At 61.1% G+C, this 115,343-nt stretch carries 95 protein-coding genes and 1 tRNA gene (2 of these 96 only partly in view); 53 read left to right on the top strand and 43 right to left on the bottom strand.

Translation table 11 applies throughout. The annotated features are described in order from the left end of the window. Window positions 1–316: the 5' portion of an aminodeoxychorismate/anthranilate synthase component II gene (locus AB4O22_RS29730; protein ID WP_003206137.1), read on the bottom strand. It extends 278 nt beyond the left edge of the window; only the first 316 of its 594 coding nucleotides appear in the window; the start codon lies at window positions 314–316; its stop codon lies beyond the left edge, outside the window. A gap of 411 nt (window positions 317–727) precedes the next feature. Between AB4O22_RS29730 and estP the strand changes: the two genes are divergently transcribed. Then, on the top strand, window positions 728–2,635 hold the full coding sequence (gene estP / locus AB4O22_RS29725) for an esterase EstP (protein WP_223472741.1): 1,908 nt from the start codon (window positions 728–730) through the stop codon (window positions 2,633–2,635). A 116-nt stretch (window positions 2,636–2,751) separates the two neighbouring features. On the opposite strand, the gene trpE is transcribed toward estP, so the two are convergent. From trpE to AB4O22_RS29675, 10 genes are all read right to left on the bottom strand, one after another. After that, entirely contained in the window at window positions 2,752–4,233 is a 1,482-nt protein-coding gene (gene trpE / locus AB4O22_RS29720; RefSeq protein ID WP_003206140.1) for an anthranilate synthase component I, read from the bottom strand. 70 nt (window positions 4,234–4,303) lie between these two features. Next, a complete protein-coding gene (locus AB4O22_RS29715; protein WP_003206141.1) occupies window positions 4,304–5,122 on the bottom strand; it encodes a phosphoglycolate phosphatase in 819 nt (272 codons plus the stop codon). After that, the gene (gene rpe, locus AB4O22_RS29710; RefSeq protein WP_003206143.1) at window positions 5,119–5,793 is read right to left on the bottom strand and encodes a ribulose-phosphate 3-epimerase; all 675 of its coding nucleotides are present in this window, start codon (window positions 5,791–5,793) and stop codon (window positions 5,119–5,121) included. The genes AB4O22_RS29715 and rpe overlap by 4 nt, the downstream gene beginning before the upstream one ends. Before the next feature lie 78 nt (window positions 5,794–5,871). Continuing rightward, window positions 5,872–7,020 carry an iron-containing alcohol dehydrogenase gene (locus AB4O22_RS29705; RefSeq protein ID WP_003206146.1) on the bottom strand — a complete coding sequence of 383 codons (1,149 nt, stop codon included), beginning with the start codon at window positions 7,018–7,020 and terminating at the stop codon, window positions 5,872–5,874. Window positions 7,021–7,235: 215 nt separating this feature from the next. Next, window positions 7,236–8,060, bottom strand: a complete 825-nt coding sequence (locus AB4O22_RS29700; protein WP_003206148.1) for an ABC transporter permease — start codon at window positions 8,058–8,060, stop codon at window positions 7,236–7,238. 13 nt (window positions 8,061–8,073) lie between these two features. Next, window positions 8,074–9,321, bottom strand: coding sequence for an ABC transporter permease (locus tag AB4O22_RS29695; protein ID WP_003206151.1), 1,248 nt, complete (start codon window positions 9,319–9,321; stop codon window positions 8,074–8,076). Window positions 9,322–9,515: 194 nt separating this feature from the next. Beyond that, window positions 9,516–10,559, bottom strand: a complete 1,044-nt coding sequence (locus tag AB4O22_RS29690) for an ABC transporter substrate-binding protein (protein ID WP_003206153.1) — start codon at window positions 10,557–10,559, stop codon at window positions 9,516–9,518. A gap of 49 nt (window positions 10,560–10,608) precedes the next feature. Next, window positions 10,609–11,733 carry an ABC transporter ATP-binding protein gene (locus AB4O22_RS29685; protein ID WP_003206154.1) on the bottom strand — a complete coding sequence of 375 codons (1,125 nt, stop codon included), beginning with the start codon at window positions 11,731–11,733 and terminating at the stop codon, window positions 10,609–10,611. 280 nt (window positions 11,734–12,013) lie between these two features. Next, a complete protein-coding gene (locus tag AB4O22_RS29680) occupies window positions 12,014–12,643 on the bottom strand; it encodes a response regulator (RefSeq protein WP_003206156.1) in 630 nt (209 codons plus the stop codon). A 121-nt stretch (window positions 12,644–12,764) separates the two neighbouring features. Next, window positions 12,765–15,161, bottom strand: coding sequence for a PAS domain-containing sensor histidine kinase (locus AB4O22_RS29675; protein ID WP_027912956.1), 2,397 nt, complete (start codon window positions 15,159–15,161; stop codon window positions 12,765–12,767). A gap of 74 nt (window positions 15,162–15,235) precedes the next feature. Between AB4O22_RS29675 and AB4O22_RS29670 the strand changes: the two genes are divergently transcribed. After that, window positions 15,236–16,228, top strand: coding sequence for an alpha/beta hydrolase family protein (locus tag AB4O22_RS29670; protein WP_223471388.1), 993 nt, complete (start codon window positions 15,236–15,238; stop codon window positions 16,226–16,228). Window positions 16,229–16,256: 28 nt separating this feature from the next. On the opposite strand, the gene AB4O22_RS29665 is transcribed toward AB4O22_RS29670, so the two are convergent. Genes AB4O22_RS29665 through AB4O22_RS29655 form a run of 3 tightly spaced genes read right to left on the bottom strand, consistent with a single transcriptional unit; the run spans window position 16,257 to window position 18,719 of the window. Continuing rightward, window positions 16,257–17,024, bottom strand: coding sequence for a TerB family tellurite resistance protein (locus tag AB4O22_RS29665; RefSeq protein WP_223471390.1), 768 nt, complete (start codon window positions 17,022–17,024; stop codon window positions 16,257–16,259). A 1-nt stretch (window position 17,025) separates the two neighbouring features. Continuing rightward, window positions 17,026–17,697 carry an N-acetylmuramate alpha-1-phosphate uridylyltransferase MurU gene (gene murU, locus AB4O22_RS29660; RefSeq protein ID WP_038857685.1) on the bottom strand — a complete coding sequence of 224 codons (672 nt, stop codon included), beginning with the start codon at window positions 17,695–17,697 and terminating at the stop codon, window positions 17,026–17,028. Continuing rightward, window positions 17,694–18,719 (bottom strand): aminoglycoside phosphotransferase family protein, encoded by a 1,026-nt coding sequence (locus AB4O22_RS29655; RefSeq protein ID WP_223471391.1) that lies wholly within the window; start codon window positions 18,717–18,719, stop codon window positions 17,694–17,696. Before AB4O22_RS29655 ends, murU begins: the two co-directional genes overlap by 4 nt. Before the next feature lie 1,122 nt (window positions 18,720–19,841). Here AB4O22_RS29655 and ltrA point away from each other — a divergent pair. From ltrA to AB4O22_RS29595, 12 genes are all read left to right on the top strand, one after another. Beyond that, window positions 19,842–21,539 (top strand): group II intron reverse transcriptase/maturase, encoded by a 1,698-nt coding sequence (ltrA, locus tag AB4O22_RS29650; protein WP_460095675.1) that lies wholly within the window; start codon window positions 19,842–19,844, stop codon window positions 21,537–21,539. A gap of 155 nt (window positions 21,540–21,694) precedes the next feature. Beyond that, entirely contained in the window at window positions 21,695–24,493 is a 2,799-nt protein-coding gene (locus AB4O22_RS29645; RefSeq protein ID WP_460095674.1) for an LPS-assembly protein LptD, read from the top strand. Further along, window positions 24,474–25,790 (top strand): peptidylprolyl isomerase SurA, encoded by a 1,317-nt coding sequence (gene surA / locus AB4O22_RS29640; RefSeq protein ID WP_223471393.1) that lies wholly within the window; start codon window positions 24,474–24,476, stop codon window positions 25,788–25,790. The genes AB4O22_RS29645 and surA overlap by 20 nt, the downstream gene beginning before the upstream one ends. Beyond that, window positions 25,787–26,776 (top strand): 4-hydroxythreonine-4-phosphate dehydrogenase PdxA, encoded by a 990-nt coding sequence (pdxA, locus tag AB4O22_RS29635; protein WP_460095673.1) that lies wholly within the window; start codon window positions 25,787–25,789, stop codon window positions 26,774–26,776. The genes surA and pdxA overlap by 4 nt, the downstream gene beginning before the upstream one ends. Beyond that, window positions 26,773–27,591 carry a 16S rRNA (adenine(1518)-N(6)/adenine(1519)-N(6))-dimethyltransferase RsmA gene (rsmA, locus tag AB4O22_RS29630; RefSeq protein WP_223471394.1) on the top strand — a complete coding sequence of 273 codons (819 nt, stop codon included), beginning with the start codon at window positions 26,773–26,775 and terminating at the stop codon, window positions 27,589–27,591. The genes pdxA and rsmA overlap by 4 nt, the downstream gene beginning before the upstream one ends. Before the next feature lie 115 nt (window positions 27,592–27,706). Beyond that, the gene (apaG, locus tag AB4O22_RS29625) at window positions 27,707–28,087 is read left to right on the top strand and encodes a Co2+/Mg2+ efflux protein ApaG (protein WP_003206172.1); all 381 of its coding nucleotides are present in this window, start codon (window positions 27,707–27,709) and stop codon (window positions 28,085–28,087) included. Continuing rightward, a complete protein-coding gene (locus tag AB4O22_RS29620) occupies window positions 28,087–28,962 on the top strand; it encodes a symmetrical bis(5'-nucleosyl)-tetraphosphatase (RefSeq protein ID WP_363808143.1) in 876 nt (291 codons plus the stop codon). The genes apaG and AB4O22_RS29620 overlap by 1 nt, the downstream gene beginning before the upstream one ends. Before the next feature lie 32 nt (window positions 28,963–28,994). After that, a complete protein-coding gene (gene glpE / locus AB4O22_RS29615; protein WP_460105824.1) occupies window positions 28,995–29,324 on the top strand; it encodes a thiosulfate sulfurtransferase GlpE in 330 nt (109 codons plus the stop codon). Window positions 29,325–29,624: 300 nt separating this feature from the next. Beyond that, complete coding sequence (locus AB4O22_RS29610; RefSeq protein WP_003206178.1) at window positions 29,625–31,547, top strand: PrkA family serine protein kinase; 1,923 nt, start codon at window positions 29,625–29,627, stop codon at window positions 31,545–31,547. Between the two features lie 113 nt (window positions 31,548–31,660). Beyond that, window positions 31,661–32,932: a YeaH/YhbH family protein gene (locus AB4O22_RS29605; protein WP_003206179.1), complete on the top strand. Its 1,272-nt coding sequence runs from the start codon at window positions 31,661–31,663 to the stop codon at window positions 32,930–32,932. Continuing rightward, window positions 32,929–34,494, top strand: a complete 1,566-nt coding sequence (locus tag AB4O22_RS29600) for a SpoVR family protein (protein WP_003206181.1) — start codon at window positions 32,929–32,931, stop codon at window positions 34,492–34,494. The genes AB4O22_RS29605 and AB4O22_RS29600 overlap by 4 nt, the downstream gene beginning before the upstream one ends. Window positions 34,495–34,557: 63 nt before the next feature. Beyond that, window positions 34,558–35,784 carry a multifunctional CCA addition/repair protein gene (locus AB4O22_RS29595; protein WP_460095672.1) on the top strand — a complete coding sequence of 409 codons (1,227 nt, stop codon included), beginning with the start codon at window positions 34,558–34,560 and terminating at the stop codon, window positions 35,782–35,784. A 124-nt stretch (window positions 35,785–35,908) separates the two neighbouring features. Here AB4O22_RS29595 and folK read toward each other — a convergent pair whose 3' ends face one another. Both folK and folB read right to left on the bottom strand, forming a co-directional pair. After that, entirely contained in the window at window positions 35,909–36,427 is a 519-nt protein-coding gene (gene folK / locus AB4O22_RS29590) for a 2-amino-4-hydroxy-6-hydroxymethyldihydropteridine diphosphokinase (RefSeq protein WP_003206185.1), read from the bottom strand. Continuing rightward, complete coding sequence (gene folB, locus AB4O22_RS29585) at window positions 36,418–36,771, bottom strand: dihydroneopterin aldolase (RefSeq protein WP_003206187.1); 354 nt, start codon at window positions 36,769–36,771, stop codon at window positions 36,418–36,420. Before folB ends, folK begins: the two co-directional genes overlap by 10 nt. A gap of 74 nt (window positions 36,772–36,845) precedes the next feature. On the opposite strand from folB, the gene plsY reads away from it, so the two are divergent. Then, a complete protein-coding gene (gene plsY / locus AB4O22_RS29580) occupies window positions 36,846–37,415 on the top strand; it encodes a glycerol-3-phosphate 1-O-acyltransferase PlsY (RefSeq protein WP_003206189.1) in 570 nt (189 codons plus the stop codon). 8 nt (window positions 37,416–37,423) lie between these two features. On the opposite strand, the gene tsaD is transcribed toward plsY, so the two are convergent. Beyond that, the gene (tsaD, locus tag AB4O22_RS29575) at window positions 37,424–38,449 is read right to left on the bottom strand and encodes a tRNA (adenosine(37)-N6)-threonylcarbamoyltransferase complex transferase subunit TsaD (protein WP_003206192.1); all 1,026 of its coding nucleotides are present in this window, start codon (window positions 38,447–38,449) and stop codon (window positions 37,424–37,426) included. Window positions 38,450–38,648: 199 nt separating this feature from the next. Between tsaD and rpsU the strand changes: the two genes are divergently transcribed. The 19 genes from rpsU to AB4O22_RS29480 all read left to right on the top strand — a co-directional run bounded on the left by rpsU (window position 38,649) and on the right by AB4O22_RS29480 (window position 63,510). Continuing rightward, window positions 38,649–38,864, top strand: a complete 216-nt coding sequence (gene rpsU / locus AB4O22_RS29570) for a 30S ribosomal protein S21 (RefSeq protein WP_002551877.1) — start codon at window positions 38,649–38,651, stop codon at window positions 38,862–38,864. A 479-nt stretch (window positions 38,865–39,343) separates the two neighbouring features. Further along, window positions 39,344–41,302, top strand: a complete 1,959-nt coding sequence (gene dnaG, locus AB4O22_RS29565) for a DNA primase (RefSeq protein ID WP_003206194.1) — start codon at window positions 39,344–39,346, stop codon at window positions 41,300–41,302. A gap of 67 nt (window positions 41,303–41,369) precedes the next feature. Beyond that, window positions 41,370–43,217, top strand: coding sequence for an RNA polymerase sigma factor RpoD (rpoD, locus tag AB4O22_RS29560; RefSeq protein WP_003206198.1), 1,848 nt, complete (start codon window positions 41,370–41,372; stop codon window positions 43,215–43,217). A gap of 127 nt (window positions 43,218–43,344) precedes the next feature. Beyond that, window positions 43,345–47,088: a bifunctional diguanylate cyclase/phosphodiesterase gene (locus tag AB4O22_RS29555; RefSeq protein ID WP_223471396.1), complete on the top strand. Its 3,744-nt coding sequence runs from the start codon at window positions 43,345–43,347 to the stop codon at window positions 47,086–47,088. Window positions 47,089–47,103: 15 nt separating this feature from the next. Continuing rightward, window positions 47,104–47,180, top strand: a tRNA-Ile gene (locus AB4O22_RS29550). A 188-nt stretch (window positions 47,181–47,368) separates the two neighbouring features. Beyond that, window positions 47,369–48,298 (top strand): pca operon transcription factor PcaQ, encoded by a 930-nt coding sequence (pcaQ, locus tag AB4O22_RS29545; protein WP_057449628.1) that lies wholly within the window; start codon window positions 47,369–47,371, stop codon window positions 48,296–48,298. Window positions 48,299–48,425: 127 nt separating this feature from the next. Next, a complete protein-coding gene (gene pcaH, locus AB4O22_RS29540; RefSeq protein ID WP_460095671.1) occupies window positions 48,426–49,145 on the top strand; it encodes a protocatechuate 3,4-dioxygenase subunit beta in 720 nt (239 codons plus the stop codon). 12 nt (window positions 49,146–49,157) lie between these two features. After that, on the top strand, window positions 49,158–49,760 hold the full coding sequence (gene pcaG, locus AB4O22_RS29535) for a protocatechuate 3,4-dioxygenase subunit alpha (protein ID WP_223471397.1): 603 nt from the start codon (window positions 49,158–49,160) through the stop codon (window positions 49,758–49,760). A gap of 387 nt (window positions 49,761–50,147) precedes the next feature. Then, window positions 50,148–52,439, top strand: coding sequence for a hypothetical protein (locus AB4O22_RS29530; protein ID WP_460095670.1), 2,292 nt, complete (start codon window positions 50,148–50,150; stop codon window positions 52,437–52,439). Between the two features lie 36 nt (window positions 52,440–52,475). After that, window positions 52,476–52,937, top strand: coding sequence for an Lrp/AsnC family transcriptional regulator (locus AB4O22_RS29525; protein WP_018607342.1), 462 nt, complete (start codon window positions 52,476–52,478; stop codon window positions 52,935–52,937). 277 nt (window positions 52,938–53,214) lie between these two features. After that, the gene (locus tag AB4O22_RS29520) at window positions 53,215–54,897 is read left to right on the top strand and encodes a flavin monoamine oxidase family protein (RefSeq protein ID WP_003206211.1); all 1,683 of its coding nucleotides are present in this window, start codon (window positions 53,215–53,217) and stop codon (window positions 54,895–54,897) included. Window positions 54,898–54,909: 12 nt separating this feature from the next. After that, entirely contained in the window at window positions 54,910–55,704 is a 795-nt protein-coding gene (locus AB4O22_RS29515) for a carbon-nitrogen hydrolase family protein (RefSeq protein WP_460095669.1), read from the top strand. Between the two features lie 62 nt (window positions 55,705–55,766). Then, a complete protein-coding gene (pqqF, locus tag AB4O22_RS29510) occupies window positions 55,767–58,208 on the top strand; it encodes a pyrroloquinoline quinone biosynthesis protein PqqF (RefSeq protein WP_223471401.1) in 2,442 nt (813 codons plus the stop codon). Window positions 58,209–58,378: 170 nt separating this feature from the next. Next, window positions 58,379–58,453 (top strand): pyrroloquinoline quinone precursor peptide PqqA, encoded by a 75-nt coding sequence (pqqA, locus tag AB4O22_RS29505; protein ID WP_003177660.1) that lies wholly within the window; start codon window positions 58,379–58,381, stop codon window positions 58,451–58,453. A gap of 80 nt (window positions 58,454–58,533) precedes the next feature. Further along, a complete protein-coding gene (pqqB, locus tag AB4O22_RS29500; RefSeq protein WP_003206215.1) occupies window positions 58,534–59,445 on the top strand; it encodes a pyrroloquinoline quinone biosynthesis protein PqqB in 912 nt (303 codons plus the stop codon). 104 nt (window positions 59,446–59,549) lie between these two features. Next, a complete protein-coding gene (gene pqqC / locus AB4O22_RS29495) occupies window positions 59,550–60,302 on the top strand; it encodes a pyrroloquinoline-quinone synthase PqqC (RefSeq protein WP_014340538.1) in 753 nt (250 codons plus the stop codon). Beyond that, window positions 60,299–60,574, top strand: coding sequence for a pyrroloquinoline quinone biosynthesis peptide chaperone PqqD (gene pqqD / locus AB4O22_RS29490; protein ID WP_204127318.1), 276 nt, complete (start codon window positions 60,299–60,301; stop codon window positions 60,572–60,574). The genes pqqC and pqqD overlap by 4 nt, the downstream gene beginning before the upstream one ends. 10 nt (window positions 60,575–60,584) lie before the next feature. Beyond that, a complete protein-coding gene (gene pqqE / locus AB4O22_RS29485; RefSeq protein ID WP_460097768.1) occupies window positions 60,585–61,715 on the top strand; it encodes a pyrroloquinoline quinone biosynthesis protein PqqE in 1,131 nt (376 codons plus the stop codon). Next, window positions 61,681–63,510, top strand: coding sequence for an alpha/beta hydrolase family protein (locus AB4O22_RS29480; protein WP_460095666.1), 1,830 nt, complete (start codon window positions 61,681–61,683; stop codon window positions 63,508–63,510). The genes pqqE and AB4O22_RS29480 overlap by 35 nt, the downstream gene beginning before the upstream one ends. Window positions 63,511–63,564: 54 nt before the next feature. Here AB4O22_RS29480 and AB4O22_RS29475 read toward each other — a convergent pair whose 3' ends face one another. From AB4O22_RS29475 to bioB, 11 genes are all read right to left on the bottom strand, one after another. Next, window positions 63,565–63,723, bottom strand: coding sequence for a YqaE/Pmp3 family membrane protein (locus AB4O22_RS29475; protein WP_460095664.1), 159 nt, complete (start codon window positions 63,721–63,723; stop codon window positions 63,565–63,567). Between the two features lie 345 nt (window positions 63,724–64,068). Next, the gene (locus tag AB4O22_RS29470) at window positions 64,069–65,847 is read right to left on the bottom strand and encodes an acyl-CoA dehydrogenase C-terminal domain-containing protein (protein WP_003206225.1); all 1,779 of its coding nucleotides are present in this window, start codon (window positions 65,845–65,847) and stop codon (window positions 64,069–64,071) included. A gap of 220 nt (window positions 65,848–66,067) precedes the next feature. Next, complete coding sequence (locus AB4O22_RS29465) at window positions 66,068–67,864, bottom strand: acyl-CoA dehydrogenase C-terminal domain-containing protein (RefSeq protein WP_223471408.1); 1,797 nt, start codon at window positions 67,862–67,864, stop codon at window positions 66,068–66,070. A gap of 91 nt (window positions 67,865–67,955) precedes the next feature. Then, a complete protein-coding gene (locus tag AB4O22_RS29460) occupies window positions 67,956–69,245 on the bottom strand; it encodes a GGDEF domain-containing protein (RefSeq protein WP_003206228.1) in 1,290 nt (429 codons plus the stop codon). A gap of 346 nt (window positions 69,246–69,591) precedes the next feature. Further along, window positions 69,592–71,397 carry a phenylacyl-CoA dehydrogenase gene (locus AB4O22_RS29455; RefSeq protein WP_003206230.1) on the bottom strand — a complete coding sequence of 602 codons (1,806 nt, stop codon included), beginning with the start codon at window positions 71,395–71,397 and terminating at the stop codon, window positions 69,592–69,594. 276 nt (window positions 71,398–71,673) lie between these two features. Then, complete coding sequence (locus AB4O22_RS29450) at window positions 71,674–71,970, bottom strand: pyrroloquinoline quinone biosynthesis protein PqqE (protein WP_214509874.1); 297 nt, start codon at window positions 71,968–71,970, stop codon at window positions 71,674–71,676. Window positions 71,971–72,090: 120 nt separating this feature from the next. After that, a complete protein-coding gene (gene bioD, locus AB4O22_RS29445) occupies window positions 72,091–72,771 on the bottom strand; it encodes a dethiobiotin synthase (RefSeq protein WP_223471409.1) in 681 nt (226 codons plus the stop codon). Further along, on the bottom strand, window positions 72,768–73,580 hold the full coding sequence (bioC, locus tag AB4O22_RS29440) for a malonyl-ACP O-methyltransferase BioC (RefSeq protein ID WP_460095663.1): 813 nt from the start codon (window positions 73,578–73,580) through the stop codon (window positions 72,768–72,770). Before bioC ends, bioD begins: the two co-directional genes overlap by 4 nt. After that, window positions 73,573–74,304 (bottom strand): alpha/beta fold hydrolase, encoded by a 732-nt coding sequence (locus AB4O22_RS29435; RefSeq protein ID WP_223471411.1) that lies wholly within the window; start codon window positions 74,302–74,304, stop codon window positions 73,573–73,575. Before AB4O22_RS29435 ends, bioC begins: the two co-directional genes overlap by 8 nt. After that, a complete protein-coding gene (bioF, locus tag AB4O22_RS29430; protein ID WP_460095661.1) occupies window positions 74,297–75,475 on the bottom strand; it encodes an 8-amino-7-oxononanoate synthase in 1,179 nt (392 codons plus the stop codon). Before bioF ends, AB4O22_RS29435 begins: the two co-directional genes overlap by 8 nt. A gap of 162 nt (window positions 75,476–75,637) precedes the next feature. Beyond that, on the bottom strand, window positions 75,638–76,693 hold the full coding sequence (gene bioB / locus AB4O22_RS29425; RefSeq protein WP_063324077.1) for a biotin synthase BioB: 1,056 nt from the start codon (window positions 76,691–76,693) through the stop codon (window positions 75,638–75,640). Window positions 76,694–76,783: 90 nt separating this feature from the next. Between bioB and AB4O22_RS29420 the strand changes: the two genes are divergently transcribed. The 5 genes from AB4O22_RS29420 (at window position 76,784) to rarD (ending at window position 82,577) form a co-directional block, all read left to right on the top strand. Further along, window positions 76,784–77,524 carry a ComF family protein gene (locus AB4O22_RS29420; protein WP_223471414.1) on the top strand — a complete coding sequence of 247 codons (741 nt, stop codon included), beginning with the start codon at window positions 76,784–76,786 and terminating at the stop codon, window positions 77,522–77,524. A gap of 58 nt (window positions 77,525–77,582) precedes the next feature. Continuing rightward, window positions 77,583–78,347, top strand: coding sequence for a TOBE domain-containing protein (locus AB4O22_RS29415; protein WP_223471416.1), 765 nt, complete (start codon window positions 77,583–77,585; stop codon window positions 78,345–78,347). Between the two features lie 66 nt (window positions 78,348–78,413). Then, window positions 78,414–80,315, top strand: a complete 1,902-nt coding sequence (locus tag AB4O22_RS29410; RefSeq protein WP_223471418.1) for a PhoX family protein — start codon at window positions 78,414–78,416, stop codon at window positions 80,313–80,315. Between the two features lie 196 nt (window positions 80,316–80,511). Further along, a complete protein-coding gene (locus AB4O22_RS29405; protein ID WP_003206247.1) occupies window positions 80,512–81,486 on the top strand; it encodes a serine/threonine protein kinase in 975 nt (324 codons plus the stop codon). 203 nt (window positions 81,487–81,689) lie between these two features. After that, complete coding sequence (rarD, locus tag AB4O22_RS29400; RefSeq protein WP_003206249.1) at window positions 81,690–82,577, top strand: EamA family transporter RarD; 888 nt, start codon at window positions 81,690–81,692, stop codon at window positions 82,575–82,577. A 217-nt stretch (window positions 82,578–82,794) separates the two neighbouring features. Here the strand turns inward: rarD and AB4O22_RS29395 are convergent, their stop codons facing one another. Then, entirely contained in the window at window positions 82,795–83,313 is a 519-nt protein-coding gene (locus AB4O22_RS29395; protein ID WP_003206251.1) for a glycine cleavage system transcriptional repressor, read from the bottom strand. A gap of 451 nt (window positions 83,314–83,764) precedes the next feature. Here AB4O22_RS29395 and AB4O22_RS29390 point away from each other — a divergent pair, with 451 nt between their 5' ends. After that, a complete protein-coding gene (locus AB4O22_RS29390) occupies window positions 83,765–85,942 on the top strand; it encodes a malate synthase G (RefSeq protein WP_223471420.1) in 2,178 nt (725 codons plus the stop codon). Between the two features lie 206 nt (window positions 85,943–86,148). On the opposite strand, the gene AB4O22_RS29385 is transcribed toward AB4O22_RS29390, so the two are convergent. Next, window positions 86,149–86,595 (bottom strand): response regulator, encoded by a 447-nt coding sequence (locus AB4O22_RS29385; RefSeq protein WP_003206256.1) that lies wholly within the window; start codon window positions 86,593–86,595, stop codon window positions 86,149–86,151. A gap of 258 nt (window positions 86,596–86,853) precedes the next feature. Between AB4O22_RS29385 and AB4O22_RS29380 the strand changes: the two genes are divergently transcribed. The 9 genes from AB4O22_RS29380 to AB4O22_RS29340 all read left to right on the top strand — a co-directional run bounded on the left by AB4O22_RS29380 (window position 86,854) and on the right by AB4O22_RS29340 (window position 97,569). After that, window positions 86,854–88,788 carry a putative nucleotidyltransferase substrate binding domain-containing protein gene (locus AB4O22_RS29380; protein WP_003206258.1) on the top strand — a complete coding sequence of 645 codons (1,935 nt, stop codon included), beginning with the start codon at window positions 86,854–86,856 and terminating at the stop codon, window positions 88,786–88,788. Next, window positions 88,785–89,492, top strand: a complete 708-nt coding sequence (locus AB4O22_RS29375) for a 3'-5' exonuclease (RefSeq protein WP_003206260.1) — start codon at window positions 88,785–88,787, stop codon at window positions 89,490–89,492. Before AB4O22_RS29380 ends, AB4O22_RS29375 begins: the two co-directional genes overlap by 4 nt. Window positions 89,493–89,718: 226 nt before the next feature. Continuing rightward, window positions 89,719–90,237: an RNA polymerase sigma factor gene (locus AB4O22_RS29370; protein WP_460095659.1), complete on the top strand. Its 519-nt coding sequence runs from the start codon at window positions 89,719–89,721 to the stop codon at window positions 90,235–90,237. Beyond that, window positions 90,234–91,208, top strand: a complete 975-nt coding sequence (locus AB4O22_RS29365) for a FecR domain-containing protein (protein ID WP_460095657.1) — start codon at window positions 90,234–90,236, stop codon at window positions 91,206–91,208. Before AB4O22_RS29370 ends, AB4O22_RS29365 begins: the two co-directional genes overlap by 4 nt. Window positions 91,209–91,439: 231 nt before the next feature. Beyond that, window positions 91,440–93,878, top strand: a complete 2,439-nt coding sequence (locus AB4O22_RS29360) for a TonB-dependent siderophore receptor (protein WP_460095655.1) — start codon at window positions 91,440–91,442, stop codon at window positions 93,876–93,878. 167 nt (window positions 93,879–94,045) lie between these two features. Beyond that, window positions 94,046–95,176 (top strand): PepSY-associated TM helix domain-containing protein, encoded by a 1,131-nt coding sequence (locus tag AB4O22_RS29355; RefSeq protein ID WP_223471426.1) that lies wholly within the window; start codon window positions 94,046–94,048, stop codon window positions 95,174–95,176. Then, window positions 95,173–95,352 carry a hypothetical protein gene (locus AB4O22_RS29350; protein ID WP_223471428.1) on the top strand — a complete coding sequence of 60 codons (180 nt, stop codon included), beginning with the start codon at window positions 95,173–95,175 and terminating at the stop codon, window positions 95,350–95,352. Before AB4O22_RS29355 ends, AB4O22_RS29350 begins: the two co-directional genes overlap by 4 nt. Before the next feature lie 205 nt (window positions 95,353–95,557). Next, entirely contained in the window at window positions 95,558–96,856 is a 1,299-nt protein-coding gene (locus tag AB4O22_RS29345; protein WP_460095653.1) for an MFS transporter, read from the top strand. An 83-nt stretch (window positions 96,857–96,939) separates the two neighbouring features. Further along, window positions 96,940–97,569: a glutathione S-transferase gene (locus tag AB4O22_RS29340; protein WP_223471432.1), complete on the top strand. Its 630-nt coding sequence runs from the start codon at window positions 96,940–96,942 to the stop codon at window positions 97,567–97,569. 183 nt (window positions 97,570–97,752) lie between these two features. On the opposite strand, the gene creD is transcribed toward AB4O22_RS29340, so the two are convergent. The 5 genes from creD to rloA2 form a co-directional block, all read right to left on the bottom strand. Beyond that, window positions 97,753–99,126, bottom strand: a complete 1,374-nt coding sequence (creD, locus tag AB4O22_RS29335) for a cell envelope integrity protein CreD (RefSeq protein ID WP_003206274.1) — start codon at window positions 99,124–99,126, stop codon at window positions 97,753–97,755. A 54-nt stretch (window positions 99,127–99,180) separates the two neighbouring features. After that, window positions 99,181–100,155, bottom strand: a complete 975-nt coding sequence (locus AB4O22_RS29330; RefSeq protein ID WP_223471436.1) for an alpha/beta hydrolase — start codon at window positions 100,153–100,155, stop codon at window positions 99,181–99,183. Window positions 100,156–100,326: 171 nt separating this feature from the next. Continuing rightward, window positions 100,327–101,745, bottom strand: coding sequence for a two-component system sensor histidine kinase CreC (creC, locus tag AB4O22_RS29325; RefSeq protein WP_223471438.1), 1,419 nt, complete (start codon window positions 101,743–101,745; stop codon window positions 100,327–100,329). Further along, the gene (gene creB, locus AB4O22_RS29320) at window positions 101,745–102,425 is read right to left on the bottom strand and encodes a two-component system response regulator CreB (RefSeq protein WP_223471440.1); all 681 of its coding nucleotides are present in this window, start codon (window positions 102,423–102,425) and stop codon (window positions 101,745–101,747) included. The genes creC and creB overlap by 1 nt, the downstream gene beginning before the upstream one ends. A 69-nt stretch (window positions 102,426–102,494) precedes the next feature. Then, window positions 102,495–103,001: a retropepsin-like aspartic peptidase RloA2 gene (rloA2, locus tag AB4O22_RS29315; RefSeq protein ID WP_057449669.1), complete on the bottom strand. Its 507-nt coding sequence runs from the start codon at window positions 102,999–103,001 to the stop codon at window positions 102,495–102,497. A 178-nt stretch (window positions 103,002–103,179) separates the two neighbouring features. Between rloA2 and AB4O22_RS29310 the strand changes: the two genes are divergently transcribed. Both AB4O22_RS29310 and AB4O22_RS29305 read left to right on the top strand, forming a co-directional pair. Beyond that, complete coding sequence (locus AB4O22_RS29310; protein WP_003206284.1) at window positions 103,180–104,073, top strand: acyltransferase; 894 nt, start codon at window positions 103,180–103,182, stop codon at window positions 104,071–104,073. A gap of 167 nt (window positions 104,074–104,240) precedes the next feature. Beyond that, window positions 104,241–104,582 carry a DUF3757 domain-containing protein gene (locus tag AB4O22_RS29305; protein ID WP_223471442.1) on the top strand — a complete coding sequence of 114 codons (342 nt, stop codon included), beginning with the start codon at window positions 104,241–104,243 and terminating at the stop codon, window positions 104,580–104,582. Between the two features lie 40 nt (window positions 104,583–104,622). Here the strand turns inward: AB4O22_RS29305 and AB4O22_RS29300 are convergent, their stop codons facing one another. Next, on the bottom strand, window positions 104,623–105,201 hold the full coding sequence (locus AB4O22_RS29300) for a DUF2780 domain-containing protein (RefSeq protein ID WP_223471444.1): 579 nt from the start codon (window positions 105,199–105,201) through the stop codon (window positions 104,623–104,625). Between the two features lie 213 nt (window positions 105,202–105,414). On the opposite strand from AB4O22_RS29300, the gene AB4O22_RS29295 reads away from it, so the two are divergent. Both AB4O22_RS29295 and AB4O22_RS29290 read left to right on the top strand, forming a co-directional pair. Then, window positions 105,415–105,987 (top strand): hypothetical protein, encoded by a 573-nt coding sequence (locus tag AB4O22_RS29295; protein WP_460095651.1) that lies wholly within the window; start codon window positions 105,415–105,417, stop codon window positions 105,985–105,987. A 359-nt stretch (window positions 105,988–106,346) separates the two neighbouring features. Further along, entirely contained in the window at window positions 106,347–106,559 is a 213-nt protein-coding gene (locus AB4O22_RS29290) for a cold-shock protein (RefSeq protein WP_003206294.1), read from the top strand. Window positions 106,560–106,662: 103 nt separating this feature from the next. Here AB4O22_RS29290 and fdhA read toward each other — a convergent pair whose 3' ends face one another. From fdhA to glyA, 7 genes are all read right to left on the bottom strand, one after another. Then, window positions 106,663–107,862, bottom strand: coding sequence for a formaldehyde dehydrogenase, glutathione-independent (gene fdhA, locus AB4O22_RS29285; RefSeq protein ID WP_003206297.1), 1,200 nt, complete (start codon window positions 107,860–107,862; stop codon window positions 106,663–106,665). Between the two features lie 181 nt (window positions 107,863–108,043). Next, window positions 108,044–108,901 (bottom strand): formyltetrahydrofolate deformylase, encoded by an 858-nt coding sequence (gene purU, locus AB4O22_RS29280; protein WP_003206299.1) that lies wholly within the window; start codon window positions 108,899–108,901, stop codon window positions 108,044–108,046. A 182-nt stretch (window positions 108,902–109,083) separates the two neighbouring features. Next, a complete protein-coding gene (locus AB4O22_RS29275) occupies window positions 109,084–109,716 on the bottom strand; it encodes a sarcosine oxidase subunit gamma (protein ID WP_028237469.1) in 633 nt (210 codons plus the stop codon). Window positions 109,717–109,851: 135 nt separating this feature from the next. Further along, on the bottom strand, window positions 109,852–112,869 hold the full coding sequence (locus tag AB4O22_RS29270) for a sarcosine oxidase subunit alpha (protein ID WP_460095649.1): 3,018 nt from the start codon (window positions 112,867–112,869) through the stop codon (window positions 109,852–109,854). Then, window positions 112,866–113,195 carry a sarcosine oxidase subunit delta gene (locus AB4O22_RS29265; RefSeq protein WP_003206305.1) on the bottom strand — a complete coding sequence of 110 codons (330 nt, stop codon included), beginning with the start codon at window positions 113,193–113,195 and terminating at the stop codon, window positions 112,866–112,868. The genes AB4O22_RS29270 and AB4O22_RS29265 overlap by 4 nt, the downstream gene beginning before the upstream one ends. Window positions 113,196–113,209: 14 nt before the next feature. Beyond that, a complete protein-coding gene (locus AB4O22_RS29260; RefSeq protein ID WP_003206307.1) occupies window positions 113,210–114,460 on the bottom strand; it encodes a sarcosine oxidase subunit beta in 1,251 nt (416 codons plus the stop codon). A 21-nt stretch (window positions 114,461–114,481) separates the two neighbouring features. Next, window positions 114,482–115,343, bottom strand: partial view of a serine hydroxymethyltransferase gene (gene glyA / locus AB4O22_RS29255; protein WP_003206308.1) — the 3' portion only. The gene runs 392 nt beyond the window's last position; the window shows 862 of its 1,254 coding nt (coding positions 393–1,254); the start codon falls outside the window, past its right edge — the gene reads right to left on this strand; its stop codon occupies window positions 114,482–114,484.

Genomic DNA, 115,343 nt, shown 5'->3' with positions numbered 1-115,343 from the left:
GGCTAGTCTTACCGTGCATGACCTGTCGGGCGCGCACCACGTCACCGCCGAACGCTTGGCCAATCGACTGATGCCCCAGGCAGACACCGAGGATCGGCAGCTTGCCGGCGAAATATTTGATGGCTTCGATGGAGATGCCTGCTTCGGTCGGCGTGCAAGGGCCGGGCGAAACCACGATGCGCTCAGGCTTGAGGGCTTCGATTTCGGCGATGGTCAATTCGTCGTTGCGCACGACCTTGACTTCGGAGCCCAGCTCGCCGAGGTACTGCACAACGTTGTAGGTAAAAGAGTCGTAGTTATCGATCATCAGCAACATGGCGTAAGCAACCTATTGAATTCACTGACTTTAAATACAGCCTTCAGAGAGTGACCCGCACGCTGCTGCGCTTGGCGAGGCAAGTGATGCCCCTGCGAAGCGGCTCTACAAGCGGGTAAAGAAGGCAAATCGGTACAGGTCCGGCAAGGCCGGCGGAGAATGTTCAGGCGCGCCAACGCCAGCGGGCGTGAGCCTTGATCATTTGATCCAGAAGTTTGCTGACAATCGACACAGGGAAAGTCTCGTTCATACGTCCCGGCACAGTAGCTTAGCTGGGCGGAGCACGCAATATGACCGATCCCGAAGGGCTTTGAAACAATCGCGACGTTCCGGATAGATGGCAAAACGCCGGAAGTTTTTGGTACTGTCGTTTCGTTTTCTAACAACAATAAGATAAAAACGGACTTTCCCATGACAAAGAAGACGTTGTTCGTACCGATTGCTGGTTGCCTGCTTGCGCTCGCCTGCGCCCAAGCGAACGCCGGCCCCAACCCTTATTCCAAGTTCATCGTGTTCGGTGACAGCCTCAACGACGCTGGCCAGTTCGCCGACCCGAATGGTCCGCCCGGCTCGACCGAGCGCTATACCAACCGAACCGGTCCGATCTACACCGACGGCAGCGGCGAAGCCTACTCCGCCAACTCAACCCAACTGCTCGGTGGGCGCCTGGGTTATTCCGCTGACGAGACCGCCGCTTCCACTTCGGCGGTCCGCGCCAGCGAGGGGCTGGCAGACGGCAACAACTGGGCGGTGGGCGGTTATCGTACCGACCAGATCCTCGAGTCGATTACCGGCGTGTCCGACACCGGCGAGCGCAGCCGTCCCGGCTATCTGCAGTCCAATGGCCTGCGCGCCGATCCAAATGCGCTGTATTACCTTTCCGGTGGTGGTAACGACTTCCTACAAGGTCGGGTGCTGACCCCCGAGCAAGCGAACGCCGCCGCAGACCGCCTGGCCGACAGCGTCCAGGTGCTGCAAACGGCCGGTGCCCGCTATGTGATGGTCTGGTTGTTGCCCGACCTGGGCTTGACCCCGGCCCTCAACGGCGGTCCTTTGCAAGACGCCTTTTCGCAACTGGGCAACCAGTTCAACCAACAGTTGATCACGCGACTGCAAGGCATCGACGCTGAAATCATTCCATTGAACATTCCGCTTTTGCTGAAGGAAAGCTTCGCCGACCCGGCAAGATTCGGCCTCGCCACCGGGGAGAACCTCACCGCGACCTGCTTCAGCGGCAACGGCTGCACGGAAAACGCCACCTACGGCATCAACAGCGCCACGCCTGATCCCACCAAGCTGATCTACAACGACGCGGTCCATCCGACCGAAACCGGACAAAAACTGATCGCCGACTACGCCTATTCCCTGCTCGCGGCACCATGGGAGCTGACGTTGCTACCGGAAATGGCCCACTCGACCCTACGCGCCCACCAGGACGAGTTGCGCAGCCAGTGGCAATCGGACTGGGAGAACTGGCAGGCCGTCGGCCAATGGCGAGCCATCGTCGCAGGCGGCGGCCAGCATCTGGACCTGGACAGCCAGGACAGCGGCGCCAGCGCCGACGGCAGCGGCTACAGCCTGAACATTGGCGGCAGCTATCGCCTCAACGACGCGTGGCGCGTGGGTGTCGCCGCCGGTTTCTACCGCCAGGACATGGAAGCAGGCCATAACGATTCGGACTACAAGCTCAACAGCTACCTGGCGACCGCTTTCGCCCAGTTCCAGCAAAATCGCTGGTGGGCCGATGCGGCACTGACCGGCGGCAAGCTCGACTACGACAACCTGGAGCGCAAGTTCGACCTGGGCGTCAACGAAGCGCAGGAGAAAGGCAACACGGACGGTCATCTATGGGCATTCAGCACGCGGGTGGGCTACGACATCGCCCAGCCGGGCAGCGAGTGGCACCTCTCGCCGTTTATCAGCGCTGACTATGCGAAGGTGGAAGTCGATGGTTATTCGGAAAAGAGCAGCCGTTCCACAGCACTGACCTTCGATGACCAGACCCGTGATTCGAAACGCCTGGGCATTGGCTTGCAAGGCAAATACAACATCACCCGCCAGACCCAGGTGTTTGGCGAATATGCCCACGAACGCGAGTACGAAGACGACACGCAAAAGGTCAACATCGCCCTCAACAGCCTGCCGGCCAACGACTTCACACTGGAAGGCTACACGCCACAGAGCCACCTCAATCGCCTGAGCCTTGGGGTCAGCCACAAGTTGACCAACGACTTGGCGCTACGGGGTGGTTATACACTGCGCAAGGATGATGACATGACCCAGCAAGGGGTAAGCCTGGGCGTTAGCCTGGATTTCTGATCGAGAAAAAACTGTGGGAGCGAGCTTGCTCGCGATTACGGACTGTCAGTCAACCTATTGGTTGAATATGACGGCCTCATCGCGAGCAAGCTCGCTCCCACCCTGATCGAGTTACTTCAGTTGCTGGAGGTCTGCTCGGCCAGCGCCACCGCGCGGAACATGGCCCGGCGCTTGTTCAGGGTCTCTTCCCATTCCAGTGCCGGCACCGAGTCGGCGACGATACCGCCGCCGGCCTGCACGTGCAGTTCACCGTTCTTGATGACGGCGGTGCGAATGGCAATGGCGGTGTCCATGTTGCCGTTCCAGGCGAAGTAACCCACGGCCCCGCCGTACACGCCCCGCTTGACCGGCTCCAGTTCGTCGATGATTTCCATCGCGCGGATTTTCGGCGCGCCAGACAAGGTGCCCGCCGGCAGGATCGCCCGCAAGGCGTCCATCGCCGTCAGTCCGGCCTTCAACTGGCCGGTGACGTTGGAGACGATGTGCATCACGTTGGAATAGCGCTCGATGACCATCTTCTCGGTGAGCTTCACCGAGCCGATCTCCGAGACCCGCCCAGTGTCGTTGCGCCCCAGGTCAATCAGCATCAGGTGCTCGGCGATTTCCTTGTCGTCCGACAGCAGGTCCTCTTCCAAGGCCCGGTCAGCTTCCTCCGTGGCGCCACGGGGGCGAGTACCGGCAATCGGCCGCACGGTGATCAGGTTGTCTTCGACCCGCACCAGCACTTCCGGCGAACTGCCCACGACATGGAAGTCGCCGAAGTTGAAGAAGTACATGTACGGCGTCGGGTTGAAACAGCGCAGCGCCCGATAGAGATCGATCGGCGCTGCCTTGAAGTCGATGGACATCCGTTGCGACGGCACGACTTGCATGCAGTCACCGGCGAGGATGTACTCCTTGATGGTATCGACGGCCCGTTCGTAATCGTCCTGGGTGAAACTGGAACGGAATACCGGGTCGGTCGCCGACTGCTTGCTGAAGTCCAGGCCGGGACGCGGAGCGATCGGCTGGCGTAACTTTTCCAGCAGTGCTTGCAGGCTTTGTTGACCTTGCTCGTAGGCATCTTCCTGGGACGGATCGGCCAGGACGATGGCGTGCATCTTGCCGGCGAGGTTGTCAAAGACAACGACCGCGTCGGAGACCATCAGCAAAATATCCGGAACGCCCAGCGGATCGGGGTTCGGGCAGGTGCCCAGGCGTTTTTCCACGTAGCGCACGCAGTCGTAGCCGAAATAACCCACCAGGCCACCGTTGAAGCGCGGCAGGCCAGGGATGGTCGGCACGTTATAGCGGGCCTTGAAGGTTTCGACGAACGCCAGCGGGTCTTCGACTTCGAGGCTTTCGATTTCGACACCGTCGTGGGTCACGCTGATGCGATGGTCATGGACCCGCAGCACCGTGCGGCACGGCAGGCCGATGATGGAATAACGGCCCCATTTCTCGCCCCCCTGCACCGATTCGAGCAAGTAGGAGTTGGGCTGGTCGGCCAACTTGAGGTAGATCGACAGCGGCGTGTCGAAGTCAGCCAGGGTTTCACAGGCAAGGGGGATGCGGTTGTAGCCGGCAGCGGCTAGACGCAGGAATTCTTCGCGGATCATGGGGTGCCTCGTGGCAAGAGGAGCTGACAGTCAGGTATGCAAACGCGCCGGATAACCGGCCAGGATCACGTCAGGTGCGCCAACGCCAGCGGGCCAGGGCCTTCATGACTTTCATCCAGAGTTTGCGAGTGACCACCACGATGGCGTTTCCAGAAGAGGATTGAACAGCGTCGGGCAACGTTATCTCAGCGGCCGGGTCCAGGCAACCGGGAATTAACAGGCGCAAATCGTCGATCACCAGCGTCGGAAACTCTTCGGCGATTGGTCGGCCGTGGTTGTAGCCGTAACTCAGCGCCACGCATTTGACCCCTGCCGCTTTCGCCGCCAGCACATCGCTGCGCGAGTCGCCAACGAACAAGGATTGGGAAGCCGGGATGTTGGCCATTTTCATCACGAAAAACAGCGCGGCCGGGTCAGGCTTTTTCTGCGGTAAGGTATCGCCACCGATGATCCAGCGGAAATAGCGACCGATCTTCATCTGGTCCAGCAACGGCGCAACGAAGCGCTCCGGCTTGTTGGTAATCAGCGCCATTTCCACGCCCTGCTTCTGCAGCCACTTGAGGGTGGAGCGCACGCCGGGGTAGACCACCGTCAGTTGGTGATTGTCTTCGTAGGCTTCATTGAACAACTCCAGCGCCCGCTCGACCTCGGCATCATCGACACCTCGGGCATCGATGTCATTGGCCAGGGCCCGGCGCACCAGCATCGGCGCGCCATTGCCGACCCAGTGGCGTACCGAATCGAGGCCGGCGGGCGGGCGTCCAAGCTTGAGCAGCATCGTGTCCACCGCCGCCGCGAGGTCCGGGACCGAATCGACCAATGTGCCATCGAGGTCGAACATCACCAGACGCGGCAAGCTGCCGGGGAACAGCTGCTCGAAGCCGCTCATGGGCGCGCCAGGGCCAGTTCGGCGCGCATTTGTGCAATCACCTCTTCGTAGTTCGGTGCATTGAAGATCGCCGAACCCGCGACGAACGTGTCGGCGCCGGCGGCGGCGATTTCACGAATATTCTTCACGTTCACGCCACCGTCGATTTCCAGGCGGATATCACGGCCCGAGGCATCGATCAACGCACGGGCTTCGCGCAGCTTGTCGAGCGTACCCGGGATGAACTTCTGCCCACCGAAGCCAGGGTTGACGCTCATCAACAGGATCATGTCGACCTTGTCCATCACGTACTTGAGCACGTCCAGCGGCGTGGCCGGGTTGAACACCAGGCCGGCCTTGCAACCGCCTTCGCGGATCAACTGCAGGGAGCGGTCGATGTGCTGCGTGGCTTCAGGGTGGAAAGTGATGTAGGTAGCACCGGCTTCGATGAAGTCACCGACAATACGGTCCACCGGGCTGACCATCAGGTGCGCGTCGATCGGCGCGGTGATGCCGTACTTGCGCAGCGCCGCGCAGACCATCGGGCCGATGGTCAGGTTGGGCACGTAGTGGTTGTCCATGACATCGAAGTGCACGATGTCGGCGCCGGCGGCCAGAACGTTGTCCACTTCTTCGCCCAGGCGGGCGAAGTCGGCAGAAAGAATCGACGGAGCAATAGCGAAGGGCTGCATGACGCACCTGTTTTGAGCGAAATCACGATGGCGCGCATTGTATACCTCAAGATTTGGCGCGCCCACCGTGGCAATCGATCAATACGCCGCGCGGTAGATCTTCTCGATATCGGCGGCGCTCAGTTTGCGCGGATTATTGCGCATCAGCCGTTCTATTCCCGCCGCTTCCACCGCCATGGATGGAATCACCTCCTCGGTCACGCCCAGGCTGCTGAGGCCGTTGGGTATTTCCACGGCGGCGCACAACGCAACCATGGCCTCCACGGCTTCGTCGGCCGCTTCAAGATCACTCAGGTGCGCGGTCTTGAGGCCCATGGCTTCGGCGATGTCACGCATGCGCTCGACACAGGCCATCTTGTTCCAGGCCATGACGTACGGCAGCAACAAAGCGTTGGCGACGCCATGGGACACGTGAAAGCGCCCGCCCAACGGATAGGCCAGCGCATGCACCGCCCCGACCCCGGCATTGCCGAACGCCATGCCGGCCATCAGGCTGGCCGTGGCCATGTCTTCGCGGGCTTGCAGGTGAGCCGGGTTGGCATAGGCCTTGGGCAGCGCGCGGGTGATCAGCTTGATTGCGCCGATGGCCAGGGCATCGGTGATTGGCGAAGCATTGAGCGACAGGTAGGCCTCGATGGCGTGTACCAGCGCATCAACGCCACTGGCAGCCGTGACGCTGCGCGGGCATGTGAGGGTCATCTGCGGACTGACCAACGCCACGTCCGGCAACAGATAATCGCTGACGATGCCTTTTTTCAGCTGCGCAGCCTTGTCGGAGAGGATCGCCACGTTGGTGACTTCCGAACCGGTACCGGCCGTAGTGGGGATGGCAATCATGGGCGGGCCTTTGCGCGGCACCTGATCGACACCGAACATATCCTGCAGCTCGCCGTGGTAACCGGCATAGACCCCCACGCACTTGGCGATGTCGATGGCACTGCCACCCCCGAGACCGATCAGGCCGTCATGACCACCGTCGCGATAGGCTTGCATGCAGTCTTCGACAATGGCGATTTCCGGGTCCGGCATGACCCGGTCGAAAATCTCGTAGTCCCGTCCGCCCAGATGTTGCAGGGCCAGTTCCACGGTGCCGGACTTGACCAACGCCGCATCGGTCACGATCAGCGGGTTGTCGACGTCCAGGCGCGTCAACTCCGCGGCCAGTTGCTCGATGGCAGCGGCACCGGTGATCAGTTTATGGGCGATCTTGAATGAGGAAAGACTCATGTGCGCGGCCTCTTATTCGAGTATGGGCTGGCACAAGGATAGCTCGGTATTGAGGGTTGTCTGCCATTCAGCGTATGAATGCGATAAGGAACCTGTGGATGAGGCCCCTGTGGGAGCCAGCTTGCTCGCGATAGCGGATCAACATTCAACTTCTGTTTTGAATGTATCACCGCTATCGCGAGCAAGCTCGCTCCCACACTGTTTTTGCTTGGGCGTCAGGCTTGGGTAGTACGCAGCTTCTCGCTACGCCCACGCAACCACTCCAGGGTCAGCAACAGGATCACCGAGAAGGCAATCAGCAGCGTTGCCGCAGCGGCGATGGTAGGGCTGAGGTTTTCGCGGATGCCGCTGAACATCTGCCGTGGCAAGGTTGCCTGCTCGGGGCCGGCCAGGAACAGGGTCACTACGACTTCATCGAACGACGTCGCGAAGGCGAACAGTGCGCCGGAGATCACGCCCGGGGCGATCAACGGCAAGGTCACCCGACGAAACGCCGTCAGTGGCGAAGCCCCAAGGCTGGCGGCGGCCCGAACCAGGTTGTGGTTGAACCCCTGCAGGGTCGCCGACACCGTGATGATCACGAACGGTACACCCAGCACGGCGTGGACCACGATCAGCGAGAAGAAGCTGTTGCCCAGCCCCAGCGGTGCGAAAAACAGGTAACTGGCTACGCCAATGATCACCACCGGCACCACCATCGGCGAAATCACCAGGGCCATCACCAACGCCTTGCCTGGGAAGTCACCACGGGTCAGGCCGATGGCCGCGAGCGTGCCGAAAACCATCGCCAGCAACGTCGCCGCCGGTGCCACGATGATGCTGTTTTTCAGCGCCCGCATCCATTCGGCCGAGGCGAAGAAATCGTGGTACCACTGCAGCGAAAAGCCCTGCAGCGGATAGACCAGGAAGCTGCCGGAGTTGAACGACAGTGGAATGATCACCAGCACCGGCAGGATCAGGAACAACAGAATCAGCCCGCAGAGTGTGCGCAAGCAGTAGAACCACACCCGCTCGACGGGGGACATGTAAGGACTCACCATTTTCGATCTCCCCTTAGCTCAGGCGCAGGCGACTGGCGCCCACCAGCCAGCTGTAAATCAGATAAAGCACGATGGTCGCCAGCAACAGCAGCCCGCCGAGCGCCGTGGCCATGCCCCAGTTGATGCTGGTGTTGGTGTAGAACGCGACGAAGTAGCTGACCATCTGATCGTTCGGGCTGCCCAGCAGCGCCGGCGTGATGTAGTAGCCGATGGCAAGGATGAACACCAACAGGCAACCGGCACCGACCCCGGCATAGGTCTGCGGGAAGTACACGCGCCAGAAACTGGCGAACGGGTGGCAGCCCAGGGAAATCGCCGCACGCATATAGGTTGGCGAGATGCCCTTCATCACGCTGTAGATCGGCAGGATCATGAACGGCAGCAGGATGTGGACCATGGAGATGTACACACCGGTGCGGTTGAACACCAGTTCCAGGGGCTTATCAATGACGCCCATGGCCATCAGCGCACTATTGATCAGGCCACCGGACTGCAGCAACACGATCCATGCGGCGACACGTACCAGGATCGAGGTCCAGAACGGCAGCAGCACCAGGATCATCAGCAGGTTGCTCTGGCGCGAAGGCAGGTTCGCCAGCAGGTAGGCCAACGGATAGGCCAGCACCAGGCAGATCGCGGTGATCACCAGGCCCATCCAGAAGGTCCGGGTAAAGATGTCGAGGTAGATCGCCTGGTCCGGGGTGGCCGTGGCCAGTTCGCCGAGGTCATCGATGCGGTGATCGACGGCCGCCAGCAGGTAATACGGGGTGACGTTGCTGGTGTTGCGGCGGATCACCTGCCAGTACGCCGGGTCGCCCCAACGCTCATCGAGGTTTTCCAAGGCTTCTTTATAGGAAGCCGGCTCGGTGGCAAACGGCAACGCCCGAGCAGTCTTGGTCAGCAGGCTGCGATAGCCGGCCAATTCCATGTTCAGGCGCTTGGACAAGTCGCCCAGGGTCTGATTCTTGCGGGCTTCGGCCAGGTCTTCGCTGGCTGCCTTGTACACCGGCTCGCCCGGCAAACCACGTCCGTCCCAGGCAGCGACGGCGGTGACAGTACGCGGCATGGCACCCACCACTTCCGGGTTGCTGACGCTTTTGAACAGCAGCGCCACGATCGGCACCAGGAACACCAGCAACAGAAACAGCACCAGCGGCGCGATCAAGGCCTGGGCCTTCCAGCGGTTGATCCGCTCGGCGTGCTTGAGCCGTTGCTTGAGGGTGGGGCTGGTGCCCGCGTTCAGTGGAACGGCGATGGCCATGGCGAACTCCGCAAATCTCTTTGATCGTTACAGGGGCGGCGGGCCGCCTCTGTTCTTTTAAAACGTTGGCCTCTGAGTCGATCGTTCCCACGCTCCGCGTGGGAATGCATCCAATGACGCTCTGCGTCACAAAGGACGCGGAGCGTCCTGGGCGGCATTCCCACGCGGAGCGTGGGAACGATCTCTGTCAGCGGTTACTTCGCAGCCCAGGAGTTGAAGCGCTGCTCCAGTTGCTCACCGTTGTCAGCCCAGAAGCTGACGTCGATCTGCACCTGGTTGGCGATGTTTTCCGGGGTGGTCGGCATGTCTTTCAGGACATCCTTGGCCAGCAACGGTACAGCCTGGGTATTGGCCGGACCGTAGGCGATGTTTTCCGAGTAGGTCTTCTGCTGCTGCGGCGCCACCGAGAAGGCGATGAATTTCTTCGCCGCTTCGGCGCGGGTCTTGTCCAGGCCGCGTGGGATGGCCCAAGCGTCGAAGTCATAGATGCCGCCGTTCCACACCACTTTCAGGTTGCTTTCTTTCTGTACCGCGGCGATCCGGCCGTTGTAGGCCGAGCTCATGACCACGTCACCGGAAGCCAGGTACTGCGGTGGCTGGGCGCCAGCTTCCCACCACTGGATGTTCGGCTTGAGCTCATCGAGCTTCTTGAACGCACGGTCCTGGCCGTCTTTGCCAGCCAGCACTTTGTAGACGTCTTTCGGCGCTACGCCATCGGCCATCAGCGCGAATTCCAGGGTGTACTTGGCGCCTTTGCGCAGGCCGCGCTTGCCTGGGAATTGCTTGGTGTCCCAGAAGTCAGCCCAACTGGTCGGCGCGGTCTTGAGTTTGTCGGCGTTGTAGGCCAGCACGGTCGACCACACGAAGAAGCCCACGCCGCAAGGCTGGATAGCACCCTTGACGTAGTCTTCGGCCTTGCCGAACAGGGCCGGATCGAGTTGTTCGAACATGTCTTCGTCACAACCACGGGACAATTCCGGGGACTCGACTTCTACCAAATCCCAGGAAACGCTCTTGGTATCGACCATGGCCTTGACCTTGGCCATTTCACCGTTGTACTCGCCAGCCACGATCTTGCCATTGCCGGCCGCTTCCCACGGTGCGTAGAAGGCTTTGACCTGAGCCGCCTTGTTCGCCCCGCCGAAAGACACCACGGTCAGGTCCGGGCCCGCCGCCATCGCGCTTGCCGCACCCATCATGCCCAGTGTCAGGGCTGTGAACTTCAGGGATCTCAACATTTATTGTTCTCTCCACGTGCAGGGTTGGTGTTGGTACAGCAGGGGGCGATCAATTCGCCTCTAGAAGGGGATCGAGCGCACGCACATGCTCGACTTGCCAGCCAAGCGGAACCACGTCCCCGACGGCGAGCCCGGGATCGAGCTCGGCAATCGGTTGCTTCACAAAGAAGTCGTTCTTGCCGCAGACTTCCAGGCGAACCCGGACGTGGTCGCCCAGATAGATGAATTCCGCCACCCTCCCTGAGAAGCGGTTGACACATTGTTCGCTTGCGCCGTTGAGGCTCACCCGTTCCGGGCGGATCGACAGAGTCACCGGCTCGCCTGGCTTGCCGACATTCACCGCCAGTGCCTCGACCTTCTCACCGCGCCCCAACTCCACCAGGCAGCGCTCGCCGGTTTGGCTGTGCAGGCGGCCGTTAAGGCGGTTGTTCTCACCGATGAAGTTGGCGACAAAGGTGTTTTTCGGCTCTTCATAAAGGGTGCGCGGCGGGGCGATCTGCTGGATCTCGCCCTGGTGGAACACCGCCACACGGTCGGACATGGTCAGGGCTTCGCCCTGGTCGTGGGTCACATAGACCACGGTCACGCCCAGGCGCTGGTGCAGGTGTTTGATTTCCATCTGCATGTGCTCGCGCAATTGCTTGTCCAGCGCACCCAGGGGTTCGTCCATCAGCACCAGCTGCGGCTCGAATACCAGCGCCCGGGCCAGGGCCACCCGTTGTTGCTGGCCGCCGGACAATTGCGCCGGGTAGCGTTGGGCGAAGCTGTCCAGCTGGACCATGCTCAAGACGCGCTTGACCCGATCACTCACGTCGCTCTTGTTCAGGCCCCGCACGGTCAGCGGGAACGCCAGGTTCTCGGCGACGGTCATGTGAGGAAACAAGGCGTAGTTCTGGAACACCATGCCGATGTCGCGCTTGTGCGGTGGCACATTGTTGATCGAGCGCCCGGCCAGCAGGATCTCGCCGGCGGTTGGGGTTTCAAACCCGGCCAGCATCATCAGGCTGGTGGTCTTGCCGGAGCCGGAAGGCCCGAGCAGGGTCAGGAATTCGCCTTTGCGAATATCCAGGTTGAGGTCTTTGACGATCAGGTTCTCGCCGTCGTAGCTCTTTTGCACACCACGAAAGCTGACCAGCACATCACTGGCCCCCGCGCTTGAATCGACCTGGCTCATACCCGCACCTTTTGTATTGATGACTGCTTGTGAGTCAAGCCTAGTGGAGCCTGGGGCCCGCGCAAATCGGGACGCAGGAGAGAATCACCTCAGCGGGATGGAAGAGTCGGGGTAGGGATTGCCCTACAGGGATGGCGGGATTGGATAAGGACGGTGGGCAGTTGGCAGCGGCACGCCGCAAGTAGGGGCAAAAGCGCTATTGGGGCGTGTCGCAAATGGATATGCCGACACATTTCCCCTGTGGGAGCAAGCTCGCTCCCACAGGGGAAAATTGCGAGTCTTAGAGCAGCTTGTGCTCCATCGCATATTTCACCAGCTCTGCCAATGAGGTGATGTTGAGCTTCTGCATCAGCCGTGCCTTGTGGGTGCTGATGGTCTTGCTGCTCAGGGCCAGTTGCTGGGCTATGTCGTTGACGTTGGCGCCCTGGGCCAGGCGTTCGAAGACTGAGAACTCACGCTCGGAAAGCAGCGAGTGCAGCGGTCGCGTGTCGGTCAGGCCGACTTCAAAGACCATGCGGTCGGCCAGGTCCGGGTCGATATAGCGTCCGCCGGCCGCGACCTTGCGAATCGCCATGAGCAGCAGGGCCGGGTCGCTGTCCTTGGTCGCGTAGCCAGCGGCGCCGACCTTCAGGGCGCGGGCGGCCATTTGCGCTTCGTCATGCATCGACAGCACCAGGATGGCCGGCGGATTGTTCAGCGCCCGGATCCGTGGGATCGCCTCCAGGCCGTTGACGCCCGGCATGGAAATGTCCAGCAGCACCACTTCGCAGGGCACGTGGCGCAAGGTCTCGAGCAACTGTTCGCCATTGCTCGCTTCCCCCACCACCACCAGATCCTTGGCCAGGCCGATCAACTGCTTGATGCCTTCACGGACGATGGTGTGGTCTTCGGCTACCAGTACACGGATCACGTTGTTCTCCAGATTCAGGATCTCATCGCGAGCAAGCTCGCTCCCACAGGGTTATGTGTACATCTCAATCAACGTGGGAGCGAGCTTGCTCGCGATTGGGCCCACCCAGGCAACCCACCCATCAGGCCCCATGCAACGGCACCCGCACCGACAGGGTCGTCCCCTCCCCCGGCTCACTCTCCAGGGACAATTGCCCGCCCATGATCAACACCCGTTCACGCATGCCGACCAGGCCAAAGGAGGTTGGCCGACCCGTATCGGCAATAAATCCTACACCGTCGTCGCTGACGGTCAGGCACAATTCGTCGCCCTCCTGAACCAGCGTCAGCTCTACAGTATGCGCTTGGGCATGGCGCATCACGTTGGTCAGCGCTTCCTGGAGAATCCGGAACAGGCCAATGGCCTTGGCGTCACTCAGGGCCGGCAGATTGTCCGGCACCTGCACCAGGCATGGAATCTGCGTTCGCGCCTCGAAACGCCGAGCCTGCCATTCGATGGCCGAGGCAATGCCAGCATCCAGAATCGGCGGGCGCAACGCCGTCGCCACGTCCCGCACCAGTTGGAACAACTGGGCAATCAGGCGCTTCATGCTGTTAAGTCGCTCATGCAGGCCTGGGTCGAGTTGTGCGTAGGCCAATTCACACATGGATGTTTCTAGCTTCAACACCGTCAACATTTGGCCCAGCTCGTCGTGGACTTCCCGGGCAATACGCGCCTTTTCCTCTTCCCGCACGCTTTCCAAGTGCGCCGACAATTCGCGCAACTGTTCCCGGGAGCTGGCCAGCTCCAGCTCGATGCGCTTGCTTTCAGTGATGTCCCAGACAATTCCGTCCCAGACATAAGCGCCATCTTCGAGACGGCGGGTGATCGCCTTGATCTCGGCCCAGCGCTCCTGGCCTTCGCGGGTCAGGATGCGGCCCTGCCATGACCAGTCACTGTCGGTGTCCAGCGCCTGGTCCTGAGTGCGGTGGTAATCGGCCTTGTCCTGCGGGTGCACCAGGCTGCGCAGCCCGGTATCGCTGCGGGCCAGGGTTGCAGGGGAATAACCCACCAGGCTTTCGCTGCCTTCGCTGATGTAGGCAAAGTCGATCTGGCCGGTCACCGGCGCCCGCTCCAGGCGAAAGACCAGGCCCGGCACGTTGGCGGCGATGCCTTGCAAGCGCGCTTCACTTTCGCGTAACGCCGCCAGGGCACGTCGGCGCTCGGTCACGTCGTTGAGGTAGACCACCAGGTATTCGGCGTCGCGAAAACGCAGGAAGCTCAGGGAAACGTCAGCCGGCAAGATGCTGCCATCGGCTCGCACGCATTCGGTTTCGAAACTCTGCGGCCCCTCTTCACTGGCCCGGGCGCGCTTCCACAGATTCAGCCAGCGATCCATGTGCAAGCCCGGCTCGAAGTCGATCAAAGGGCGGTCGATGATGGCGCCCGAGGCGTAGCCAAGCATGGTTTCAGCCGCTCGGTTGGCATAACGCACGTGGCTGTCCCAATTGACCCAGAGGATGCCGACCGTACTTTGATCGATGGAAAACTGCGTCAGGCGCAAGGCTTCCTCGCTGGCAGTACGCTGGGCGATGTCCTCCCTCGCGGCACGCAAACGGCGCTCCAGTGCGCGTTGCTGGCGGCGCTGCCAGAAGACGATGGCGACGCTGCTGAGCAGCAGGGCCAGAATCAATAGGGTCAAGTTCTGCCAGAAGCCCGGGGTCTCGGTCAGGCGTGGATATTTTGGCTTGAGCCAACGGCTGTGCAGTTGCTCCAGCTCCTTGGCCGGGATCGCCTGCAATCCGCTGTCGATGATCTCGGCCAGTTCCGGCCAGTCCCGGCGCGTGGCAACCCGCAGCAACTGCGGCAGGCCGATGTCGCCCACCACCGCCAGCTCGGCGAATTCGGGCTCGACCATCAGCCGCCCGAGCTGTGCCTCGTCGACCACCGCGTATCGAGCCTGCTGGGTCAGCAATAATTGCAGGGCCTCGCGCTCCATCGGTACACCTTGCAGATTCAGCGCCGGGTAGTTGCTGCGCAGGTAATCGGCCGTCGCGCCGGGCATGCGCACCGCGACCCGGGCCTGGGTGTCGATTTTTTCCAACTCCACCCCTTCGGCGCCCTTCTGCGCGCCGACGATCAATTGCGGCACGCGCATGTAGGGGTCGGAAAACTGCCAGAGCTTGAGTCCGCCCGGGGATTGGGTCAGGCCCGGAGCAACGTCCACCTCGCCGGCACGCACCGCTGCTTCCAGTTGTGCCAGGTCCTGGAAGTTGCGCCAGGTGAGTTCGACGTTCAACGCCTTGCCCAACCATTGCATCAACTCGACGTTAGTGCCAGACAAACGCTGCAGGCGCCGGTCGTATTGGGCATAGGGCGCCTGTAATACCAGGCCGACCCGCCATTGCGGATGTTGCACCAACCACTGGCGCTGCCCTGCATTCAATTGCACCCCGTGCGCCGACGGCGCGGGCGCGGCCCACGCCATCAAGGGAAGCCATAAACAGCCGATAACCCACAGGCAGCAAAAACGCATCATCGAAGTCTCATGCACTGACAAATACTGACCAACCCATTAGGCTGCCGGAAATACTTCTGGTCATGGAATAACCGATGCCCTCTGTTTATCGCCTGGCGTTGCCAGCATTGTGCCTGTCGCTGATCCTGCCAAGTGCCTTTTCTGTACAGGCCAGCGAAACGGCGCCCGCCGCGCAGCAACCTGCCGAGGAAAAACCCGTCGAGCGCCAACCCTTGCTTGAGCGTAGCCAGGAAGAAGCGACCGCACTTGAGCGAAAAGTCCCGGCCCAGGAACAACAACAGTTACAGACCGGCAGCGATGCCTTCCTGGCACTGTGGAAACCGGCCAATACCAGCGACCCCAGGGGCGCAGTCATCATAATCCCCGGTGCTGGCGAAACAGCTGACTGGCCTCAAGCTATCGGCCCGTTGCGTAAAAAATTGCCCGATGTTGAGTGGAGCAGCCTGAGTATCACCCTGCCGGACTTGCAAAGCGACGTCATTGCGCCGCGCGTGGTGGAAGCACCGCCCGAGACCAAGCCGGCCGATACCGCTGCTGCAGCACCGGACGCCACCACGGCGGCGCCAATCGAACAGGTCGCAGGCGGCGAAGCCGATGCGGCAGATCCTGTCGTCGCCCAAACCGATGAAGAACATGCCAAGGCCGACGCCGAGCGCATCTTCGCCCGTATCGATGCAGCACTGGCCTACGCCGAACAGCAAAGCGCACGCCGCATCGTGCTGCTGGGCCATGGCACTGGCGCCTATTGGGCGGCGCGTTACCTGAGTGAAAAGCAACCCTCGCAGGTCGAACGCTTCGTGATGGTGGCCGCCCAGACCCCGACCACCGCCAAGCCGGCCCTGGCCGAACTGACCTCGACCTTGAAACTGGCGACCGCCGACATTTTCTACATGGACAAGCCGCTGGATCGCAACGCGGCGCTGGAGCGCTTGCAGGCGAGCAAACGCTTGAAAGGCTCGACCTTCAGCCAGGTGTCCCTCAAGGCCCTGCCGAACCCGGCGGCGGAGCAGGAGCAGCTGTTTCGTCGGGTTCGGGGCTGGTTGAATCCGCAGAACGCGGGGGAGTAAGGCTGACTCCGGCACCGCCCACCGTGGGCTAGCGAAAATCCCGCCGCTCGCGAATCAACCGATAGGCGTTATGCAATTCCCGGGTTTTGTCGGTGGCTTCACGCACCTGCATGGGCGTTGCTCCGCTGCCGGCAATCTTGTCCGGATGATGACGACTGAGCAGGCGTCGGTAAGCGCGCTTGATCTGTGACGGTTCGCTGGTGGCCGAAACCCCCAGCAGGCGCAAGGCTTCCTGATAGGTCACCGCGCTGTTGGGCCGCGACAGTTTCTGCGGCTCGTAATCAGCCGCCAGCGCCTGGACCTGTTGCGGCGTCCAACCCAACCAGCGGCCCCACTGGGCCACCAGTGCTCGCTCGCTGACACCGGCACGCCCATCGGCCCAGACCATCCGCCAACACGCGCGCAATACCCCTTCAGCCGCATGCGGCTGGACGGCCAGGCGGCGCATGTAACCGCGCAAGCGATCGTTCCCCGACTTGCCTCGATTGAACGCGGCGATCGCCCGGCGTTGCGCCGACTCGCTCAAGTCCAGTGCACGCATCTCCTGGCGAGCCTGCTGGATGTGGCCATCGACCACGCGGCCATCGCTTTTCGCCAACCGCCCCAGCAATACAAACAACAACTCATCGTTGCGCAACGCCGGGCGTCCACCCAGACGCTCACGTACCTGCGCCCAGCCCTGCAGATTCAGGCGTCGATCCAGCGCCTGCCCCAACAATGCCCCAAGCATGGCCCCCGGAATGCTGGCTATGGCAAAGCCCGCCCCGGCTCCAATCAGAGTCCCTGGCCACCACATATCAACCGCTCGCTTCTATCAAGGTTTCGACCTGCGCCAAACGTTCATGGGTGCCGACATCGACCCAATGCCCTTTGAGGTGCTCGCCACTGACGCGCCCCTCGGCCATGGCCGCGCGCAACAGCGGTGCGAGCTTGAACGCACCGTCCGAGCAACCGTCGAACAACCGCGGGTGCAGGACGGCGATGCCGCTATAGGTCAGGTTGTCGGCAGGCGCTTGCCTATCGTGAACCTTTCCGTCGACCAGGACGAAATCGCCGTCTGGGTGATGCTCAGGATTATCGACGAGCACCAGGTGCGCCAACCCTTCGAGCGGCCGGCGCAAAGCGCTGAAGTCGTAGTCGGTCCAGACATCGCCGTTCACCACCACAAACGCTTCGTCGCCCAGCAGCGGCAAGGCCCGGAAGATTCCACCGCCGGTTTCCAGCGGCTCGCCCTCAGGGGAAAACCGAATACTCACGCCAAACCGTGAACCATCCCCCAGGTGATCTTCGATCTGCTGACCGAGCCAGGCGTGATTGATCACGATCTCGGTGAACCCGGCCCTGGCCAGCGCCCGCAGGTGGTATTCGATCAAGGGAACACCACCGACGCGAATCAACGGCTTTGGCGTGGTAAGGGTCAAGGGCCGCATGCGCTCGCCCTTGCCCGCCGCCAGAATCATCGCCTTCATGCCGTTGCTCCGGCCGATTGCCGCAGGCTGCCCAGCAGTTCATCGAGCGGTGCCAGTTCCGGACGACGGGCAATGACCGCTTCTATATAAGCAAAGAAGCGCGGCACATCACCGAGGTAGCGTGGCTTGCCATCACGATGACAAATGCGCGCGAATATCCCGATGACCTTGAGATGGCGCTGCACGCCCATCAAGTCGCTGGCCCGCAGGAAGTCCTCGAAGTCCGGCTGGACGGGAATGCCGAGGGCGCCGGCCTGCTGCCAGTAACTCTCCAGCCAGCCGCGCACACGTGCCTCGGGCCAACTGAGGAAGGCGTCCTTGAACAGGCAGGTCACGTCGTAGGTGACGGGGCCATAGACCGCATCCTGAAAATCCAGCACGCCGGGGTTCGGCACGCTGAGCATCAGGTTGCGCGGCATGTAGTCGCGGTGCACCAGCACTTTGGGCTGGGCCAGGGCGCTGTCGATCAGCAGCTCGCTGGCCCGCTGCCAGAGTTGCTGCTGGGCCGAATCCAATTCGATACCCAGCTCGCGCTTGACGTACCACTCGGGGAACAATTCCAGCTCCCGACGCAGCAACGCGACATCGTAGCTCGGCAACGGCGCAACCATCGGCAATTGCTGGAAAGCCAGCAAGGCTTGCAGGGCATCGCGGAACAAATCGTCGGCATTTTCGCCGTTGATCACGTCCAGATAGGTCTGGTTGCCCAAGTCATTGAGCAAAAGAAAGCCGCGTTCGAGGTCTTCGGCATAAATTTTTGGCACGTTAATGCCGGATTTCGCCAGCAAAAAAGCAATATCCACGAAGGGTTTGCAGTTTTCCTGGGGCGGTGGCGCATCCATTACGATCAAACTGCGACCCTCGCCTTCCCAGCGGAAATAACGCCGGAAACTCGCGTCACTGCTGGCGGCGGTCAACGTGGCCGGGGGTACGGCGCCCCAGTCCTGTTGAGTGAAAAGGATCGGCAGTTGTTCATCGAGCCAAACTTTCAGGTGTTGCAAGCGTACATCTTGGTCGGGCATTGCAAGGGTCTCCGACGGCGCTAGCCGTCAAGCGGGTCATGCTTTATTATCCAGCATCTTGTGCGACACGCGTAGCGTGCCTCCAGCTTCGCGATGAGGAGTCATCGTGAAGGGTTCTTGCAAAGGAACCAACAGCCCGGCAGCCAATTCGGGAAACAAAACCGCCCAAGGAGTCCTTCGCTTAAAAAGACTCGTTGTCGCTGCGGCGCAATAGCGAACCCAAAACCACTTAGCACTCGGAAGCGTGGTTATGGTCCGGATTTCGGACTGGGAGTGCTTACTTCATCACATCGGCCTCATGGCCTTACTCTGACGGGAAGAATCCCCGCAGGGGTTCCTCCTTCTGCAAATAGGGGGAACATCACCCAGACAAGCCGTTTTCCTACGGTCCTTGTCCATTTCAACTGGAGACATGAGCGAAAGTTCTGTCTGTCATTGTCCAACTGTTGCAGTCACTGAACAGTAGCGGACTCGTTGTGCGACCAACGATAGCCTAGGAAGACATGCGTCACTGGTAACGGTGGGGTATGAAGCTCTTCCGACAATGTAGCCCCCGTCAGGGCGTGATCTTGCTGCGAGGCAAGTCATGGATGCTCGGAGCAGTACCGGGTTGAGGCGCTAGGCTGGCTGGCAAGGGCAACGTAAGTGAACTGCTGATAAACGCCGTAAGGATAACCATGCCCAAACTGCTGTCAGGCATGAACCAAAAGGTACGAGGCCAGATATTCCTGTGGGATGTGGGAATACGTCGCTGCACAAGCCTCCGGCGAAAAGGCAGGTCCTAAACCAGTCGTGTGACAGTCAGGGAACGTGGTAAGCCCGTATGGCTGCCTTCGGGCAGGCAAACCGCAAGGTGAACTGTTGGCTGTGCGGGTATGGGATCGCAGAGAAAGCGAACGCCGGGCTGTAATGGTTCGGATAGGGATTGGAACATTATCCCACGGGAAACCGGGCAGACTTCTGCGTGGTCTTTCGTCGCATGAATGCTGATTGAGCCTGTTTCAATGAACTTCGAGGTCCAGAAATACCGGACCTTCCAATAGTCCAACCCTGACGGGAGCGCCCCTCCCCATCAGGGGATGCGTACGTCTTTTGCTCAGGGTCATCTGAGAGGAAGGCAGCATGATAGAACACAGCCAAATGGCCGTGTCTGCGCCTTCCGACGTTCCGCAGCAATGGCACGACATCGACTGGTGTCGCGTTCAGCGGAACGTTCGGGCAATGCAGATACGGATTGCGAAGGCTTGTCGGGAAGGCAACTGGCGCAGGGTGAAAGCCTTGCAACGGATGCTGACCCGCTCACGCTCGGCCAGATACTTGGCCGTACGGCGAGTCACTGAAAACCAGGGTAAGCGCACGGCGGGAGTCGACCGCGTGCTCTGGGATACACCGGATGCCAAATGGAAAGCGGCAGATGGATTGAAGCGCCACGGGTATAAACCTCGGCCGCTACGGCGAGTGTTTATCCCAAAGTCGAATGGAAAGGAGCGCCCTTTGGGCATCCCGACCATGACTGACAGGGCAATGCAGGCGTTGTACTTGCTTGCTCTGGCGCCCATCGCAGAAACCACGGGTGATCCCAATAGCTACGGCTTCAGGATCGAACGCTCGACGACGGATGCGATGGGGCAGTTGTTCGTTTGCCTGTCCAAGAGGCTATCGGCCAAATGGGTTTTGGAAGCGGACATCAAGGGCTGCTTTGACCATATCAACCACGACTGGCTGATCCACCACGTCCCTACGGACAAAATGGTTCTTCGCAAATGGTTGAAAGCAGGCGTGATCCATAAAGGCCAGCTTCAGGCAACGGATGCCGGTACACCTCAAGGCGGGATTATCTCGCCGACCTTGGCAAACATGGTGCTGGATGGCCTGGAAACACAGCTCAAGCGATATCTGGGCGTGACACGGGCCAAGAAGCTGAAAATCAATGTAGTGCGATATGCGGACGATTTTGTGATCACTGGCGAATCGAAAGAGGTGCTCGATAGCGAAGTCAAACCTTGGGTGGAGCAGTTCCTCGCGGTGCGCGGATTGCAGTTATCCCCTGAGAAAACCCATGTCGTCCATATAGATGCAGGCTTTGACTTTCTGGGTTGGAATTTCCGCAAGTACGGCGGGAAGCTTCTGATCAAGCCGAGCAAGAAAAACGTGAAAGCGTTCTATCGCAAGGCCAAGGAGGTCATCAGCACCAACAAAGCGGTGACGCAAGAGGATCTGATCCGATTGCTGAACCCGATGCTGCGAGGCTGGGCGTTCTATCACCAGCCAGTAGTCGCCAAGAAGGCGTACAGCCGCATGGACTTTCAAATATTCCAAGCGCTATGGCGCTGGGCAAAACGGCGACACCCGAACAAAAACCTCGACTGGATCAGGAAGAAGTATTTCCAACTCATCGAGGGTCGAAACTGGGTGTTCTGCACCACGTTACTGACAGAGACTGGGGACAAAGAGGAGATCAGGCTATACACCCTTGAGGCTACGCCGATCGAGAGGCACAGAAAAATCAGCGGGGAGTACAACCCGTTCGATCCTTCGATGGAGGAAATGGGCGAGAAACTGCGGATGTCCCGGATGCTCGGGAAGCTGAAATACCGTAAACAAGTATCAAACCTGTTTCAATCGCAAAAAGGTCTGTGTTTACTGTGCAAGAACCCGATAACCAGGGAGACGGGGTGGCACGACCACCACATCATTTATCGCTCACAAGGCGGTGGTGACTCGCTAAGCAACCGGGTACTATTGCATCCCATTTGCCACCAGCAGCTTCATGCTCGTGGGCTAACAGTGAACAAACCGGCTCCCGATTTCGGGGGTTAAGTAGAGACTTGAGCCGTATGCGCTGAAAGGCGCACGTACGGTTTTTAGGGGGGAGCAGGCCAGAAATGGTCTGTTCCTACCCAACTTTCAGACCATCGAGAGGCGTGCGGCCCACACCGCGGGCAGATGGCACGCAGGAAGCCCGGACTAATAAGATGGCATTGAAATCCCCCGCGTTTCGTAAAAAATTTCCGTTGCTGGTTACCGGCAGTCTGCTGGCCCTGCAACCCCTGGCCTCTTCATTCGTCGTCGCGGCGCAGCAGTATGACTGCTCCGTCTCCGCTTCGGGTGCCTGGGACTGTGCGCCCAAGACACCGGCCGCCGCGTTGCCGCCGCGTCCCGTGCATGACGGCAGTGCGGTTTCCGACAGCGGCGCGGCTCCGGCCGACAGCAGCTCGGGCGAGGAAGCCGGCGAAAAGCCGATGCTCGTTACCGAAGCCAAGGGCCATGGCCTGAAGTCGCGCAGTGCAGACTACAGTCACCTGGATTGGGTTCCACGAGAGAACCTCACCCCTGCGCAATTGGCTGAAACCGGGCCTTACTGCTCGGGTGCCTATATCGAGCCGACTCGTCCTGGCATGAACGACAAGACGGCCAAGAGCGACGCCCCCACCTTCCTCGGCGCCAAGGCTTCACGCTATCAGCAGGAAGAACAGGTGGCGACCCTGGCCGGTGACGTGGTCATGCGCCAGGGCAGCATGCAGGTCGAGGCCGACGAGGCCAGCCTGTACCAGGCCGAAAATCGTGGCGAGCTGAGCGGCAACGTGCGGGTTCGCGACAACGGAGCACTGATCGTCGGCGACCACGCCGATGTGCAGCTGGACACCGGCGAAGCCAAGGTCGACAACGCCGAATACGTGATGCACAAGTCACGCATCCGCGGTAACGCGTTGTACGCCAAGCGCGCCGAGAACGCGATCATCCGTCTCAAGGACGGTACGTACACCACGTGCGAACCGAACAGCAACGCCTGGACGCTCAAGGGCAACAACATCACCCTGAACCCGGCCACCGGCTTCGGTACCGCGACCAACGTCACGCTGCGGGTCAAGGACATTCCAGTCCTGTACACGCCTTATATTTATTTCCCGATCGACGACCGTCGCCAGTCCGGCTTCCTGCCGCCGACCATCGGCAGCGGCAGCGACACCGGCTTCCTGCTGGTCACTCCGTACTACTTCAACCTGGCACCGAACTACGATGCCACGTTGTACCCGCGCTACATGAGCAAGCGCGGCCTGTTGATGGAAGGCGAATTCCGCTACCTGACCAAGTCCAGCGAAGGTCAGTTCGGCGCGGCGTACCTCAATGACGAAGAAGACGAACGCGCCAAGCAGACCGACTACAGCAAGACTCGCTACATGTACAACTGGCAACACAAGGGTGGCCTGGACTCCCGCGTGGCGACTGAAGTCGACTACACCAAGATCAGCGACCCTTACTACTTCCAGGATCTGCAGACCGACCAGATCGGTGTCGAGTCCAGGGATTATGTGAACCAGCAGGGTGCGGTCAGCTATCGCGGCGATACCTATACGGCGCGCTTGAACGTCCAGGCCTATCAAATGGCCACGATTTCGAACATCACGCCTTATGACCGTTTGCCACAGATCACCTTCAACGGTGCCCTTCCGCAACATCCGGGGGGCCTGGATTTCGCCTATAACACCGAGTTTGTGCGGTTTGATCGTGATTTGAGGACCGGCGACTATACGGATGAAAACGGTAACACCGAGCCATTCCTGGACCGGAACGTCCAGGGTCTGGCCCGCGCAACCGGCGACCGGATGAATCTGGCCCCCGTCGTCAGCCTGCCGATGAATGCAAGCTATGGTTTCATCAAGCCGTCGCTCAAGTACCAATACACCCAATACGACCTGGATCTGGATAGCCAAGGTAAACAAGACATCGCCAACCAAGGCGCTGAAGGTGATCGCCTGAACGGCACCTACAGCAGGAATCAGAGCCGTGGCGTTCCAATCGCCAGCATCGACAGCGGCCTGTACTTCGACCGCAACACCCAGTGGTTCGGCAAGAACTATCGCCAGACATTGGAACCACGCCTGTACTACCTCTATGTGCCAGAGAAAGACCAGAGCGACATTCCGGTCTTCGACACCAGCGAAAGCACCTTCAACTACTCCTCTCTGTTCCGGGATAACCGCTTCACCGGTTCCGACCGTGTCGGCGACGAGAACAAGCTGTCGCTGGGCGTGACCAACCGCTGGATCGAAGAAAACGGCTTCGAGCGTCAGCGCATCAGCGTTGGCCAGGCCTTGTACTTCAAGGACCGCGAGGTCCAATTGCCCGGCATTGACGCCAGGACTCGCGAAGACGCGCATTCGAACGTTTCGCCTTACGCGCTGGAATACGAATACCGCTGGAACCGCGATTGGCGCACGACCGCCGACTACAACTGGGACCCAGATTCCCACAGCCCTCGCTCGGGCAGCGCGATGTTCCACTACCAGCCTGAAGACAACCCGAACAAGGTTATCAATGCCGGTTATCGCTATCGCAACGACCAGATTCGCTACGACCAGACCACTGGCCAGTGGCAAGTGGGCGGCGGCGACTATGGCACCCCAGGCACTCCTGGCTACGTGAAGGACTACTACAAGATCAAACAGCACGACTTCTCGGTCATCTGGCCGATCGTGCCGCAGTGGAACGCGATAAGCCGCTGGCAGTATGACTACAACCGCAACCGTACCCTGGAAGCCTTCGGTGGTTTCGAATACGACAACTGCTGCTGGAAACTGCGCCTGATCAACCGTTACTGGGTCGACTATGAAGAGTTCAGTCAAGCCGCCCCGGAAAACGAAAAAGGCGACCACGGCGTCTTCCTCCAAATTGTTCTGAAGGGACTCGGCGGCCTCACCGGCGCCAAGGTAGAGAGCTTCCTCGACAAAGGCATCCAAGGTTATCGTGAACGTGAAGATCAAGCTTTCTGATTGTCTGCGCCCGCTGATGCTGGGCGCGCTGTTCCTGGGTACCGCGGCCAACGCCGCGGTACAGTCCATCGATAAAGTGGTGGCCATCGTCGACAACGACGTGGTCATGCAGAGCCAGTTGGACCAGCGCGTCCATGAAGTGCAGCAAACCATCGCCAAGCGCGGCGGTGGCCAGCCGCCACCAGGCGTACTGGACCAGCAAGTGCTCGAACGCCTGATTGTCGAAAACCTGCAGTTGCAGATCGGCGAACGCTCCGGCATTCGCATTACCGATGAAGAACTGAACCAGGCCGTCGGCACCATTGCCCAGCGCAACAACATGAGCATCGACCAGTTCCGTGCCGCCCTGGCCCGCGACGGCCTCTCCTACGAGGACGCCCGCGATCAGATCCGCCGTGAAATGGTCATCAGCCGTGTGCGCCAGCGCCGTGTGGCCGAACGCATCCAGGTGTCGGAACAGGAAGTGAAGAACTTCCTCGCCTCGGACCTGGGCAAGATGCAGCTTTCCGAAGAACTGCACTTGGCGAACATCCTGATTCCTACCCCGGAAAGCGCCAACTCCGAAGCGATCCAGAGCGCTTATCGCCAGGCGATGGATGTCTACCAGCAGCTCAAGCAAGGCGCTGATTTCGGTCAGATGGCCATTGCCAAGTCCGGCAGCGACAACGCCCTGGAAGGCGGTGACATGGGCTGGCGCAAGCCCGCTCAACTGCCGCCTCCGTTCGACCGCGAACTGAGCGCCATGGCCGTGGGCGATATCACCCAGCCAGCTCGTACGCCAGGCGGCTTCATCATCCTGAAAGTGCTGGAGAAGCGCGGTGGCGGAACCCAGGTCCGTGACGAAGTGCATGTTCGCCACATCCTGATCAAGCCAAGCGAGATTCGCAGCGAAGCCGAGACCAAGCGCCTGGCGGAGAAACTCTACGACCGCATCGAAGCGGGCGAAGACTTTGCCGAACTGGCGAAGAGCTTCTCGGAAGACCCGGGCTCAGCCCTCAACGGCGGCGACCTGAACTGGGTTGACCCCAATGCACTGGTTCCAGAATTCCGCCAGGTCATGGCCGACACGCCGCAAGGCCAGCTGTCCAAGCCGTTCAAGAGCCCTTATGGCTGGCATGTGCTGGAAGTCCTCGGCCGCCGCGCCACCGACAGCACCACCCAGGCTCGCGAACAGCAGGCGATGACCGTATTGCGCAACCGCAAATACGACGAAGAGCTGCAAACCTGGCTGCGTCAGATTCGCGACGAAGCCTACGTTGAAATCAAACTCCCTGGTGCAGACCAGGCAGCGCAGTGAAACCCAAGCGTTTCGCGCTGACCCCCGGCGAACCAGCCGGCATCGGTCCCGACCTGTGCCTGCTGCTCGCCTCGCAAGCCCAGCCACATCCCCTGATTGCCATCACCAGTCGCGACCTGCTCCTTGAGCGGGCCGCGCAACTGGGGCTGGTCGTCAACCTGTTGCCCGTGACACCGCAGGCCTGGCCGGACGTCCCGGCGCCCGCCAACAGCCTGTATGTCTGGGATACGCCCCTGGGCGCTCCGGTCGTCACAGGGCAGTTGGACAAGGCCAACGCTGCGTTCGTCCTCGATACCTTGACCCGCGCCGGCCAAGGCTGCCTGGACGGGGCCTTCGCCGGCATGATCACCGCCCCCGTGCACAAAGGCGTGATCAACGAATCCGGGATTGCCTTTTCCGGGCACACCGAATTCCTGGCTGAACTGACCCACACCGCGCAAGTGGTGATGATGCTCGCCACCCGTGGCTTGCGAGTGGCCCTGGTGACCACTCACCTGCCCTTGCGGGACATCGCCGACGCCATTACCGCGCAACGCCTGGAGCGGGTCACGCGCATCCTGCACGCCGACCTGCAGGAAAAATTCGGCATCGCCCAGCCACGCATCCTCGTCTGTGGGCTCAACCCCCATGCCGGTGAAGGCGGACACCTGGGCCGTGAAGAAATCGACATCATCGAACCCACCTTGGAGCGCTTGCGCAGCGAGGGCATGGACCTGCGTGGCCCGCTGCCTGCCGACACTCTGTTTACCCCAAAATATCTGGAGCACTGCGACGCGGTGCTGGCGATGTACCACGACCAAGGCCTGCCCGTACTGAAGTACAAAGGCTTTGGCGCGGCGGTCAACGTGACATTGGGCCTGCCGATCATCCGCACCTCCGTGGACCACGGCACCGCCCTGGACCTGGCCGGCAGCGGCAAGATCGATACCGGCAGCCTGCAAGTCGCGCTGGAAACCGCCTACCAGATGGCCGAGACCCATTTATGACCGAGCAATACCAACACCGCGCGCGCAAGCGTTTCGGCCAGAACTTCCTGCATGACGCCGGCGTGATCGATCGCATCCTGCGCTCGATCCGGGCCAAGCCCGACGACCGCCTGCTGGAAATCGGCCCGGGCCAAGGCGCCCTGACCGAGGGCCTGCTCGACAGCGGCGCGCAACTGGACGTGGTGGAACTGGACAAGGACCTGGTGCCGATCCTCAACCAGCAGTTCGCCGGCCGGAGCAATTTCAGCCTGCATCAGGGCGACGCGCTGAAGTTCGACTTCAATAGCCTGAACGCCGCGCCGAACAGCCTGCGGGTGGTGGGAAACCTGCCATACAACATCTCCACGCCACTGATCTTCCACCTGCTGAGCAACGCCGGCCTGATCCGCGACATGCACTTCATGCTGCAAAAAGAAGTGGTCGAGCGCCTCGCCGCCGGCCCTGGCGGTGGTGACTGGGGTCGCCTGTCGATCATGGTCCAGTACCATTGCCGGGTCGAACACCTGTTCAACGTAGGCCCGGGTGCATTCAACCCTCCGCCGAAAGTCGACTCGGCCATTGTCCGCCTGGTGCCCCACGCCGTCCTGCCGCACCCGGCCAAGGATCATCGCCTGCTGGAGCGGGTGGTGCGCGAAGCGTTCAACCAGCGCCGCAAAACCTTGCGCAACACCTTGAAACTGCTGCTCAGCAGCGCCGAAATCGAAGCCGCTGGCGTCGATGGCAGCCTGCGCCCCGAGCAGTTGGACCTGGCAGCGTTCGTGCGCCTTGCCGACAAGCTCAGTGAACAGGCCACCCCGCAAGTCGACGCCAACTGAACGGGTGACGATCGCTATCGGGCAGTACGCCAGTCTGGTCTACTACCCGATACTTGGCCTAGACTGATCTCTTGAGTCGCGCCCGCGTCCCGCTTCGTTTTTAAGGCCTTTTTGCATGTCCGATCCTCGTTACCAGGTCGACGTCAGCGTCACCACCCGTTTTCTGGCAGAACAGTCGCAACCCGAGCATGACCGCTTCGCTTTCGCCTACAGCATTACCGTGCGCAACAACGGCTCCTTGCCGGCCAGGCTGCTGTCACGTCATTGGATCATCACCGACGGCGATGGCCATGTCGAAGAAGTGCGCGGCGAAGGTGTGGTCGGCCAGCAGCCGTTGATCGACGCTGGCAAAAGCCACAGCTACAGCAGCGGCACGGTGATGACGACCAAGGTCGGCACCATGCAGGGCACCTACCAGATGCTGGCCGAGGACGGCAAACGCTTCGACGCCGTCATCAAACCTTTTCGCCTGGCCGTGCCCGGAGCCCTGCACTGATGGCTACGTATGCGGTCGGCGACCTGCAAGGCTGCCTCGATCCGCTCAAGTGCCTGCTGGAGCGCGTTGCTTTCGATTCTCAAAAAGACACGCTGTGGCTGGTGGGCGACCTGGTCAACCGTGGCCCGCAGTCCCTCGAGACGTTGCGCTTTCTCTACAGTATTCGTCAGTCGCTGGTGTGCGTGCTGGGCAACCACGACCTGCATCTGCTGGCTGCCTGGCAGAACATCGAGCGCCTGAAAAAGTCCGACACCTTGAGCGAAATTCTCGACGCCCCCGATTGCGTTGAACTGCTGGAGTGGTTGCGCCAGCAGAAGCTCATGCACTACGACGAGGCGCGCAACCTCGCACTGGTCCATGCCGGCATCCCGCCCCAATGGTCCCTGCGCAAGGCGCTCAAGTGCGCCGGCGAAGTCGAACAGGCATTGCGCGACGACAATCTGTTCGCCCCCTACCTGGATGGCATGTACGGCAACGAGCCGGTCAAGTGGGACAACGACCTCACCGGCAGCGCTCGTCTTCGCGTCATCACCAATTATTTCACGCGCATGCGCTTCTGCACCCGCGACGGCAAGCTCGATCTCAAGGGCAAGGAAGGCATCGAGACGGCGCCGCCCGGCTATGCCCCCTGGTTCAAGCACAGTGAGCGCAAGACCCGTAACCTGAAGATTATTTTCGGACACTGGGCGGCACTGGGCGGCCAATCCGACGAGCCCGGCGTCTTCGCCCTCGATACCGGTTGCGTGTGGGGCAGTGCCATGACCCTGATGAACGTCGACACTGGCGAGCAACTGCATTGCGATTGCGATGAACAGGGCCACGCCAAAACCCATCACCCGACCACTGCACCATTGCCGGCCGGCACTGCCGTTTGACCGGCGTTGCGCTTCAGCTACAGGAGCCCCTCATGAGCGAATTCAAACGCATCCCCCCGGAACAGGCCCAGGCCCTGCGCGAGCAAGGCGCGGTCGTCGTCGACGTCCGCGACCCAGCCACTTTTGCGGCTTCGCATATCAGTGGCTCCCGGCATCTGGATAACCATTCCATCGCCGACTTCATCCGTGCCTCCGACCTCGATGCACCTACGGTCGTGGTCTGCTATCACGGCAACTCCAGCCAGAGCGCAGCCGCCTATCTGGTCAGCCAGGGCTTCAGCGACGTCTACAGCCTGGACGGCGGTTTCGAGTTGTGGCGTGCGACTTATCCTTCAGAAACAGCGCAAGACAATCACGAATAATTTTTTATGCCGTCCAAGCCCGCGTGAACCGTGGGCTTGAGCGATGGCAGACGAACGGTCTGCCATAACTAATTACGTATTCCACCTTTACCTCCGCGATTCCGAACTATCCTTAGCCTCAGGCCATCCAAAACAGGGGAGAGCCGGTACACCGGCGCGCGGGTCATCGGGAGTCAGCTTTCAAGAACCTGTATTCTTGAAAGCATTCTGGGGGGTAAAACGGCAACTGGGTTCCCAGCGGCTGTCCAGCATCGACTGATTGATCCGACACCGGCTCCACGTATCGAGCGAGGTGACGTCATGAGCATTTTTAGCCACTTCCAGCAACGTTTCGAGTCCACGCGGCAGGAGGAATACTCGCTGCAGGAATACCTCGAACTCTGCAAGCAGGACCGCAGTGCCTATGCATCGGCTGCGGAGCGTCTGTTGCTGGCAATCGGAGAACCGGAGCTGCTGGATACCTCGACCAATTCGAGGCTCTCGCGAATCTTTTCCAACAAGGTGATTCGCCGCTATCCGGCCTTTGCGGACTTCCACGGGATGGAAGAATGCATCGAACAAATCGTGTCCTATTTCCGCCATGCCGCCCAAGGCCTGGAAGAGAAGAAACAAATCCTTTATCTGCTCGGCCCCGTGGGTGGTGGTAAATCGTCCCTGGCCGAGAAGCTCAAGCAACTGATCGAAAAAGTGCCCTTCTACGCCATCAAGGGCTCGCCGGTGTTCGAATCGCCTCTGGGTCTGTTCAACGCCACTGAAGATGGCGCGATCCTCGAGGAAGACTTCGGCATTCCACGCCGCTATCTCAATACCATCATGTCGCCATGGGCAACCAAGCGCCTGGCCGAGTTCGGCGGTGACATCAGCCAGTTCAAGGTGGTCAAGCTCTACCCATCGATCCTCAACCAGATCGCGGTGGCCAAGACCGAACCGGGTGACGAAAACAACCAGGATATTTCCGCCCTGGTGGGCAAGGTCGATATCCGCAAACTGGAAGAATTCCCACAGAACGACGCCGACGCCTACAGCTATTCGGGCGCGCTGTGCCGGGCCAACCAGGGCCTGATGGAATTCGTCGAAATGTTCAAGGCGCCCATCAAGGTGCTGCACCCACTGCTGACCGCCACCCAGGAAGGCAACTACAACAGCACCGAGGGCCTCGGGGCCATTCCGTTCACCGGCATCCTGCTGGCCCACTCCAACGAATCGGAATGGCATACCTTCCGCAACAACAAGAACAACGAGGCCTTCATCGACCGGATCTACATCGTCAAGGTGCCGTACTGCCTGCGAGTGAGCGACGAGGTGAAGATCTACGACAAGCTGCTGTTCAACAGTTCGCTGTCCAAGGCTCATTGCGCACCCGACACCCTGAAGATGCTTGCCCAGTTCACGGTGCTGTCGCGTCTCAAGGAACCGGAAAACTCCAACATCTATTCGAAGATGCGCGTGTACGACGGTGAAAACCTCAAGGACACCGATCCGAAGGCCAAGTCGATCCAGGAATACCGCGACAACGCGGGGGTCGATGAAGGGATGAACGGACTGTCCACACGTTTCGCGTTCAAGATCCTGTCCAAGGTCTTCAACTTCGACCCTCACGAGATCGCGGCCAACCCGGTTCACCTGCTGTATGTGCTGGAACAGCAGATCGAGCAAGAGCAATTCCAGGCCGAAACCCGCGAGCGCTACCTGCGCTTCCTCAAGGAATACCTGGCCCCGCGCTACATCGAGTTCATCGGCAAGGAAATCCAGACGGCGTACCTAGAGTCCTACAGCGAGTACGGCCAGAACATCTTCGACCGCTATGTGCTGTACGCAGACTTCTGGATCCAGGACCAGGAATACCGCGACCCGGAAACCGGCGAAATACTCAATCGCGTCGCCCTCAACGAGGAACTGGAAAAAATCGAGAAACCGGCGGGCATCAGCAATCCGAAGGACTTCCGCAACGAGATCGTCAACTTCGTACTGCGCGCCCGGGCCAACAACAACGGCAAGAACCCAACCTGGCTCAGCTATGAAAAGCTGCGGGTGGTCATCGAGAAGAAAATGTTCTCCAACACCGAAGACCTGCTGCCAGTCATCAGTTTCAACGCCAAGGCCAGCAAGGAGGACCAGCAAAAACACAACGATTTTGTCACACGCATGGTCGAACGTGGCTACACCGACAAACAGGTACGACTGCTCTCCGAGTGGTATCTGCGGGTCCGGAAATCGCAGTAAGCAGCGGCAAGCTTCTAGCTACAGCCTGTAAGGGAACGGCGTTGAGCCCATGGCTCGACGCCACGCCCCTTGCAGCTTGAGGCTTACGACTTGAAGCTCCCTCGGAGGGGCCTATGAGCTATGTGATCGACCGACGCCTTAATGGCAAGAACAAGAGCACGGTGAACCGCCAACGGTTTCTGCGGCGTTACCGTGACCACATCAAAAAGGCCGTCGAAGAGGCGGTCAGCCGGCGTTCCATTACCGATATGGAGCACGGCGAACAGATCAGCATCCCCGGTCGCGACATCGACGAGCCGGTGCTTCACCATGGTCGCGGTGGCAAACAGACCGTCGTGCACCCCGGCAACAAGGAATTCACCAGCGGCGAGCACATCCCCCGTCCCCAGGGCGGAGGCGGCGGCAAGGGTCCCGGCAAGGCCGGCAACTCCGGCGAAGGCATGGATGAGTTCGTGTTCCAGATCACCCAGGAGGAATTCCTGGAGTTCATGTTCGAGGACCTGGAACTGCCGAACCTGGTCAAGCGCAACCTGACCGGCACCGACACGTTCAAGACCGTGCGTGCAGGTATCAGCAATGAAGGCAATCCGTCGCGCATCAACATCATCCGCACCCTTCGCTCAGCCCACGCCCGGCGCATCGCGCTGTCGGGCAGCAGCCGAGCCAAACTGCGCGAGGCCAAGGAAGAACTGGCCCGCCTGAAACGCGAAGAACCCGACAATTTTGGCGACATTCAGGACCTTGAAGCGGAAATCGAGAAACTCAGCGCCCGCATCCATCGCGTACCGTTCCTCGACACGTTCGACCTCAAGTACAACCTGCTGGTGAAACAACCAAACCCCAGCTCCAAGGCGGTGATGTTCTGCCTGATGGACGTCTCCGGTTCCATGACCCAAGCCACCAAGGACATCGCCAAGCGTTTCTTTATCCTGTTGTACCTGTTCCTGAAACGGAACTACGACAAGATCGATGTAGTGTTCATCCGCCATCACACCAGTGCCCGGGAAGTGGACGAAGAGGAATTCTTCTATTCCAGGGAAACCGGCGGCACCATCGTTTCCAGCGCCCTGAAGCTGATGCAGGAGATCATGGCCGAGCGCTACCCCGCCAACGAATGGAACATCTATGCAGCCCAGGCGTCGGACGGTGACAACTGGAACGACGATTCACCAATCTGCCGCGACATCCTGATCAACCAGATCATGCCGTTCGTCCAGTACTACACCTACGTGGAAATTACTCCACGCGAACATCAGGCCTTGTGGTACGAATACGAACGGATTGCCGAAGCTTTTTCCGACACATTTGCCCAACAGCAATTGGTCTCGGCCGGGGATATCTACCCGGTCTTCCGTGAACTCTTCCAGCGCAGGTTAGTGACATGACCGCCAAAAAAGAGCAGAAGCGCCAGCCCATTTCCACCGGCTCCGAATGGACATTCGAGCTGATCAAGGCCTACGACCGCGAAATCAGCCGTATCGCGGACCGTTATGCCCTCGACACCTACCCGAACCAGATCGAGGTGATCACCGCCGAGCAGATGATGGACGCCTATGCGTCGGTCGGCATGCCGCTGGGCTATCACCACTGGTCCTACGGCAAGCACTTCCTCAGTACCGAGAAATCCTACAGCCGGGGCCAGATGGGGCTGGCCTATGAGATCGTCATCAACTCCGATCCGTGCATCGCCTACCTGATGGAAGAAAACACCATCTGCATGCAGGCCCTGGTGGTGGCGCATGCCTGCTATGGGCACAACAGCTTCTTCAAGGGCAACTACCTGTTCCGCACCTGGACCGATGCCAGCTCGATCATCGATTACCTGGTGTTCGCCAAGCAGTACATCATGCAATGCGAGGAACGCCATGGTATCGACGCGGTGGAGGACCTGCTGGACTCCTGCCACGCCCTGATGAACTACGGCGTGGACCGCTACAAGCGGCCATATCCGATTTCCGCCGAAGAAGAACGCCGGCGCCAGAAGGATCGCGAAGAGCACCTGCAAAAACAGATCAACGATCTGTGGCGCACCATTCCCAAAGGTGCAGACAAGTACAACGAAAAAGACAATGCCCGGTTCCCTGCCGAACCCCAGGAGAACATTCTCTATTTCATTGAAAAACATGCGCCGCTGCTTGAGCCGTGGCAGCGGGAAATCGTGCGCATCGTGCGCAAGATCGCCCAGTATTTCTATCCACAGCGCCAAACCCAGGTCATGAACGAGGGCTGGGCCACGTTCTGGCACTACACGCTGATGAACGACCTGTACGACGAGGGACTGGTCACCGACGGCTTCATGATCGAGTTCCTGACTTCCCACACCAGCGTGGTATTCCAGCCCGGCTTCGACAGCCCGTACTACAGCGGTATCAATCCTTACGCACTGGGCTTCGCCATGTACCGCGACATTCGGCGCATGTGCGAAAACCCCACCGAGGAAGATCGTCGCTGGTTCCCGGACATCGCTGGCTCGGACTGGTTGTCCACCATTAAATTCGCCATGAGCAGCTTCAAGGACGAAAGCTTCATCCTGCAGTACCTCTCGCCCAAGGTGATTCGCGACCTGAAACTGTTCAGCATCCTCGATGACGATCAGAAAGATGACCTGCTGGTACCTGCCATTCACGATGAGGGCGGCTACCGCATCATTCGCGAAACCCTGGCGGCGCAGTACAACCTGGGCAATCGCGAGCCCAATGTGCAGATCTACAGCATCGACCGCCGCGGAGATCGCTCGCTGACCCTGCGGCACCAGGCGCACAACCGCAAACCGCTGGGCGACTCCACCGACGAAGTGCTCAAGCATCTGCATCGCCTCTGGGGTTTCGACATCCACTTGGAAACCCTGCAAGGCGACCAAGTGATGAAAACCCATCACGTGCCACCCAGAGGCGAACAAGCCGAAGGAGACTACGGTCGCCTGGATCTGGCCGTCATTCATCTTTGATCCCGTTTTCGCCTCCGGACGTCCGACGCAAAGGTTATCCTGTCGGACCAACGGAGGTTTTTTATGCAGATCTATAAAGTCGGCGGCGCCGTTCGCGACCGCCTGCTGGGCATTCCCGTCACCGACATCGATCGGGTCGTGGTGGGTGCCACCGCCGAGGAAATGCTCGCCAAGGGATTTCGCCCAGTGGGGGCCGATTTTCCGGTATTCCTCGACCCGAAGAGCGGCGAGGAGTACGCCCTCGCCCGCACCGAACGCAAGAGCGGCCGAGGTTATGGCGGCTTCGTGTTCCATGCCAGCCCTGAAGTGACCCTGGAGGAGGACCTGGTTCGCCGGGACCTGACGATCAACGCCATGGCCGAAGATGACCACGGCAACCTGACCGATCCGTACCATGGTCAACGCGATCTGGAAGCCCGCGTGCTACGCCACGTTTCCCCCGCTTTCGCCGAAGATCCCCTTCGAGTCCTGCGGGTTGCCCGCTTCGCCGCGCGTTATGCTCCGCTGGGTTTCAAGGTGGCGGACGAAACCCTTGAACTGATGCGCCAACTCAGCGATTCCGGCGAACTGGAAGCACTGACGGCCGAGCGCAGCTGGAAAGAAATTTCCCGCGCCCTCATGGAAAAACAGCCACAGGTATTTATCCAGGTCTTGCGCGACTGCACGGCCCTCAAGGTCCTGATGCCAGAGGTCGATGCGCTGTTTGGCGTGCCCCAGCCTGAAGCCCATCACCCGGAAATCGACACCGGCGTCCATACCCTGAGCGTGCTGGAACAAGCCGCCCTGCACCAACAACCGCTGACGGTCCGCTGGGCCTGCCTGCTCCATGACCTGGGCAAAGGCCTGACACCCCGACACGAATGGCCACGACACATCGCCCATGAGCACACGGGGCTGAAGCTGATCAAAGCGGTCAACGAACGCTTCAAGGCTCCCCGCGACTGTCAGGAATTGGCGTTACTGGTTGGCCAATACCACACCCATGGTCATCGCGCGCTGGAGCTCAAGGCGTCAACTTTGCTTGAGCTGCTGCAGAGTTTCGATGTGTACCGTCGACTTCAGCGCTTCGAGGAGTTCATCGCAGCCTGCGAGATGGATGCACGGGGGCGCAAAGGGCTTGAAGACAGAAGTTATCCACAGGCTGATTATTTGCGGGGCGCAGCGGCAGCAGCCCGCGCGGTGGCGGTGCAGCCTTTGCTGGAGAAGGGCTTCAAGGGACCGGAGCTGGGTGAGGCGATCAAGCGCGAGCGCCTCAAGGCGTTGAAAGGCTACAAGGAAGCGGCGAGCTGACGGGCGTTCGTGTCAGTTTGCATTTTGGCTGGATGTTCCGCCGTCATCGCGAGCAAGCTCGCTCCCACAGGGATCTCGGTATACCTGTGTGGGAGCGAGCTTGCTCGCGATAGCGGCAGGCGCCTCAGCGCAGATTCGATGGCGTAAGCTGCTGGCCTCGCCATTCGAAAGCCACTGGCGCCAGCACTTGGTCGATCTGCGATTCCTCCCACAAAGTAGCGAAGCTTTTGCCCACGCCTGGGTGAATCCGATCCGGCGCGATCAACGACAAAGGCCATAGGACGAAGGCGTTCTTGAGGATTTCCGCGCGCGGCAGGATCAGCCCATCGAAGTTGCCGACCTGTTCGCCATACAACAACACGTCGATATCCAGCGGCAGCCCCTTGCGGTCCGGCGCATAGCGACCGTTGTCCGCCTCGATGAACTTGAGACGACGATCCAGCTCCATCAGGGGCAGATCCGTGAAGGCCGAGACGACGAAATTGAAGAATGGCCCGCTCTTGATACCCACCGGCTGGCTCTCGAACACGGCCGAACAGCGGATGTCCACCAGGAAACCGGCCAAGGCTTCAAGACCGGCGCACAGATGGGTTTGGCGCTCGATATTGCTGCCGAGCCCGAGAAAAACCTGAGTCAGCGACATCCGCGCTCGATCTCCACACCAACGCCGCTGGCCGCCGGTACGGCGCCAGGCTTGGTTAATTTCAGACGCAGCCAGGTGATCTTGAACTCGTCCATGAGCTCCTGGGCCAATCGCTCGGCAAAGGTCTCGACCAATTGGAACTGCGCCTGTTCGGCAAATGCCTGGATGCGCGACGATACGCTGGCGTAGTCGAGCGCCAGGGTCAGGTCGTCACCCGCAGCGGCCGGGCGGTTGTCCCAGGCGAAGCTCAGGTCAAGCCGCAGGCACTGTCGAATGCCTCGCTCCCAGTCGTAGGCCCCGATTACCGTGTCGACTTCCAGGCCCTCGATAAACACTCTGTCCAAGCACTCTTCTCCGCAGCACGACAAGGGCGCAATGCGCCGTTAGAATCAGGGCGTCCTCGCCCGGAATAGTTAGCATGTTTTGGTTACTGGCGATTCTCGCCTACCTGCTCGGCTCGCTGTCCTTCGCCATTTTGCTCAGCCGCCTGACCGGTCGCCCGGATCCGCGAATGAGTGGCTCAGGCAATGCCGGCGCCACCAACATGCTGCGCCTGGCCGGACGCAAACTCGCCATCCTGACCCTGCTGGGCGACCTCTGCAAAGGCCTTGTCCCGGTATTGATCGCCAGCCTCGCAGGGCTCTCGTTGCAGCAACAGGCCTGGATCGGCGTCTGCGCCGTCATCGGCCATCTATTCCCGCTGTACTTTCGCTTTCGTGGCGGCAAGGGTGTCGCCACCGCCGCCGGCATGCTGCTGGGCCTGTACCCGCCCGCCGCCCTGCTGGCTGTCTGTGCCTGGCTGCTGACGTTCTACCTGACCCGCACCAGCTCCCTGGCCGCGCTGATCGCCACACCGCTGACCCTGCCGTTGCTGGCCTGGCAGGAACCGGCGGCCTTGCTGCCAATGACCGCACTGGTAGCGCTGATCGTCTGGCGTCACCGGGGCAATCTACGCGACCTGTTCGCCGGGCGCGAACGGCATTTTTAAATGATGTTTCACAGCGGCGCCAACTGCTCCATCGGCCAGCGCGCCTGTACGCTGATCGCCAGGCTTTCGTGCTGGCCGGCCTGCAAGCGCTGACAACCGGCAAAGGCAATCATCGCGCCGTTATCTGTACAGAACTCCGGCCGGGCGTAGTAAACGTCGCCCTTCATGTCGCCGAGCATTTTCTCCAGCGATGTCCGCAAGGCCTTGTTCGCGCTCACGCCGCCCGCGATCACCAGGCGCTTGAGCCCGGCCTGCTTGAGGGCACGCTTGCACTTGATGGTCAAAGTCTCCACCACGGCCTGCTGGAACGCCAGTGAGATGTCGCAACGGGCTTGCTCACTGTCGTCCCCGACGCTGACGCACTGCTGCCAGGTGTTCAGGGCAAAGGTCTTCAACCCGCTGAAACTGAAATCCAGGCCGGGACGGTCGCACATTGGCCGCGGGAACACGAAGCGCCCATCGACCCCTTGCGTCGCAAGCCGAGAGATTTCCGGCCCACCGGGATAATTGAGGCCCATCATTTTTGCAGTTTTGTCGAACGCTTCGCCGGCAGCATCATCGAGCGTCTCGCCGAGCAACTCGTATTGGCCGATGCCATCGACCCGAATGAGCTGCGTATGGCCGCCCGATACCAACAAAGCGACGAACGGAAATTGCGGCGGTTGCGACTCCAGCATCGGCGCCAGCAGGTGGCCTTCCATGTGATGCACGCCCAGGGCCGGAATCCCCCAGGCAAAGGCCAGCGCCTGGGCACAGGAGGCGCCCACCAGCAACGCGCCCACCAGGCCCGGGCCGGCGGTGTAGGCGATGCCGTCGATCTCGGTCGGCACGCAGCCGGCTTCGGCCAGGACCTGGCGGATCAAGGGCAGCATGCGCTTGACGTGATCGCGAGAGGCAAGCTCGGGCACCACCCCGCCGTAGGCACGGTGCAGGTCGATCTGGCTGAACAGCGCATCGGCCAGCAGGCCACGTTCACTGTCGTAAAGTGCGACACCGGTTTCGTCGCAGGAGGTTTCTAATCCCAGTACTAGCATGGGTTTGCGCCTTGTAGAGGCTGAATTCGAAGGCGCGCATAATAGTCGCCGCGTTGTGCCCCGACCAGCGGTTTTCGATCAGAGGCTTTGCATTCCGAGCGTTGAGGGGTTAACATCCGCAACCCTTAAAAACCGACGTCTTCAAGTGCTCTTTTGCCGCGAGGATGTTGACCCCGGTAATGAATGAAGGTAGCTCTGGATGCCAGCCGTCAAAGTAAAAGAGAACGAACCCTTCGACGTAGCTCTGCGTCGTTTCAAGCGCTCCTGCGAAAAAGCCGGTGTTCTGGCTGAAGTTCGTAGCCGCGAATTCTACGAGAAGCCGACTTCTGAGCGTAAGCGCAAGGCAGCAGCCGCTGTTAAGCGTCACGCCAAGAAAGTTCAGCGCGAGCAGCGCCGCGCCGTACGTCTGTACTAATACACAGACGTCCGTAGCAAGCTTCTGCCAAGCCCGGCCTTCAAGCCGGGCTTATGGCATTTGCGGAATAACGCTTGATGCTTCACTGTCAAAGCCGCAGACGCGACCAAGACAACCTGCTTCACCGCGTCAGACCTGGCTCTTTTGCCAGCGGTGCACGTCTTTCCTGACGAGCCTTCCAAGGCTACCGACGAGCACACCCTGATTCCTCTAACGACGATCAGCCCAAGGCACCTGCCTGCGTGTCCGCTTCATGAGCTATCCGAGGCCTGAACGGCCGTTACCGGATTCAGCGCAACACATTCAAACAGTCGAATACTGATAGTTATTAACGTCAGTGGATTATCGGCAGATACACTTCCCGACAGCGATGATGCAGACGACCCGGTCGAGCCACCGATTTAGCGTGCCTCAAACCCAGACCCGGTTACGCCTGCCGATTTCGGGTCCATATTTCGCGCAGTGATGATGAGAACGCCATGGCCGGGCTGATTCCCCAGAGCTTTATTGACGACCTCCTGAACCGCACCGACATCGTCGACGTGGTCAGCTCTCGCCTGCAAATGAAGAAAGCGGGCAAGAACTACACAGCTTGCTGCCCGTTCCATAAAGAAAAAACGCCTTCTTTCAGCGTCAGCCCCGACAAGCAGTTCTACTATTGCTTCGGCTGCGGCGCTGGCGGCAATGCCCTCGGTTTCATCATGGACCACGACAACCTGGACTTCCCCCAGGCCGTCGAAGAACTGGCCAAAGCCGCCGGCATGGAAATACCCCGCGAGGAAAGCGGTCGACAGCACAAGCCACGCCAACCGACCGATTCTCCGCTTTACCCACTGCTGACAGCGGCGGCGGACTTTTATCGCCAGGCCCTCAAAAGCCATCCGGCACGCAAGGCTGCGGTGGATTATCTCAAGGGCCGCGGCCTGACCGGCGAAATCGCCCGGGACTTCGGCCTCGGCTTCGCCCCGCCCGGCTGGGACAACCTGTACAAGCACCTAAGCAGCGATACGCTGCAACAGCGCGCCATGATCGACGCCGGCCTGCTGATTGAAAATGCCGAAACCGGCAAGCGCTACGACCGCTTCCGCGACAGGGTCATGTTTCCGATCCGCGACACACGCGGGCGGATCATCGCCTTTGGTGGCCGGGTGCTGGGGGACGACAAGCCGAAATACCTGAACTCCCCGGAAACCCCGGTGTTCCATAAGGGCCAGGAACTCTATGGCCTGTACGAAGCACGCAAGAACAACCGCAATCTTGATGAAATCATTGTCGTCGAAGGCTACATGGACGTTATTGCCCTGGCCCAGCAAGGCCTGCGCAACGCCGTGGCGACCCTGGGCACGGCCACCAGCGAAGAGCACATGAAGCGCCTGTTTCGCGTGGTGCCCAACGTGCTGTTCTGCTTCGACGGCGACCAGGCCGGCCGTAACGCCGCCTGGCGCGCACTGGAGGCCACATTGCCGTGCCTGCAGGACGGACGCCGGGCACGCTTCCTGTTCCTGCCCGAGGGCGAGGACCCGGACACCCTGGTGCGCTCCGAAGGTACCGACGCGTTCCGTGCGCGGATCAACCAGCACGCACAACCGTTGGCCGACTATTTTTTCCAGCAATTGACCGAAGAAGCCGATCCACGCTCCCTCGAAGGCAAGGCCCACATGGCCACCCTCGCGGCACCGCTGATCGACAAGGTGCCCGGTGCCAACCTGCGCACACTCATGCGCCAGCGCCTGACCGAGATCACCGGCCTGAACAGCGAAGCGGTCAATCAATTGGTGCACAGCGCCCCCCAGGAGGCGCCACCGGCTTATGACCCGGGCGTCGATTACGACGCGATGCCGGATTTCGCCGACTATCATCAACCCCAACAGGATTACGCCCCCCAGCAGGAATGGACACCGAAAAAACCCGGCAGTGGCGGCAAGAAATGGGACAAGAAACCCTGGGACAAGAACGGCAAGCGCGGCGATCGCGACCAGCCACGTGCCCCGCGCGTGCCGGCCGCCGTCGAACCACCAACACTGGCCGCCTTGCGCACCTTGCTGCATCACCCGCAACTGGCAGAAAAAGTAGAGGACGCCGGGCACTTCGCCGCCGAGGACCACAGCAATACGCAATTGCTGGTTGCACTCCTTGAAGCCGTGCAGAAGAACCCCAAGCTAAACTCTTTCCAATTGATTGCACGGTGGCACGGCACCGAGCAGGGGCGTCTGTTGAAGGCCCTGGCCGAGAAGGAATGGCTGATTGAAGGAGACAACCTTGAACAACAGTTTTTCGACACCATTACTAGCTTATCCGCCCGCCAACGCGAGCGAAACCTGGAACAACTTCTGCGAAAAGCTCGTCAGAGCGAGTTGACCAGCGAAGAGAAAAACCAATTGCGCGACTTACTCAGCCGCAATGTTTGCGCATCAAACCCGACCTCAACTGGCGCGTGAGGTCACAGCTCAGGTATAATCCTCGGCTTGTTTTTTGCCCGCCAAGACCTTCAGTGGATAGGGTGTTATGTCCGGAAAAGCGCAACAGCAGTCTCGTATCAAAGAGTTGATCCTATTGGGTCGTGAGCAGGGCTACCTGACTTACGCGGAGGTCAACGACCACCTGCCGGAGGATATTTCAGATCCGGAACAGGTGGAAGACATCATCCGCATGATCAACGACATGGGGATCAACGTATTCGAGGTTGCTCCAGATAAGGATGCCCTTATGCTGGCCGACGCCGATACCGACGAGGCGGCCGCTGAAGAAGCGGCCGCAGCGTTGGCAGCGGTCGAGACCGACATTGGTCGCACCACCGACCCCGTGCGCATGTACATGCGTGAAATGGGTACGGTAGAGCTCCTCACGCGTGAAGGCGAAATCGAAATCGCCAAGCGTATTGAAGAAGGCATCCGTGAAGTGATGGGCGCAATCGCGCACTTCCCTGGCACGGTTGACCATATTCTCTCCGAGTACACCCGCGTCACCACCGAAGGTGGCCGCCTGTCCGACGTCTTGAGCGGCTATATCGATCCGGACGACGGCATTGCGCCGCCTGCCGCCGAAGTGCCGCCACCGATCGACGCGAAAGCCGTCAAGGCCGACGACGACACCGATGACGACGAGGCCGAAGCGAGCGACGACGAGGAAGAAGCCGAAAGCGGTCCGGATCCGGTCATCGCAGCACAGCGTTTCGGCGCTGTGGCCGACCAGATGGAAATCACCCGCAAGGCGCTGAAAAAGCACGGCCGCAACAACAAGCAGGCGATTGCCGAGCTGTTGGCACTGGCCGAGCTGTTCATGCCGATCAAGCTGGTACCGAAGCAATTCGAAGGCCTGGTCGAGCGTGTTCGCAGTGCCCTGGATCGCTTGCGCCAGCAAGAGCGCGCGATCATGCAGCTTTGCGTGCGTGACGCCCGCATGCCGCGTGCCGATTTCCTGCGCCAGTTCCCTGGCAACGAAGTCGACGAAAGCTGGACCGATGCACTGGCCAAGGGCAAGAGCAAATACGCCGAAGCCATTGCCCGCCTGCAACCGGACATCGTTCGTTGCCAGCAGAAGCTCAGTGCGCTGGAGGCCGAGACTGGCCTGAGCATCGCCGAGATCAAGGACATCAACCGTCGCATGTCGATCGGCGAGGCCAAGGCCCGTCGCGCGAAAAAAGAGATGGTCGAAGCGAACTTGCGTCTGGTGATCTCCATCGCCAAGAAGTACACCAACCGCGGCCTGCAATTCCTCGACCTGATCCAGGAAGGCAACATTGGCCTGATGAAGGCGGTGGACAAGTTCGAATACCGTCGCGGCTACAAGTTCTCGACCTATGCCACCTGGTGGATCCGTCAGGCGATCACTCGCTCGATCGCCGACCAGGCCCGCACCATCCGCATCCCGGTGCACATGATCGAGACGATCAACAAGCTCAACCGTATTTCCCGGCAGATGCTGCAGGAAATGGGTCGCGAACCGACGCCGGAAGAGCTGGGCGAACGCATGGAAATGCCTGAGGACAAGATCCGCAAGGTATTGAAGATCGCTAAAGAGCCGATCTCCATGGAAACCCCGATCGGTGATGACGAAGACTCCCATCTGGGTGACTTCATCGAAGACTCCACCATGCAGTCTCCGATCGATGTTGCCACTGTCGAGAGTCTCAAGGAAGCGACTCGCGAAGTACTCTCCGGCCTCACTGCCCGTGAAGCCAAGGTACTGCGCATGCGCTTCGGCATCGACATGAATACCGACCACACCCTTGAGGAAGTCGGTAAGCAGTTCGATGTAACCCGTGAGCGGATTCGTCAGATCGAAGCCAAGGCTTTGCGCAAACTGCGCCACCCGACGCGAAGCGAGCATCTGCGCTCCTTCCTCGACGAGTGACCTTCAAAACCCCCGGCCCTGCCGGGGGTTTTGTTATGCACAGATAAAATCCCCTTCGTTACGCTCCTCAGCACCCTGTTGCCCGTCTACACTCGAATCATCCTCCCCAAGCCATGTCGAGACAGTGATGCCCAGACTGACGGCCGCGCTTTTGCTGTCATTGATGACCTGGACCGCAACAGCTGGCGCGTTGACGCTCACCGACGAGGAGCTCCGCTGGCTCAAGGACCACCCAGACCTGCGCCTGGGTGTCGATGCCTCATGGCCGCCGTTTGAGTTTCGTGACGACCAGGGCCGCTATCAGGGCCTGGCTGCCGACTACGTCGAGATCATTCGTGAACGGCTGGCCATCAAGCTCACCCCCATCGAGCCAGCCAGCTGGACCGCCGTGCTGGAGCAGGTCGTACAGGGAAAGATAGACCTTTTGCCGGGCATCATGTCCACGCCGGAACGCCAGAATTACCTGGCGTTTACCCGGCCTTACCTGGATTTCCCCATTGTCATCCTGGCCCATCGCGGTGGCGCCCAGCCGCACAACCTCAAGGAGCTGTACGGGCTGAAAATCGCCGTGGTGGAGAACTATGCCCCCCATGAATTGCTGCGCAACCACCATCCCGACCTGAACCTCGTGGCGCTGCCCAACGTCAGTTCAGCCCTGCAAGCCCTGGCAACCGACGAGGTGGACGCGGTAGTGGGAGATCTGGCCTCCAGTGTCTGGAGCCTGCGTCAACTCAAGCTCGAAGGCCTTTATGTCAGCGGGGAAACACCGTATCGCTATCAGTTGGCAATGGCCGTCCCTCGAGACAACAAGATATTGGTGGGCATCCTGGACAAGGTCATGGCGGACATGAGCCCGGCCGAAGTTGCCGAGATCCAGCAGAAATGGGTTGGCAATGTACATGACTACCGCCAGCTCTGGTCAGACTTGCTGCTTTACGGCCTGCCTGCGTTGCTGCTCCTGGTCGGCATACTGGCGGTGGTGATTCGCATCAACCGCCGACTGAGCTCGGAAATCGCCCGGCGGGTCGAGCTGGAACAGGAACTGCGCAGCAGCGAATACCATTACCGTGGGCTGGTAGAGAGCTTGTCAGCCATCGCCTGGGAGGCAAGGGTCAGCGACTTCACTTACAGCTACGTGTCGCCCCACGCCGAAGACTTGCTGGGCTATCCCCTTTCCCATTGGCTGATACCGGGCTTCTGGCGCAACATCATTCATCCCGCCGACCTGATCCGTGCCCAGACCTACTGCGATCATGAAGTGCTGGCGGGTCGCGACCACTGCATCGATTATCGCGTGATCACCGCCGACGGCCGCTGCCTGTGGGTGCGCGATATTGTCAGCCTGATCGAACACGGGCACGAACCGGTTATGCGTGGGCTGATGATCGACATCAGCGAAGCCAAGCGCACCGAGGAAGCACTGCGCCTTTCGGAGCAGAAATTTGCCTCGGTGTTCCGCCAGTGCCCGGACATCCTGGTGATTGCACGGCTGTTGGACGGTTGTCTGCTGGAGGTCAACAAGGCCTTCGAAGAACAGGTCGGCCTGAGTGCCGCCGAGGTGGTGGGACGCAACGCAACCGAACTGAATATCTGGGGCATCCAAGGCGTGGGGCCGGCCCTGTTGCAGCGCTTGCAGGCCGGCAGCATTCGCAACCTGGAAATGCCCTTTCGCCGTAGCAACGGCCAGGTGTTCACCGGACTGATCTCTGCCGAGCCCTTCGATCTCGACACGACGCCAGCCCTGGTCGTGGTGGTGCGGGACATCAGCCAGCTCAAGGAAACCCAGCAGCAATTGCAGACATCCGAAGAGAAGTTTGCCAAGGCGTTCCATGCCTCGCCCGATGGCCTGTTGTTGTCCCGGCAAAGCGACGGCCTGCTGATCGAAGTCAACGAAGGCTTCAGCCGCATTACCGGTTTCAACAGTGCCCTGTCGGTGGACCGCTCTACCCTGGACCTGGGCATCTGGGTCAACCTCAACGAGCGAAAGCAGATGCTGGACCTGCTGAAGCGGGACGGCTTCGTCAGGGACTTCAGTTGCCATATCCGTCGCAACGACGGGCAGATCCGGCTCTGCGAAGTCTCCAGTCGCCCGCTACCCATCGGCAACGAAGACTGCATGCTGACCATCGCCCGGGACATCACCGAACGCCATCTCATGCAGGAGAAACTGCAACAGGCCGCCACCGTATTCGAAAGCACGGCCGAAGGCGTGCTGATCACCGATACGCAACAGCACATCAGCGCGGTGAACCGAGCCTTCACCGAAATCACCGGCTACAGCGAAACCGAAGCCTTGGGCCATACACCTCGGTTGTTGGCTTCCGGCCTGCACGACAGCGCGTTTTACGCCGCGATGTGGCACCAGTTGACGGCCGAAGGGCACTGGCAAGGAGAGATCTCCAACCGGCGCAAGAACGGCGAGTTGTACCCCAGTTGGCTGACCATCAGCGCAGTGCGCAATCGGGACCTACAGATCACCCATTTCGTCGCGGTCTTCGCCGATATCTCCAGCCTCAAACACGCCCAGGCCCGGCTCGACTACCAGGCCCACCACGACCCGCTGACGGGCCTGCCAAATCGCACGCTGTTCGAAAGCCGCTTGCTGGCGGCTCTCAATGGCCAGCAGGAAAACGGTGGTCAGGGCGCCGTGCTGTTCCTGGACCTGGACCGCTTCAAGCACATCAATGACAGCCTCGGGCACCCGGTCGGCGACCTGTTGCTCAAGGGCATTGCCGTACGCTTGCGCGAGCAGTTGCGCGACATCGACACCGTGGCGCGCCTGGGCGGCGACGAGTTCATTATCCTGCTGCCGGGCCTGCAACAGCCCAGCGACGCCGAGCACATCGCCCAAAAACTGTTGAACTGCTTTGGCGCGCCGTTCCAGGCCGGCGAGCACGAGTTCTTCATCAGTGCCAGCATCGGCACCAGTCTCTACCCGCAGGACGGCTGTGACGTCGCCACGCTGGTGAAGAATGCCGACGCGGCGATGTACCGCTCCAAGGCCAAGGGACGCAACCGGGTGGAAAGCTACACCCGCGACCTCACCGCCCAGGCCAGCGAGCGAGTGGCCTTGGAGCACGAGCTACGGCGGGCGATTGAACGCAACGAGTTGTCATTGTCCTTCCAACCCAAAATCAGCCTCATCGACAACCAACTGGTGGGTGCCGAAGCATTGATCCGCTGGACGCACCCCACGTTCGGCGACGTGCCGCCGGAACACTTCATCCCTCTGGCGGAAGAAAACGGCATGATCCTGCAAATCGGCGACTGGGTGCTGGAGCGCGCCTGCCGGCAGTTGTGCGAATGGAATGACGCCTACGACAGCCTCGGCCCCCTTTCGGTCAATCTGGCCGGGGCCCAACTGCGCCAACCCAATCTACTGGGGCGCATCGAACAACTGCTGCGCGAGAACCAGCTCGAACCCGGCTTATTGCAACTGGAAATTACCGAAAACTTCATCATGAGCCAGGCCGAAGAGGCCCTGACGGTGCTGCACCAGCTGAAAAAACTCGGCGTGCAATTGGCCATCGACGACTTCGGCACGGGCTATTCCTCTCTGAGTTACCTCAAGCGCCTGCCGCTGGACATCCTCAAGATCGACCAATCCTTCGTCCGCGGCCTGCCCGACGATCCCCACGACGCGGCCATCGTGCGGGCAATCATCGCCCTGGGCCGCAGCATGCAATTCACCATCATCGCCGAGGGCGTCGAAACCCTGGCCCAGCAGCAATTCCTGACCGAAGAAGGTTGCGAACAGATCCAGGGCTACATCGTCAGCCTGCCTCTGTGCGCCGATGAGTTTGCCGCAACGTTTCTTCGCATGACCGTTTCGGATTTTTCGGATAGCACAGCCGAGAAACCGTCGTTATAATCCGCGGCCTACTGAGGGCCTATAGCTCAGTTGGTTAGAGCAGAGGACTCATAATCCTTTGGTCCACGGTTCAAGTCCGTGTGGGCCCACCAATTCGAAAGCCGCGCATTGCGCGGCTTTGTCGTTTTTGAGACTGTGGACTTTGCGCACCAGGCGAAGGTTTTCATAAACGGCTCTGCAAACAGGTAGTCCCCGACGAGCCTCCCACTGTCGCCTTCAGGCGTTGCAACCCGCAGCACAAACACTGCGCATCCCAAGTCCCTTGAAGGCAGCGACCCGATTGAACATCGACACACGCATCAAATTCCGTCATCTGGTGTGTTTTCTCGAAGTGGCGCGCCAGGGAAGCCTGGCCCGTGCGGCAGACAAACTGGCAATCAGCCAACCGGCGCTTTCCAAGACGTTGAAGGAGTTGGAAACGTTGCTGGCCGCCGTGCTGTTCGAACGAAGCAAGAAGGGGGCGACGCTGACGGAAGCCGGCGCAGCTTTTCTGCGATATGCGGGGCCGAGCGTGCAAGCGCTGCGCGAGGGGGTCAACAGCCTGCGCGCTGGTGTCCACGAGCCCGTTGCCATTAGCGTTGGCGTGCTGTCCACGGTTGAAAGCCTGTTGGTCCCTGAGGTTGTCTGTCGACTGCATGCTCGACATCCGGCCCTGGTAATCAGTGTGGTGACCGGCCCCAGTGCCCATTTGCTATCGCAACTTCGCGTCGGTGAATTGGACCTGGTGGTTGGCAGAATGACCGATAGCCCATTGATTCATGGGCTGGCGTTCGAACACCTCTACAGCGAGTCCATGACCCTGGTGGTGTGCAACGACCATCCTGTGCTCGCGAATCCACAGGGGCACAGGAATCTCGAAGACTATCCCTGGGTGCTTCCATTGGCGGGGACGACCATCCGTAAATTCGCCGACGCCCTGTTTGTTCAGCACGGCATTACCCCATCACGCCAACGCCTTGAAACCCTATCGGTCGCGTTGAGTCGACGCTACGTACAATGCAGCCAGGCCATCTGGGTTGCGCCTTTCGACGCGGTCCGGCAGGACTTGAAACAAGGCGCTTTGGTGGAGCTGGAATTAGGGGCACGGGAACCAGGCGGTTCCGTGGGGCTGTGCACCAATCCCGCGTTGCCGGTGACACCCCAGGCACAGTGGTGCATGGAGGTTCTTCGCGAAGTCGGGCAGGAATACCTCGAAGGAAAATATCCATAACCATTTGGATATGGATCAAGTCGGTTTTTTCAATTTTTGGTTGGGCCGCGCAAGAGGAAACTGGGCTACCAGTCGCTGCCAACGCAGCGCTTGCCTTTGCCAAACCATAACAATAGGAAAAATCGACATGTCTGATGCGCATGACAGCCGCTTCGTCATTCGTGACCGTAATTGGCACCCCAAAGCCCTGACACCTGACTACAAGACTTCGATCCTGCGATCACCGCGCCAGGCCCTGGTGAGTATTCCCCAGTCGCTGTCGGAAACCAGCGGGCCGGATTTTTCCCATCTAAAAATGGGCCAGCACGATAACGATCTGCTGCTCAATTTCAATCACGGCGGCTTGCCCATCGGCGAACGCATCATCGTCGCGGGCCGGGTCTGTGACCAATTCGGCAAACCGGTTCCCCATACCTTGGTGGAAATGTGGCAAGCCAATGCGGGTGGGCGTTACCGGCATAAGAAAGACAGTTATCTGGCGCCGCTTGACCCCAATTTCGGTGGGGTCGGCCGCGCGCTGACTGACCGTGACGGCAACTACAGTTTCCGCACGGTCAAACCGGGTCCCTACCCATGGCGCAACGGCCCCAATGACTGGCGGCCGGCACACATCCATGTCTCCATCAGTGGTCCGTCCATTTCCACGCGCTTGATAACTCAACTGTATTTCGAAGGCGATCCGCTCATTCCCATGTGTCCGATCATAAAGACGATCGCGAATCAGGAAGCGGTGCAGAGCCTGATCGCCAAGCTTGATATGAGCATGGCCAATCCTATGAATTGCCTGGCTTATCGCTTTGATATTGTTCTGCGCGGACAGCGCAAGACCCACTTCGAAAACCGCTGAGGAGGCATGCGCATGTCCGTTCAACTTCTGCCTGAAACCCCTTCGCAAACTGCCGGCCCTTATGTGCATATCGGCTTGGCGCTGGAGGCGGCTGGTAATCCGCCGCGAGAACAGGAAATCTGGAATGAAATGGCCAAGCCTGGCGCGCCAGGTGAGCACATCGTACTGATTGGCCACGTTCATGACGGCAACGGCCATTTGATTCGTGACGCGTTTCTGGAGTTCTGGCAGGCGAATCCGCAAGGCGTCTACGACAGCGCATACGATCTGGAAAAACCCTTCAACTGTTTTGGCCGTACTGCCACCGCCGAAGACGGAACGTGGATCATCAAGACCGTAAAACCCGGCACAGTGAAGAACGCCGCAGGTTTTCCCATGGCCCCGCATATCAACGTTTCCCTGTTTGCTCGCGGGATCAACATTCACTTGCAGACCCGCCTGTATTTCGACGATGAATCCGAGGCGAACGCCGTGGACCCCATCCTGGGTCTGATCGAGCAGTCGCCGCGTCGCGAATCCCTGATTGCCAAGCGCTCCACGCTCGATGGCAAGTTGGTTTACCGGTTCGACATTCATGTGCAGGGTGAATCAGAAACGGTGTTCTTCGATTTTTAATCGCCACTTGTACAGTGCCGGGACGTGAGCACTCGGGTTGTTTAGATGCCGCCCGCCCCTAAAACCAGACCCATCAGGGTCTGGTTTTTTGTCGAATCCAGCTTTGAAGGCTGACGGTTTTTTGATCGCCATAACAACTCTGGCAGCCAACCGCTCCCCGCCCTTGCCCCTGTACTCACCTGTAGTAATACTCTGTGACGTTCACCCTCCCCACGCCTAAGCCCTTGCAGCTTCCTCACTGAGACGCCCATCATCGCCAGCCCCAGCCTCTCTCGACTGTTTCTTGAACTGTTCTGGCAACTCGGCATCCTGCTGGCGCCAGCCTTTTTCGTCACCTTGCTGCCGCCCCCATTGGCTTTGCTGGCGGTGGTATGCCTCGGGCTGCTGATGGGGCTTGCCGCCCGCCTGGGCTTTTTGGCGATGGGCCGAGGCATCGCCCGGCTGACGGTCGGCGCTGTGTTTGGCCTGGGTTTCAGCCTGGGCCGGGCGTTGCCTGAGTGGTGGGGCATCTTGGTAGCGATCGTCGGCATCATGGTCGGGCTCGCCTGCGTCAGCAGCTGGGAGAGGCGCCTTGGGTTGACACCCATTTCCAGCAAAGGGCCGAGTGCCTGGGGCGGAAACGAACCGCTGCTGACCCCTGAAGGCGAGCCGATCCGAGCGTTCAACCACGGCGAAATCGCCATGGGCGGCCCGACTTATTGCGACTATCTGTTCCCCGACGGCGTGCTCCTGCAAGGCCTGGGCTCTTCGGCCGTGTTCTCCAGCGACGGGCGTTATTTCGCGGCACCGGTACCGTCCCGACAGACATGGGGACTGGTGGTGCTCGACCGTCAGCAACGCCAGTTGTACCGCTGCGCCGACAGCGAACTCTGGGAGTTGGACGCTTTTGACCTCGACGTATTGCGCGGCCGCCACAGTCCATTGGTGGATGACAGCGTTCGCGAAACCCGGCTCGATGAGCTGTTAAAAACCGCCAGCGTTTCCAATCTGGTGCCTGTCGCCGATCTCTGGCTGGAACCCGACTGGCATCCGGAGAATGTCCTGCACACGTTCGAACGACGTTCCGCTGATGGCCTGCAATGCCTGCAAGGCAACATTTCATTGCCTTCGACGTTCCGTGATCTGGCCCAGCCACTGGAACCGCTGCGTTCACCGCGCTACACCGTCAGCGTCAACGGGCAACCGTCCGACCTGCTGATGGCGGCAGACGCACCGTTGGTGTGGAGCAGCGATCAACGCGCCCTGGTGTGCCTGGCCCAGGCGCGTGATCCTCAAGCAGATGGCGACCAGTATTGGTTGTGGCAGTTGGACAAAGGCTGGCGCGCCTTGCCGTTGCCGTGGGTGAAGAGTGCTACTGAACCGTCCTTCTACTGGCATGAGTTGCTGAGCCTCGATGCGCTCCATGTGCATATCGGTGCGTACCTCGACTATCCAAGACCGGGTTCCGGCCGGTATGGCTACCGTCTGGACAGCATTCATAGCGACACCGAAACCCAGGCCGGTCATGACGCCCAGGGTCGGGTAAACGTCGCTGAATTCACACTGACCCGCACGGCCATTGTGATGCCGTTGGACAGCCGGGGCCTGCGCGGTGACTCGTACATCGAGACGCAACCGATGCTGGGTGGCGCATGCGCTCAGCTCATCTGGCTTTGCGACAATCGCGAGGGGCTTGGCGGTTATCGCAGCCAGATCGGTGATTGGCACTTGCCAGGCAGGTGGCTGCTGGATCATCGCGTCTCTGACTGCGGGCGTTACCTGGCACTGCTGCCCTTTGCAGACTCAACGACAGTGGCCACCCATGCGGTCATTGCAGACGTGCAGGATCGACGCCTGCTGGAAGGGCCCGCCATGTGGGTGGAACGAATACTCGATTTTCGGGATGGCCAGTTGAGTCTGGCAGTGGTGGCCGGTCGTCTTGACCACGACCTGGACAGCAGCGCGCTGCAACGCTTCAACATCCCGGCGCCGCCGATCGGCAGCGACCCTTCGTTCTTTCATCCCAACGAGCAATCCCGGCTGTTCTACAACACTGTGGACCTGCAGGTGACCGACTCACAACTGCACCGCGTTGCTCCCTGGCGCCTGGTGGATTGTCCACAAGTGGCCAACGCCGACGGTGACTTCATCCAGCCCGCCCCTGACCATCAGGACGCCGCCTGGCTGTTCGGCAGCGAAACGGAATATGCCGACAGTTGGGTCCGTGAGCAGACGCCCCGGCTCGGAGGCCATTTGCTGACAGCCTCAGGCTGCGCGTTGGTCGACCTGGCACCGTCGATGATCTGGTCGACGGATAGCCGTTACCTGGCCCTGACCTGTATGGCGACCGATGTGACAGAACAGTGTGGAAGTTATCGAGGCTGGCAATTACTGCTCCTGGATGTCCAGGAACACACGTTGCGGGTGCATCCGCGGTGGCTGGGCAACCGGCCGCTGTTTGAAAGCTTCGACGCCGGGCAGCTGCATGTACGGTGTTTCGAGCGCGATTGGGAAGCGCAAGATGATGACGACCCAGGCTCAGTGCAGTCGTTCTCACTGCATCTCTTGTTGCAGTTGCCCACCGAACAGCTGGTTTGCCAGGACGGTTTCTGGTTCAGGACTTCACAGGTACACCTGGCCTCCGCCTGGCGCGCACTGGCTTTGCCTGCCATTGGCTATTTCGCACGTGAGAGCCTGTAACATGCTCGCCATCGAATGCCTGCGCCGGAGCCCACTTTGACTGACACCCGCCCTCCCGTCCTCGACGAAATCGACCGGCAGCTGATCGCGGCGCTGCAAATCAACGCCCGGGAAAGCGTCGCCATGCTCGCCCGGCAATTGGGTATCGCCCGCACGACCGTGACCTCGCGGCTGGCACGCCTGGAAAAGACCAAGGTGATTACCGGGTATGGCGTGCGCCTGGGGCAACGAGTGATTGACGGCGGCTTGCAGGCTTACGTCGGCATCAAGGTCCAGCCGCGTTCCGGCAAGGACGTGCTGCGGCGCTTGAGCGCCATGGCCCAGGTACAGCAGCTGTGCGCGGTCAGCGGTGAGTTCGACTATGTCGCCTGGTTGCGCACGGACTCGCCGGAACAGCTGGACCAGTTGCTGGACCAGATCGGCAGCGTGGACGGCGTGGAGAAGACCACCACCTCGATCATCCTCAGCAGCAAGATCGATCGAGGCCAGCCAGTCTAAACCCTGCGTCACTTAACCTGTGGGAGCGAGCTTGCTCGCGATGATGGTCTGTCAGCCCATGAAAGTGCTGACTGAACCGACGCTATCGCGAGCAAGCTCGCTCCCACAGGGGACCGGTTTCGTCATTATGATTTACGAATAGGTCAAAATGACTGATCCACGCTCAAAACGACGACATATTGTGTCTTATTAACGTGTTCCACCCTCCCTAGAATGGCTGGCATCTTTCCTATACTCAGACGCGAACACCGCGTCGAGTCGCCCATCAAGGTCAGCCATGAACAAGAACAATCGCCACCCAGCAGACGGTAAGAAGCCCATCACCATTTTCGGGCCGGACTTTCCTTTCGCCTTTGACGACTGGATCGAGCATCCGGCTGGCCTGGGCAGCATTCCCGCCCACAACCACGGTACCGAAGTGGCGATTGTCGGTGCCGGGATCGCCGGTCTGGTGGCGGCGTACGAGCTGATGAAGCTGGGTCTCAAGCCCGTGGTCTACGAGGCGTCGAAGATGGGTGGGCGCCTGCGCTCACAAGCATTCAATGGCGCCGAGGGGGTGATCGCCGAGCTGGGCGGCATGCGTTTTCCGGTGTCCTCCACCGCGTTCTACCATTACGTCGACAAGCTGGGCCTGGAGACCAAACCGTTCCCCAACCCGCTGACCCCGGCGTCCGGCAGCACGGTCATCGACCTGGAAGGCCAGACCTACTACGCGCAGAAACTGGCGGACCTTCCCGCACTGTTCCAGGAAGTTGCCGACGCCTGGGCCGATGCGCTGGAGGATGGCTCGCGCTTCGGCGACATCCAGCAGGCGATCCGCGACCGCGACGTGCCACGCCTCAAGGAGCTGTGGAACACCTTGGTGCCACTGTGGGACGACCGCACCTTCTACGACTTCGTCGCCACCTCCAAGGCCTTTGCCAAGCTCTCTTTCCAGCACCGCGAAGTGTTCGGCCAGGTCGGTTTCGGCACCGGCGGCTGGGATTCGGACTTCCCCAATTCGATGCTGGAAATCTTCCGTGTCGTGATGACCAACTGCGACGACCACCAGCATTTGGTGGTCGGCGGCGTCGAGCAGGTGCCCCACGGCATCTGGAACCACGTGCCGGAACGCTGCGTGCACTGGCCGCAAGGGACCAGCCTGAATTCGTTGCACCTGGGCGCCCCACGCAGCGGCGTGAAGCGCATCGCCCGTGCGGCTGATGGCCGATTCAGCGTGACCGACGTCTGGGACAACACCCGCGAGTACGCCGCGGTGCTGGTCACCTGCCAGAGCTGGCTGCTGACCACCCAGATCGAATGTGAAGAAGCGCTGTTCTCGCAAAAAATGTGGATGGCCCTGGACCGCACCCGCTACATGCAATCGTCGAAGACCTTCGTGATGGTCGACCGGCCATTCTGGAAGGACAAGGACCCGGAGACCGGCCGCGACCTGATGAGCATGACCCTGACCGACCGTCTTACTCGTGGCACCTATCTGTTCGACAACGGGGACGACAAGCCAGGGGTGATTTGCCTGTCGTATTCCTGGATGAGCGACGCGCTGAAAATGCTGCCGCACCCGGTGGAAAAACGCGTGAAGCTGGCCCTCGATGCCCTGAAGAAAATCTATCCCAAGGTGGACATCGCCGCCCGGATCATCGGCGATCCGATCACCGTGTCCTGGGAAGCCGACCCGCATTTCCTCGGCGCATTCAAGGGCGCCCTGCCCGGCCACTATCGTTACAACCAGCGCATGTATGCGCATTTCATGCAGGACGACATGCCGGCCGAACAACGCGGGATCTTTATCGCTGGTGATGACGTCTCATGGACACCGGCCTGGGTCGAAGGCGCGGTACAGACCTCACTCAATGCCGTGTGGGGGATCATGAAACACTTCGGCGGTGAAACTCACGCCGAGAACCCGGGTCCAGGTGATGTGTTCCACGAGATCGGTCCGATCGCCCTGCCCGAATAAAAGGAGTTTTCGATGCGTGTAGCCCTCTACCAATGCCCACCGCTGCCACTGGATCCGGCCGGCAACCTGCAACGCCTGCACCAGGTGGCGCTGGAAGCCAGGGGCGCCGATGTGCTGGTGCTGCCGGAGATGTTCATGACCGGCTACAACATCGGCGTCGACGCGGTGAATGTATTGGCCGAGGTCTACAACGGCGAATGGGCGCAACAGATCGCCCGCATTGCCAAGGCCGCCGGCCTGGCGATTGTCTACGGCTACCCTGAACGCGGCGAAGACGGGCAGATCTACAACGCCGTGCAGCTGATCGACGCCCAGGGCGAGCGCCTGGCCAACTACCGCAAGAGCCACCTGTTCGGTGACCTCGATCACGCCATGTTCAGCGCCGGCGACGCCGCATTGCCCATCGTGGAGCTCAACGGCTGGAAGCTCGGCCTCCTGATCTGCTACGACCTGGAATTTCCGGAAAATGCCCGCCGCCTGGCCCTGGCCGGTGCCGAGCTGATCCTGGTACCGACCGCCAACATGCAACCCTACGAGTTCATCGCCGACGTCACCGTGCGAGCCCGGGCCATCGAGAACCAGTGTTTCGTGGCGTACGCCAACTACTGCGGCCACGAAGGTGAATTGCAGTACTGCGGCCAAAGCAGCATCGCCGCACCGAATGGCAGCCGCCCGGCCCTTGCGGGGCTGGATGAGGCCTTGATCGTCGGAGAACTGGATCGACAACTGATGGAAGACTTCCGCGCGGCCTACAACTACCTGCACGATCGCCGCCCAGAGCTTTACGACGATCTGCACAAACACTGATTGAGGATTGAGAACGCGGCCTAATCCGCTAGCATGAGCGCATCTTTGTTCTGGAAGCGCTCATGCCGGCCCCCGACTCCCTCCGCCCCCACACTGAAACCCTGGCCAACGGCTTGCAGGTGACATTGCGTCACGTCCCAGGCCTCAAGCGCAGCGCTGCAGTACTGCGAGTCGCGGCTGGCAGCCATGACGCGCCCCTGGCCTGGCCGGGATTGGCGCACTTGCTCGAACATCTGTTCTTCCTCGGCACCGAGCGCTTTCCCGCTGGGGAGAACCTGATGGCCTACGTGCAGCGGCACGGCGGCCAGGTCAATGCACGTACCAGCGAACGCACCACGGATTTTTTCTTCGAATTGCCACCCGCAACCTTCGCCGACGGACTGGAACGACTGGGGGACATGCTCGCTCACCCACGCCTGGATGAGGCCGATCAGTTGCGCGAACGGGAAGTGCTGCACGCCGAGTTCATCGCCTGGTCCCAGGATGCTGCAGCCCAGCGACAGCTTGCCTTGCATGACGGCCTGTCGGCGTCCCATCCGCTGCGGGGTTTTCATGCCGGCAATCGCGACAGCCTGGCAGTGACCCAAACCGAATTCCAAAGCGCATTGCACGACTTCTATCGCCGCTTCTACCAGAGCGGCCAGATGACCCTGAGCCTGGCCGGCCCGCAAAGCATCGACGCCTTGAAAGCGCTGGCTGAACAGTTCGACAACCACATACCTGCCGGCGAAGCGCTTGCCAGGCCGGCACCGCCAAAGCTGATGGCATCGTCCCAGACGAGTTATCAACAGGCCCGCGAGGGTTGCCTTGATCTGCTGTTCGCCTTCGAAGACCTGCCTGCCGCCTCGCCTCAAGCCCTCGATTTTCTGTGTACGTGGCTGAACTCCAGCAAACCGGGCGGCTTGCTCGCCACATTGCGTCAGCGCGGCCTGGCTGACAGCCTCAAGGCCACCGCGCTGTATGAGTTTGCCGGGCAGGCGTTGCTGCACATCGAATTCAAGCACGCCAACGCCCAGACAGCGACGCAGATCCAGCCGTTGCTGCACGACTGGCTGGGGTTCTTTGCCGCCCAGGACGACTGGGCGCCGTTGCGCCAGGAGTTCACCGCACTGTTGCTGCGCCGGCAGGAGACAGGATCGGCCTTGCAGTTGGCCCGCTGGGATTGTGAAGGACGTGACGAGCCGCTGTTGGCAAACGACCTCGTGAGGCTCAGGGAAATCCTCAAGCAACTGCACCCTGCCGATAACGTCGCGGGACAATGGCAACTGCCCGCGCCCAATCCGTTCCTGCAAACGCCAAGCGAAGCGCCCCGCGCCGGGCTGATACGCGGCCAGACCAGCGCCCATCGCGGCTTGCGAACCTTCGCCCAGGATCGCTCCCGGGGTCGCCGGGAACGCTCGCCCATGCAGTTCAGCCAGGCGCTGCCAGACAACGGTCGTGAAGGCGCGGTGTACCTGCGTTGGCAACTGACAACCCAGGCACCGCTCGACTTTCAATCCAGGCTCGACCGACACCTGCAGGATGTGCGAGAGGATGCTCGCCAGGCCGGCGTGGACGTCAGCTTCGAGCCCTCCGGTCATCAATGGCTACTGAAACTGGTTGGCTTACAGGCGCCGATACCGTTGGTGCTCGAACACGTTCTGACGAAGCTTGCGCAACCACTGCCAATGGCCCTGGCCAGCCACGAAACCCCGCCGATGCCGATTCGGCATCTGTTGAAGGCGCTGCCAGATCACTGCCGTCACAACCGGCAAGCGTCGGCGTTACCAGTGCCCGACAGCGACCAAAGTGTGTGGATAACGGCCCGATGGGACGGGTTGTCCATCGGCCTGTCGGCGGCCACCCAAGGGGCGTTGGGCCCAGCGTTGGCCCGGGTGCCGGGCACCGCCAGCGATGAAGCCGACCTGGCGCCGGCGCCTCGCGGGCAACGCCTCTGGCATGAGCTCCAGACTCACGGCGAAGAACCGGCCGTGCTGTTGTTTTGCCCGACAGCCACCCCGACGCTGGCCGACGAAGCCACCTGGCGGCTGCTGGCACAGCTGTGTCAGACGCCGTTCTACCAGCGCCTGCGCGTGGAGTTGCAGTTGGGTTATGCGGTGTTCAGTGGGTTGAAGCAGATCGACGGGCAAACCGGGGTGTTGTTCGGCGTCCAATCACCCAGCCTGTCTGCGACGCAACTGAGCGTCCACATCGAACAGTTCCTGCTCGGGTTACCAGCATTGCTCCAGCAGCTCGATGATGTCTCCCTGACCGGCCAGCAGCAGGCGCTTGCCGCCCAACTCCAGAGCACCGCCCTGCCCTGCGCCCAGGCCGCCGAACTGCTCTGGCAGGGCAAGCTGGCCGACCGCCCGTCGGATTATCTTGAGCAACTGTCCGCTGCCATCGTGTGCCTGGATCGCACCCAGCTACAAATGGCCGCCCAACGCCTGATCGAGGCTGAAGGGGGATGGTATTGCCTGAGCAACGGAGCCTGCCCGGGAGAGCGCTGGCAAGCGGCGCAATGATCATTGCAGGGGCCGTAATGAGCTTTCTTCGAGAATCGCGGCGAACGAAGATGTCAGATTTAGTAACATAGGCGCCTAAGCATCTGAACATCTCCGAACGGAGGTGGACTATATGTATAGGTCTCAACCGTTCTATCTAACGAAAGCATCCCAACCAAAGGAGTATTCCCATGTCCTGGTCCAAACCCGCATATATCGACCTGCGTATCGGTTTCGAAGTCACCATGTACTTCGCCAGCCGTTGAATGCTGCAGGCGGTTAAGCACGCAGCACTACGCCTCGGCCAGCCGAGGCGTTTTTATTTCGGTTTGCAGATGGAGCAGCCATGTTCGTCCAGATTCTAGGTTCTGCCGCCGGTGGCGGTTTCCCCCAGTGGAACTGCAACTGCGCCAATTGCGCAGGTTTTCGCGACGGCAGCCTGCGGGCCCAGGCGCGCACCCAATCGTCCATCGCCCTGTCCGATGACGGTGTGAACTGGGTGCTGTGCAACGCCTCCCCGGACATTCGCGCCCAGCTCCAGGCCTTCGCCCCGATGCAGCCGGGCCGGGCCCTGCGCGACACGGGCATTGGCGCGATCATCCTGATGGACAGCCAGATCGACCACACCACCGGCCTGCTCAGCCTGCGTGAAGGTTGCCCACATCAAGTCTGGTGCACCGACATGGTCCATGAAGACCTGAGCACGGGCTTTCCGCTGTTCAACATGCTGACCCACTGGAACGGCGGGTTGAGCTGGAATCGCATCGAACTCGACCAGAGCTTCACCATCGCCGCCTGCCCGAACCTGCGCTTCACCCCGCTGCCCCTGCGCAGCGCCGCACCGCCCTATTCACCGCATCGCTTCGACCCGCATCCGGGCGACAACATCGGGCTGATCGTCGAAGACCTGCGCACGGGCGGCAAGCTGTTCTATGCCCCGGGCCTGGGCAAGGTCGACGAGTCGTTGTTGGAGATCATGGCCGGCAGCGATTGCCTGTTGGTGGACGGTACGATGTGGGACGACGATGAAATGCAGCGCCGTGGCGTCGGCACCCGCACTGGCCGGGAAATGGGCCACCTGGCCCAGAATGGCCCCGGCGGTATGCTGGAAGTACTGGAACAAGTGCCTGGGCCGCGCAAGGTCCTTATCCATATCAACAACACCAACCCGATCCTGGACGAAGATTCGCCCGAGCGGGCAGAGCTTGTACGTCGAAAGATTGAAGTGTCTTACGACGGAATGAGTATTGAGTTGTAAGGAGGGCGGAACGATTGTGGGAGCGAGCTTGCTCCGGGCGGCGATCCAACGATGGGGCCAGCCCTGACGCCACAGAACCCACGGGCATTTCCCGGAGAACCAAAATGACTGACACCCCCCTGTCCCCCGCCGAGTTCGAAGCCGCCCTGCGTGCCAAGGGCGCGTATTACCACATCCATCACCCTTATCACGTGGCGATGTATGAAGGCCGCGCGACTCGCGAGCAGATCCAGGGCTGGGTCGCGAACCGTTTTTACTACCAGGTGAATATCCCGCTCAAGGATGCCGCGATCCTGGCCAACTGCCCGGACCGGGAAATCCGCCGCGAGTGGATCCAGCGCCTGCTCGACCACGACGGCGCTCCCGGCGAAGACGGCGGCATCGAAGCCTGGTTGCGGCTGGGCCAGGCGGTGGGCCTGGACCCCGATCAACTGCGCTCCCAGGAGCTGGTGCTGCCCGGAGTGCGTTTTGCGGTGGATGCCTACGTCAACTTCGCCCGCCGGGCCTGCTGGCAAGAAGCCGCCAGCAGCTCGTTGACCGAACTGTTCGCCCCGCAGATCCACCAGTCGCGCCTGGACAGTTGGCCCCAGCATTACCCATGGATCGACCCGACCGGCTATGAATACTTCCGCACCCGCCTGGGCCAGGCCCGGCGTGATGTGGAACATGGCCTGGCGATCACCTTGCAGCACTACACCACTCGCGCAGGTCAGGAGCGCATGTTGGAGATTCTCCAGTTCAAACTGGACATCCTCTGGAGCATGCTCGATGCCATGAGCATGGCCTACGAATTGAACCGCCCGCCCTACCACAGCGTGACCGGGCAACGGGTGTGGCACAAAGGGATCACCTTATGAGTTTCGATCGCAGCAAAACCCCGCGCTGGCGCCCCGGCTATCGCTTCCAGTACGAACCGGCCCAGAAAGGCCACGTGCTGCTCTATCCTGAAGGCATGATCAAGCTGAACGACAGCGCTTCGCTGATCGGTGGCCTGATCGACGGTGAACGGGATGTCGCGGCCATCATCGGCGAGTTGGCGAAGCAGTTTCCCGACGTGCCGGAACTCGGTGACGATATCGAGCAATTCATGGAGGTCGCCCGTGCACAGCATTGGATCGAACTTGCCTGACACCACCGGTCTGCCGCCCAAGCCTGAGGTCGGCTTGCCGCTGTGGTTGCTGGCGGAGCTGACCTATCGCTGCCCGCTGCAATGCCCCTATTGCTCCAACCCGCTGGACTTCGCCGAGCAAGGCCAGGAGCTGAGCACCGAGCAGTGGTTCAAGGTCTTTCGCGAAGCCCGCGAGATGGGCGCCGCGCAATTGGGTTTTTCCGGCGGCGAGCCGCTGGTGCGCCAGGACCTGGCCGAGCTGATCGGCGAGGCGCGCAAGCTGGGTTTCTACACCAATCTGATCACCTCCGGCATCGGCTTGACCGAGCAGAAAATCAGCGACTTCAAGAAGGCCGGCCTCGACCATATCCAGATCAGCTTCCAGGCCAGCGACGAGCAGGTGAACAACCTCTTGGCCGGCTCGAAGAAAGCCTTCGCGCAAAAACTGGAAATGGCCCGGGCGGTGAAGGCCCACGGCTATCCGATGGTGCTGAACTTCGTGACCCATCGGCACAACATCGACAAGATCGATCGCATCATCGAGCTGTGCATCGCCCTGGAAGCCGACTTCGTCGAACTCGCCACGTGCCAGTTCTACGGCTGGGCGCAGCTCAACCGCGTCGGCCTGCTGCCCACCCGGGAGCAACTGGTACGCGCCGAGCGTGTCACCAACGAATACCGCGCCAAGCTGGAAGCGCAAGGCAACCCGTGCAAGCTGATCTTCGTCACGCCGGACTACTACGAAGAACGCCCCAAGGGCTGCATGAATGGCTGGGGCAGCATTTTCCTCACCGTCACGCCGGACGGCACGGCATTGCCCTGTCACGGTGCCCGCCAGCTGCCGGTGCAATTTCCCAACGTGCGCGACCACAGCATGCAGCACATCTGGTACGACTCGTTCGGCTTCAACCGCTTCCGCGGTTATGTCTGGATGCGCGAACCGTGCCGTTCCTGCGATGAAAAGGAGAAGGACTTCGGCGGCTGCCGCTGCCAGGCGTTCATGCTCACAGGCGACGCCAGCAACGCCGACCCGGTGTGCAGCAAGTCCGAACATCACGGTGTGATTCTCAAGGCGCGGGAAGACGCTGAGCACGCTACGCAAACCATTGAACAATTGGCCTTTCGCAATGAACGAAACTCGCGCCTCATCGCCAAAGGCTGAGCCTTTCAGCGCCGCCCAGGCCGTCGCCGCCGGCACCGACTTCGCCGAACTGCAGCTCGGGCCGTTGGGCCTGTTCTGGAATGAATACCGCCCCGCAGACGGCGCCTGCCGGATCTGGCATTGGCAAGACGCCATACCCCGCTGCCTGACACCGGACGGGTTCAGCGCGCGCAGCCGGGTCTATGAATACGGCGGTGGATCATTCTGCCTGAGCCACGACGGTGTGCTGTTCGTCAATGAGGCCGACCAGCAGCTGTACCACCAATCCCTGAACGACGAACACCCCGTGGCGCTGACCTCGGGTGACTGCCGTTATGGGGATCTAGGCTTCGCCGACGGCCAGGTATTGGCGGTGGAAGAACAGGCCAACCAGCATCGGCTGGTTTCGATCGGCTTGGCGGATCATCAGCGGCATCTGCTGGCCGAAGGTGCAGATTTCTATGCTTCACCGACCCTGAGCCCGGACGGTCAACGGCTCGCCTGGATCGAGTGGAGCCGTCCGCATCAACCCTGGACCGCAACGCGCTTGATGCTGGCTGAGCGCAACGCTACGGGGTGGGGTGCGCCGCGCTGTGTCGCGGGCAACGGTGAAGAGGAGTCCATCCAGCAACCGCGCTTCGATGCGGCCAGTCGTCTTTATTGCCTGACTGATCGCGGCGGTTATTGGCAGCCTTGGAGGGAATCGGCCCAGGGCCTGGAACCGCTGCCTGCCGCCCAAGCCGATCACGCCCCAGCGCCGTGGCAACTGGCTGGCTGCACCTGGCTGCCGCTGGGCGAACACACGTACCTGGCCAGTTGGACCGAAGCAGGTTTCGGGCGCCTGGGTCTATGCCACGGTGACGATGTCGATGAAGACTTCACCGGCCCCTACACCCGCTTTCGCAGCCTGGCGCTGGATGAACGGTTCATCTACGCCGTTGCAGCCTCGCCGACCCGGCCATCGGCGGTCATTGCCATTGAGCGGCATAGCCACGAAGTGGCCGTGCTGGCCGGCGGCGTCACGCCATTGCCCGTCGAACAGATCAGCCGTCCTCGCACCCTGCGCTATCCGTCCGCGTCAGGCGAGGCCCACGGGTTCTTCTACCCGGCCATGAACGCACCCGCAAAGCCACCATTGGTGGTGTTCATTCACGGCGGCCCCACCTCGGCCTGTTATCCCCTGTTCGACCCGCGTATCCAGTATTGGACCCAGCGTGGCTTTGCCGTCGCCGATCTCAACTACCGCGGCAGCAGCGGCTATGGCCGGGCCTATCGGCAGGCGTTGCATTTGAATTGGGGCGTGGTGGATGTCGAGGACGCCTGCGCGGTGGTCGCGTATCTGGACGAACAAGGCTTGGCCGATGGCCGACGTGCGTTCATTCGAGGCGGCAGTGCCGGTGGCTACACGACGCTCTGCGCCCTGGCATTCCATGATGTATTCCGCGCCGGCGCCAGCCTCTATGGCGTGAGCGATCCTGTCGCCCTGGCCCGTGCTACGCACAAGTTCGAAGGTGATTACCTGGACTGGTTGATTGGCGATCCGCAACAAGACGTCGAGCGTTACCGCGCCCGTACCCCGCTGCTGCACGCCGGGAACATTCGCGTGCCGGTGATCTTTTTCCAGGGTGAACTGGACGCCGTGGTCGTGCCGCAGCAAACCCGCGACATGGTCAACGCTTTACAAGCCAACGGCGTGGCGGTCGAGGCGCACTACTACCCCGATGAACGCCACGGTTTTCGCAAGGCCGCGAACCAGGCCCATGCGCTGGAGCATGAGTGGTTGTTCTATCGCAAGGTGATGGATAGCGACCTTTAGGCAAAAAACTGTGGGAACAAGCTCGCTCCCACAGGGGGTCTATAACCGATGAATTCAGCGCTTGGCGATGATATACACCGCATGCACGATGCCAGGGATATAACCCAACAACGTCAGCAGGATATTCAGCCAGAAAGCCCCGCCGAAGCCGACCTGCATGAACACCCCCAGTGGCGGCAGCAGGATGGCGATGATGATGCGAATGAAATCCATGGATGACTCCCTGATCGACGATGGCCAAATTGCCATATAGCTCATTGACCCCAGGCCGCTCGCCAGGGTTCAGTGAAACGCAACCAGAAGCAGCCCCGATGGTGGGCGCCTGCCAGGAACAAAAAACGCAGGCAAAAGAAAACCCCGCCGAAGCGGGGCTTTGCAGACTGTTTCCCTGACATCCATTTCACTCTGCCGTCCTGGCAGAATCCTACGTGTCCATGTTGTTACTTTGCGCGTCCTGCGCTACATCCATGGAAGCTAGATTATCCCTGGATCCAATCCGCCGATAGAGGGAAAACGCCAGCACGATGTGTAAGATAATGCTTACACATCGTCATGATTTCAGAACTGGCCGGCTTCCAGCAGGAACAGCGACTCGCTGCCCGCCTTGACCGAAGCGCTCAAGGAATGAATACGCGGCAGCAGGCGGGCGAAATAGAACCGCGCCGTACCCAGTTTGCTCGCGTAGAAATCATCCTGGCTTTCTTTGCCCAAGGCCGCCCTGGCCATCAGAGCCCACATGTACGCATACGCGGTGTAGCCAAACGCCTGGAGGTACTCCACCGACGCCGCGCCGATTTCGTTCGGGTTGCTTTTCGCCCGGTCCAACAGCCAGTCGGTCAACTCGTCCAGCGTGTCGACAGCGCTGTTCAACGGCTTGATGAACTCCGCCAGATCGCTGTTCGCGGTGGCAGTGAAGTGACGGATTTCATCGGCAAACAACTTGTAGAACGCACCGCCGCTGCCGACGATCTTGCGCCCCACCAAGTCCAGCGCCTGGATACCGTTGGTACCTTCGTAGATCTGGGTGATACGCACATCGCGCACCAGTTGCTCCTGGCCCCATTCACGAATGTACCCGTGGCCGCCGAACACCTGTTGACCATGGACTGTGGTTTCCAGGCCCAGGTCGGTCAGGAAGGCCTTCGCCACCGGTGTCAGCAACGCCACCAGGTCTTCGGCGCGCTTGCGCGTGACTGGGTCTTCGCTGAACTTGGCGGTGTCCAATTGCATCGCCACGTAGGTGGAAAATGCCCGGCCACCCTCGTTCGAGGCCTTCATGGTCAGCAGCATCCGGCGCACGTCGGGGTGGACGATGATCGGGTCAGCGACCTTGTCCTTGTTCTGCGCACCGGTTGGCGAACGGCTTTGCAGCCGGTCACGGGCATATTCGATGGCATTCTGGTAGGAACGCTCACCGGAGGCCAGGCCTTGGATACCGACGCCCAGACGTTCGTAGTTCATCATGGTGAACATGGCCGCCAGGCCCTTGTTCGGCTCGCCTACCAGATAACCTACGGCTTCGTCGAAGTTCATCACGCAGGTGGCGGATGCCTGGATGCCCATCTTGTGTTCGATAGAGCCGCAGTTGGCCGCGTTGCGCGCGCCCAGGCTGCCGTCGGCATTGACCATGAACTTGGGCACCAGGAACAACGAGATGCCCTTGGGGCCTGCCGGCGCGTCCGGCAGTTTCGCCAGCACCAGGTGAATGATGTTCTCGGTGAGATCGTGTTCACCGCCAGTGATGAAAATTTTCGTACCGCTGACCTTATAGGAACCGTCGGCCTGGGGTTCGGCCTTGGTGCGGATGATCCCCAGGTCCGTACCGGCATGAGGCTCGGTCAGGCACATGGAACCGGCCCAGACGCCGGCGTACATGTTCGGCAGGTACGCCGCTTTCAGTTCTTCGCTGGCATGGGCATTGATCGACAGGCAGGCGCCAGCGGTCAGCATCGGGTACAAGCCGAAGGACAAGCTGGCGGAGTTGACCATTTCCTCGACCTGGGCCGAAACGGCCTTGGGCATGCCCATGCCGCCGTACACCGGGTCACCGCCGACACCGACCCAACCGCCTTCAGCGTAAGTCTTGTAGGCCTGTGGGAAACCTGCCGGCGTGGTGACGGCGCCGGCGGCCCAGTGGCAACCTTCTTCGTCAGCGGCGCGGCTGAGGGGCGCGATGCTTTTGCTAGTGACTTTGCCGGCTTCTTCAAGGATCGCTTCGACCGTTTCGGCATCCACGGTGTCGGCCAGCGCCGGCAATTGGGCCCAGAGTTTCGCGACCTCGAACACTTCATTGAGGACGAAGCGCATATCGCGCAGGGGCGCTTTGTAGTCAGCCATGGCAAACCTCGCAGGATCTAAACAGTTGGTTCGTAAAAGACGGTTTTCGCAATGACCTGAGTGTACCTCAACAACTTTTGCGACACATAGGGTCAACCCATGACCGTTTTGTTATTTTTAGTCACCAGGAAAGATCGCAGGCTTCGCCAGCTCCTACAGGGAATGCGCATTTCCATGTAGGAGCTGGCGAAGACTGCGATCTGTTGGCATTTCCTCTAAATCAAAGCGCAAACAACTCCGCCGGCAGCTTCATCAGGCAATCACTCCCGGCCTCGACGGCAGCCCGATGGGCGGTCGTGCGCGGCAGCAGGCGCTTGAAGTAAAACTCACACGTCGCCAATTTACCCCGGCAGAAATCCCCATCACCCTGGCCGCTGTCGACTTGCGCCTGGGCAACCAAGGCCATCCGCAACCACAGGTAGGCCAGGATGATGTAGCCGCTGTACATCAGGTAATCCACGGAGGCGGCCCCCACTTCATCGGGATTCTTCATGGCAGCCATGCCGACCCGGGTGGTCAGTTCGCCCCATTGCTGGTTGAGCCCATTGAGTTGCTCGACGTAATCCTTGAACTGCGGATGCCCGGCATTCGCGGCGCAGAATTTATGGACGATCCGGGTAAAACCACGCAATAGCTTGCCCTGGCTGCCCAGAACCTTGCGCCCCAGCAGATCCAGGGCCTGGATGCCATTGGTGCCCTCGTAGATCGGCGCAATGCGGCAATCTCGCACCAACTGCTCCATGCCCCACTCACGAATAAAGCCGTGACCGCCAAACACTTGCATGCCGTGGTTGGTCACCTCCAGCCCGGTGTCGGTCATGAAGGCCTTGCAGATCGGGGTGAGGAACGCCAGCAGGTCCTCGGCCTCCTGGCGGGCGGTTTCGTCCGCACTCAGGTGCGCGGTATCGAGCAATTGCGCGGTGAAATACGTCAGCGCCCGGTTGCCTTCGTTGAAGGCTTTCATGGTCAGCAACATCCTGCGCACATCGGGATGGACGATGATCGGGTCGGCGACCTTTTCCGGCGCCTTGGGGCCGGTCAGCGCGCGCATCTGCAAACGGTCGTTGGCGTACTTGATGGCGCCCTGGAAGCTCGCCTCGCCCAGGCACAGGCCCTGCATGCCGGTGCCGAGCCGGGCGTGGTTCATCATGGTGAACATGCAATTGAGGCCCTTGTTCGGCTCGCCGATCAGGAACCCCTTGGCCCCATCGAAGTTCAGCACGCAAGTGGCCGAGGCCTTGATACCCATCTTGTGCTCGATCGAGCCACAGGACACGCCATTGCGCGGCCCGGCCTCACCCGTGGCGTCGGGCAGGAACTTGGGCACGATAAACAGCGAGATGCCCTTGGTCCCGGCGGGAGCGTCCGGCAACTTGGCCAGCACCAGATGGATGATGTTATCGCTCATGTCGTGTTCGCCGGCGGAAATGAAGATCTTGCTGCCGGAGATCGCATAGCTGCCGTCGGCCTGGGGCACGGCGCGGGTCTTGATGATGCCCAGGTCGGTGCCGCAGTGGGCTTCGGTCAGGCACATGGTGCCGGTCCACTGGCCGGCGGTGAGTTTGCTCAGGTAGGTCTGTTTCTGTTCCGACGTGCCGTGGGCATGGATCGCCGACATGGCGCCGTGAGTCAGGCCTGGGTACATTCCCCAGGAGGTGTTGCTGGAGCCGATCATCTCGCTGATGACCAGGCCCAGGGAGCTGGGCAAGCCCTGGCCACCATACGCCGGGTCCGCCGCCAGCCCATGCCAGCCGCCCTCCACGTACTGTGCGAAAGCCTGCTTGAAGCCTGTCGGCGTGGTGACTACGCCGTTGTCGAAATGGCAACCCTCTTCGTCACCGGAGCGATTGAGCGGCGCCAGAACGTTCTCGCAGAACCTGGCGCCTTCCTCGAGGATCGCGCTGACCATGTCCGGGCTGGCATCGCTGGCGCCCAGCTCGGCATAGCGACCATGGAAATCGAAGACGTGATCGATCAGAAAGCGCATGTCGCGCAGCGGGGCTTTGTACTCGGGCATGGTGGTTTTCTCCGGTAGCAGATCGTTGCAACCTACTGCCGGCCACCGAGGCCCACAATCACAGTCCAGACGCTGAATGCGCCGTCATCACTCAACCCGCGGCAGTCTCCATGCGCACCGCACCGCGGCGGTTCTGCCCGAAGGCAATCACACAGTTACGTCCCGCGCCCTTGGCGTTATAGAGCGCCTGGTCGGCGGACTTGAGCACTTCTTCAGGCGTGCGCTGCTCAAGGCGTTCCGCGACGCCGATGCTGACTGTCACCGAGACGCTGGACGCACCGGCACCAGAACGACGCTGACGGCCTTGTTGGTCGTCCTGGGGACGGCTGTCGGGATTGCGCAGCTGGATGGCGTACGTCTCGATGGACTGGCGGATGACTTCCAGGTGGGGCATGCACTCGTCGATGGTCTTGCCGGCGAACACCAGGGCAAACTCCTCACCGCCGTAGCGATACGCCCTGCCGCCACCGCCGATCTTCGACAATTTGCTGGCGACCAGGCGCAGCACCTGGTCACCCACATCGTGGCCGTGGGTGTCGTTGAATTTCTTGAAGTGGTCCACATCGCTCATCGCCAGCACATAGTTGCGCCCCAGGCGCTGCATGCGTTCGTTCAGCGCCCGCCGGCCCGGCAGGCCGGTGAGTTCGTCACGGAAGGCCATTTGATAGGCCTCATGGGCGACCGCCGCGGCGATCATCAACATCACCTGGCTGCACATGATGTTCAGGGTGAACGGCAGGATGAAGGTTTTCGGCAACATCCAGAACAACCCCAGCACCCCCACCAATTGCGCAGCATGCAGTGGCCGGGGGTTACGCCAGTATTGCCAGGCCAGCAGCAGGAACGCGGCGGCGAACATCGGGTAAGACAATTGGATCAAGCTCATCCAGGCGCCGTGCAACGCCGGCCAGCGGATCTCCGAGAGCCACAACAGCAAGGCCTGGGGGAAACTCTGCTCCAGGGCCAGCGCCACGCTGCCAAAGACCAGCAACACCGCGAACCGGGCCACCATGTCTTGGAACAAGTGGGTACGCTCCTGCCACGCGGCGAACAGCCCGAACAACAGCGGCAGCAACAGGCAAACGAGATGGAACACCACCGCCGCGTCTTCACGCACCTTGCCGTTATCGCGGTAGAAGTCAGTCTGGGTGTCCAAGAGGAAGTAGGCGATGTACACCGTGACCATCAGAAACAGCTCACGTTGACGTCGGTAGACCGCGCAATACGCCCCGCCCAGCAATAACACCAGGGTCGGGAGAACGTTGAACAGCGAGGTGAAGAAAACATTGAGATCCTTGACGTAGGCAGCCGCAAGCCCCGCCAGCAACAGCAGCAATGACGGTAGGAAATGGCTCAAACGTACAGCGGAAGAACGCGGCAAGGGTAAAGCTCCAACCCGGCTGATCAAAGATGGCATTGTGCCTGCAACTGGAGCAGTAAGGCACGCGAGATGTGACAGGTGTCACACTGCCATCGCTGTAACGGCAGAGGGGGCGGTTTTCTTAGGGTCGAGTTGGATGAATATTGTTTCAGAATCACAATTGATCCCTGTGGGAGCGAGCTTGCTCGCGATAGCGGTGTGTCAGCCATGACGGTGCGGACTGAACAAACGCCATCGCGAGCAAGCTCGCTCCCACAAGGGCCTGCGGTGGATACAGATTTGCGGCGGACATGAAAAAGCCGCTGCTCCCGAAGGAGCAGCGGCTTTTGGAAGAACCGCGTGAGGCTTAGTAGCCCAGCGCGAAGTCCTCTTCCTTCATGTCCATCAGGTTGTTGGCGCCCGACAGCATGGTTGCCACGTGGGTACGAGTACGCGGCAGGATGCGCTGGAAGTAGAAGCGCGCGGTCTGCAGCTTGGCGGTGTAGAAGGCTTCTTCAGTGGTGCCGGCTGCAAGTTTTTCCGCCGCCAGGCGCGCCATGTCGGCCCAGAAATAGGCCAGGCAGGCGTAACCGGAGTACATCAGGTAGTCCACCGACGCTGCGCCGACTTCTTCGCGATCCTTCATGGCCGCCATACCGACCTTCATGGTCAGCTCGCCCCATTCCTTGTTCAGCGCAGCCAGGGGCTCTACGAACTCCTTGACCGCTTCGTTGCCTTCGTTGCCCTGGCAGAACTTGTGGACGATCTTGGTGAAGCCCTTGAGTGCCTCGCCCTGGGTCATCAGCACTTTACGGCCCAGCAGGTCGAGGGCCTGGATGCCGGTGGTGCCTTCGTACAGCATCGAGATACGGCTGTCGCGAACGTTCTGCTCCATGCCCCACTCGGCGATGAAGCCGTGGCCGCCATAGATCTGCACGCCGTGGTTGGCCGATTCGAAGCCAACTTCGGTCATGAACGCCTTGGCGATCGGCGTCATGAACGCCAGCAGCGCATCGGCCTTTTTCTTCTCTTCTTCATCCACGCCGTACTTGACGATGTCGACCTGCTTGGCGGTGAAGTAGACCATCGCCCGGTTACCCTCGGCGAAAGCCTTCATGGTCAGCAGCATGCGACGCACGTCAGGGTGGACGATGATCGGGTCAGCGGCCTTGTCTGGCGCTTTCGGGCCAGTCAGGGAACGCATTTGCAAGCGATCGCGGGCATATTTCAGGCCGCCCTGGAAGCCGATCTCGGCGTGGGCCAGGCCTTGCAGCGCGGTGCCCAGGCGTGCGGTGTTCATGAAGGTGAACATGCAGTTCAGGCCTTTGTTCGCCGGGCCGATCAGGTAACCGGTGGCCGCGTCGAAGTTCATCACGCAGGTGGCGTTGCCGTGGATGCCCATCTTGTGTTCCAGGGAACCGCAGCTCACCGCGTTACGCTGGCCGATGGAGCCGTCGGCGTTAGGCAGGAACTTGGGAACGATGAACAGCGAAATGCCCTTGGTGCCAGCCGGTGCGTCCGGCAGGCGCGCCAGCACGATATGGACGATGTTATCGGCCATGTCGTGTTCACCGGCCGAAATGAAGATCTTCGTACCGGAAACCTTGTAGGAACCGTCGGCCTGAGGCTCGGCCTTGGTGCGCAGCATGCCCAGGTCGGTGCCGCAGTGTGGTTCGGTCAGGCACATGGTGCCGGTCCATTCGCCGGAAACCAGCTTGGTCAGGTAAGCCTCTTGCTGTTCGGGCGTACCGTGCTCGGAAATCGTGTTCATCGCGCCATGGGACAGGCCCGGGTACATGCCCCACGACCAGTTGGCTTCACCGACCATCTCGCTGACCGCCAGGCCCAGGGATTCCGGCAGGCCTTGACCACCGTGCTCGACGTCGTGGGCCAGGCTTGGCCAGCCGCCTTCGACGAATTGCTTGTAGGCTTCCTTGAAACCAGTCGGGGTCTTCACGCCGGACTCGCTCCAGGTGCAGCCTTCGATGTCGCCCACGCGGTTCAGCGGAGCCAGTACCTGCTCACAAAACTTGGCGCCTTCTTCGAGAATGGCGTCAACCATGTCCGGAGTTGCGTCCTGGCAAGCCGGAAGGCTCTGATAATGCGCTTCGTAGCCAAGCAGTTCGTCACGAACGAAGCGAATATCACGCAAGGGGGCCTTGTAGTCAGGCATAGCGATAAACCTCTGCTGATGTAACCGGGAATGAACGACCGCGTGGATTTGTTGTAGCGGTCAAACAGTTGTTTGAAACATACGTTTACGCCCAAATCTTGTCAAGCGCCGATCTTTTGCCGTTCGTCATCAGCCTGAGAAAAATGTCGGACACGGAAAATCCATCGCGCTGAAGAATCCGCGATGCGCATAGGAAAAGATTAGTTGAGCAATAAGACGTTAGAGACAAGAACGCCGCGAATAATCGCGGCGTTTTCGTAAATCTGAAGAGAAGGATCAGGCAAAGGTATCGATCAACGTACCGAGCATTTCATCGGATGCCTTGGCCACGTTCACGCCCAGTTGCACCTGGAACTTCCCTTGGGACAGTTCGACCATGTTGCTGGCCAGGTCCGACTGCTGGCTACGATCCACCGAACGCAGGCGATCGACCTGGACTTCGGACGACTGGCTGGTGACCGAACGCTCGATCGTATTGTTGGCGATCTGGCTGGAAGCCTGATCGACACGGTTCTGCCCTGTCTGAATCGTGCTCAGACCGGCATAGAACGCGGTACTTCCTGAGATTTCCATGGCAGAACTCGTCTTCTTGAAGGGTCGACAATGGTCATTGAAGCAGAACCCCAAGGAAAAGACCCGACAAAAACACTAATGGCACAGTGCCTTGCCATAGTAAAAACCTTCCCTCGATGATTAATCCAGCAGATCCAGGTGCAGATGCGCAGCCACGATATCGGCAGTGATGCCTTTGACCGTCGGTACTCGCCCCAGGCAAGGCGCTGGGAGGCGTTCGGCCAGGGTGGCGAGATTTTCTTCCAGGCGCGAGGTCTTGGGATCGATGATATTCGCCACCCAACCGGCCAGTTGCAGACCGTCCCGGGCGATGGCCTCGGCGGTCAGCAACGCATGGCTGATGCACCCCAGGCGCACCCCCACTACCAGGATCACCGGCAGGCCCAGGGCCATTGCCAGGTCCGAAAGATTATCCTGATCGGCCAACGGAACACGCCAGCCGCCCGCGCCCTCTATCAAGGTGAAATCGGCCTCCAGGGCCAGCACCTCACGCATTGGCCCCAGCAAGGATTGCACCGTCAGCGCCACACCGGCTTCCCGGGCGGCCAGATGCGGCGCGATGGCCGGCTCGAATGCCAGCGGATTGACCTGGGCATACTCAAGCGGCACCGAACATTCGGCCAGCAGCGCCAGGGCATCGGCATTGCGCAGGCCCTTGGCCGTCACGTCGCAGCCAGAGGCCACGGGCTTGCCGGCGGCGGTGCTCATGCCAGCCTGTCGCGCAGCATGCAGCAGGCCTGCCGCGACGGTGGTCTTGCCCACATCGGTGTCAGTGCCGGTAATGAAATAGGCCTGGCTCATAGCGGTTTCTCCAAAACGGCGTAGACCACCTGGTAAGTCGCCGGCAGTCCCTGCGCCTGACGAAACTGCTCATAGGCTTCAACCAGCGCCAGGATCCGCGCCCTGCCGGTCAAGCCGCCGGGGCGACCGGGGTTCAGATTGTGGGCGCCCAAGGCTTTCAATTCGTGAGTCAGGCTGCGCACGTCAGGGTAATGCAACACATGGGGACGGTTTTCAAGACTGACGACATTCAACCCGCTGGCCGCGCAAAGGTGTTGATACGTCTCGAACCCACGGAAACGGTTGACGTGCACCAAGCCATCCACCTGACGCCAACTGTCGCGCAATTCGTACAAAGTGCCCACGCAGAGACTGGTGAAGGCAAACACCCCACCCGGTTTCAACACACGATGGGCCTCGCTCAGCACCTCGGAAAAATCCGCACACCATTGCACCGCCAGGCTGGAGAACACCAGGTCGCAGCTCACCGCTTGCAAAGGCAACCGTTCAGCGTCGCCAGCGACAAAATGCGCGGCGCCACCTTGGGGACGAGCATGGTTGAGCATGCCCTCGGCAATGTCCAACGCCAGACCGGAGGCCACGCCAAAACGCGCGCCCAGGGCCCGGGTGAAGTAGCCGGTGCCGCAACCCAGGTCCAGCCAACGTTGCGGGATAAACGAAGACGGCAAGCGCCCGAGCAACTGTTGGCCGACGTCGCGCTGCAGTTCGGCCACGCTGTCATAGCTGGTTGCCGCCCGGGAAAACGAAGCCGCCACCTGGCGCTTGTCGGGCAAGGCACCGGGCAATTTTGGAAGAGACAAATCAGTCATCGCCGGACTCATGCAAAAAAGCCTGGATCGCCCCTGCGACGCCGTGTGGGTCCTCCAGAAGGAATCCGTGGCCGGCCTGTTCGATCAGGCCGATTTCAACATCCGGCAGCAAGACCAGCAACTCAGTCGCAGCTTCGGCCGGCACCAGGGCATCGAGCCCGGCGAACAGATGCAGTTGCGGGCCACGAAAGCTCTGCAATGCGGCGCGAGTGTCCAGTTGCGCCAACAGTTCGAGCCCGGCCATCAACACTTCGGGCGAAGCGCTTGGCGCCCCGGCCAATAACAACCGCGACAACCCGCGTGGATCGCTGCAGCCCTGGGCGCACAGCAAACTGAAGCGCTTGAGGGTCTGGCGTGGATCGGCCGCACAGCCGGCGAGAAAACCATTGAAGGTTTCGCCGTCCATCGCGCTTGGCCATTGCTCATGGGCGACAAAGGACGGATTGCTCGCCAGGGTCAGCAGGCCGCAGCAGCGCTCACCCCGACGCGCCGCCAGCGCCGAGGCCAGCATGCCACCCAGGGACCAGCCGCCCAGCCAGGCGTCCTGAGGTACGGTGGCGTCCAATTCTTCGAGCCATTCATTGGGATCATTCGACGCCAATGCCGGCAACGGCTCGATTTCCACCCGCAGATGTTCGTCGAGCCCTTGCAACGCCGCCGCCAGCGGCTCCAGCGTTGAAACGCCCAAGCCCCAGCCGGGCAGCAATATCAGTCGATCACGCATGGCTTGGCTCCGGTCCCAACAGGGCAAAACACTCGGCCAGTGCATTCAACAATAGCTGCACCTGGGCCTCGCTGTGGGCGGCGGTCAGGGTCACGCGCAAACGGGCGCTGCCGGCCGGTACGGTGGGTGGGCGGATCGCCGTGACCATCAGCCCGCGCTCACGCAGCATCTGCGACAAGCGCATGGCCCGTCCCGCATCGCCAATCAGGATCGGCTGGATCGGCGTGAAACTGTCCATCAATTGCAGGCCGATCTGCTCGGCGCCCTGGCGGAACTGACGAATCAGTACCTGCAAGTGCTCGCGCCGCCAATGCTCGCTGCGCAGCAGCTCAAGGCTCTTGAGCGTGGCGCAGGCCAGGGCCGGCGGTTGGCTGGTGGTGTAGATGTAGGGGCGAGCGAACTGGATCAGGCTTTCAATCAGTTCTTCACTGCCGGCGACAAAAGCCCCGGCGGTGCCAAAGGCCTTGCCCAGGGTGCCCACCAGAACCGGCACGTCATCCTGGCTCAAGCCAAAATGCTCGACGATCCCGCCGCCATGGGCCCCCAGTGGACCGAAGCCGTGGGCATCGTCGACCATCAGCCAGGCGCCCTTGGCCTTGGCTTCACGGGCCAGCGCCGGCAAGTCGGCAATGTCGCCGTCCATGCTGAACACGCCGTCGGTGACCACCAGGATATTGCCGGTGGCTTTCTCCAGACGGCTGGCCAGGCTTTGGGCATCGTTGTGCAGGTACCGGTTGAAACGCGCACCGGACAACAGCCCGGCGTCGAGCAGCGAAGCATGATTGAGGCGGTCTTCCAGCACCGTGTCGCCCTGCCCCACCAGCGCGGTGACCGCGCCGAGGTTGGCCATGTAGCCGGTGGTGAACAGCAACGCCCGGGGGCGGCCGGTCAGGTCGGCCAAGGCTTCTTCCAGGGCGTGATGCGGACTGCTGTGGCCGATCACCAAATGGGAAGCGCCACCACCGACACCCCAACGGAGCGCCCCGGCGCGCCAGGCTTCGATCACTTGCGGGTGATTGGCCAGACCCAGGTAATCGTTGTTGCAGAACGCCAGCAACGGCTGGCCGTCCACCACCACTTCCGGGCCCTGTGGGCTTTCGAGCAGCGGGCGCTGGCGATAGAGGTTGTCGGCACGACGGGTAGCCAGGCGTGCGGCGAGATCGAAGGGCATGCAGGCCTCAACTGTTTAGAGACTGGCCAAAGCCCCTTGTGGGAGCGAGCTTGCTCGCGATGAGGATATTACATTCAACATTTCTGTCGGCTGTTATACCGTCATCGCGAGCAAGCTCGCTCCCACAGGGTCTTGCATTCCAATCCGGGAATCGGTGAGTGGTCAAACAGCGGCGTTATAGAACTGCTCGCTGCTCTTCTGCTCCACCAGCGCCTGTTCAATCGCCGCCTGGTGCACTTCATCGGCATGTTCTTCGCGGGCTTCGGGCTGGATGCCCAGGCGTGCGAACAGCTGCATGTCCTTGTCGGCTTGCGGGTTGGCGGTGGTCAACAGCTTGTCGCCATAGAAAATCGAGTTGGCACCGGCCAGGAACGCCAGGGACTGCATCTGCTCGTTCATCGCTTCACGGCCGGCGGACAGGCGCACATGGGACTGGGGCATCATGATCCGCGCCACGGCGAGCATGCGGATGAAATCGAATGGGTCGACGTCCTCGGCATTCTCCAGCGGCGTGCCGGCAACTTTGACCAACATGTTGATCGGCACCGATTCCGGGTGCTCCGGCAGGTTCGCCAGTTGAATCAGCAGGTTCGCGCGGTCGTCCAGGGATTCGCCCATGCCGAGGATGCCGCCGGAGCAGATCTTCATCCCTGAATCACGCACATAGGCCAGGGTTTGCAGGCGCTCGCTGTAGGTGCGGGTGGTGATGATGCTGCCGTAGAACTCCGGCGAGGTATCGAGGTTGTGGTTGTAGTAGTCCAGGCCGGCCTGGGCCAGCGCTTCGGTCTGTTCCTGGTCGAGGCGGCCCAGGGTCATGCAGGTTTCCAGACCCATGGCCTTCACGCCCTTGACCATTTCCAGCACGTACGGCATGTCTTTGGCCGACGGGTGCTTCCAGGCCGCGCCCATGCAGAAACGGGTCGAACCGATGGCCTTGGCCCGTGCAGCCTCTTCGAGGACCTTCTGCACTTCGAGCAATTTCTCTTTATCCAGGCCGGTGTTGTAGTGACCGGACTGCGGACAATATTTGCAATCTTCCGGGCACGCGCCGGTCTTGATCGACAGCAGAGTGGAAACCTGGACGCGGTTGGCGTCGAAGTGCGCGCGGTGCACGGTCTGCGCCTGGAACAGCAGGTCATTGAATGGCTGGACGAAGAGTGCTTTGACTTCGGCCAAAGACCAGTCATGACGCAGGTTGGCAGTGGTGCTGGCGCTCATGGGCATTTCCTTGATTATGCTTGGCTGGCGCCTGGGGCATGGAATACCCACAGGCGCGACACGGATGTTCGGCATATTTAAGGAAGAGTCATGCGCTGTCAACCACGACACAAAGGACCGGTTTACATCTGGTTAAAAAACAAACAATCCTGCCTACTGTGTGGCGAAAGCACCGATACGCCACAACCTATCTGCACGCCCTGCGAAAGCGAGCTGCCCTGGCTCGGCGATCAATGCAGCGTCTGCGCCTTGCCGCTGCCCATGGCTGGAATGCGTTGCGGACAATGCGCCTCGCAACCGCCGGCCTTCGAGCGGGTCCTGGCGCCCTGGGCCTACGACTTCCCGGTGGACAGCCTGATCACCCGTTTCAAGCACCAGGCGAAATGGCCCCTGGGCCGGCTGATGGGCGAATTGTTGGCGCAGTCGCTGCAACATCATTTCGACGAAGGGCTGGAGCGGCCCGACGCACTGGTACCGGTGCCACTGGCGACCCGCCGTTTGCGCCAGCGCGGTTTCAACCAGGCAGCGCTGCTGGCCCGCTGGCTCAGTGGGCCGTTGGCGATCCCTTGCGAAGAACACCTGCTGCGACGCACCCAGGACACCCCCGCCCAACAGGCACTCGATGCCAGGGCCCGGCGGCGAAACCTGCGTCAGGCCTTTGCCCTGGCGCCGCAGGCTTCCTTGCGCAACCGTCACTTGGCGTTGGTCGACGATGTGCTCACCACCGGCGCCACCGCCCAGGCGCTGGCTGCCCTGCTGCTCGATGCCGGCGCTGCGCGGGTCGATGTGTATTGCCTGGCGCGCACGCCGAAACCCGATGACTCGGCTTGACGCGCCGCGCCCAAGGCGCCAACGTCCGTCCATCAGCCATTGCCCACAGTTTTCCGTCATGTCATTGCCCACGCTTCTGACCCAGCACATCGTTCGGCGCCCGCAACGCATTGCGCTGCTGCAACACATCGCCGAACAAGGCTCGATCACCCGCGCTGCCAAGAGCGCGGGCCTGAGCTACAAGGCGGCGTGGGATGCCATCGATGAGCTGAACAACCTGGCGGACCAACCGTTGGTGGAACGCAGCGTCGGCGGCAAGGGCGGTGGCGGTGCCAAGTTGTCGGAGGAAGGCCAACGCGTGCTGCGCCTGTATCAGCGCCTGCAAGCGTTGCAGACGCAACTGCTGGAAGCGAGCGAGGATGCCGGCGACCTGGGCCTGCTCAGTCGCCTGATGCTACGCACCAGCGCCCGTAATCAACTGCATGGCAAGGTCCTGGGCATCGAGGCCCAGGGCCACAACGACCGGGTACGCCTGGAGCTGGCCCGGGGCCTGCTCATCGAAGCCCAGATCACCCACGACAGCACGCTGCGCCTGGAGCTGGATGTCGGCACCGACGTGGTGGCGCTGATCAAGGCTGGCTGGCTGCAATTGCACCCTGTCGAGCAAGCGGAAAAACCGGGGATCAATACGCTGCGCGGCATGATCGAACAGGTCGACGCCGCCAAAGACGGCCCCAGCGAAGTGCGCATCAGCCTGCCCAACGGCCAGACGCTGTGCGCCCTGGCCGACCCGCTTGAGCTACAAAAGCAGCATCTGGAAAGCGGCTCACCGGTGCAAGTGACGTTTTCAGCGACAAATGTGCTGCTCGGCACACCGTTGTAGCGCGCTGCAACAATAGTTTCATCGGCCCGCTTTAAGGTGACTGCCAAAACCAGCAGGGAGCCTGAGATGAGCCTATTAGAAGAAAACCAATCCACCGACCTGGAAAAGATCGTCGGCCTGAGCCGGCGCAGCTTCATCAGCGCCGGCGCCCTGTGCGGCGCGGCGATGTTCCTGGGCGGCAACCTGCTGAGCCGCAGCGTCCTGGCCGCCGCCGTGAGCGAAGGCAACAGCCGGCTGCTGGGCTTCAACAGCATCGCCGCCGCCACGGCCGACACCATCACGTTACCGCCAGGCTACAAATCCTCGGTGCTGATCAGTTGGGGCCAGCCGCTGCAGAAAAATGCACCGGCCTTCGACCCCAGTGGCAACGGCACCGCCCGCGCACAGGAAGTGCAGTTCGGCGACAACAACGACGGCATGAGCCTGTTCCCGTTCCCCGGCGACAATAACCGGGCGCTGATGGCGATCAACAACGAATACACCAACTACCGCTACCTCTTCCCCCACGGCGGCCAGCCGCAGTCGGCTGAAGACGTGCACAAGGCCCAGGCCAGCGAAGGGGTGTCGGTGATCGAGGTCCAGCGTCGTCGCGGCCAGTGGCAGTTCGTCCAGGAATCGCGCTACAACCGCAGGATCCACGGCAACACGCCGATCCGCCTGCGCGGCCCGGCCGCCGGCCACGACCTGCTGAAAACCAGTGCCGACAAGAGCGGCAAGAAAGTCCTGGGGACGTTCCAGAACTGCGCCAACGGCATGACGCCATGGGGCACTTACCTGACCTGCGAAGAAAACTTCACCGACTGCTTCGGCAGCAGCAAGTCCGACTTGCAGTTCGATGAAGCGCAAAAACGCTATGGCGCCACCGTCACCAGCCGCGAGATCAACTGGCACCTGTACGATCCGCGCTTCGACCTGGCGAAGAACCCCAACGAACTCAATCGTCACGGCTGGGTAGTGGAAATCGACCCGTTCGATCCGCAATCCACACCGGTGAAACGCACCGCCCTGGGCCGCTTCAAACACGAAAACGCCGCCCTGGCGCAGACCAATGACGGTCGCGCCGTGGTGTACATGGGCGATGATGAGCGCGGTGAGTTCATCTACAAGTTCGTCAGCCGCGAGCGCATCAACCCGCGCAATGCCCAGGCCAATCGCAACCTGCTGGACCATGGCACCTTGTACGTGGCGCGCTTCGATGCCGGCGACGGCAACCCGGACCACCCCAAAGGCAAGGGCCAGTGGATCGAGTTGACCCACGGCAAGAACGGCCTCGACGCCAGCAGCGGCTTCGCCGACCAGGCCGAAGTGCTGATCCATGCACGCCTGGCCGCCAGTGCCGTGGGCGCCACCCGCATGGACCGCCCGGAGTGGATCGTGGTCAGCCCGAAAGACGGTCAGGTCTATTGCACCCTGACCAACAACTCCAAGCGTGGCGAAGACGGCCAACCGGTAGACGGGCCAAACCCTCGGGCCAAGAACGTCTACGGGCAAATCCTGCGCTGGCGCACCGACCGCGACGACCATGCGTCCAAGACCTTCGACTGGGACCTGTTCGTGGTCGCCGGCAACCCGACGGTACACGCCGGCACGCCGAAAGCCGGATCGTCCAACATCAACCCGCAGAACATGTTCAACAGCCCCGATGGCCTGGGCTTCGACAAGGCCGGCCGGTTGTGGATCCTCACCGACGGCGACTCCAGTAACGCCGGGGACTTCGCCGGCATGGGCAACAACCAGATGCTCTGCGCCGACCCCAACAGTGGCGAAATCCGCCGCTTCATGGTCGGGCCGGTGGGCTGCGAAGTGACCGGGATCAGTTTCGCGCCGGACCAGAAGGCCTTGTTCGTCGGGATCCAGCATCCTGGGGAAAACGGCGGTTCGACCTTCCCTGAACACTTGCCCAACGGCAAGCCGCGGTCTTCGGTGATGGTGATTACCCGTGAGGATGGCGGGGTCATCGGCGCCTGACTCTGATCGTTCCCACGCTCTGCGTGGGAATGCAGCCAGGGACGCTCCGCGTCCCCAAAGCGTAACGCGGAGCGTCACATGAGGCGTTCCCACGCTGAGCGTGGGAACGATCACCGACAGCCACCACCTATCTGCCTCTGTCTGCGCTACCATGCTGGGCCGGACGCGGCAGCCCTGCCGCTGCGCAGGAGTCAGCATGTCCCATCCGTTTGAAACCCTCACGCCCGACCTGGTACTCGATGCCGTTGAAAGCATCGGCTTTCTCAGCGACGCCCGCGTGTTGGCCCTCAACAGTTATGAGAACCGCGTCTACCAGGTCGGCATCGAAGATTCCGAGCCGCTGATCGCCAAGTTCTATCGCCCTCAGCGCTGGACCAACGAAGCGATCCTGGAAGAGCACAGCTTTACCTTCGAGCTGGCCGAATACGAAGTACCCGTGGTCGCGCCGCTGATCCACAACGGCACCAGCCTGCACGAACACGCCGGGTTTCGTTTCACCCTGTTTCCCCGTCGCGGCGGCCGTGCACCGGAGCCGGGCAACCTCGATCAGCTCTATCGCCTGGGACAATTGCTCGGGCGCCTGCACGCGGTCGGGGCGACCCGTCCGTTCGAACATCGTGAAGCCCTGGGCGTGAAGAACTTCGGCCACGATTCGCTGGCCACCGTGCTGGCAAGCGGCTTCGTCCCGCGTAGCTTGCTGCCGGCCTACGAGTCGGTCGCCCGGGACCTGCTCAAGCGCGTCGAAGAGGTCTACGCCGCCACGCCCCACCAGAACATCCGCATGCACGGCGATTGCCACCCGGGCAACATGATGTGCCGTGACGAGGTGTTCCACATCGTCGACCTGGACGACTGTCGCATGGGCCCGGCGGTGCAGGACTTGTGGATGATGCTCGCCGGCGATCGCCAGGAATGCCTGGGGCAATTGTCGGAATTGATGGACGGCTACCGTGAGTTCCACGACTTCGACCCGCGGGAATTGGCGCTGATCGAGCCACTGCGGGCGCTGCGCCTGATGCACTACAGCGCCTGGCTGGCGCGACGCTGGGACGACCCGGCGTTCCCGCGCAGCTTCCCGTGGTTCGGCAGCGAACGTTATTGGGGCGACCAGGTGTTGGCGTTGCGCGAGCAACTGGCGGCGCTCAATGAAGAGCCGTTGAAACTATTCTGACCCTACTGCTGGTCCCCCCGTGGGAACGAGCTTGCTCGCGATGGCGATCGAACATTCGACACCTTTGTCGACTGACACACCGCTATCGCGAGCAAGCCCGCTCCCACAGGGGATCTGCGGTGATTGTGCACAATACTCACAGCGCAACCAGACAAATCTCCTTACAATCACTCCTTTGTTAGCTGCCTAAGCAAGGATTCTGCATGCAAGCCGCCAACCCGCGTCGCGGGTACATCCTGGGCCTGAGTGCCTACATCATCTGGGGTCTGTTCCCGATCTATTTCAAAGCCATCGCCAGCGTGCCGTCGGTGGAGATCATCATCCACCGGGTACTGTGGTCGGCCCTGTTCGGCGCGGTGTTGCTGATGGTCTGGAAACACCCGGGCTGGTGGCGCGAACTACGGGACAACCCACAGCGCCTGGCGATCCTCGCCCTGAGCGGGACACTGATCGCAGCCAACTGGCTGACCTACGTCTGGGCAGTGAACAACGAGCGTATGCTCGAAGCCAGCCTGGGTTACTACATCAACCCGCTGGTGAACGTATTGCTGGGCATGTTGCTGCTGGGCGAGCGCCTGCGCCGCATGCAATGGCTGGCGGTGGGGTTGGCGGCGGTCGGCGTGGCGCAGCAGGTCTGGCAAGTGGGCAGCCTGCCGTGGGTGTCGCTGGTGCTGGCGCTGACCTTCGGTTTCTATGGGTTGATCCGCAAGCAGGCGCCGGTCAAGGCATTGCCGGGGCTGGTGGTGGAAACCTGGATGCTGGTGCCGATCGCCATCGCCTGGTTGCTGTTCAATCCCACGGCCACCAGTGCCCAGGCCGCTTTCTGGACCACCTCCGAAGCCTGGTGGCTGGTGGCGGCCGGCCCCGTGACGCTGGTGCCGTTGGTGTGTTTCAACGCCGCAACACGGCATTTGCCCTACACCACCATCGGTTTTCTCCAGTACATCGCACCGACGCTGGTGCTGCTGCTCGCCGTCACGCTGTTCGGTGAGCACCTGTCGTCCAGCACACTGGTGGCATTCCTGTTTATCTGGGCCGGGCTGGCGGTGTACAGCGTCGATGCCGTGATCAGCATGCGCCGGCGCAGCTGATCAAAAAACACACAAACCTCTACAGGCCACGTCTGACGTGGCCTGCGCTTATCCTTCCCAAGGTTATCCACAGCGTGATCCCCGCCCTTTGTGCACAAGCCCTTGAAAAGTGATGTTTTTTTGACCATTCCCCGCTGAGCCCCGGTGGGTCTGGGCTGGAGCCGGGTCTCTACAGGTTATCCACAGGCAGGCGCAGTTTTTCCTTGGATAACCTTCGTCACGCTTCGTCGCTGAGCTTGAGCTCCACCATCAACTCATCGGCCAGCGTCTCCAGGCGCTCCTGCAACGTATCCAGCGACAGGGTCAAGGGCACCCCCAGGATCGCTTCGGCGTGGAACAGCAGCTCGCTGCTCATCGGTGCCGGCCGAACGTAGGTCACCAGACGCTCGACATTGACGCCCTGCTCGCTCAACAGCCGGGTGATGTCCCGCACGATGCCGGGACGATCGTTGCCCACCAGCTCCATGGTGATGGGTTTCCAGGTGCAGGACTCCTCAAGGGCGCTTTCAGCGATCAACACGCGGATGTCGTGAGTCGATAGCCCCTGCAAGGCTTCGATCAGTTCTTCATGGGCCTCGGCGGGGGCGCCGATTCGCAGGATCCCGGCAAACTGCCCGGCCAGGCGCGACATGCGGCTTTCCAGCCAGTTACCGCCGTGTTCGGCGATGCAATCGGCAATGCGCTCGACCTGCCCGGGCTTGTCCGGGGCGAAAACAGTGATGACGAGGTGGTCCATGGCGCAGTCCTCTTGTTGTGGAAGGGACAGTATAGGCAGGTGATCGCAAGCAGACCGCGGGCCTCGGGATTTATACCTCCCACAGAATGAGATCAGAAACATCGTGTACAAACATCAAGATTTATCTGGAACAATCCATCTGTTTTTTGAGAACATCCCGTGCCTCGTCGTGACTGTACTGCTTTAGTCGGTCGCGGAACGACGCAATTAGTCTAATTTTCACAACCGCAATTGATCATGTAGTATTCCGCAGCGAGCACTACATAACGTTGTACCGATGTCTGCTTAAGGCGCAGTCGCATCCCTGAAAAGCCCCGTCAGCAAGGCTTACCACCCAGCCGCCAGCGATGGCATGTACTGGTTCCGGGGTTTGTGCTTTAAATGTCCCGAGGCTTCATTGTCAAAATCGAAGAGCTGAAAAGCGAAATAGCTGAGCAGAGTGAGGCAAGCAATGACTGAACACGTTCAAGTCGGTGGCCTGCAGGTCGCCAAAGTCCTGTTCGACTTCGTGAATAACGAAGCCATTCCCGGAACCGGCCTCACCGCCGACGCGTTCTGGGCCGGTGCCGACAAGGTCATCCACGACCTGGCCCCGAAGAACAAAGCCCTACTCGCCAAACGCGATGATTTCCAGGCGCGGATCGATGCCTGGCACCAGGCCCGTGCCGGCCAGGCCCACGACGCCGTGGCTTACAAAGCCTTCCTGCAAGACATTGGATACCTGCTGCCAGAAGCGGCGGATTTCCAGGCTACGACCCAAAACGTCGATGACGAAATCGCCCGCATGGCCGGCCCGCAGCTGGTGGTGCCGGTGATGAACGCCCGCTTCGCCCTCAACGCATCGAACGCCCGCTGGGGTTCGCTGTATGACGCGCTGTACGGCACCGATGCCATCAGCGAAGCCGATGGCGCGGAAAAAGGCAAAGGCTACAACAAGGTCCGCGGCGACAAGGTCATCGCCTTCGCCCGTGCCTTCCTCGACGAAGCCGCGCCCCTGGCGGCCGGCTCCCATGTCGACTCCACCGCTTACAAAATCGTCGACGGCAAACTGGTGGTCACCCTCAAGGGCGGCAGCAACAGCGGCCTGCGTGACGATGCCCAGTTGATCGGCTTCCAGGGCGATGCCTCGGCACCGACCACCGTGCTGTTGAAACACAACGGCCTGCACTTCGAAATCCAAATCGATGCCAGCACCCCGGTCGGCCAGACCGACGCCGCTGGCGTTAAAGACATCCTGATGGAAGCTGCGCTGACCACCATCATGGACTGCGAAGACTCGGTCGCCGCCGTCGATGCCGATGACAAAGTGGTGATCTACCGCAACTGGCTCGGCCTGATGAAAGGCGACCTGGCTGAAGAAGTCGCCAAAGGCGGCCAGACGTTCACCCGCACCATGAACCCCGACCGTGTCTACACCGCCGTCGACGGTTCGAGCGTGACCCTGCACGGCCGTTCACTGTTGTTCGTGCGTAACGTCGGCCACCTGATGACCATCGACGCTATCCTGGACAAGCATGGCAACGAAGTGCCGGAAGGCATTCTCGACGGCCTGATCACCAGCCTGGCAGCGATCCACAGCCTCAACGGCAACACCAGCCGTCGCAACAGCCGCACCGGCTCGGTGTACATCGTCAAGCCGAAGATGCACGGCCCGGAAGAAGCCGCGTTCACCAACGAGCTGTTCGGTCGCGTCGAGGACGTGCTGAACCTGCCGCGCAACACCCTCAAGGTCGGGATCATGGACGAGGAGCGCCGTACCACGGTCAACCTCAAGGCCTGCATCAAGGCCGCCAGCGAGCGGGTGGTGTTCATCAACACCGGCTTCCTCGACCGTACGGGCGATGAAATCCACACCTCCATGGAAGCCGGCCCGATGGTGCGCAAGGCCGACATGAAAGCCGAGAAGTGGATCGGCGCCTATGAAAACTGGAACGTCGACATCGGCTTGAGCACTGGCCTGCAAGGTCGCGCACAAATCGGCAAGGGCATGTGGGCGATGCCGGATCTGATGGCGGCGATGCTCGAACAGAAAATCGCCCATCCAATGGCCGGCGCCAACACCGCCTGGGTTCCCTCGCCGACCGCCGCTGCCCTGCACGCGCTGCATTACCACAAGGTCGACGTGTTCGCCCGCCAGGCCGAACTGGCCAAGCGCGCGCGTGCATCGGTGGACGACATCCTGACCATCCCGCTGGCCGTCAATCCGAACTGGACACCGGAGCAGATCAAGAACGAACTGGACAACAATGCCCAGGGCATCCTTGGCTACGTGGTGCGCTGGATCGACCAGGGCGTGGGTTGTTCCAAGGTACCGGACATCAACGACATCGGCCTGATGGAAGACCGTGCGACGCTGCGTATCTCCAGCCAGCACATCGCCAACTGGCTGCGCCACGGCATCGTCACCCAAGACCAAGTGATGGAAAGCCTCAAGCGCATGGCGCCGGTGGTCGACCGCCAGAACGCCAGCGACCCGCTGTACCGTCCGCTGGCGCCAGACTTCGACCGCAACATCGCCTTCCAGGCGGCGGTCGAGCTGGTGATCGAAGGCACGAAGCAGCCCAACGGCTACACCGAGCCGGTGCTGCACCGTCGTCGTCGCGAGTTCAAGGCAGCCAATGGGTTGTGATTGAGCGGTAGACGCGGCACAAAAAAGCCCTGATCGAAAGATCAGGGCTTTTTCAATGCAAAATCACCATGCCCTGGCTGATGCTTGAGTCATTGCGGCAAGGGGATTTATCTGTGGGAGCAAGGCTTGCCCGCGATGAAGACAGCGCGGTCCTTGGTGAACCGAGGCGCCTGCATCGCGGGCAAGCCTTGCTCACACAGACGATTTTAAAGATCCATCCCCAACTCATGCTTGACCAACCCCAGCAGCTTGTCGGTATCGATCGGCTTGAGCAGAAAGTCCACCACGCTCAGGTGCATGGCTTCGATGGCGTCTTTCACGTCGGCATCGCCCGACACGATGATGATCGGCAGCGCCGCCCGCGGCGACTCGCGCACCAGGCGAATCAGTTCCAGGCCATCGACATTGCCCATCCGCAGGTCGGTGATCAACAGGCCGATCGATGGCTTGGTTTCCAGCATCTTGAGTGCCGTTTCACCACTGGCGGCGGTCATGCAGTGAATCCCGTCCAACGCCAGGATCTCCGACAGCAGCTCACGAGCGTCCTTGTCGTCATCGACGATCAAGACGCGCTGCGGCGGCAGGTCAGGTTCCAGCATGACGGCACTCAGCGCCTCGCGCTCGGCGTCACTCAAAATATCGTGGTCGGACATGGTGCTCTCTACGTTCTTTAAATCGATCCCCTGGCACAGTGGTCAGACATCGTTCTGCGGCGCTTCAATGTGCACTTCGTCGGATTTTTTTCCAAGAACATTTAACGAAGATTTTTCTGACGCTTGGCGTAGGATTTTTCCGTAAGCCTACCCCGAGGCTGCGACCTAGACTTACGTCCAATGGGCACCCCGCGCTGAGGGGCCGACCATGGGAGAACAGATCGACCACAACAATTCAAAAAAGACTGCGTAATGGTTATGAAAAAAGCGGACGCCTTCACCCAGGCAGGGAAAACCGCGGTGTTGCAAAACATCCAGGGGACACTGCAGTTTCTCCAGCGTTTCCCACCGTTCAACCAGATGGAAAACGCCCACCTGGCCTATCTGGTGGAGCAATGCCTGCTGCGTTTTTATGCGCCGGGCGAAACCATCATCAAACCAGCCGACGGCCCGGTGGAGCACTTCTACATCGTCAAGCAAGGCCGGGTGGTGGGTGAACGTCCGCATACGGCCAAGGGTGGCACCGAGACCACCTTCGAAATAACCACCGGCGAATGTTTCCCCCTCGCCGCGCTGCTGGGCGAACGGGCCACGCGCACCGAGCACCGGGCCGGCGAAGACACGTTCTGCCTGCAGTTGAACAAACTGGCCTTCATCAAGCTCTTCGCCCTGTCCGGCCCGTTTCGCGACTTCGCCCTGCGTGGGGTCAGCAGCCTGCTCGACCAGGTCAACCAACAGGTCCAGCAAAAGTCCGCACAAACGCTGGGCACCCAGTACTCCCTCAACACGCGGCTGGGCGAATTGGCGATGCGCCATCCGGTCAGTTGCAGCCCGGACACGCCGCTGCGCGAAGCCGTGAAGCTGATGCACGACCAGCAGGTCGGCAGCATCGTGGTGGTGAACGAACAGAAAGCTCCGGTGGGGATTTTCACCTTGCGCGACCTGCGGCAGGTGGTGGCCGATGGGTCCGGGGATTTTTCCCAGGCCATCGTAGGACACATGACTCAGGCACCGTTTTTCCTCTCGCCGGACCACAGCGCCTTCGACGCCGCCATCGCCATGACCGAACGGCACATCGCCCACGTCTGCCTGGTCAAGGACCAACGCCTGTGTGGCGTGGTGTCGGAGCGCGATCTGTTTTCCTTGCAGCGCGTCGACCTGGTGCACCTGGCCCGGACCATCCGCAACGCGCCCAGGGTGGAAAACCTCGTGGCCCTGCGCGGCGAAATCGGCCAACTGGTGGAGCGCATGCTGGCCCACGGCGCGTCGTCAACCCAGATCACCCACATCATCACCCTGCTCAACGACCACACCGTGTGCCGGGTCATCGAGCTGACCCTGATCGACAAGGGTGACCCAGGCGTGCCGTTCAGTTGGCTGTGCTTCGGCAGTGAAGGCCGGCGCGAACAAACCCTGCACACCGACCAGGACAACGGCATTTTGTTCGAGGCCCGGGACGCCGCCCATGCCGCGCAGATCCGCGGTCTGCTGCTGCCCATCGCCCAGCAGATCAACCAGAGCCTGGCCTTGTGCGGCTTCACCTTGTGCAAGGGCAACATCATGGCCGGCAACCCCGAGCTGTGCCTGTCCCGTGCTGAGTGGGCCCGGCGCTTTTCGGCATTCATTCGCGAAGCAACCCCGGAAAACCTGCTGGGCTCGAGCATCTATTTCGACCTGCGGGTGGTCTGGGGCGATGAGCAAGGCTGCGAGCAACTGCGCCGGCAGATCCTCGATCAAGTGGCCGATAACCGTTTGTTCCAGCGCATGATGGCCGAAAACGCTCTGCGCCACCGCCCGCCCGTGGGCCGCTTCAGGGATTTCGTACTGAGTCGCAAGAACGGCGAAAAAGCCACCCTCGACCTGAAAGTGCAAGGCCTGACGCCCTTCGTCGACGGCGCCCGTCTGCTGGCGCTGGCCAATGGCATCGAAGCCAACAATACCCTGGAGCGCTTGCGGCAATTGGTCGACAAGCAAGTGATCGAACCGCTCGATGGCGCAGCCTACGAAGAGGCCTATCACTTCATCCAGCAGACCCGCATGCAGCAACATCAATTGCAAACCCGCGAGAACCTGCCCTATTCCAACCGCGTCGACCCCGACAGCCTCAACCATCTGGACCGACGCATCCTGCGCGAATCCCTGCGCCAGGCCCAACGCCTGCAAAGCAGCCTGAGCTTGAGGTATCAGTTGTGAGCATTTTTTCCTGGTTGCGCCCAGCCCAGCCAATGTTGTCCGAAGAAATGCAAAGGCGCCTGGAATGCCTGCCGACGGCTTCAGCCTTGAGTGAATGCGACCTGCGGGAACAACGCTGGGTCGTGCTGGACCTGGAAACCACCGGGTTGAACCTGAACAAGGACCAGGTGCTGTCCATCGGCGCGGTGGTCATCGAAGACGGCGCCATCGACTTCAGCCAGCAGTTCGAACGCACCCTGCAATGCGATAAGCAGAAACTCGGGCCGAGTGTGCTGATCCATGGCCTGGCGCCCAGCGCCATTGCCGCCGGCAGCGACCCGGCCGAAGCGCTGCTGGCGTTCATGGAGTTCGTTGGCGACAGTCCGCTGCTGGCCTTTCATGCGCCGTTCGATTCCCACATGCTCGGGCGCGCCTTGAAAGACTACCTGGGCTATCGCCTGCAGCATTCGTTCCTCGACGTGGCGGATCTGGCACCGATGCTTTGCCCCCAAGCCAACCTGCGCAAGTCAGGCCTGGATGAGTGGATCGACTGGTTCAAGCTGCAAGTCTTCGACCGCCACAACGCCAGTGCCGACGCCCTGGCCACGGCGGAACTGGCGCTGATCCTGTTCAGCCGCGCCCGCCAGCAACAGATCCTGAGCCCGCTTGACCTGCAACAACGCCTGAGCCACTGGAAACGACGGCAGCAGGCGCCTTCGCTCTAAACCCTCTGCTCCGAGGGTGGTTCACCTGTGGGAGCAAGGCTTGCCCGCGAGGGCATCGCCTGGGATTGACAGGCTGACCGAGTCGCCTGCATCGCGGGCAAGCCTTGCTCCCACAGATTCATTCAGACCCACAGATCGAGTCCCGATCAGCGCCAATTGCTTTCCCGCCTCCGCCTCTGCCACAATCGCGAACAATTCTCGTTACTTAAAACGTCGGTGATGTTCCGTGTCGTCAGTCCCCAGTCCTCATAGTGATTTGGTTGGTGCGTTGTACCGCGACCATCGCGCTTGGCTATTGGCCTGGCTGCGACGCAACGTGGCGTGTTCGCAACGGGCCGAAGACCTGAGCCAGGACACTTTTGTGCGCTTGCTGGGTCGCGAGGAACTGAAGGCGCCCCGCGAGCCCCGGGCGTTTCTGGTAGCCATCGCCAAGGGCCTGTTGTTCGACTATTTCCGTCGAGCGGCATTGGAGCAGGCCTACCTCACCGAACTGATGCTGATCCCCGAGGCCGAACAGCCCTCGGTGGAAGAACAGCAAATCATCCTCGAAGACCTCAAGGCCATCGACCGCCTGCTTGGCAAACTGTCGAGCAGGGCCCGCGCAGCCTTCCTCTATAACCGCCTCGACGGCCTCGGCCACGCCGAAATCGCCGAGCGCCTGGGGGTTTCGGTGCCGCGGGTCCGACAGTACCTGGCCCAAGGCATCCGACAGTGCTACATCGCACTTTATGGTGAGCCGACATGAACCAGGCCCATGCCAAACCGGTCTCGGCCAGCGTGCTGGATGCCGCAATTGCCTGGCAGTTGTCCCTGGACTCGAGCAGCGCACAGCAGCGTGAAGCCTTCGCCCAATGGCATGCCGCCGACGAAGAACACGCCCGGGCCTGGCGACAGCTGGGCATGCTTGACCAGCGCTTCAGTGTGTCCACCGGACCGGCGCGCGCCGCGTTGCTGCAATCGCGGGTGAGCATTCGCCGACGGATACGCAAGGTTGGCAGCGGCCTGGCCAGCGTTATCGCGGTCATCGGCCTGGCGTTGTTTGCCGGCGATCGTTACCTGCCGCTGGATTACTGGCTGGCCGATCAGCGCACCGCTACAGGCGAACAGCGCACTCTGCGCCTGGCCGATGGCACGCTGATCAACCTCAACACCCACAGTGCCCTGGACGTGCGTTTCGATGACAAGCAGCGCCGCATCGTCCTGCAGGAAGGCGAGATTCTGGTGGAAACCGGCCACGACGACCCGCGTCCGTTCATCGTCGAAACCCGCGAAGGCAGCCTGCGCGCCTTGGGCACACGGTTCCTGGTCAAGCGTGAAGACGAAGGCACGCGCCTGAGCGTGTTGAAATCCGCTGTAGCCGCGCATCCGCAGGCCACGGACAAGGAACAGATCCTGCGCGAAGGCCAACAAGTGCTGATGCGCCGCGACGACCTAGGGCCGACCCTTGCCTTGAACCCCGGCGCCGATGCCTGGACCCGCGGCATGCTGGTGGTGGACAACGCGCGCCTAGAAGATCTGGTCCACGAACTGGGGCGTTACCGGCATGGCTACTTGGGTGTCGCGCCACAAGTGGCAGACCTGCGCATCACCGGCAGTTTCCCGCTGCACGACATCGACCTGGCCTTGACCGCCCTGCTGCCGACCTTGCCGGTGCAGGTCGAGCATCACACGCGGTGGTGGGTGGTGGTGGGGCCGAGGGCTGAAGCCAAGCCCTGAAGGACTTTGTGTCAGTGATGGCCTCATCGCGAGCAAGCTCGCCCCCACATTGATCGGGTTGCCCACGAGTCATCCTGTGGGAGCGAGCCTGCTCGCGATGAGGCCATTCGCCCCACCACAAAGCCACCACCAGCAAAGCGAATCTAAATTATTTTCATCCAGCCCTATCACTTTTCAATTTTCATCCGGCACCCAGGCAATTGAGAAATATTTCCATTCAGGAGCCGCCGTATGTCCCGCCCGCTAGACACCCTGTTGCGCCCCAGCCTGTTGGCCATCGCCATTGCCTTTGCCGTCCCGTTGACCAGCGCCCCGCTGCTGGCCGCCGAACAGGCCACGAGCGTGCGCACCTACAACCTGCCCGCCGCGCCGCTGGCCAGCACCTTGAACCAGATCGCCAGCCAGGCTGGCCTCGCCCTGAGCCTGAATCCGTCCCTGGCCTCGGGCAAGACCTCGGCCCCGGTCCAGGGGCAGTTCGATGCCACGGGCGCATTGCGCGAAGCCTTGCGCGGTACCGGCCTGCAACTGGAACAAAGCAGCGCCGGCACCTACAGCCTGGTGGCCGCGCCTGAAGGCGTCATGGCCTTGCCGGAAACCAGTGTGATCGGGGCCGGCCTCAGCGAAACCGCGTGGGGCCCGACCGAGGGCTACGTCGCTACCCGCACCGCCGCCGGGACCAAGACCGATACGCCGATTGTCGAACTGCCGCGTTCAGTCTCCGTGGTCACGCGCCAACAGATGGAAGACCGTTCGGTCCTCAACCTCAATGACGCCCTGCGCTACACCGCCGGTGTGCAGAGCAGCGGCTACGGTTCAGATTCGCGCAATGACTGGCTGTTGGTCCGCGGTTTCATACCGACCCAGTTCCTCGATGGCCTGCCGCTGCCCAAGGGCAACTACATCACGCCGAAAATCGAGCCCTGGAATCTGGAGCGCATTGCCGTGCTGCGTGGCCCGGCCTCTTCGGTCTACGGCCAGACACCCCCTGGCGGCATGCTGGACATGGTCAGCCGTCGTCCACAGGCCGAAAGCAGCAATGAAGTCGAGCTGCAGGCCGGCAGCTACGAACACAAGCAGATCAATTTCGACAGCACCGGCAAGGTCGATGACGAAGGCCAGTTCCTCTATCGAGTCAGCGGTACCGTGCGCGACAGCAACTCCCAGGTCGATCACATCCCGGACAAACGCTACAACCTCGCGCCGAGCCTGACCTGGAACATCAACGACGACACCCGCCTGACCTTCCTGTCCCAGTACACCCGTGACGACACCGGCATCACCGGGCAATTCTTGCCGCTGCAAGGCACCAAGCTTTCTTCGCCAGCGGGCAAGATTTCCCATCACAAGAACCTCGGCGACCCGGACTGGGAATTCTACGACCGTACCTACTACGCCCTCGGTTATGCCTTTGAACATCGCCTGAACGATACCTGGCAGTTCCGCCAGAACCTGCGCTACACCAAGAGCGACCTGGAGACCCAAGGCATTTCCGCTGGCGGGCAATTCTGGCCGGCGGGACCTGAGGAAGCAGTGAGCGCCGATGGCACCGTCAAACGCAGTGCCAGTGTCGTCGACGAAGACATCAGCCAGTTCGCCGTGGACAACAACTTCCAGGCCGACTTCCAGACCGGCGCCCTCAGCCACACCCTGCTGCTGGGCCTGGACCACCAGCGCTCCAACAGCAATTCGCGCTGGCTGTGGGGCTCGACCGGCGTGCCGACCAGCAACATCAACAACCCGATCTACGGACAGGATTTCTCCAATGTCCAATACTTCACCATGTACGACTACAACCAGAAGACCAACCAGACCGGCCTGTACGTCCAGGACCAGATTGCCCTGGACAACTGGCGCCTGACCCTCGGTGGTCGTGAAGACTGGATTCACACTGGCACCGAGTTCCACAACCAGAACAACGTCACCAATACCCAGCGCGACAAGAAATTCAGCGGCAACGCGGCGTTGAGCTATGTCTTCGATAACGGTGTGACGCCCTACATTTCCTTCGCCCAGTCGTTCCAGGCAGCGGCAGGTTCAACCGTCAACAGCACCGAAGCGTTCAAACCCACCGAAGGCGAACAATACGAAGCGGGTATCAAGTACCAGCCACCCGGCACCAAGACCCTGCTGACCGCTGCGGTGTTCGACCTGACCCAGAAAAACAACTCCGTCACCGAAAACAACGTCACCCGCCAGGTGGGCGAAGTCCAGGTGCGTGGCCTGGAACTGGAAGCCTCGGGCGACGTGACCGACAACCTCAAACTGATCGGTTCCTACACCTACAACGACAGTGAAATCACCAAGGGCACGGCGGCGGAAAAAGGTAAGCGCATGGCCCAGGTGCCGCGCAACCAGGCCACCGCCTGGGCGGACTACACCTGGCATAACGGCTCGCTGGACGGCTTCGGCATCGGCGCCGGTGTGCGTTATGTCGGCGACACCTACGGCAACACCACCAACACCGACTGGGGCCATGTCGGGTCCTACACCGTGTACGACGCCTCGGCCCATTACGACCTGGGCCGTCTGAACAAGACCCTCAAGGGGGTCACGGTGGCGGTGGACGCAAAGAACCTCTTCAACAAGGACTACCTGTCCACCTGCGACGGCTTCTACTGCTACTACGGCGACCAGCGCAACGTCGTCGCCAGCGTGAATTACAAATGGTAAACGGTTAGCATTTGCATACCCACTTTAACGGGCACTATGTGGGAGCAAGGCTTGCCCGCGATGGAGGCGACTCGGTTTCGGAAGGACCGTATCGCCTGTTTCGCGGGCAAGCCTTGCTCCCACAGATATCCCTCGCCACAAGGTGCCCTTTTACATCCGGATCGATCATGAAAAGCAAAACCATCCGCCGCTGGTCCTTCGTCCACACCTGGACCAGTCTGATCTGCACGGTGTTCCTGCTGATGCTGGCGATCACCGGGCTGCCGTTGATCTTCCACCATGAAATCGAACACCTGCTGGGCGACGCTCCGCAGCTTCGGGAAATGCCGGCCGACACGCCGCCGCTGGACCTGCAACAACTGGTGGAAAAAGCCAAGGCCCATCGCCCGGGGGAAGTGGTCCAGTATTTTGGCTGGGACGATGATGACCCCAACGGCGTCATCACCATCATGGCGCCGACACCGGGCACCGAACCCAACTCGTCCCACACCTTCATGCTCGACGGACGTACCGGCGAGGCTCTGGAAATGCCCTCGGCCAATGGTGGCTTCATGATGGTCATGCTGCGCCTGCACGTGGACCTGTTCGCCGGGCTGCCGGGCAAGTTGCTGCTGGCGTTCATGGGCCTGCTGTTCGTGATTGCCATCGTCTCCGGGGTGGTCCTGTACCTGCCGTTCATGCGCCGCTTGAAGTTCGCCACGGTGCGTCAGGACAAATCCACGCGCCTGCGCTGGCTCGACCTGCACAACCTGATCGGCGTGGTCACACTGGTCTGGGCGCTGACCGTGGGCGTCACCGGCGTGATCGCCGCATGCGCCGACCTGATCATCGCCGCGTGGCGCAACGACAGCCTCAGCGCCATGGTCGAACCCTACCGCAACGCCCCACCACTGACCCAACTGGCACCGGCCACCCGACTGCTGGACATCGCCAAGGACGTCGCGCCGGGCATGGAGCCGAGTTTCATTGCCTTCCCCGGCACGCTGTTCTCCAGCGAGCACCACTACAGCGTCTTCATGAAGGGCGACACCCACCTGACCTCGCACCTGCTCACGCCCGTGCTGATCGATGCCACCACTTTGGACGTCACCGCCGTCGCCGAACGGCCGTGGTACATGGACGTCATGAGCCTGTCCCTGCCGCTGCACTTCGGTGACTACGGTGGCCGGCCAATGCAGATCTTCTGGGCGACCCTCGATGTACTGACCATCATCGTCCTCGGCAGCGGCGTTTACCTGTGGCTGGTGCGGCGTAAAACGGCCAAGCGCGTAACCGTCGGCACGGAGGTCGCCTCGTGAGGCCTCGGCAGTCGAGTTTCTGGAAAGTGTTTGGTATTCCCCTGATGATCGGTGCGCTTAGTGCGGCGGGGTTGTTCAGCGCATTGCTGGGTGACGGTCTGTGGGACGCCGTCAGTTGGCTGGGGTTGGGCATACCCTCCGTGTTGGCGGTGCGGGGATTGGTCCCACGCCGTTGAGTCATCCGGGCGCTCACTTGCCAGAGTGAGCACCCTCTCTCCTCGTCATACGACAACCGCAGATACGCCAGGTTGTTTCAAACCGCACAGCCTTTGACATATTTGTTGACAAATTAATTCTTGACCCTCTATAAGTGCGCCTGTTGTACGACAACCTACAACACAGCATGCGACGCCAAATCCAAAAATAATTGATGGTGAAGTAATGAAAATCAAAGGCATCCGCTGGTGGATGGTTGGCCTGGTCACGGCCGGCCTGATGGTCAACTACCTGGCTCGCAATACCCTCTCGGTGGCCGCTCCCACCCTGATGAGCGAAATGAACATCTCCACCGAGCAGTATTCCCACATCGTCGTGGCCTGGCAGATCTGCTACGCGTTGATGCAACCGGTGGCCGGCTACATCATCGACGCCATCGGCACCAAGATGGGTTTCGCCATTTTCGCGTTCGCCTGGTCCATCGCCTGTGCCGCAGCGGCCATGGCATCGGGCTGGCAGGGCCTGGCGTTTTTCCGGGGTTTGCTGGGCCTGACCGAAGCCGCCGGGCTGCCGGCTGCGGTAAAGACCTCTACCGAATGGTTCCCGGCCAGGGAACGCTCGGTGGCCATCGGCTGGTTCAACATCGGTTCCTCAATCGGCGCCGTACTGGCTCCGCCGCTCGTGGTCTGGGCGATCCTGAACAGTGGCTGGGAGCTGGCGTTCCTGATCGTTGGCGGCCTGGGCGTGGCCTGGACGTTACTCTGGATGATCTTTTACAAGCATCCGCGCGACCAGAAGCTCCTGGGCGACACCGAGCGTGATTATATCCTCAGCGGCCAGGAAGCTCACTTCCAAGACCCGACGCCAAAGAAAGGCAGCTGGAAACGCATCATCGCCAGCCGCAACTTCTACGCCATCGCCAGCGCCCGGATCCTCTCCGAGCCGGCCTGGCAAACGTTCAACGCCTGGATCCCGCTGTACCTGATGACCGAGCGGCACATGAACATCAAGGAAATCGCAATGTTCGCCTGGCTGCCGTTCCTGGCCGCCGACCTGGGTTGCGTGCTGGGCGGTTACCTGAGCCCGTTCTTCCATAAATACTGCAAGGTGTCGCTGTTTACTTCGCGCAAAATGGTCCTGTTGTTCGGTGCGTCCTGCATGATCGGCCCCGCCTGCATCGGCCTGGTTGCCAGCCCTTACACCGCCATCGCCCTGCTGTGCGTCGGCGGCTTTGCCCATCAGACCCTGTCCGGTGCGCTGTACGCCATCACGTCCGATTCGTTCGGCAAGAATGAAGTCGCCACCGCCACCGGCATGGGCGGGATGTTCGGTTACCTGGGCGCCGCCGCCTTCACGCTGCTGTTCGGCGTCATGGTGACCAAGATCGGCTACAGCCCACTGTTCGTGCTGCTGGCAATCTTCGATGTCATCGCCGCATTCATCGTCTGGACTGTCGCCCGGGAGCTCAAACACCAACCGGCAACGCCGTCGTCCGAGCCGCAAGCACTGCAACCGGCCGTCTGAGGCACCTTGCGGCCGGGCCCCTTCGGCTCGGTCGCACGAACGCGCCATGCTGCGCAGCAAGCCCCACTGATCGAGACGTTGCCATGTCCACCCCCAGCATGACGCTGTTCCACAACCCCGCTTCGCCCTTCGTTCGCAAGGTCCTGGTGCTGCTGCACGAAACCGGCCAGCAGGACCGCGTGGCGTTGCAGCTCAGCCAGCTCTCGCCGGTCAAGCCGGACCGGGTGCTGATCGATGACAACCCGTTGAGCAAGATCCCGGCCCTGCGCCTGGCCAACGGAACGGTGATCCATGACAGTCGCGTCATCCTCGACTACCTCGATCACCAGCACGTCGGCAACCCGCTGATCCCCCGGGACGGCGCGGCCCGCTGGCGGCGCCTGACCCTGGCCTCCCTGGCCGATGGGATCATGGATGCGGCGGTGATGATCCGCTACGAAACCGCGCTACGCCCTGTGGAAAAACACTGGGACGAATGGCTCGATGCGCAACGGGACAAGATTCGCCGGGCCCTGGGCATGCTCGAAGCCGAAGCGATTGCCGAACTGGCCTGCCACTTCGACGTGGCCTCCATCAGCGTGGCCTGCGCCTTGGGCTACCTGGACCTGCGCCATCCCGACCTGGAATGGCGCAAAGCCAATCCGCAACTGGCGGCGTGGTTTGCCGAGGTCAGTCTGCGGCCTTCGATGATTGAGACGGTGCCCAGGGTTTAGCTTTGCGTTAGCTGTGCCGGCCTTATCGCGAGCAAGCTCGCTCCCACAGGGGACCGTGGAGCTCTTTGTGGGAGCGAGCTTGCTCACGATAGCAGCGCACCGGATCCAGCGGAAACAACCCAGCAATGCGCATCACCAACACTTCGCGCACCCGCTGATCCTCACGCAACCCCAGCGACCGGCTCATTTCACCTCTCCCAAATCGAAGTTCATCGCCGCCGCCGGCTTCGCCCCGACCCCGTACCAGTCCAGCTTGCGGGTCAGCACCATGAACACGCCCAGCAGGCCGAACAGCAACAGCGAGCCCATCAACAACGCGTAGTCCTCGGCGCTCAACAGGCCGTAGAGCAAACCGTACAAGCCCGCCAGCCCTGCCGAGAATCCCAGGCCGTGGCTCACGCTGCGCAGCACATGGCAGACATAGAACCCGATCAGCAATACACAGGCGCTGGCCGACACCAGGTACGCCAGGGTGAAGCCGATGTGCTCCGACAGCGACAACAGCAGCAGGTAAAAGAATGCCAGCGCCACGCCCACCAAGGCGTATTGGACCGGGTGCACCGCCAGGCTCTTGAGTACCTCGAAGAGGAAGAAGCCGGCGAAGGTCAGGGCGACAAACAGCAGCGCATATTTGATCGCCCGGTCGCTCTTGAGGTACTGGTCCACCGGGTCGATGAAACTCACCCCGAAGGCCCGACTGCGGAACGCTTCACAACTATCGCTCGGTTCGCAGGCTTGCAGCGTTTCCAGAAGGTTGGTGGAGAAAAACGACGTCTGCCAGTCGGCACTGAAACCCTGCTCATTGATCTCACGATTGGTGGGCAGGTAGTTGCCGATGAAGCTCGGATGCGGCCAGTCGGCCGACAGGTGCACCTTGGTGGATTTGCCCACTGGCAGAATCTGGAACTCGCCAGTGCCTTGCAGACGCAGGTCAAAACCGAAGGTCAGCTCAGGGCCGCCCTGGGCGGTGATCATCGGCAGCGGCACATGCACACCCTGCCCCAGCCAGCCGAGTCGCGAGCCGGGCAGGAAGTCGACGGTCTGTTGGTTCAGCGTCAGGGTCAGCGCATTCTCGATGCCGCGAATATCGCTGATGCCGACACTCATGTACGGCTCGTCGAAGCGGTAATCGGCGAAATCCTTGGCGGCTACACCGTAGCGCTCAGGCACCTTGAAGCGACCATCGATCCGGTTATCGGCATGGAACAACCGCGCTTCGTAGATGCCCCGGGCCCGGGTTTCGGTGCGGACTTGGCCGTCGAGCTCAAACTGCTCCGGTAGAAAATACAACTCGCCCGCTCGCTCGACGGTTTCCAGGAAACGCACGCCGGTCTTCTCGTTGGTATTCCAGACCTTCACGCTCTTGCGAAACGGCACCACGATCATCGGCCCGATCAATTGCTGGCTGTAGCTGGAGCTGCGGGCGATGTCCTGCAGCACACCGTCACGCAGTTCCTGGCGCTCATCGATGAGCCCGTTGATCATCAACAAAGGGATCATCAACAAGAGAATCAGTAGGGCGATCATGCCCAGTTTTATGGCGAGACTGCGGTTCATGTGGGGCTCTCCCTGTTCGAATGAGGGAGAGTCTGGGATGGCTGTGTGCTGGGCTTATGGAGCGATTGTGGAGATTGTGTGGAGACTGCCCTCGCCTCGTTGCGCCGAAGCGCCGGCATCCGCGTCATCCACGGTCTGGAAAGCCTCGCGCAGAGAGTCCTCCATCATCTGCCAGGCCTCCTCGGCCGATTCGTCCGGCCCCAGGTGGGTGAACATATGGTCGCAGCCTTCAAACATTCGCTGGCGCACCGGCACGCCGGCCTGGCGCAACTTCTCGGCGTAGGCCTCGCCTTCGGCACGCAGGATATCGTATTGCGCCGTGATCACCGTGGCTGGCGGCATCCCCGCCAGTGCCTCGATCGGCGCCAACAGGGGTGAGGCCAACGGATCGCGAGCTTGTGCCGGATCGCTCAGGTAGCAGCTGTTGAAGAAGCGCATCAGGCCGGCATTGAGCAGTGGCCGGGCACTGGTGGACGTCTTCAAGGCTGGGTCCTGGTGCAGATCCAGCGCCGCATAGTCGATCAACTGATGCACCACCTTCAACGCTTGATGCCCTCGCGCCAGCCCCGCCACGGCGGCGGCCAGATTGCCGCCGGCGCTATGGCCGCCAACGGCGAGACGCTGAGGATCGATGCCCAGCGTTTCGGCTTCGCTGGCCAGCCATTCGAGCACCGCGAAGCACTGCCGCGGGCCTGCGGGGAAGGCGTGCTCTGGCGCCAGCACATAGTCCAGATTGACCACCAGGCAGTTCAGGTTATGGGCCAGTCGACGGCAATAGCTGTCGTCGTGTTCGGGCGTCCCGGCGACAAAGCCACCGCCATGGAAATTCAAGTACACCGGCAGCTTCGCCGAGGACTGCGAATGGGGCCAGTAAAACAGCGCCCGCGCAGCCCCCCAAGGGGTCGGGATGGTTTGCTCGACAACGGCGCGCAACGGAAACAATGCAGCGTCATAGGTAAACTTCGCCTTCATTCTCTTGGCGAAGGCGCGCAACAACTTGGCCTGCAGTTTTTGCCAGAGGCTCACCATGCTCATGCTCCCGGTTGTGTATCCACGAATAGGACCAGCCGACCGAAAGTCATCTCGCCGTAAGGCATGGCTTGCTGACAGGTTTATTGAATCGTTCGCCGGTGCTGAGGGGAAATTAAACCTAAAAAATGGTTATGTAAATTAATCAATAACAAGTTTAAGCAAATTCCCTCACGGCAACCTCAGCACCACCTCAACCCCGCCCTCGACATTGCCGATACTGAATTGCCCCCCATGCAACTGCACCACTTCCTCCACGAAGTTGAGCCCCAGCCCGGTGCTCTTGCGGCCGCTGTCTGGGCGCGGCAGGGAGTAGAAGCGCTCGCTCAGGCGTGGCAGCGCGTAGTCGGGAATCGGCGCGGCCTGATTGAACAGGCGGATCTCGACGCGATCCCCGCTGCGCTCGGCGCTGATACGTAGCCGGCCGTTGACGGGGGTGAAGTCCAGGGCGTTTTCCAGCAGGTTGCCCAAGGCCTGACGCAACAGGAACGGCTCACCGGTTAGTATCAGGTCGGCAGCGATGTGCTGCTCAACCGTCAACTGGCGACTTTCAATCCAGCCGCCACGCGCTTCCAACAACTCGTCCATCAACGCCGCCAGCGGCACCGCGACTTCTTCTTCCAACCCCTGGCGCTGCTCGATCTGGGCCAGGTTGAGCAACCGTTCGATCAACTGCTGCATGCGCACACTTTCGTTGTCGATGTTATTGACGAAGCGCTGGTGCTGGGCGGCGGGCATGTCGCTTTGCAGCAGTTCGGCGGCACCGCGAATCGCCGCCAGCGGGCTCTTGAGTTCGTGGGTCAGCGTATGCACGTAACGCTCGACGTAAGCCTTGCCTTCCAGTTGCGTGCGCATGTGTTCCACAGCGCCAGCCAGTTGCTCGAACTCGCCACCGCGATAATGCGGCACCTCCACCCGAAGTCCCTGGCTGACCGCCTGGGCATAGGCCGTCAAACGCCGCAGTGCCGCACTGAGCCACCACGACAACAAGCCCCCGAGCAACAGGCCCAGGGCCACCAGCCCGGCGCCATAGGCCAGCAGTCGCCGCTCGGTGCGATCGACATAAGGCTGCAATGAGCTGTTGGGCTTGGCGACGGTGACGACCCCAATGATGCGGCCGTTGTCACGGATCGGCGCGCCGACGTGCATCACCGAAGACGTCGGATCATCGGCAATGCTGCGGGTCGAGCGAGCGCCGTAGTGGCCGCGCAGGGTCAGGTAGACGTCGTTCCAGCGCGAATAATCCTGGCCCACCGCCACGCCACTGGAGTCGAGCACCACGATGCCGCTGGCATCGGTGACATAGATGCGATGGCTGACCTGGTTTTTCGGCAAGCCCCAGATCGTCGCCGCCGGCTGGCGCTCGCCGTAGGCCTTGAGCAACTGCGGCCAGCGATTCTGGTTGAGGGTGCCGGCCTTGAAATCGTCCCGCAGGATCTCGGCCATCAGGTTGGCCGTGTCCACCAGGGTTTCTTCGGTGGACTGGCGCACGCCGGGGCGGATTTCCTCCATGACCGTGTTGAGCACGAAATAACCGGTCAAGGCGATAAACAGCACATACACCAGGAAAATCCGGATCCCCAGCGACATCAGCTGTGCCCCGGACTGTAGCTGTAGCCCAGGCCCCGATGCGTCTGGATCGGCTCGGCCTCGGCCCGGACCAGGCGCAGCTTGGCGCGCACGCTCTTGATGTGGCTGTCGATGCTGCGCTCGTAGCCGGCATCGCTGGCCACGCCCAGGGCATCGAGCAATTGTTCGCGGCTGAAAACCCGCTCAGGTTGCTCCAGTAGACAATTGAGCAGGCGGAACTCGTGACGGGTGAGATTCAGCGGTTTGCCGCGATAGTTGATCTGCACACGGTCGGCATCGACCTGAAACAGCGCCGTGCTCGACTCCGCCGCCGGACGCGGCGCCATGCGCTTGAGAATCGCCCGGACTCTGGCCGCCACCTCGCGGGGGCTGAAGGGTTTGACCACGTAATCGTCGGCACCGATCTCCAGGCCCACCACCCGGTCGATCTCGCCATCCCGGGCTGTAAGAAAGATGACCGGAACGTCGCTGAAACGTCTGAGATTTTTACAAGTCTCGAATCCGCTGATATCCGGCAGCCCCACATCGAGAATGATCAGGTCCGCCGGAGCGCTTTTCTGGTGCTCAAGGGCCGCGGCACCAAGGCTCAGCCACGTGGTGTCGAACCCCTCCCCTTGCAGGGCAAACACCAGCGTATCGGCGATGGCGGCTTCGTCTTCGACAATCAGGATATGAGGCATGGCTTGCGAGCCCGGCAGTAAAGTTGCCGGAACGGTGCCGCAAGCCTTGGAGTACGTCAATCAGGGAAATCAGCAGTCAGGCTTATCCGCCGTAAACCGCCGCGCCGGGTTCACCGCCGCCCCGAACTCACGCAACGCCTTGGCGCCAATCAGCAACGGGTAATTGAAACTGCTGCGGTCCGTCAGGTTGACCTCGACCGTGCGCTTGACGTTACCCAGGCACAACTCCAGATCGACCACCGGGCGCTTGGTGGGCGCGATCTTTTCGTCGTCTTCTTCATCTTCCTCGGAACGGGTCTTGATCTTGCTGATGCGCGCGATCTTGTGCTCGTAGACCTTGTTGCTCGCATCCTTGGTCGCCAGGCGGAACCGCACCCAGTCATCGCCGTCGCGGGTGAAGGTCTCGATGTCCTTGGCCGACAGCGAGGCGGTCAGGGCGCCGGTGTCCATCTTGGCCTTGAGCACTTCGCCGCCGATTTCCGGCAGCGCGATGTATTCGTAGCGCCCGTACAGGGTTGGCTCGGCGGCCAGCACTGGAAGGGCCACCAGGGAAAGCAGGGCGAGAAAAGACTTCATGCAATAGGGCTTCCTGTGTGGGTGGTTTTTTAGACCGTGACCGACGGATTCGTTCGGTTGGTCATGCACCAGTGGCCCAGCCTACCCCGGCCAAGGTGAAACTTTCGTCCACACCGATTTGGCCTGCCGCCCGAAGCTTGCTTATCATGGCCCGCCCACCTGTTTGCAAGAGTCATCTATGCGCCGCCTGCTCACCGGCTGTTTCGTCACGCTGCTGTTATTGCTCAACACCCTGGTGCTGTTCGGGCCGTTGATGGTGTTCGCCGTGCTCAAACTGGTTCTGCCCGGGCGCTTTCGCGACTATGCCTCGTGGTCGGTGATGTGGATCGCCGAGACCTGGGCCGAGATCGACAAGCTGATCTTCGCCCTGTGCATCCCCACCCGCTGGGACATCCGCGGCGGCGCGGACCTGCGAGGCGATACGTCTTACCTGGTGATCAGCAATCACCAATCCTGGGTAGACATCCCCGCCCTCGTCCAGACCCTCAACCGGCGTACGCCGTTCTTCAAGTTCTTCCTCAAGAAAGAGCTGATCTGGGTGCCGTTCCTGGGATTGGCCTGGTGGGCGCTGGACTACCCCTTCATGAAGCGCTACACCAAGGCTTTCCTGGCAAAGAACCCGGAACTGGCCGGCAAGGACCTGGAAATCACCAGGGCCGCCTGCGAACTGTTCAAGCGCCAGCCGGTCACCGTGGTCAACTACCTCGAAGGCACCCGCTTCACCGCCGCCAAGAGCCAACAACAGCAATCGCCTTTCACCCACCTGCTCAAGCCCAAGGCCGGGGGCGTGGCGTTCGTACTGGCAGCCATGGGTGAGCAACTGGACGCGGTGCTGGACGTGACCGTGGTCTATCCGCAAGAGCGCATCCCCGGGTTCTGGGACTTGATCAGCGGCGCGGTGCCCAGGGTCATCATCGACATCCAGACCCGCGAACTGGACCCGACGCTATGGCAAGGCGACTACGAAAACGACCCGGTGTTTCGCCAGCACGTGCAGGACTGGGTCAACCAGCTATGGACTGAAAAGGACCGGCGCATCGCGGCCCTGCGCAGCGAGGGAAGTACTGCCTGACCGTTCTGACAGGCAACGCCGCGGATGAATACCTTAAAGCGGGAGGTCTGCTTTTTTTGGACCTGTCCTCTATTCCAAATCGACATAAAAAACTGTCAACCCTGACAGTAGCCCTGGCCAGGCACAGCCGCAAACATGTCGCCGACACAGAATATGGAGGCAGGCCAATGGGAAACTTCATGACAGGCGGCTCTGGAATACTCTTGCTGATAATCGGTCATGTCCACGCCGCAGAAGTCACTCACCCGAGTGCGGCACCCAGCCATGGCAATAATGAAACGGTAGAGATTCAGGATGATCGCGAATGGCAGCAACCGCGCCTCATACAGGCCGCCAACCCAGCGGTGGAACAATTCAACGAGGCCGAGTTCGCGATCCATGAATCCGACGAAGAGGAACAAGCATTAAGCAGGGTAACTCTCACCTGCAAAGTGGGTGGCATCCATCTCACGCTGCATTACCTTCAGGCCCAAGCGCCAACACCCGACTGCTTCAGCTTGAGCTTTTAAGGGCTTCGTGGCGGATTTTCGATGTCGCCACCTTTATCTATCAGACGCCTGCACCCGCGCCCCAAATACCACCCAGGTTCTGCAGCAGCGAACCGGCAACACCCTGTTGGCCGAGGTACTGCAGAATGATCGGAGCAAACTGGCCGATCATGCCGCTGTCCATGCCCAGCGCACTGAAGGCATTGTTCAGGTCGCCGGTGTCCTTGACGTTACCCAGCAGGCCATCGAGCAAGGCATTTTTGTCCGACCCGCCGCCGAGCAAACCACCCAGGCCATTGAGCCCACCGATGGCGCTGTTTCCGGCAATCTGATCCAGCCCCGGCACACTTTTGCTCAATTCGGAAAACTGCGGCTCGCTGAGCCGATTCTTCGCCAGCCCCAGCATCGCACCGGCACCGCCGATAGCCTGTTCCGGCGTGATCTTGAGTTCCGATCCCAAGGTGTTGAGCAGCCCGGCGGCTTTCGGCGCGGCGGCCACGGCGCCCTCGCCCTGCTCGCCTTGGTTGCCCTGCATCGCCGATACCACATTGGCTGCATCACTGAGGCTGAACTGCGCGAAGGCCGGGCTGGCAGCCAGCGTCAACAGGCAAGACAGAGCAAAACCACGTGAAACCTTCATCAGGAACTTCCTCTTGAGCATGAAAAAGCCGCTCGTAAAGAGCGGCGTAAAGCGTTCGTTGGACTGGGGTCCAGGGGGATTGTTCCCTAAGACGTATTGCATCTGCGGCCAGTCATGGCAACCGCGTCACGGTTCCAGCACCGCCGCTCAACGCCCCCTGCCATCGCCTGCGTCATTGCCGTACAGTGCGGCTTCCTCCAACAGAGTTTGCCCATGAACGTAAAAATCGGTGGCGCCACCCTTGTGGTCATCCTGACCGGCATGCTCATTGTCCTGGGCGTCAACGAGTGCCAGCGTGGCCCATTGAATCCGGAACTGGCCGACGGCACCAGCGAAGAACAAAAGACCTGGCTGACCATCGAGCACCGCATCAAGCGCTCCGACCCGACTCTCACCGATGTGACCCGCGACCAGCAAACGCTGACCGTGCTTTACCGTCCAGGTGCTTGCGCGGATGACTGCGAGCCCTGGGTCCCACACATGCTGCGCGTTGTCGGCCATGGCCTGGCAGCGCTCAATGGCTCACCAGGGGGCAAGCAATACACGCAAGTGACGGTCAAGGCGCGACTGCTTGCCGACGATGACGTGGAACTGGTCTACGACATGCGGGGGTTCGACGCCATCAAGACCCAACAAGGCGGCTATGAAACCTTTGCCGGCATGCCTCGCAGCCTGAGTTTCAGCGCCGACGTCCTGGCCCAGGCGCAAGCCTATTGCCAAGGCCCTAGCGCCAAAGGTTTCTACCCTGAATTCTGCGAACGGGTCGGGACCGCATCTGCCCTGTAGGAGCTGGCGAAGCCTGCGATCTCTTGATCTTTCGCTTGAGACTCAAGTGTCTGGGAAAAGATCGCAACCTCGTTTCACTCGACAGCTCCTACGGACGATTCCGTTGCGCGGTGGCTGCGATGTGCTGGACGTGATCGGTCGACGCTTGCAGGCACAAGCCATGGCATGACAGCTGCGGCAGTCATCCAACTATCAACGCACAATCCGTTATTTCTTCTCGGTATTGCCTACTGTCAACTCTGACAGTAGGCAACTGCGGGTGCCGACTCTAAGCTCCAGCCGAGACAGCGAAAAACAAGGCTCTGGGCAAACCACAGTCCCTGTGCCTTTCTTCATTCGGGCAAGCAGGACAATAAAAAATGAACGACCGAATCAAAGGAACCGTTAAATGGTTTAACGATGCAAAGGGCTATGGCTTCATTACCTGCGGCAAAGGAGGCGAGGAATTGTTCGTTCATTATTCGGCAATAGCTGGCGAAGGTTATAAAACGTTGAAACAGCGGCAGACCGTTTCGTTTGAAGTCGAAAAGGGAGGCAAAGGCATGCAGGCCGCGAAAGTGACGCCGGAATAACGATCGGTCAGGGCTATCACTATCAGTGCCAGGATGAGGTTTTCAAACCAATAAAAAAGGGCGACATCACTGTCGCCCTTTTTTCCGTCTTGCCCTTTACCGCTTACGCCGCACTGAACAACTTGTGCGGGTCAATCACAAACTTCTTCGGCACGCCCGCATCGAACTCGCCGTAGCCTTTCGGCGCGTCGTCCAGGCTGATGACCTGCACGCCGACGATTTCAGCAATGTTGATACGGTCCCACATGATCGCCTGCATCAGTTGGCGGTTGTACTTCATCACCGGGGTCTGGCCGGTGTGGAAGCTGTGGGATTTAGCCCAGCCCAAGCCGAAGCGAATGCTCAGGCTGCCCATTTTCGCCGCCGCATCGACAGCGCCCGGGTCTTCGGTGACGTAGAGGCCAGGGATGCCGATCTTGCCGGCTACACGGACCACGCCCATCAGCGAGTTGAGTACGGTGGCCGGGGCTTCGTGCTTGACGCCGTCATGGCCATGGCCGCGGGCTTCAAAGCCTACCGCATCGACGGCGCAATCGACCTCAGGCTCGCCCAGCAGCGCGGCGATCTGTTCGTGCAACGGGGTGTCCTGGGACAGGTCGGCGATTTCGAAACCCTGGGCCTTGGCGTGCGCCAGGCGGACCGGGTTGACGTCGCCAATGATCACCACTGCTGCACCCAGTAGGCGAGCGGAAGCAGCGGCCGCCAGGCCAACCGGGCCAGCACCAGCGATGTAGACAGTGCTGCCAGGGCCAACGCCGGCGGTGACAGCGCCGTGGTAGCCGGTCGGCAGGATGTCGGACAGGCAGGTCAGGTCGCGGATTTTCTCCATGGCCTTGTCGCGGTCCGGCAGTTTCAGCAGGTTGAAGTCGGCGTACGGCACCAGCACGTATTCGGCCTGGCCGCCGGTCCAGTCGCCCATGTCCACGTAACCGTAGGCACCGCCGGCACGGGCCGGGTTGACGGTCAGGCAGACACCGGTGTGTTGCTCCTTGCAGGAACGGCAGCGCCCGCAAGCCACGTTGAACGGCACCGACACCAGATCACCGATTTTCAGGTTCTCGACGTCGCTGCCCTTTTCGATCACTTCACCAGTGATTTCGTGACCCAGGACCAGACCAGTCTGGGCAGTGGTACGGCCGCGCACCATGTGCTGGTCGGAGCCGCAGATGTTGGTGGAGACCACGCGCAGGATGACACCGTGCTCAATCTTCCTGCCGCGCGGGTCCTGCATTTTTGGATAGTCGATTTTCTGTACTTCGACCTTGCCGTTGCCGAGATACACGACACCACGATTACCAGACATGCTTTCACCTCGCTGTTGTTTTTGTGGAACTGCGTTGCCCAGGCAGGCAGCGCGTTGATTGCTCGGGTTAGTGCTTGTGTCTTTGTTTCTTTGTTGTCTGTAAGGGCCTCATCGCGAGCAAGCTCGCTCCCACAGTTGATCGCGTACTCCCTGTGGGAGCGAGCTTGCTCGCGATGTCGGTCTAAAGAACGACAGTGCGATTGGCGTTCAAGAACACCCTTCGTTCGATGTGATACCCCACGGCCCGGGCCAGGGTGAGCCCTTCGATGTCCCGGCCCTTGGCGATCAGGTCTTCGGGATAGTGGCTGTGGTCCACCACTTCCACGCCCTGGGCGATGATCGGACCTTCGTCCAGGTCGTTGTTGATGTAGTGCGCCGTGGCGCCCACCAGCTTCACGCCTTTGTTGTAGGCCTGGTGATACGGCTTGGCGCCCTTGAAACCCGGCAGCAGCGAGTGGTGGATGTTGATCGCCTTGCCGTCGAGCTTGCGACACAGCTCCGGCGACAACACTTGCATGTAGCGCGCAAGGATCACCAGTTCGGCGCCGGTGTCTTCGATCACCTGCCACACCTGCCGCTCCTGGGAAGGCTTGTCGTTCGGGTCCAGGGGGAAATGGTAGTAGGGAATCTGGTGCCAGTCGGCCAGCGGCTTGAGGTCGGGGTGATTGGACACCACAGCCACCACGTCCATGGACAACTGGCCGATGCGCTGGCGGTAGAGCAAGTCGTTGAGGCAGTGATCGGCCTTGGAGACCATGATCACCACTTTGGGCCGGTAGTTGGGCGGCGTCAGTTCGAAAACCATGCCGAAGGCTTCGGCACGCTCGGCCAGGCCGGAACGGAAATTCTGCTCGTCAAAACCTTCCGGTTGGCGAAACTCCACGCGAATGAAGAAGCGTCCCGAGAGCCGGTCGTCGAAGGAGTGGTGCTCGGTGACGTAGCAGCCCTGCTCGAACAGAAAGCGGGTCACCGCGTCCACCGTGCCGAGCACGCTGGGGCAGTCGGCAGTCAAGATCCATGTGTCTGGGGCGCGGCTCATTGCGGTGACTCCTGTTTGTTATGGATAACCCCCCGCCGGACACAGAACCTGTGGCGGAGGATTTATCTGTGGGAGCAAAGCTTGCTCGCGATAAAAACAACGCGGTCTATCTGGAACTCAAGCGCCTGCATCGCGAGCAAGCTTTGCTCCCACAGTTTTGCTTCCACAAGGACTGCAGTGTTTCAGGCCTGCACGCTCAAGCCATACTCAGCCGCGGCATCCTGCAACCACAGCCACCAGTAATCCGAGAAGCTGCGGCGGATCACCAGTTCCCAGGTGTCTTCGCCCGTGTGGCGGATCACCAGTTGCGACTTGGCGAACACCGTGCCCACGGCCTTGCCCACCGGGAAGTTGCTTGGGTGAACGTCATAGCTGGTGGACTTCATCAGCACGTCGCGCACGTTCGGGCCGGACAGTTCGAGGATCTGCTGGCCGCCGCTGACGTTGACGATCTGGATGTGCAGCTCGCCCAGGGCTTCGCGCAGCTTCTGCTCGGCGGTGAATTCTTCGCCAGTGGGCACCACCAGCAGCCATTCATCCGGGCCAAGCCATTGCAGGCTGGTTTCACCCTTGACGATGACGGTCAGCGCACCTGGCAATTCCAGGCCCAGGGCCTTGTGCACACCGGCGGCGAACGCCGGGTCGTGACCGTCGCCACGAAGGGTCAGGTGACCCAGGAGTTTTTTCTCGCGCACGGTCACACCGGCGTTCTTGCGGCCCTTGCCCACCAGGCTGGCGAGGTCGGCATGGTGCAGCGACGACTCGGCCTTGGCCCCGGTGGTTGGGCGTTGTTGGTACACGTTGACTGCGGTCATATGGAGCACCTGTCTCGTAGATTGATCGTTCCCACGCTCTGCGTGGGAATGCCGCCATGGACGCTCTGCGTCCGCTTTTGGGACGCGGAGCGTCCCGGGATGCATTCCCACGCAGAGCGTGGGAACGATCAGGTATCAAATATTCTGCCGATCCCCTTTCGGATCGAAGAACACCGAAGAAACGATCTCTGCCTCGATCACGCTGCCGTCGGCCAATGGCGCGAACACCCGCTCGCCCATCCGCTTGAGGCCGCCCCTGACCACACCCATGGCAAATGAGTAACCCAGGGAGTTGTGGGCATAGCTGGAGGTCACGTGGCCAACCATGGTCATCGGGATCGCCTGCTTGGTGTTGAACACCAGTTGCGCGCCTTCCGGCAGCCAGACATTCGGGTCGATCGGCTTGAGGCCCACCAGTTGCTTGCGGTCTTCACGCACGCAATCTTCGCGATTCATGCCGCGCCAGCCGATCCACGAGAACGGCTTGGTCCGCCCTACACACCAGCCCATGTTCAGGTCGTCCGGGGTCATCGAGCTGTCAGTGTCCTGACCGACGATGATGAAGCCCTTCTCGGCCCGCAATACGTGCATGGTCTCGGTGCCATACGGGGTCAGGTTGTACTTCTTGCCCGCCTCGACGATCTGCTCGAGCACGCCCATGGCGTAGTCGGCCTGCACGTTGATTTCGTACGACAGCTCACCGGTGAACGAGATCCGGAACACCCGCGCCGGCACGCCGCCCACCAGGCCTTCCTTCCAGGTCATGAACGGGAAAGCGTCCTTGTCCAGGTCGATGTCGGTGACGTCGCTCAGCAGCTTGCGGCTGTTGGGGCCCGACAGGGTCATGGTCGCCCAGTGGTCGGTGACCGAGGTGAAGTACACCTTCAGGTCCGGCCATTCGGTCTGGTGATAGATCTCCAGCCATTGCAGCACGCGCGCCGCGCCACCCGTGGTGGTGGTCATCAGGAAGTGGTTGTCCGCCAGACAGGCTGTCACGCCGTCGTCGAAGACCATGCCGTCTTCCTTGCACATCAGACCGTAGCGGGCCTTGCCCACGTCGAGCTTGGTCCAGGCGTTGGTGTAGACGCGGTTGAGGAACTCGCGGGCGTCCGGGCCCTGGATGTCGATCTTGCCCAGGGTGGAGGCGTCCAGCAGGCCAACGCTGTCGCGCACGGCCTTGCATTCGCGCTTGACCGCGGCATGCAGATCTTCACCGTTCTTCGGGAAGTACCAAGGGCGCTTCCACTGGCCGACGTCTTCGAACTCGGCACCGTTCTTCACATGCCAGGCATGCAGTGCGGTGTAACGCACCGGCTCGAAGATGTGCCCACAGTGCCGGCCAGCCACCGCGCCGAAGGTTACCGGCGTGTAGTTCGGACGGAACATGGTGGTGCCCATCTGCGGGATGCTCACGTTCAGCGAACGTGCCGCGATGGCCAGGCCGTTGACGTTGCCCAGCTTGCCCTGGTCGGTACCGAAGCCCAGTGCGGTGTAGCGCTTGACGTGTTCCACCGACTCGAAGCCTTCGCGGGTGGCGAGTTCGATGGCGGCGGCGGTGACGTCGTTTTGCAGGTCGACAAATTGCTTCGGCGCCCGTGCAGTGGATTTTTCGTGGGGCACCTGGAACAGCGCCAGGGTTGGCTCTTCGTGACGGCTCAGGGCTTTGGGCAACACGCCCTCCACTGCCTTGAAGCCGGCTTCGTTGGCCGCGCGCACGCCGCCTTCGAAACCATCGGCCAAGCTATCACCGAGGCTGTAGACACCGTTCACTCCACCGACGCACACGCGCTTTTGCGGTGCTTCGCCCGGTACGAAACCGAGGATATCTTCACGCCAGATCGGCTTGCCGCCCAGGTGCGAAGCCAGGTGAACCACCGGGCTGTAGCCGCCGGAACTGGCTACCAGATCGCAGTCCAGCCATTCGCCGGGGCTGGTGACTTTGTGGGCACGGACGTCGATCGCGGCAACACGTGCCCCGGTGACGCGCTTGCTGCCGCGGGCCTCGATCACGGCGCTGCCGGTGAGGATGCGAATGCCCTTGGCGCGGGCTTCTTCCACCAGCGCACCACGCGGGTTGCTGCGCGCATCGGCAACGGCCACCACTTGCAGGCCGGCGTCGAACCAGTCCAGGGCCACGCGATAGGCATGGTCGTTGTTGGTGCTCAGCACCAGTTTCTTGCCCGGTGCCACGCCGTAGCGACGCACGTAGGTGGACACCGCACCGGCCAGCATGTTGCCCGGCACGTCGTTGTTGCCGTAGACCAGCGGACGCTCGCAGGCGCCGGTCGCCAGGACCACGCGCTTGGCGCGGACGCGGTTGATGCGCTGGCGAACCTGGCCGATGGGCGCTCGATCACCGAGGTGGTCGGTAAGGCGCTCATGGATGGTCAAGAAGTTATGGTCGTGGTAACCGTTCACCGTGGCGCGAGGCAGCAACACCACTTCTGGCATCGAGCGCAGTTCAGCCACCGCCGCAGCGACCCATTCGATCGCAGGCTTGCCGTCGAGGCTCTCGCGGGAGTCGAGCAGGCTGCCGCCGAACTCTTCCTGCTCATCGGCCAGGATGACGCGCGCACCGCTGCGGGCCGCGGCCAGTGCGGCGGCCAGGCCGGCAGGGCCAGCGCCGACGATCAGCACGTCGCAGTGGCGGTTCATGTAGTCGTAGGTGTCCGGATCGTTCTCGGTCGGCGAGCGACCCAGGCCGGCAGCCTTGCGGATGTACTTCTCGTAGGTCATCCAGAACGATTGCGGGTACATGAAGGTTTTGTAGTAGAAGCCCGGCGGCATCAGTTTGCCGCCGACCTTGCCGAGAATGCCCATCATGTCGTTGTTCACGTTCGGCCAGCCGTTGGTGCTGGTGGCGACCAGACCCTGGTACAGCGCCTGTTGCGTGGCGCGCACGTTAGGAATTTGCGTGGCTTCGGTGGCACCGATCTGCAGCACGGCGTTCGGCTCTTCGGCACCGGCGGCGAAGATGCCGCGAGGACGCGAATACTTGAAGCTGCGGCCAATGATGTCGACGCCGTTGGCCAGCAGCGCAGCAGCCAGGGAATCGCCCTCGAAGCCTTTGTAGGTCTGGCCGTTGAAGGTGAAGCTCAGCGCTTTGTTGCGGTCGATCCGTCCACCGTTGGACAGGCGATTGATCTGGCTCATACCTTCTCTCCCAGAGCCTGTGCGGCCGCTTTCGGACTGTCAGCCTTGTCGGTGAATTGCGGCTTTTGGCCGATCTTGTAGGTTTCGAGAATCTCGTAGGTCACGGTGTCGCGGGTCACGTTGAAGTACTGGCGGCAACCGGCGACGTGATCCCACAGCTCATGGTGCAACCCGCGCGGGTTGTCACGGAAGAACATGTAGTCGCCCCACTGTTCGTCGGTGCAAGCGTTCGGATCCAGTGGACGCGGGATATGCGCCTGGCCGGATGCATGGAATTCCTCTTCGGAGCGCAGTTCGCCGCAGTGAGGACAGAAGATGTGCAACATAGGGATTTCTCCTGTTAGTGGGCGACGGCAGCAGCGCCGTGTTCGTCGATCAGTGCGCCGTTGTGGAAACGGTCGATGGAAAACGGCGCGGCCAGCGGATGCATTTCACCCTTGGCCAGGCTTGCAGCGAAGACGTTGCCCGAGCCCGGTGTTGCCTTGAAGCCGCCGGTGCCCCAACCGCAGTTGAAGAACATGTTCGGCACCGGGGTCTTGGAGATGATCGGGCAGGCGTCCGGCGTGGTGTCGACGATGCCGCCCCACTGACGGTTCATGCGCACCCGCGAGAGCACCGGGAACATTTCGACGATGGCCTGGATGGTGTGTTCGATCACCGGGTACGAACCACGCTGGCCGTAGCCGTTGTAGCCGTCGATACCGGCGCCGATCACCAGGTCGCCCTTGTCGGACTGGCTGATGTAGCCGTGCACGGCGTTGGACATGATCACGCTGTCGATAATCGGCTTGATCGGCTCCGACACCAGCGCTTGCAGCGGGTGGGATTCGATCGGCAGGCGGAAGCCCGCGAGCTTGGCCATGTGTCCGGAGTTACCAGCGGTCACCACGCCGACACGCTTGGCGCCGATGAAGCCCTTGTTGGTTTCCACGCCGATGCACACGCCGTTTTCCTTGCGGAAACCGATCACTTCGGTCTGCTGGATCAGGTCCACGCCCAACGCGTCCGCCGCCCGGGCAAAGCCCCAGGCCACGGCATCGTGACGGGCCACGCCGCCGCGACGCTGGACGGTGGCGCCCATCACCGGGTAACGGGTGTTCTTCGAGCAATCCAGGTATGGGATCTCGTCGGCCACTTGCTTGGCGTTGAGCAGCTCGCCGTCCACGCCATTGAGGCGGTTGGCGCTGACACGACGCTCGGAATCACGGATGTCCTGCAGGGTATGGCACAGGTTGTAGACGCCACGCTGGGAGAACATCACGTTGTAGTTCAGGTCCTGGGACAGACCTTCCCAGAGTTTCATCGCGTGTTCGTACAGGTGGGCCGATTCGTCCCACAGGTAGTTGGAGCGCACGATGGTGGTGTTGCGCGCGGTGTTACCGCCGCCCAACCAGCCCTTCTCGACCACGGCCACGTTGGTGATGCCGTGCTCCTTGGCCAGGTAGTAGGCGGTTGCCAGGCCATGCCCGCCACCGCCGACGATGACCACGTCATAGACCTTTTTCGGGGTCGGCGTGCGCCACATCCGCTGCCAGTTTTCGTGATGGCTGAGAGAGTGTTTGAAGAGGCCGAAGCCCGAATAGCGTTGCATAGTCATTACTCCAAAACCGACTCAGCGATAAACCGGGAAGTCCGCGCACAGGGCCGCCACTTGCTGCGCGACATTGGCCTCGACATCGGCATCGCCGAGGTTGTCGAGAATGTCGCAGATCCAGCCGGCCAGCGTGACGCACTGGGTCACCTTGAAGCCACGTGTGGTCACCGCCGGGGTGCCAATGCGCAGGCCCGAGGTCACGAACGGTGATTGCGGGTCGTTCGGCACGGCGTTCTTGTTGACGGTGATGTGGGCACGGCCCAGGGCAGCATCGGCGTCCTTGCCGGTCAGGCCCTGACGGATCAGGCTGACCAGGAACAGGTGGTTATCGGTACCACCGGACACTACATCGTAGCCGCGCTTGATGAACACGCCAGCCATGGCCTGGGCGTTATCGATCACTTGCTGCTGGTAAGCCTTGAAGCCAGGCTCCGCCGCTTCCTTGAAGCACACCGCCTTGCCTGCGATCACGTGCATCAGCGGGCCACCCTGGGCGCCGGGGAATACCGCGGCGTTGAGCTTCTTCTCGATCTCTTCGTTGGCCTTGGCCAGGATCAGGCCGCCACGTGGACCGCGCAGGGTCTTGTGGGTGGTGGTGGTGACCACGTCGGCGTAAGGCAGTGGATTAGGGTACAGACCGGCGGCGACCAGACCGGCAACGTGGGCCATGTCGACGAACAACAGGGCACCGACCTTGTCGGCGATCTGGCGGAAACGTGGGAAATCCAGGGTCTTGGAGTAAGCGGAGAAACCGGCAACGATCATCTTCGGCTTGTGCTCGACCGCCAGGCGCTCGACTTCGTCGTAGTCGATCAGGCCGGTGGTGGTGTCGATGCCGTATTGCACCGCGTTATAGAGCTTGCCCGAGGACGACACCTTG

Source organism: Pseudomonas sp. S3_B11 (genome assembly GCF_054667715.1).
This window is presented reverse-complemented; position numbering and strand designations above follow the sequence as displayed.

Coding starts and splice junctions, on each gene's coding strand:
- AB4O22_RS29390 (WP_223471420.1), top strand. CDS start 83,765: ATGACTGAACACGTTCAAGTCGGTGGCCTGCAGGTCGCCAAAGTCCTG.
- AB4O22_RS29360 (WP_460095655.1), top strand. CDS start 91,440: ATGTCCCGCCCGCTAGACACCCTGTTGCGCCCCAGCCTGTTGGCCATC.
- AB4O22_RS29380 (WP_003206258.1), top strand. CDS start 86,854: ATGAAAAAAGCGGACGCCTTCACCCAGGCAGGGAAAACCGCGGTGTTG.
- AB4O22_RS29365 (WP_460095657.1), top strand. CDS start 90,234: ATGAACCAGGCCCATGCCAAACCGGTCTCGGCCAGCGTGCTGGATGCC.
- AB4O22_RS29305 (WP_223471442.1), top strand. CDS start 104,241: ATGGGAAACTTCATGACAGGCGGCTCTGGAATACTCTTGCTGATAATC.
- AB4O22_RS29470 (WP_003206225.1), bottom strand. CDS start 65,847: ATGGCTGACTACAAAGCGCCCCTGCGCGATATGCGCTTCGTCCTCAAT.
- AB4O22_RS29530 (WP_460095670.1), top strand. CDS start 50,148: ATGGGGCTTGCCGCCCGCCTGGGCTTTTTGGCGATGGGCCGAGGCATC.
- pqqB (WP_003206215.1), top strand. CDS start 58,534: ATGTTCGTCCAGATTCTAGGTTCTGCCGCCGGTGGCGGTTTCCCCCAG.
- plsY (WP_003206189.1), top strand. CDS start 36,846: ATGTTTTGGTTACTGGCGATTCTCGCCTACCTGCTCGGCTCGCTGTCC.
- AB4O22_RS29355 (WP_223471426.1), top strand. CDS start 94,046: ATGAAAAGCAAAACCATCCGCCGCTGGTCCTTCGTCCACACCTGGACC.
- tsaD (WP_003206192.1), bottom strand. CDS start 38,449: ATGCTAGTACTGGGATTAGAAACCTCCTGCGACGAAACCGGTGTCGCA.
- creC (WP_223471438.1), bottom strand. CDS start 101,745: ATGTCGCTGGGGATCCGGATTTTCCTGGTGTATGTGCTGTTTATCGCC.
- AB4O22_RS29595 (WP_460095672.1), top strand. CDS start 34,558: ATGCAGATCTATAAAGTCGGCGGCGCCGTTCGCGACCGCCTGCTGGGC.
- AB4O22_RS29480 (WP_460095666.1), top strand. CDS start 61,681: ATGAACGAAACTCGCGCCTCATCGCCAAAGGCTGAGCCTTTCAGCGCC.
- estP (WP_223472741.1), top strand. CDS start 728: ATGACAAAGAAGACGTTGTTCGTACCGATTGCTGGTTGCCTGCTTGCG.
- AB4O22_RS29685 (WP_003206154.1), bottom strand. CDS start 11,733: ATGAGCCAGGTCGATTCAAGCGCGGGGGCCAGTGATGTGCTGGTCAGC.
- AB4O22_RS29665 (WP_223471390.1), bottom strand. CDS start 17,024: ATGTGGTGGCCAGGGACTCTGATTGGAGCCGGGGCGGGCTTTGCCATA.
- pcaH (WP_460095671.1), top strand. CDS start 48,426: ATGTCTGATGCGCATGACAGCCGCTTCGTCATTCGTGACCGTAATTGG.
- AB4O22_RS29340 (WP_223471432.1), top strand. CDS start 96,940: ATGTCCACCCCCAGCATGACGCTGTTCCACAACCCCGCTTCGCCCTTC.
- bioB (WP_063324077.1), bottom strand. CDS start 76,693: ATGAGCGCCAGCACCACTGCCAACCTGCGTCATGACTGGTCTTTGGCC.
- AB4O22_RS29605 (WP_003206179.1), top strand. CDS start 31,661: ATGAGCTATGTGATCGACCGACGCCTTAATGGCAAGAACAAGAGCACG.
- AB4O22_RS29695 (WP_003206151.1), bottom strand. CDS start 9,321: ATGGCCATCGCCGTTCCACTGAACGCGGGCACCAGCCCCACCCTCAAG.
- pqqC (WP_014340538.1), top strand. CDS start 59,550: ATGACTGACACCCCCCTGTCCCCCGCCGAGTTCGAAGCCGCCCTGCGT.
- AB4O22_RS29465 (WP_223471408.1), bottom strand. CDS start 67,864: ATGCCCGAGTACAAAGCCCCGCTGCGCGACATGCGCTTTCTGATCGAT.
- AB4O22_RS29345 (WP_460095653.1), top strand. CDS start 95,558: ATGAAAATCAAAGGCATCCGCTGGTGGATGGTTGGCCTGGTCACGGCC.
- rpe (WP_003206143.1), bottom strand. CDS start 5,793: ATGCAGCCCTTCGCTATTGCTCCGTCGATTCTTTCTGCCGACTTCGCC.
- AB4O22_RS29705 (WP_003206146.1), bottom strand. CDS start 7,020: ATGAGTCTTTCCTCATTCAAGATCGCCCATAAACTGATCACCGGTGCC.
- dnaG (WP_003206194.1), top strand. CDS start 39,344: ATGGCCGGGCTGATTCCCCAGAGCTTTATTGACGACCTCCTGAACCGC.
- AB4O22_RS29475 (WP_460095664.1), bottom strand. CDS start 63,723: ATGGATTTCATTCGCATCATCATCGCCATCCTGCTGCCGCCACTGGGG.
- pqqF (WP_223471401.1), top strand. CDS start 55,767: ATGCCGGCCCCCGACTCCCTCCGCCCCCACACTGAAACCCTGGCCAAC.
- AB4O22_RS29610 (WP_003206178.1), top strand. CDS start 29,625: ATGAGCATTTTTAGCCACTTCCAGCAACGTTTCGAGTCCACGCGGCAG.
- rloA2 (WP_057449669.1), bottom strand. CDS start 103,001: ATGAAGTCTTTTCTCGCCCTGCTTTCCCTGGTGGCCCTTCCAGTGCTG.
- AB4O22_RS29645 (WP_460095674.1), top strand. CDS start 21,695: ATGGCATTGAAATCCCCCGCGTTTCGTAAAAAATTTCCGTTGCTGGTT.
- folK (WP_003206185.1), bottom strand. CDS start 36,427: ATGTCGCTGACTCAGGTTTTTCTCGGGCTCGGCAGCAATATCGAGCGC.
- apaG (WP_003206172.1), top strand. CDS start 27,707: ATGTCCGATCCTCGTTACCAGGTCGACGTCAGCGTCACCACCCGTTTT.
- AB4O22_RS29260 (WP_003206307.1), bottom strand. CDS start 114,460: ATGCAACGCTATTCGGGCTTCGGCCTCTTCAAACACTCTCTCAGCCAT.
- AB4O22_RS29675 (WP_027912956.1), bottom strand. CDS start 15,161: ATGATGCGTTTTTGCTGCCTGTGGGTTATCGGCTGTTTATGGCTTCCC.
- AB4O22_RS29270 (WP_460095649.1), bottom strand. CDS start 112,869: ATGAGCCAGATCAATCGCCTGTCCAACGGTGGACGGATCGACCGCAAC.
- AB4O22_RS29385 (WP_003206256.1), bottom strand. CDS start 86,595: ATGTCCGACCACGATATTTTGAGTGACGCCGAGCGCGAGGCGCTGAGT.
- AB4O22_RS29405 (WP_003206247.1), top strand. CDS start 80,512: ATGTCCCATCCGTTTGAAACCCTCACGCCCGACCTGGTACTCGATGCC.
- AB4O22_RS29265 (WP_003206305.1), bottom strand. CDS start 113,195: ATGTTGCACATCTTCTGTCCTCACTGCGGCGAACTGCGCTCCGAAGAG.
- AB4O22_RS29450 (WP_214509874.1), bottom strand. CDS start 71,970: ATGGAAATCTCAGGAAGTACCGCGTTCTATGCCGGTCTGAGCACGATT.
- AB4O22_RS29395 (WP_003206251.1), bottom strand. CDS start 83,313: ATGGACCACCTCGTCATCACTGTTTTCGCCCCGGACAAGCCCGGGCAG.
- AB4O22_RS29330 (WP_223471436.1), bottom strand. CDS start 100,155: ATGGTGAGCCTCTGGCAAAAACTGCAGGCCAAGTTGTTGCGCGCCTTC.
- pcaG (WP_223471397.1), top strand. CDS start 49,158: ATGTCCGTTCAACTTCTGCCTGAAACCCCTTCGCAAACTGCCGGCCCT.
- AB4O22_RS29295 (WP_460095651.1), top strand. CDS start 105,415: ATGAACGTAAAAATCGGTGGCGCCACCCTTGTGGTCATCCTGACCGGC.
- AB4O22_RS29275 (WP_028237469.1), bottom strand. CDS start 109,716: ATGACCGCAGTCAACGTGTACCAACAACGCCCAACCACCGGGGCCAAG.
- trpE (WP_003206140.1), bottom strand. CDS start 4,233: ATGATCCGCGAAGAATTCCTGCGTCTAGCCGCTGCCGGCTACAACCGC.
- AB4O22_RS29515 (WP_460095669.1), top strand. CDS start 54,910: ATGCGTGTAGCCCTCTACCAATGCCCACCGCTGCCACTGGATCCGGCC.
- AB4O22_RS29290 (WP_003206294.1), top strand. CDS start 106,347: ATGAACGACCGAATCAAAGGAACCGTTAAATGGTTTAACGATGCAAAG.
- AB4O22_RS29620 (WP_363808143.1), top strand. CDS start 28,087: ATGGCTACGTATGCGGTCGGCGACCTGCAAGGCTGCCTCGATCCGCTC.
- AB4O22_RS29435 (WP_223471411.1), bottom strand. CDS start 74,304: ATGCGTGATCGACTGATATTGCTGCCCGGCTGGGGCTTGGGCGTTTCA.
- AB4O22_RS29420 (WP_223471414.1), top strand. CDS start 76,784: ATGCGCTGTCAACCACGACACAAAGGACCGGTTTACATCTGGTTAAAA.
- AB4O22_RS29670 (WP_223471388.1), top strand. CDS start 15,236: ATGCCCTCTGTTTATCGCCTGGCGTTGCCAGCATTGTGCCTGTCGCTG.
- bioC (WP_460095663.1), bottom strand. CDS start 73,580: ATGACTGATTTGTCTCTTCCAAAATTGCCCGGTGCCTTGCCCGACAAG.
- rsmA (WP_223471394.1), top strand. CDS start 26,773: ATGACCGAGCAATACCAACACCGCGCGCGCAAGCGTTTCGGCCAGAAC.
- AB4O22_RS29600 (WP_003206181.1), top strand. CDS start 32,929: ATGACCGCCAAAAAAGAGCAGAAGCGCCAGCCCATTTCCACCGGCTCC.
- AB4O22_RS29300 (WP_223471444.1), bottom strand. CDS start 105,201: ATGAAGGTTTCACGTGGTTTTGCTCTGTCTTGCCTGTTGACGCTGGCT.
- AB4O22_RS29520 (WP_003206211.1), top strand. CDS start 53,215: ATGAACAAGAACAATCGCCACCCAGCAGACGGTAAGAAGCCCATCACC.
- purU (WP_003206299.1), bottom strand. CDS start 108,901: ATGAGCCGCGCCCCAGACACATGGATCTTGACTGCCGACTGCCCCAGC.
- bioD (WP_223471409.1), bottom strand. CDS start 72,771: ATGAGCCAGGCCTATTTCATTACCGGCACTGACACCGATGTGGGCAAG.
- AB4O22_RS29310 (WP_003206284.1), top strand. CDS start 103,180: ATGCGCCGCCTGCTCACCGGCTGTTTCGTCACGCTGCTGTTATTGCTC.
- AB4O22_RS29455 (WP_003206230.1), bottom strand. CDS start 71,397: ATGCCTGACTACAAGGCCCCCTTGCGTGATATTCGCTTCGTTCGTGAC.
- murU (WP_038857685.1), bottom strand. CDS start 17,697: ATGAAGGCGATGATTCTGGCGGCGGGCAAGGGCGAGCGCATGCGGCCC.
- fdhA (WP_003206297.1), bottom strand. CDS start 107,862: ATGTCTGGTAATCGTGGTGTCGTGTATCTCGGCAACGGCAAGGTCGAA.
- rpoD (WP_003206198.1), top strand. CDS start 41,370: ATGTCCGGAAAAGCGCAACAGCAGTCTCGTATCAAAGAGTTGATCCTA.
- AB4O22_RS29410 (WP_223471418.1), top strand. CDS start 78,414: ATGAGCCTATTAGAAGAAAACCAATCCACCGACCTGGAAAAGATCGTC.
- rarD (WP_003206249.1), top strand. CDS start 81,690: ATGCAAGCCGCCAACCCGCGTCGCGGGTACATCCTGGGCCTGAGTGCC.
- pqqD (WP_204127318.1), top strand. CDS start 60,299: ATGAGTTTCGATCGCAGCAAAACCCCGCGCTGGCGCCCCGGCTATCGC.
- AB4O22_RS29700 (WP_003206148.1), bottom strand. CDS start 8,060: ATGGTGAGTCCTTACATGTCCCCCGTCGAGCGGGTGTGGTTCTACTGC.
- creB (WP_223471440.1), bottom strand. CDS start 102,425: ATGCCTCATATCCTGATTGTCGAAGACGAAGCCGCCATCGCCGATACG.
- AB4O22_RS29655 (WP_223471391.1), bottom strand. CDS start 18,719: ATGCCCGACCAAGATGTACGCTTGCAACACCTGAAAGTTTGGCTCGAT.
- creD (WP_003206274.1), bottom strand. CDS start 99,126: ATGAACCGCAGTCTCGCCATAAAACTGGGCATGATCGCCCTACTGATT.
- AB4O22_RS29715 (WP_003206141.1), bottom strand. CDS start 5,122: ATGAGCGGCTTCGAGCAGCTGTTCCCCGGCAGCTTGCCGCGTCTGGTG.
- bioF (WP_460095661.1), bottom strand. CDS start 75,475: ATGCCCTTCGATCTCGCCGCACGCCTGGCTACCCGTCGTGCCGACAAC.
- rpsU (WP_002551877.1), top strand. CDS start 38,649: ATGCCAGCCGTCAAAGTAAAAGAGAACGAACCCTTCGACGTAGCTCTG.
- glpE (WP_460105824.1), top strand. CDS start 28,995: ATGAGCGAATTCAAACGCATCCCCCCGGAACAGGCCCAGGCCCTGCGC.
- AB4O22_RS29690 (WP_003206153.1), bottom strand. CDS start 10,559: ATGTTGAGATCCCTGAAGTTCACAGCCCTGACACTGGGCATGATGGGT.
- AB4O22_RS29415 (WP_223471416.1), top strand. CDS start 77,583: ATGTCATTGCCCACGCTTCTGACCCAGCACATCGTTCGGCGCCCGCAA.
- ltrA (WP_460095675.1), top strand. CDS start 19,842: ATGATAGAACACAGCCAAATGGCCGTGTCTGCGCCTTCCGACGTTCCG.
- AB4O22_RS29555 (WP_223471396.1), top strand. CDS start 43,345: ATGCCCAGACTGACGGCCGCGCTTTTGCTGTCATTGATGACCTGGACC.